The following is a 115,343-nucleotide window of genomic DNA, read 5'->3' on the forward strand; positions in this document are numbered from 1 at the left end:
GCGCCCCCTAAACCCTGATGACGCCGGTTCGATTGCGCGCATGGTGCAGTAGTTCATTTAACCGCTTCGGCTGAATCCGTTGTCCAAAATGCGTGGTGTCGTTCTCATGGAATGCAATGAAGTGCGCGGAGAAGATCTGCTCCCCAGCTCTCAAATCCTCTGATCCGGCGTCCAATATGTTCGTTATGATCCCTTTGACAGGGTTTTTTGCAGGCATTTCCTCGTAATGGAAAATCATAGAACGGAGGCCGCTTTCGACCGGTTCAACTACGTGAACCCGCTTCCTGATCAAAAAGGCGAAGCCCGAATGCCCGAACTGAATCTTGCTTTTTCCGATGGTACGATCCGACACGGTGTAAGTGTCGTCGGCGTATGAGATCTCCATCGGAAACTTGTCGAACTTGTCGTTGCTCGCGGGCCAATAAGCCTCGTATTTTCCGATCATGTTGTCGAGAAGCTTCTGCGACGTCGGCTCGGCCACGACCGCCTCGAGCAATGCCGAATGCAGCTTCGATTTCGTCGTGACGTAAAAGGCGTTACAGACGGCTTGCACGTAGGCCAGATTGAGTCTTCTGCCGGCAATTCGGTTCTCAAAATTCTCGAGATCGTCCTTGAGAGTCCTAGCGTTATTTTCATTCAGTATCGCCAGGACGCGATTGAGTTCTTCCGTCGATTTTCGCATTCGTTCGATCGCAGTATGCAAACGCTCACGTGTGTAGAGCTCGATATCCATGCCGAATTCCGGAAGAAAAAAATGCAGAAATGATGCGGGAGCGCAAATTGGGTACAAATTTACGGGAATGTCAAATTACTCGAAATTTTCGTACGGCACAACTTTGGGTACGAAACGAAGCAACCCAACTAATTGACCCCTCTAATCGAAATTGACCCGCGCGCGGACCACTTGGCATTCTTGCGACCAGCGGGAGGAGCCACGACCAATGCACGGGGAGCGCCGTAGATGGGGACAAAGATCAAGTAGCTGCTGCAGGCGGATTGGAGAGCGGATCTGCTCTCCATGTGATCCGCAGGAGAGAGCCGACCTGAAGCGCCTGGGCGGCGGGGCCGGATTCGCACCAGGCTTCAATGTCGAACGTTCAGGAGGCATTTCGGTGAAGCAGTTAGCGAAATACGGCCGCTCGGCGGCCTTTTGAAGGGCGCCTCTCTTCGTTTGAAGGTTTTGATCGTCCTTTCGGTCGAACCATTAGCCCGGCGCCCGTTCCGGCACTATCGGCCGCTTAAGTAAGTTGCGTAACAAGAGCTCGTGTAGCGCAGCTCGGCTCTCATTTTGGTCTCGCGGTTCGACGAAGGAGTGACTTGAGATGAAAAAGGCCAGGGAAAACGCCATCGGCAAGGTGACGCTTTCGATGACCTACGAGGAAGCGCGGGACGCTGTCGACAAATACTTGAAGACGAACTCGCGCCGGTATCTCGACATCCTCGAGAAAGCGAGCGACGTGGTGGAAACCATCCGCCGCGGCTCCAAAGGCATTCTCATCGCCGACGCGTACACGCGCGCAAAGAAGCAAGGCGGCGAGGAGTTTAAGGACCGCGCGAAGATCATCCACAAACTGATAGAAGGCCGGGCTGCGGACGCCAACTTTCGGATCGACAACATCGCCGACATGGTCGGAATGACGGTCGTAGTCTTCTATCCGGACCAGATCAACGCGTTCATCCAGGTCTTCTCGTCGGAAGCCAAGAAGGAAGGCTTGTTCCTGGACAAGTTCAGCGACGGGAAGATCAGCAAGATTCATAAGGATCGCGGATACCACGCCACCCATCTTCGCATCGGGTACAAATCGGTCGATACGGAAAGATTGAGGGTGGAGATACAGGTCAAGACCATGCTTCACGATGCGTGGGGCGCTAAGACTCACGATCTGACCTATAAGCCCATCGGCGACCTGGACCCGCGACTGAAAGCTCTGATGGAAAGCTTCGGCGAAAGCCTTCAGGCGATCGAGGTGCAAAGCCAGACGCTGCGCGACTCGATTCTATCGAGGGTACAACTGATGCATTCCAAGCGGCGCGATGCGAGGTTGGAGCTGATGTCCAAGCTCACCCGCCATCGCATCAGCTCGCCGGAGGGCAGTGCGGCTTATGATGGGTTGATCGCACGCATCAAGATGGACCATGTCCACCTTTCAACGTGCGCGGCGCGCGATGCGGACTTGGCGGACCTGCTCGCGGCAATCGAGCGCCTCGAAGAGGTCGGCGTCAATGCAAAGGACCGCTTGAAACTGACGGTTGCGTTGGCATCCTACCGAGACGACGGCATCCTCGACCCGCGGATCGACGACGCGATCGATGCCTGGAAGAAGGAAGAGCGCGATGAGGGGGTCGCTGAGCCGATCATGCAGGTATGGATCGAAAGCTCGGCACTGTACCAGACCAATCGGGTCTCGGACGCGATCGCCATCCTGCGACGATTTTTGGCCGAGAATCCGATCGACGAGCGGACTGCGGTGTTGGCCAACAACCTGGCTAACTACGTCACCGAAGTTTGCCTGGAGCGGCCGAAACTCGACAAGGACGCTGAACAGGAGGTTGCGGCGCTACTTACTGGAATTGAGCCTTTCATCGACAAATTCGAGCGCACTGCGTATTTGAATACGAAGGGCGCCTATCTGGTGGTGTTCGGGGACGACAGCAAGCTCGATGACGGACTCGACCTCATTTGGGAGGCATCGAAGCTGCTGCTCTCATCCGGGGAGGCTGGGCATGGTTACTGCGAGCTCTATCAGGCTCACGGGTGGCGGCGCAAACTGCACCTATGAATACTACCAAGGGAAGATAGGACGACGAGCCATATAGCACCTTTTGTTCGAACCGGAGGGCAAGCCCCGTTTGGGCTTGTCTCGATTCACCTCGAATGTGGCGACCTCGACTCTACAAGTCAACGCGCTACCAAGGGGTTAACCCCTGTTTGTAAGAGGTTGTGTGCGGCTAAGCACACATCCTCGATCTGTCTAAATGATACTCTCACGCGCTGGCGAAACCGTGACGACAGTTTGTCCTGCGACAGCGTGACAATCACGTCGGCGCGATGTTGTTCGATCGAAGCTAAATCGCTGCGAAGGGATATCGAGGCATTGCGACCCAGGCTTGCCCCAAGAATTTTCCTTAGGTTTCTCCGGGAAAGGATCACACCAAATAAGCCACTGACAATATTGGGATATTTGGTTTGGGGCACCGTGCTCGAACCTGGGACCCGCTGATTAAGAGTCCTGAAGATCAGCAGTCTCAACAAGGTAACCGCAAACCAGAGCGATGAAGGCCCTTTGATATCCTTGAGGTATTACCGGGAGAGCAAACCGGGATCATAGCGCCCATAGGCATGACGGCTTCCGGCTATCGCATCGATCTGGGCTCGAGGCCGTGCTCCCGGAGAACCTTGTGCATCAGCTCGCCCTTGATCTCACGTGCGATTTCGCTGAGGATCTGTGCTCCGACCACCCGCCGGGCATCGACATCATCCGTCAGGCCATGCTCCGCGAGCCGCTCGTTCAAGCGCGTCGGAAACTCATCTTCCAGCGCATCGGCAAGCCGGTCCTGCATAGCGGCATGATCATCGGGGGCGATTCGCCTCACCACCGTATCCCAAGGCTCCCAGCTCGTTGCTAGAAAATCCTCCAAACCCGTCGCTTCCTGTTCCCGCACCGACGTCTCAGCCCTGGCAACGTCCTCCGGAGTGACGTCAGAGAGATTCAAGAAGCGCATATCCGGGGCGATGTGACGCAGTTCCAGCCGATCCCGTAGCTGGGTCTGATAGGCAAGATAGACCTCGATCTCGTCGATATTGACCTGCGGGTCGGCACGCCGAAGCGAGCTGACCGTCTCGCGTGCGATGTCGTCAAGCGCCCCCAAACGAAACATGACACGGCCATGTTGGAGCAGTTGGTCGAGCCGATTGTCATAGAGCCCATCTTTGACATCAGCGTTCAGGCGTGCGGTCTGCATGCCGTTCCAGGTCAAAGTGATACGATCCTCGCAGGACGCAGTCGCTCCATTAGCCAGCTCGAAAAACTGCTTGCGCAGTCGCGGCCTCATCGCGGCCTCTAGCAGATTCTCGGCCACCTGGTCGCGGAACGCCTGATGACCATAGTTTACGGTGCCCGCAAGTCTTTCGAGAAACAGAGCGAAGTCCTGCGCACCCGGCTCTGCGGCGAAGCCCTGCCACGCGTCCACTGCGCCAGGCTGGTTCGCGAGCCAGTCCGCGACAACCTCGTGCAGGGGCCGCGACTGGTATTCCATCGGTTGTAGCGACATCGACAGGAAGACCTGCGGGCCGGCATAGTCCGCGCCGCGCGTGGCTGTCGCCAAATCGGTCAGCACCGGGGCCGGTATCGGATTAGACCGCAGGTCGATGCTGGACGCGCTGCCGAGCTGCGTCAGCACGGTCGCGGGCAGGCCGGTCAGCTGGTTGTTACTGGCGCCGAGCATTTCAAGGCTGACGGGGAGTGTCTCGGGCAGATTGGTCAGCCGATTTTCGCTGACGTCCAGGTATCGAAGTCTGGCCGGAATGTCGGGCAGGCTTGTCAGCTGGTTGTCGCCTGCGTCCAGGTACCGCAGCCTTGCCGGAAGATCGGGCAGGCTCGTCAGCTGATTTTCGCTGACATCCAGGCGGCGGAGCCTGGCAGGAAGCTCGGGCAGACGGGTCAGCTGGTTATTGCAGGCGGAGAACTCCTCGATCGTTGCCGGAAGGGCGGGCAGATCGGTCAGTTGGTTGCCATCGACGGTCAAGCTGCGGAGCCTGGACGGCAGCGCTGCCGGCAGGCTGGCCAGCTCGTTGGCCATGAGGTGGAGGTGCCGGAGCCTGCTCGGAAGGGCGGGCAGACTAGTCAGCCGGTTGTCAGAAGCGTAGAGGTCCCGGAGTCCGCCCGGAAGCTGGGCCGGCAGACTGCTCAACTGGTTACCGATGACATTGAGGGTTCGGAGCCTGGGCAGGAGTGAGGCTGGCAAGGCAGTCAGGGACAATGACGACAAATTCAGCTCGTCTCTGACATCACCCTCGTCCCGCCATGCCCTCGTCCGGCGGACTCCCTCTTGCCTATTCTCGCCTTCGCCCTGCCCCTCTTCCGCTGCCCAGCTCGCCAGGGCGCTGTCCTGCGATGAGACGAGGTCGGCGGCGGCCGCTCCTGTGGCCCACCGCGTCAGGGCTGACGCCCACTGGGTTAGGCACGAGGGGGACTGCCCGGCGGCCCCCGACGTTGGCTCGGTGCTTTCGGATTCGGAGGGTATGCCAGCGCGAGTCTGGGCCTGTTCTGTATTCATTGAACTTCATGACATGTTTGGTCTCAGCCGATAAGGCGGCTCTTTCGGCTAGATCGAGACGTTCGCATGCTAGGAAGCTCAGCTGTCGATAAGCTGACGAGGTCAGGTTATCCGATCGCCTGCGGCCCTACTTTGGCGCCGAGCCCCAAAGGAAGCAGGATCCGTATCATCCTCATCCCGATGACGCTCGCATCATCGATGGCATAGTCAATAAAACGCTGAGCAAGCTTAAAAAGAACGAGACTAACAAAAGGAAAGCTGCCTGGACGGCCAACATCAACGGAAGTTTAGTGCCGGCTGCAACTAAGAAGAAGGGGAGCATGCGCGAGCCGACAAAGATCGGCGGCACGAGCCTTTGCAAATTGGGTTATCGGCAACTCGGCGGCGAGGACGTCCGCTCCCCGCGATGAATTGCAAGCAAGCTCAGCCGAGGAACTGACGGCGAACCACATGCTGTAGGCTCAGCTGCTGTGGATGCGAAGCCTCAAGTATGATCTCGCCTCTGTGGAGCCCTATCGGAAGTCATAAGGAACTGTTCGTGGTATAGTGAGAGCTTGCGGATGACGACGGCGGCCCATTTGTGTCTAGCGGCACTCAAATATCGTCGGCGCGAGAGTCTCCCCGATAAGGATTTACCTCGATGCAGCCTGTGTCAATGCAAGGCGGCGGAATACGTGGACACTTTCAGAATCTCGCGCCCATAGCGGGGCCGTCGTGCTTCGCTCGGCGCAATACGGCAACATTGGGTGCGGTTAGCCGACTTTGCCCAGCAAAGGATGCGAGCACGGCGCTGTGGGGAGAATGCCTCTAACAGGAGCCCGGCGAGCGCCGGGCGGTGTTGGAGCGCCTTCGCCGAGCCTTGCATGGCATCTCGACGAGGGATCATGATCGGATCCCGGTGAGAAAATGATCGGCTTCGCTTTTAAGGTGATGGCTGGTTCGGGCAAGCACATTGGCAGACCTCAACACCTGCGACGATGATGCACCTGTGATAAACGCCTTCTGCGCGACCTGCCGGATGTTGCCCGCCACAGTCATCGACATCGCGGCCGCATGCTGAATATTTTGGGCAATATCTTTCGTGACTGCGCCCTGTTGGTCGGTCGCCGCGGCAATCGCTGATGCAATTTGTGAGATTCTGCTAATGCTGTTTCCGATGTTTGTGATGGCGCTGGCTGACTCCAGTGTCGCTGCCTGAATGTCAGCAATCTGCTGTCCGATTTCGACGGTCGCGTTCGCCGTCTGAGTTGCTAACGACTTCACCTCGAGCGCCACAACTGCAAAGCCGCTGCCGGCGCCGCCGGCACGCGCGGCCTCGATTGTTGCATTGAGCGCCAGAAGGTTGGTTTGCCTGGCGATCGCTGCAATCAGGTCAACCACCCCACCGACTTTTGTTGCAGCAGCCGATAGCTGCTTCATCCGGCGATCCGTTTCTGCAGCCTGGCGCACGGCTTCGTGGGCGATCTCCGTTGATCGCGCGGCCTGCCGGCCGATTTCGGAAGCGGAGGCCATCATCTCTTCCGTTGCCGCAGCAACCAGCTGAACATTGGCTGACGCCTCCTCCGATGCCGACGCAACGTTATCAGAGATCTCCCGAGTGAGCTGTGCCGTCTCTGTCAGCTCCCGAGCGGAAGCCTCCAGTTCGGTCGACGCGGAAGACATCGTATCAATGACGCTGCTAACGGCGCGTTCAAATGTGCCGGCCAGCTCGCCAAGCTCCGCCTTGCGCCGCTCCGCTGCTACACGGTCCTGCTCTTGATTCGCGGCAAGTTCCTCTTGCAATTTTTCCTTCGATCTCACCTTAAACGCTTCCATGGCCTGAGCCATATCGCCGATCTCGTCTGAGCGGCCAAGACCCGGCAGCGTGACATCGAACCGCCCGGCCGCAAGTTGACGCATCGCCTCGCTCATCCGACTCATAAGCCTTGCCAGCTTCTGACCAACAAGCAACGCAACGAAGCCGATCCCGAGAGAGGCAAGCCCAATTGCCCACACCAAAGCCTCTCGGAGGCGCGACGCACGTTCTTCAGCAGAGCTAGCGCGAGCGTCCGCGCCTGCTATCGCTTTCAAAAGAAGGGGACGATTCCGGCCGTAGATTTGGACGAGATCGTCAACTTGGTCGTCCAGCGCCTGCTGCGATACAAGAAACGCAAGAAAGCTCGATCGATAAGAGGCAACAAGCTTCTTCAGCTCATTCTTGGATTCCGGGGCAAGTTCTGAAGCAGCAAGTGCGGCCTCGAATTCGACGACGCGCTTTTCCAGCTCATCGCCATACCTCTCCTCGTGACGTAGCATGAAATCCTTTTCATGCCGTCGCATCATCAAGATCAACATCGTCAGGTGCGGCTCATTAAAATGTGCAAGTCGCGCTTCTGCCTGATGCACGGCTTCGCGAAGCTTACCTTGGAGCCCATCATTTTCCGTGAGCCCGAGCACCCGCTGCGCGGAGACGATGTTATTAAAACGAGTCGCATAAAGGTTGATTCCGGCGCGAAGGAACTTCACGTCTCTCAGGGGATCGTCCTCGGGCGAGGAAGCGGCCCGCTCTTCGATTTGGCCAAGGTCCGCCAGTGCGTTATTGACGCCCTCGGCTTGCCGCGCGACCACGGCTTCGTCGTGCTTGCGCAAAAACTCCAACGCCAGCTGCTGCGATTCAAGAAAGGCCTGAGAAAGAGACGTTAGATGGGCGCGAAGATTGGCGCTCTCGCTTACCTCACTCTGCGCCTTCGCAAGATAATTAAGTCCGGCAACGCAAGTCGCGCCAGTGACAAGCACGCTCACCATTCCCAAAAAACCAATCTGAGTGCGTAGGCTCGGTCGAAACTGACGAAGGACCGTTGATGGGAGCCGTTTCGCGATTGTAGGGGCGGTCATCAGACTTCCAATTGAATATGAGATCGTTTCGCGAAACCCCTAGTTTTGATTGGTTACATAAGATTGAACTCGGTTGTCATCCGAATCATACATGCGCGAATAGTCGAGAGATGGCCACGCACTCTGCAGCGTAGCAGTAATAACCCGACGCATAAATTCTGCAGTTTGCTACTCATGCCCGCAGGATTCGCGCGCAGAATGGCCCATCACAGTTCCGCGGTGAGAATCGTGCCGCGAGGCCCAACCAAAAAGATATTTCGAAGACTCTGCCGTTTCGTCTTTCGACTGCGCCCCGACGGATCGATCGAATATCAGCTTGAAGCCGCGTCGTCCCTTGCCGGAGGGCTCGATCCGCACTTGACCAGTGCGCTGGTCCTTACCTGACTGGAGCTCGCATTCGACCGTCCTGGAATTCCATTAAAGCAGCAGCGATGAAGAGCGTGGGACACTCCGGCGGTTTGAGTCGCCAAGTCGAGGGCGCGCTGGTCGGCTTGGTTTCCTTCGGGCCAGTCGAACGATCGGCGACGGTCTCGCGCTGCTTCCACTTCGCAACAGTCTTCTGGTTGATCCCGTAGCGCTTGGCGAGACCTCTCAGGCTCTCTTGACTATTTTGTATTGCTCGACGGACTGCCTCCGTCGTGGTGGCGCAGCCGTGTAAAACCCGTCCCATAGCGCATCCTTCGAATCGTGCGATAAGAATGCACCATCAAAGCTTGGGACTAACACCTAGTGCGCTGATGCCGAGGATGTTCGACGCGCCAGGGAGCGTCGGTGGTCGTCCCCCACAATCTAAGCGGAAGCGTTCATCCGTACGCCATAGAGAACGTTGTTGATGGCTTCTAGAACGGACGATCCATTCTTTGAATGGCGGCTGCAGAGGAATTTCGCAAGCGACCTTGTCTTCTTGTACTTGTCGTGCCTCCGCCATCCGGCAAGTTCAATGTAGATTCGACAAACGACGCGCACGATTCTGAATGGACCACACGCGCATGCAGATCTCCTCGAATTTGGGCGCATTCAATTTAGAAATTCGGTCGCGCGAAAGCAGATCCCGGAGAATAGGCGCCCGTTCGAGGATCGTCCGATCTTCGCCCGACGGCGGACTGTCGAGGCTATGCCACCACTGCATTGCTCTTAGGGCCTTGGCCGGATCGCGCTTCTTCTCCTCTTTTCCGAGTAGTAGCCTCTCCGATCGTCGCCTATGACATGCGTATGGAGTGGGCGTGTAGGAATTGGCCGGCCTGTAAACCGGATGGTATGTCGGTAGATAGCCGGCCAGGCCTGATTATGTTCAAGGACACGGTTGCCCCGAAGACGAACCACTCTCGTGCCCGCTAGCATCTCGGCGATGACGCCGGTACGACCTTCGTAGATTGTTCGGATGATCACCTGAAAATCTGGATTCCGCTCCGCCTCGAGGAGAGCAATCCGTTCCTGTAAGTTCCGGTTCGCGCTCAATCCGCAGTCTCGAAGGCCATCACGAACGTCTTGACCAATTTGGCCACTTCTGCAGCTTCGCCAGGCGTGATCTGGCCCGACGCCACCCCGCTGAGAATTGCGCCCGTTGCTGAGGCGGCTTCGGCGGCATCTTTGATTGCCGGCAAGTCGAAGGTAGCCGGTCGGTCCTTGCAGGGCGTGGCACTACACGGAATTTCAGATCGAGCGTGAGGGCCGCCATGCCAATCCTTTGAACGGGAAAATTGAAGGCGTCCAAAATCGCCCAAGAATCAACAAAGGCCAAATCTCACCAAAGCCGTCCTTGTATTGCAGATACGGAGTCAACCGACGCAGTCGCTTGGCTGCGGAGAAAACCAGCGCATCCCAACTAATGTGGGCCGACTTTAGTCATAACAGCGCTGCTAATATCGGCCTCACATTTGCTCGGGGCCAACATTGTCATCGCAAGAAATTTACCCGCCGTCGGTTGCTGCAGCCGATCGGGATCTGATCTTCCTAGTAATCGAGCGCCATCGTGAGCTGTCCGCGCACTACGATGCGGCGGCGTCGGTTTCGGCTAAGCTCGAGGATGGTGCCGAATTTGCTGCCGCCGACGAAGTCACCGGCCAAACGAACCTGGCTCTCACGGAGCATGCAAATGTGCTCATCCGTTCGAAGCCAGCCACGATCGCGGGCGTGATCGCTCTGACCAGATACGTCGCTGGCCTGCGGGAATGGGAGCTGCCCGATGATGATGCGTGGCACCGAGCGTTCTTAGAAGGGCTGGCGGATGCGATCGATGAGATCGGCATGGCGCAGCGGCGTCGGCACATTGGAAATTGAAAAAAGGACATAGAAATGCGATTTTTCATGTTTTTGTTGATCGGCATAATCGGCTTAGCTTCGGTCGAAACCGTCTCAGCTCGCTCCTGCACCGAGCAAGGGGCGTTGTGCGTGAGTTGGGCGAAAGCAAACGTTCCTGGCGCGGCAAGGCAAAGCGCCGCCATGGGGATATGCCGTGAAGAAATTCCTAAATGCAGAGCGCGTTGCAAGGCCGGCAACAAATACTTCGTCGGGATCGGCGGCTCTAATCAATATCCAATTGATATTTGCAATTAGATCGAACCCAGAGGCCGCCCTCAGTTGGCGGCCTCTTTCATTTCAAGCCGCTAGCAGCACCCACAAAGTCCGGGCACAAAAAAGCCCCCACCCGGGCCCTTTCGGCTCCAGATCACGGGGGCGGAGGTCCAGGGAGGTGTCGTGCCTGCGCATCGCCCCGGGGTCTGCCGGCACCGAAGGACAGGCAGTTATCCACGGCGCGGGCATGCGCTGCGCAGGAAAGCTGCCCGCTGACCGAGCGGTCTGCAGTAATCTCGCGTCAAAAAGCGCTTATCGCGTACAATGGCAGCCTGCCACGCGACATCCTTCCTGCTCGCCGGTCTATCCCGCCAGGTGATCGGCGGTCGCGAGGCCCGGTTAGGATTCGTCTCGGTTGCCGGGCCTCGCTTCTTCGATCCACCATCAGATGTAGAAGAATAGAACCGCCGTCGCGATCGCGAACAGCAGCGAGCCAATCCATACATTCCGGCCCCAGTCATCGGGGGCGAGCAGCCCGGATGACGCAGATGATGCCGAGGACCGTAATGGAGGCGCCGAGAAGCAGGACGGGTTTGCCGACAAACGGTGTGATGCCACTACCACATCAAACGCGAACTCAGGCGCCGCTCCGCCATCGAGCCCGCGATCGGCATATGAAGACCGACGGACACCTCGGCCGCGGCCATCTCAGGGGCCGCGACCGCGATGCGTCTAATGTCGTCCTGACCGCCGTCGGCCACAATCTTCGCCTCGTCCTCCTGGCTGAAGCTTCTGGCTGCAGCTAATCCTGAACGCTTTGATGCAGCTGCTCCCTCCACACCCGCGCTCAAACCAGATTCTTAACGGACGACTTTCTACTCCGCGGGTCGCAGGTTCGAGTCCCGCTGGGATCGCCATATCATTTTCTCACTCCAACGTTTTCAATTACTTGCTGGCTATTTTGGCTCACCGGATTGATTGGTGAGCCAATTCCCGTTCCCGATACGAGCTGACCAGCCTGGGCTGCCATCCGCTTTCGGTTTGCTTCCTTGGTGTAGACCTGGGCTTGAGAGATCGAGGTCCACCCGAACCACGCCATGAGCTGGTGATCACTCGCGCCCTGCTCTGCCAAATACGTCGCCGCCGCCTTACGTAGACCATGGGACGTGCAGCGCTCGGGCAGCTTCGCGTCTCGGCACATCTCGCGAAACCAATTTCCGAATCCGGCAGCGGTGAACGGCTTGTTCTGATGCGTCACTAGAAAAGTCAGATTCTTCTTGTCACCAGGCATGGCGTCGATCGCGGATTGCAGCCGAGGCATGATGGTGACGTTAAATGGCACACCCGTCTTCTGTCGTCATGATGCCGTTTCGGATGGCCCGGCGATTGCTCCGAGTGGTGGGCGCTAGCGCAGCGAAGGCGCCGCTCGCGTAATAGCCGATAAGCGCGGCGTTGACAGTGCCCTGTACTGTCCGCTTTGCGCCGATCTCGATCGGCTTGGCGTCCGCATTTCTTGCGACCTCATACGCCTCCATAAAGGTAGGCGACCAAGGAAGCACGTCCTCGGCCAGGTCTAGACGCCTCTTCTTCTGTCCGGGGTGGCGATAGTAGTAGACCAACTTGCCATGCTAGGTCTTATAGCCGTGACAGTGCGGAGGCAGCCTTCGCTTCATTGAACCCAGTCCCATTCGTTCACGTTGCCGAGTTCACCTTGCCCGATCGGCTGACCGGCACACACGACAATATTGCCCTGACGATCGATTTCGATTCGTTGGACTGCGATGCCTGCTTTCATTGCGCCCCTTGACGCAATCTTGTGCGCTGATGATGACGTTCAAAAGGTCGTCCCTGTCGAAACTATTGTCCCGCCGACCGCTGGCTGAATACTTTCCGTCGGAGACCTCCTCGACGTAGGTCAGCAGATGTAGCAGTCCGGCCAAGGTTGTTGGAACGCTAGTGGCAAGCTCGCCCCGCGCTTCGGCCTCTCGGTCGCCGAACAATTCTTCCTTTATCGGATCAGGATCGAGTGTCCCGGGCACGACGTCGCAAATGGCGGCCGAGTAGTCTGCGCTCGCGATCTGATGAGTTTCGATCGCCGCAAGAATTGGATCGACGCTGACACGGTTGGTGGCCAAAACGCCTGCTCGCGGAGATACTTTTGCGAGCCCGCAAATCATCCCGACGGGATTGCCGTCATGGATCCAATCGAGGCTTTGACCATGCGAGCGGAAGAATTCTAGGGCTTGATGATACGCGGCCGCGTCCTCATCCTCATCTGCAAACGCGGGCCCGTGGACCTGCCGGCGGAAGTAATCCAGGGCAAGCGTCGCGCCCTGCTCATCCATTTTCCACCCTTCGCGGATGTAGCATGTGCGTAGGAAACCCACGATTTGCTCGACGCGAGCCAAGATGGCTTCATTGTCGGTAGCAAGCGACCCATCGATGCGGGCGCTAGCGACGGTTGGTGCGGCAGTGGTGACTGCCGCGGACTAGACAAACATATTCATGAGGACCCTCCTGGTCATTGATAGCCGCCCAACCTCGTTCGAAGAATCCGCGGACCCGGAGCTGGGTTCGTCCCGCGTTCTGGAGGGCTGGGATGCATCTGTACCGCTCGTGGGAATCAGGGGAGGGCTAGACAATCTTGCGGCGCCTGGGGCGCTGGCAGGGCGTTCTGTCATGGTTTTAGGCTCGCGGTCTTAAACCGGCTTCTCAGGGCCGGGCGCCAGCGGCGGGCTGGCACCGGGAGGCTGAGAACACGTCGCGAGAACGTGCGCCACGGCCTTCACCCGAAGGCTGTTTTATCTCCGCAAGGGTATTGCGGTGCCGTGGCACTCCCGGAATAGTGAGCCCGTCGCAGCCCACGGCAAATGGGCGCGTCGTATAGTTCAGCGGGACATGATGGCCCGGCAAGGCCGATGGCCCGCCTATCGCGGATGAAGCGCAATCCCCGGCAAGGGACCGCTTCGGGAGTTCTCAGGCTCCGCGAATATCCCACCACTGATTTGGTTAAAAATCCACCCCCAACCGGGGTCGCCCCCAGGAACAAGCCCGCTCGCCGGGCATTTCTGATTCGCTTCGACGAACGGTCCCCCGCCCTACGTCGAAGCATCCCCAAAGCGGCCTCCGCGTTGCCCCGCGCGGCGGCCGTTCAATTTCGGCAGAACGCCATGCGCTACATTGCCCATGCAGTCGATTTGAGGGGCGTCTCGCTCGCGATGTATGAGATCGAGGGCGCCGACGAGGATGAGCTCCGACGTCGTGTGAGGCCACTGTTAGAAGTACATCCCGCCATTGAGGTCTGGGATGGGCGAAGGCTGGTAATGCGGGTAGCTCGAGGTCAGGCGAGCGAGACCAAAGGCCGGGCGGAGGTCCCACCCCGCTAATGCCTCCACGGGGCGCTTCGGCGCGCGCCCTCTTTATTCCGAGGATTTTCCTCCTACGCGAGCTTTGCTGGCTCTACACTGCCCGCAGAACGGAGAATGGCCCGTGAACCGGCTGGCACTGCCACACTGGCTCATCATAGCGGGCGCATTGCTGGTGCTTGCCGGCCTAGTTGGGCTTGTGATCCGCCGCAAGCAACCGGCGGAAGTCCAGGATGATCCGGCTGGGACGCCTAGACCCGAGCCGCGTTCCCAACTGCCACCGCTGCCGGATAGCTCTGGGCCACGGAGGAACCAGCGTTCGATGCTAATCGATGACGAACCCCCACCAGGTGCCCCACCGACATCCGACCACTGATTTCATCCCTCTTCAGGGGCGCTTCGGCGCGCGCCGTGCACAGGATGCATATTTTTCCCAAGTTACGACCATTTACGCGCGCAACCTATTGATTTCGCGCGCCGGTTGCGCTTGGATTGGCGCGCAAATTTGGCCGGGGGCCTATTCAATGAAGAAGACTTTAGCTGCGTCGCCCTGGGCGGCTGCGGACTTGCCGCGCGGCAAGAGCGCGAGCAGCAAATGGCTGCCGCAACAGCCGCGATGCAGCGGAGCTTCGAAGACTGCAAAGCGCAGTTTCCCGAAGGCACCAAAAACATGATCGAGAAGAACAAGTGCAACGCCACGGCTGCACTGGCGATCAGGCCGTTTACGACCTACCCCGACCTTTTCGATAAATATTGGGCAACGCGAGCTGTCATAGCAGAGCGCGTGCAGGCAGGTAAAATGACCATTGCGGAAGCCAACCAAGAGGCGACGCAAACTCAGTCCGACATCGCAGCGGAAGAACAACGTCGCAATCTTGCAAATCGATCGGTTGGCGCGCTGGAATCGGCGGCGGCCGCAGCGTGGCTCGCCTCTCCGTCGGTGGTGGTCGTTCGGCGGTAAAGGATATCGACTGGCAGTCATGGTCGGGGGGCTTCAGTGAAGAAGATTTTAACTGCGACGGCGGCTTGCGCCGCTCTCGCGACGTCGGCCTATGGCCAGGCGCCGGCACCGACCGCGCCCAAGCCTGCCGCCGAGCCTTCGGGCTATTGTCGGTCAGCAGCGCAGATTCTTCTCCAGGGCGATGGTGATGCAGAGATTGCTGCCGTGGCCCGCAGTTGCCGCCGCGGCGACATCATCGCCATCAACACCGGGCGCAGGGCTCGGTTTTCCAAGTAGGGCGCCTGTGCGATTTCACTAAGTCGGTAGTCGTCATGGGCGCGCAGACGCTTTGCGTCTTGGGAGCTGACCGCGGTGGTCGATGAGAGAGGGGAGTCGAGCGAGAAAAATGACTGAGTCGACGGAGAATACAGCCGATCAAACTGAAGCCCCCTTAAAGTTGTCAGAGTTTCTGGAAAGCGTTCCGCCGAATACTCCAACCAAGATACCCGATCTCTTCGCTATCGTTCAGCGCCAAGGCAGCCTCAGTTTTATCTATAATTTTGAGCTGCCAGATATCCTAATTCACTGCCCTAATGAGATCTGCAACGGCCCCAGGATTTTTCGATGCAATGAGGACAGCAAGGTCACCCTCGCGGGTGCACTGCACTACCGCTTTTTCAACTATCTGTGCTCGAATTGTCGCAGCTCGCGTAAGACCTTCGCCGTTCGGCTCTTTGTAATTCAGCATACCAAGGCCGGCTCCCTGACAAAGCTCGGCGAATCTCCGCCTTACGGGCCGACTACGCCCACGCGGTTGCTGAAATTGCTCGGTGATGAGCGCGACACATTTTTGCAGGGAAGGCGGTGCGAGAACCAGGGCCTGGGAATTGGGGCGTTCAGCTATTATCGGAGGGTGGTTGAGAACCAGAAAGCCCGCATCATAGATGAGATCATCAAGGCCTCAGCAATCCTCGGTGCGAAGCAAGAAACGATTGATGCTCTGGAAGCTGCCAAAACCGAAACTCAATTCAGCAAGTCTCTTGCGCTGGTTAAGGATGCCATCCCACAGGTCCTCCTGATTAAGGGCCACAATCCCCTCACGCTCCTGCACTCCGCGCTCAGCGATGGATTGCACGGCCGCTCGGATGAGGAGTGTCTTGAGATCGCGCATGACGTGCGGGTGGTGCTCGCAGAACTATCGGAGCGGCTTAGCCAGGTACTCAAGGACGAGGCGGAGCTCAGCACTGCGGTTTCCAGGCTTCTCAAGCAGAACAATTCAAAATGACCGGGGCAGCTTGCGCTTCCCCACTGGTTGTGACGAAAATAGCATCCTAATCAACCTTTGGAGCTACGTGCCGTGACGTTGGACCAATTCTTTAAAGTCATCGAAGAAAGTGAAGCCTCTGACTGGACCTCCATTGGTCGCCCGGTCTTCGCGCAGGACATGCAGCAGGTATCCGGCGGAGGCCAAACCGTTCCGTGGGTCGAGATCGATGAGCACCATTCGTTGATAAGCTTCAGGAAGGACTTGAGCATTTCAATCGCCACCGGGTTAACCCATCGCGAGGAGTTTTTTGAAGACTGGGCACAAGCGTTTCCAGACAAACACGCATCGTCGGACTGGGTCGACTTTCGCTATAACGGAGTCCCGGTTTTTCGTGCGTTACGAGTACTTGTTGACGGCGGCCGTGCCGGCCTTCCTTGCCCGCCTCCGGGTTCAGTGGAGGTGCCGCAGCGGCAATATCAAATCTATCGGCTGATCGATGAAGTGATCGGCTCAGGGCGGATGTTCGACTATTTCAATCGTGCTGGCCTTCAGACTGTCGCGCTGCATTGGCCAAATTCGCAGGACTGAGTGCGAGCAAGCCGCCACAGACACCCCCATTTTGCTTCGGAGCTTTCAGATGACGCGCATGATCGTAGTTGTTCGGGAGGTGGGCAAGCTGAACCCGGAGTACTCTTTGGAATTTGACCTTCCGGAAGTTCCGAGAGTTGGTTCGTACATTTCCATCAACCGGCCCGATAATCCCGAGCCTTACAGCGAGGACATGATCATTGAAAAGGTTTGGTGGCGCCTCCACCATCCAGAGACGCGGGCAGGTGTTTCAGCCAGCGACCCAGCAAAAATCGGCAAGCTCACCGAAATATTTGTCGAATGCATCCAGGCTACAGGGCCATGGTCCAGCGATCGATGGAGAGACATGCTGGACGCTAGGCGAGAACGAGGCGCCGAAATCCCGCAATTCGACGTGGCCCGAGTCCAGGTTCGACAGGACGCGTTTAAGAGCAAATAGTGGTGCCTCCCGGCCATAGCGTCCCGCTCATCGACCGCGTGCCAGTTGATAACGACGCTATGGCTTCCTTTGCCAAGGAAGCCCAATTCACATCCCTCGCGGTATCTCTGATGGTTGAGACCGCCCAATACAGCAGTATAACGACCGCCACGGCAATTACTAAAGTTGCAGCAATGAAGCGCCCGATCGATCATCTTCGCGACTCTGCGATGTCCATGGAGGTGGGACCGCCCGGAGGGCGCATTACGGAAATGGTAAAGATTGGCGAGCGCCTTCACACTGTGAAGACCGATTCGATTTACCGGATCATGCTGGCTGACGAAATTGATCCAGGTCGCACTAATATCAATGTGCCAAACTCGCAGCAGAAGGTTTTAGATTACGGTTCCGACTCGCCGCTGGTAGCCAAAACGCTGCTGACCGCCAAACAGCTTTTTGAGAAGGGTTTCCTCGATCCCGACTTCGAGTCCACGAAGGCAATCGAGCTAAGCTTCGAATGCTTGAAGAATTTGGCCGCGATGTTCGACCTTGCAGCGGAGTTCAGCAGGCAGGATGATGACGTAGAGAGTCGGCTTGCAGAGTTGCAGATCAAGGGCTGTTCTCTAGCGCTCCCATCGGCACCCAACGTAGAACCGCGCTGCAAAGAGTTCATTCAACGAGCAGATCACGCGCTCCAAGCACTCTTTGCAATTGCTTCCATGTTCTACGGAAGCAAGTTTAAGGGATGGTTTGAGGGCCTTGCGGAAGAAATATCGCGGAAACACAAGGGCGATACCCAATACGTTGGGCTGACGGCAGACGTAGCGAATTTCTGCAAATCGATCAGGACCACTCGCAACTGCGTCGAGCACAGGAGGCCAAATGAACACGTCGAGGTTTCTGATTTTTCTCTAACGCCAAATAACGAGATCGTTCCTCCCACAATTGCCGTGCACCACCCCAAGTTTACTCAACCAAGAATGCCAATTTCAGCATATACGTCTCAGGTCACTGAGCATATTGCCGATACATTCGAGATTCTTATTGCATTCATGTGTTCGAGAAACATTGATGCGCCGGTGAAGATTCCTGTCCAAGTGGTAGAACTGCCGGAAAACCAACGCAGCCATAAGCTTGTTAAGTACTCTTACGGGATGGACGGTGGGAAGCAGATTATCCCCGTGTCGTGACGTGCTTACCGATACCGTGCCCCTCCACTTGGCCCATGAGACGATGATTGGCCCTTACCATAAAGAGTCGTTCGTGAAGAACGTCCCTGAGCACCGTTTTACGCAAGGTGTGGTTGCGATAGGTGGCGACAGAGCATCCATAACAGGCCGCATAAAAGTTCGGTGAGCCAGCGGCGGAGCAGGCTGAAGTTGTAGCCGGCGGCGGCGAGCACGGCGTTGGTGCGGTCGCCGTCGCGACCCTTGAGATGGTTACGGCGCATTCGGTGGTCGTCCTTGAGATGGCCGATCACAGGCTCGACGGCGGCGCGACGCCGCATCTCGCGGCGGATGGCTTTGGTGACACGGCGAACCTGGCCACTGATCCAGACCTTGAACCGGTCAGGATAGTTGTGGCCGCGGTAGCCCTTGTCGCCGTGGATGCGGCGCGCTGCAACACCAGTGAGCTTTTCGAGGTCGGCGATGACGGGACCGAGCGTGTGGCCGTCATAGGGATTGCCGTGCAGGGCCTTGGCATGCAATACGAACTGCCCGCCTTTGGGCGCGGTGGCAGGCGTGGCAATCGAGACTTTGCAGCCAAATTCGTAAGGTGCCCGGGCCTTGCCTTTGCCGATGCACTCCACCTCGGGGGCGTGCAACGAGTAGACCTTGGGACCGCGCTGACGCTGCTCTTGATGGCGAACCCGGTGGGCGAGATCGAGCAGCGGACCAAAGCGATCCTCAAGCGCAGGGTCGCCCTCGATCTTGCGTCTGATGTCACGGATGATGCGGCCAAGCCGGGTGCGCAGGAATTTGAGCTCTCGCCGGGCACGCTTGAACTGGTGGGCATGCGTGTAGCGTCCCACCATGATGGCGGCGCGCCTGGCCACGCGCAGATAGCTTTGGCGCAGTTCGACGCTCTCGCGTTTGGCCAAACCGACCAGCTTCTCGATCGCCCGGTGCATGAGCCGTGCATCGCTCGGATGCGCGATCGCCTTCTCCTGTACGGTGGTATCCACAACGAGCCGCTCGAGATCTTTGGTCTCGATTGCCCCAGTTCGATGCGCCACCGAGAGGCTTTCTTGCAACAGCGCGGCGATCTGCTCCTCACCCAGCCGCTGGCGCCAGCGGGTCAGCGACGAGCGATCGAATGGCAAGTCGTGCCGGAACACCACCTCGCCGCAGAAATGCTGAAAATACGGGTTCTCGACCCACCTGTCGCACAGCGCCTCGTCAGAGAGATTGTGCATGTGCTTGAGGATGAATAGTCCGGCTACCAATCGTGTCGGCAACGGTGGCTGCCCCGGCCCGAGGCGACAGACCGAACTGAAGCGTCCCGCCAGGAAGTCCCAATCGATCTCCGCCGCCAGACGCACCAACGGATGGCGAAGGTTGATGATCTTCTCCAGAGATGGACGAAACAGATCGTCCTGACGATCGTCGCGCGGATGGCTCATGGGTTCTCCCCAATAGCGAATCTCGCCGTCAAAGGAATCACGAAGCCGCCCAATCCGGAATCCAAAAACGCAAGAAAACCAGGACCTACCCACGGCATTCTTGCAAAATCGAATACTTGCCCGCGTCAAATCACTGCGACAGATCAATCGCTTCCGAATTCTTCACGGGCGACTAAAGATGGACCTCTGAAAGTTCGTGCCCAGAAGAACACGTGAGAAATAGCTGTCGGACGACTCGATGATGCAGACGATCTACAACTTGCCCCCACAATGGATTCGAGAGTTGACCGATGAGGTCGCCTTTCTTCGCGGCCGATACCCTATAGCCCTATCTGCGATTTGATAATGCCGGCCCCGATGTTCACAAGAGCGGGCAACGTCATAGCGCCAATGGCCTTACCTTTCTCCTTGACCTTCCGCCAAATCGTGTCGTCGCGGACCGTTTCCACAAACTCGTGCCCCTTATACGTGAGCCGTCGCACGCTATAGATTACGTGGACAAGGTCTGGGTTTTCATTATCAGGAACACTACTAATACTGGCTTCAATAAAGCCCGCGTCCTTAAGCTGAACAACATGGTAGTCAATCTGATCCTCTGTCCAGCCATCGATCTTAATGCTGTCTAGATCAGAGATAGGCCGCGTCGCATGCTCCTCGATATGCAGCAGCAATTGCCGCACCAGATCAACTTCCAACTTCATGTCAGCCCACCGAATCCCGCGATGAATGCTGACAGTATGACTCGGTTTAGCTGCAGTCGTCATGCACTAAACGCTCCGCACGCCGCCACCCGCCTTGCCCAATCCATCGGCTTCGGCCTCACCGGCTTGCCAGCCTTGTCCTCCGGCCAGCTGTGCACCGCGCGTTGCGTGACGCCATCGCGCATGACCGTCGTGAGGGTGACCTTCCCGCCAACAATATAGCGGCCTGTTAGTGACTTCTCGCGGGGGTGGTCTCCGCGAGATGGAGCAGATCAGCTTGAGCATCGCGCGCGTCGAGCGGAACACCCAACGGCCACCCCGTCCGCTTCACCTCTTTCACGTCTGGAGGGGGAAACGCGAACAAGTGCGATTCCATCAACTCGCCGACCGGATCGCCGCCGATTTCGACTTCGCTGCGTAAGCGTTCGACGTCACCATGGACCACATCGATCATATACGCGGCCGGGCGGTCTTCGCCATCTAGCCACCCAACGAGAACAGGTTGGCCGCCGTAAACTCATAACCCTCGCTGCTGGCGTGCGAAGCAAACAGCTCCTGAAAGTACCCGCCAGGCTTCCTAACAAAATCGTCGAACGTACAGTTCTTCCCCACCTCAGCGACGAGAAAGGCGAAGCCTGCCGGACCCGTTGCCGCAACACAGGCACGCCTGCCCGCAATGGGCACGCACTTACGGTGCGCGGCTCAACCGCGCACTGACGCGGATGACTGCGGAGGAGGGCCGCAAACTCGGGATCACCGCCTATTGGCACTACTGGCGGTTCGGCGGTGTGACGAAACCAACATCACGCCTGCTAGCGCGTCGCCCCCGGAGACGGCCACTTGGTACACGATGAAGTCGGTGCCTCTGGGGAATGGCACGGTGGACGGCTCGATGCGATCCTGAACGGGGACGAGGTTGGCGTCGTGGCGAGGGCAAGGCTGGAAAATATGTCGGGACCGAAACAAACCCGGACCAGATATCAGAGGCGCTCCGCCGCATCGCTGTTGGGGAGAGGCGCGTTGACATACATGCGCGTGACGCTTGGGTGCGTAACCCGGTGGCCCAAGCGTTCGGCCTTCCGCGCGGTCGCTCGGCAGAGCGCGAGAGCCAATCCGCGGAAGTTCAACGTGGCGCCGCGTTGCGGAGCAGCTCGCAAGCGCGACGGTAGACTTAACCACCCTTCAGACCGCGTAGAATCTGGGGCATGCGGCGCCGAAGCATCCGGGTCCGAATCCGTCGGCACATCTGCTGTGTCATTTCTGCGCGCTCCTTGGCTCGGAACTCCATAGTGCCTGGCTGGCTGTCCTTTGGCTGTGAATTGCTTGCCGCCGATAACGGTGCTGACGTCGATTTCGTCTACAAGCGTCGGCGTGCTAGGCAGGAACGGTACCTTGCCGCGCGTGCACCAATCGCGGATCGTTTCTGGCCGCTGACCGAAGACGTGGGCTGCCTCAGCCAGTGTTAACAGCTTGAATGGCCGGCGATTCGACATTCGGCGGCAGTCGTCCGGCCCGAACTTGGATCACCGGCCACACCGATATCCGCGAGACAGAGCGGTACTGCCGCGAAGCCGCGCGCAAGAAGCTTGCGGTTGCAACTCGAAGGCGGATTTGACATCCGACTGCCTAACCCGCCCGAGGAGTTAGGCAATAATGACGATCACTTATTGAAATCGTTGGTCGCAGAAACAGTTTGGCGATCCCGGCAGGGCCCCAGATTCGAGGATTTTCAAGGCCTTATCGCGGGGTGGGTGACAATCGCGCTTCAGGCGTTTTCGGGGACTTTCGCGGCACGGTTACCCACTAGCGGGGCGGAGGGACGCGCTGTGGAGGCTCTATCTGGTTGCCGTCGCATTGCACTTCCTCGCAGTCGTCAATGGCGAGGTCAGGGTTCCACATCATGGCTGGCAATCATTAGCTGAGCGTGGCATCGTCGAAGGCGCTTTTTGGCTGCTCGGAGGATCGCAATGGGTTCAGACCGTCGCCGTGCGCTGTTTGTGCTTTTCTCGGTTCTTCTGACCACCTCAACGCCCACTATTCGCGCTGAAGCGCAGAATCTCACGATTCAAGAGTGGGTCGATCAGTTCGTAGCGTCCTGCGTCGGATCGGGTTCCACTGACCTCGCATCCGGTCTTGTAGATGCGAACGGCGACATCTCTCTGAAACGGTTCACGCTGAGCGGCACTGTTACAGGGCAGGTAAAGCTCGAACATAAGAGTGCGAGGCTTCTGACGGACGGCATCAACAACGCGATGTCGGCAGCTACTGTTACCGTGGCGGATTAAGTGCGCCAGTGTTTAGCGCCGGTGAGGCCGTGTTGATCCAGGTAATGCAATCGCAATTCCAAACGGGAAGTGGGGGTGTCAAGGTCTATATTCTCACCCCTCCAGAGGATCAGATTATGAAACAACTCGCAATCACGAAAGGCTATTTTGGTAAGCTGGGCGAAGCTGTTCTTGCGAGTCAAATTCAATCGGCACTCAGCATGAGTGACATTCGCTATTGTTCGGCAATGCGATTACTGAGCGATAAGAATTATGCGTACGAAGGCTTGAACTTTGGTCAGGGGGCGACCGCTTCTCTTCTGCCGCCTGGCGACGAGTATGCCTTGAGAGTTGGGTTTGCAAAGTAATCGCGCTGAAGAAGGCTCATATTTTGGATACGACGAAATTGGGTGAGGCTAGCTTCGAAGTGGGAAGGAGCGGATCACCGCACCGACATGCAAATTGTGGCACTTTCAATCGTGTTCACCGGGTGTGAACGCGATGAGATTCATCGCGCCGCCGGCCAGCACTTGCTTTCGGACTTTCTCGGTGTAGAGCTCCGCCTGCGAGAGGGTACGCCACGCGACTGAACCTGATCGTACGTAAATCAAAGGTAACGTGGGGCAAACGCTTGTTCGCGGCTCCTGCCCTCCTCCAAATTTAGACTAGTGCAATCCACCGCAAGCGAGGCTCTCTCCAACCGGAACCACCCACGCTGACATCGTTCTCTCGCGGTCGAGGCGCATTGGATCATGCGTTGTGATTGCTACCGAGAACTGAGCTGCTGCCGGTTTGATGGACACCCGTTTAAGCTAATCCCACCTTGCGCTCGAACTCAACAGGGCTGAGGTATCCGATCGTCGAATGACGCCGGACGGCGTTATAGAACCGCTCGATGTAGTCGAACACATCTGCTCTTGCCTCGTTCCTGGTGCGATAGGTCTTGCGCTCGGTACGCTCGGTCTTCAACGACGAGAAGAAGCTCTCCATCGCCGCGTTGTCCCACACATTGCCGGATCGGCTCATGCTGCAAACGATGCTGCTGTCAGCCATCAAGCGCTCGAACTGTTCGCTGACGTATTGGCTGCCGCGATCGGAATGGTGCATCAGAGCATCTGGTTTGCCGCGCCGCCAGACTGCCATCAACAGGGCGTCCGCAACCAATTGCGCTGTCATACTGGCGCTCATCGACCAGCCAACCACCCGGCGCGAGAACAGGTCGATCACCGCCGACACGTAGAGCCAGCCCTCGGCGGTCCAGATGTAGGTGAAGTCGGCGATCCATTTCTGATTCGGCCGCTCGGCCACAAACTGACGATCCAGAAGATTCGCCGGCACGTTCGCTATCTGGCGATCGCCTTCATCCTTCGGCAGGCGCCGGCGTCTCGGCCGCGCCCGTAAGGCCTGCAGGCGCATCAGCCGCTCGATCCGATGCAGACCGCAGTCGACGCCGTCTTCCAGAAGGTCTCTCCAGACGCGCCGTGCCCCGTAGGTCCGGTCGCTGGCAAGGAAGCTTGCCTTGACCCGCTGGCCTACCGTCTCGTCGCTTCGGGATCTGGCGCTGGGCGATCGGTTCAGCCAGGCATGGAAGCCCGACCGCGATACGCCCATTGCTTCGCATAGCCATGCCACCGGCCAGATATTCCGGTGCTTCGCGATGAAGACGAACTTCATGTCGCTTCCTTCGCGAAGTAGGCCGCGGCCTTCCTAAGAAACAGCCACCTCAGGGCCGCAGGGAACAGCTTGCAAAACGAAGCCCAGCGATTTGGCGCGCCGCTTCAGATTGGCGAGGACGCGGCTACGATATTGTTCCTCATAGTGGTCGGCACCCGGATCTCTGTAGGATATGCCGTGCCGGAGGGTGTTGTAGAACAGGACCGCAATTTTGCGGGCGGTCGCCGTCACGGCCTTCGCTTTACCCGCACGAGAGGACAACCGACGATAAAATGCGCCGAGCGCCGTATCGCTCCGTCCGATGGTGGTGGCCGCCAGCCGCAACAGCGCAGCTGCCCGACTGGATGATCTCCGAGTACGCGAAGAGAGCACCTTGCCGCCCGAGATTTTGTTGCCCGGTGCCAGGCACAGCCAGGAGGTGAAGTGCTTGGCGGTCGGCCAAGCCCTCAAATCGGTGCCGCACTCGCCAATGAGCTTCAATGCAAGTGATGGACCTAGCCCATGGATCTCGGTCAGATCGACGCCGAGGACGCCGTATAGAGCGGCCCTCACATCGAACGATGGTGTATTGACCTGCTTGGTCTTCACCCGCGGTCTGGGGAGCTTGCCGACTGGCTTGGCCCCTTTGTCCGTCAGCGCCGTTATCAAGGATTCCAGCTTGCGATCGCAGTCGAGCATCTTGGCCTGGTAGGTGTCATAGAGTTCCAGCGACTGGGTGAGCGCGAAGACGTGTTCATCCCGATCATTGCCCACCAGTGCGGCGCGGATCGTCTCAATCGAGGAATGGCAGCGTACATCACGGTAGGTCGCCAACACGTCGGGATTGCGTTCGCCCGCGACAATCGCTCGGATAATCCGCATCCCGGTCGCACCGGTGATGTCAGAGACAACGTGATGAAGTTGCAGATTCATCTCCATCAGGCCTTTTGCATGTGCTGGATGTGAGCGGCCGCGTATTCCACTAGCCGCTCGCGCTGACGCAGATAAGCCCGCAGGGTTGCGATCTCGGCATCAGGGCGGAAGCTCCCGCGCAACAGACCATAGGAATGGAGCTGGCGCAGCCATGCGGCATCGCTGACGTCTGTCTTGCGCCCAGGCACGTTCTTGGCGTAACGCGCATTGACCAAAATGACCTCGAACCCGCGCTGCTCGAGAATCTCGTAGGCTGGGATCCAATAGACGCCGGTGGATTCCATCGCGACGCTAGTCACGCCGCAGGCTTTGAACCAGTCTGCCAAATCATGCAGGTCCTGCGTAAATGTGCCGAACGCACGTACCGGAGTGTCGGTGCAGATCGGGTCGACCGCTGCCATGTGTATTTTTGATCCAATGTCGATGGCGGCTGCGCCAACATTGACGGGATTCAATTCCGGGCGGTCACCGGTCGTCCTCTTGGGCATCGCAAATCCTCCATCCGATTGTGGGCAGGAGGGTCTGGGCTATGCCAATCGTCATCTTCCTAATCGGGATCGCCGCAGGAACGGCGTCACCACTCTCAAGTTCGCATGCACCCATGGACCACGTTTTTTAACGGGGACTAGTGCCTCCAATAAGCTGACGGCCGCTACCCTCCGAGATACGAGGATAGCACGGGCTGTTTCTACCGCGCGCAGGCGGGCAACGGCCCGTGACAGTTTTTTAGGATGTCCCGCTCCGCCTTCAGCTTGGCGACCTCACGGCGCAGCCGCTCGATCTCTTGCTGCTCCGGCTTCATCTGCCCATGGCCGGGGAAGGCCTGCACAGGGTCGGAACCCAACTCCTTCACCCATTTGCGCAGCACGTTCTCATGGACGCCCAGGTCTCGTCCCGCTTGCGCCACCGACACCCCTCGCTCCCTGACAAGCTTGACCGCCTCGACCTTGAACTCTCGACTGAACTTCCGTCTCTGCATGACCACCTCCGGCTTCATGAAACACCCAATCTCGGTGTCCATCAAACCGGCAGCAGCTCAAACGTCGTCGTTCAAGGTTCATCCAGATTAGCACCTTGCCTCGGGTGGAGTGTTCCTTCGATCAACATTTCAACATTGCCGCCGGTCCTGCTAAATGCCGCGCCTTGACCAGCAAGGCCTAGATGATGCGCGCAAATCTTGTTGGCGAGCGCCACGGATACGCCTATGATCGGTCGTCTTTGCAGTCCGCAATCCAGAGCAGGGCGTATCTTCCACCCATTTCACCCCTCTTTGCGTAGGCGGTTTAGCTGAAACGGCAAGCTTTGCGGGTTCTAAAGCAAGCCGCATAAGCCAGGCGGCATTACGAGGACGCGCGCTTCAAGGAGCGCATCCTGGCACCGCCGCCCCTGACCAAGGCCAAAGGCGGCAGGCTGGACGACTGGAGCTCACGACCGCTGCCGCCGAGCCCAACGACATTGCAGGCGCCGGTCGGCCAGACGGGTGACGAAGACCCCAAGACCGCAGATCGGCGAGCATCCGGAACTGGATCAAGACATCGTCGAAAGAAATCGCTCGGCCACGAGTTCGCGGCTGACCTTGTCGACGAGCTCGATGACGATGCCCCCGCGGATTAGGCGCATGACCGACATGATGCAGGGCGTGGCCCGCCAAGCCTCGCTCGATCCCGGTGACGATCTCGGACTGTGAGGCGGACATGACCACACCGAAGAAAAAGGCCCAGATTTCGGTCGATCTCGATCCTGATGTCATGAAGGCGCTGTCGGCCTATGCCGCACGGCGCGAGCAGTCGCTGTCGCTCATTGCCGAAGCCGCGATTGCGCCCTTTCTGTCGCCGGACGCTGACGAGCGGCGTGAGGCCGCCATCGCCAAGCGCCTCGATCAGATCGATCGCCCCTTGAGCGGGATGTCGGGATTTCGGTCGATACCATCGCACTCTTCATCACGACGACACCGCCACTCCCCGGGCCGGCCGCAAAGGCCGCGCGGGCACAAGCCGGAGCACGCTATGATAATTCGTCGCAGGATTGGGCCGGCGCCTAAGCCATGGGCCTAAGCTGAGGCAGGAAATCCTGGATGACGTAGATGACGTTCAATCTTCGGTCGGCCTAGACCAAGCGGGCTCCGAGGGCAATTAGTCGTCCGTTCTTTACCGCTCTGAGCACCGCAGCTCGGGGGAGCGCACAGGACATTCACTGTTCAGCTGTCGCTGCCGCTAACATCCCGCCGGTTAAGACTGGACGGCGTTCTCAACGCCGAACCAAGCATTGGGCCGAGGCTCGTCAGCTTCTCGAAAGCTAGCGCACCATTATGAGATCTCTGGACAATAGACCAACGGAAGGCCTTCGAAGCGGCTCTTGGCTAGGCCGGCAAATTGCAAAGGGGGGTGTCGGATTTCGACGGGCTGTTGTTTTCGAGCCCCGCCAATCAGCCTCTCGAGCTGAACCCTCCGCAGCCTGCGCGCCGGCCCCCAGCTCAGCTCGGAGCTGAGAAATTTCTATGTCCTCCAAGGCGCGGCATAGATGCTTGTGCCTATTCAGAAAAACGGGACAGCAGAGTTTACCACCATAGCGAACCCATTGTCGCCCGCATCGGAGATGGATTTTGATGAAACACTAGCGGACTTGGGTCGGACGCTTCCCAAACGGTCTGCAAGCATTCGCAGTCAAAGTTTGAGCAAGTTAGCTTAGTCCCTCCTGCGCGATGAGGGCTGCCGTGCCCAGCACGATTTTCTTGATTCTCCGTGGTCCAACCGCTCAGCACACCATTGTTCTCTGGCATGTCGATGACCAGCGGGCCGCTCGCTTCGGGCGGCAGCCTTGTTCGAACATCCGCGAAAACTCCCGTCCGGCCGCGATTCACGCGGCTGAACAGCAAAATTGATCGAAGTGCCAGTTGGTGCAGGAAACGCTTGGCATGCCGGCGAGCACTGGCAGTTTTTAAGGCGCACCGATCCGCAGCTCGCGCTCCAGTGCCCCTCGAATGATTCCCTCGTCATCGACCACGAACCCGTGCGGTCCTTGCCTTGGCTATTTCGATTCCGATCTGCATCGAGCTCTCCTCTCATCCTGCCTGGCGGCGAAAGGGGTTAGCAGGCTCCATTCGGTGACTCACAAACCAGCTTTTCTGGTGGCGCGAAGCGCGCGATCCGTGTCCAAGTTCTGACACGGGACAAAGTCCGTCAGGTTCAAAACACCGGCTGCGTTTGGGGCCCCTTGGAGTTTTCAAAGCGTAGTCAGGCGCTTGACGCGTGCTGACGAAGCTGGCACGCCTGTTGCAATTGGGATGCAGAAACACGGAGTGAGGGCTGAGCGCACAAATGCGCAAACGAGTGATGCTCGCCTTCCTCTTGAACCCGTGTGCTCTGTTTCTGGGAGAGACAGGCTAGCACACAAAGTCGCGCAAAGAGTGGCAATAGAAACATGGTGCTGCCCATGGAGTCCCAGCTCCCCCGATCAAGGTGGAGAACTGGCTGCGAGGCGAGCCCCTCACGAGCTTCCAGCCCGGGAAGGTGTACATCGTCGAATTTTGGGCAACTTGGTGCGGACCATGTGCGGCAGTGATGCCTCATCTAGTACAGCTGCAAGAGAAATACAAAGACAGCGGACTTGAGCTGCTCGGCGTCGCAGCTTACGAACAAGCTCCAACGGCGGACGAGGCCCGAACAAGCTTGGACGCGTGGTTGACCGACAAGTTCTCGAACCTGAACTTTCGGATCGGGTTCGACTCCACAGGCGAAATGAACAAGCTTTGGATGGATTCCAGCTTTTCTATCGGGATTCCCACCTCGTTCGTCGTTGACCGTGACGGCCACATCGCCTTTATCGGTCTTCCGAGGCAGCTCGATGACGTCTTGCCGAAAGTTCTTAACGGCAGCTGGCGGACCAGCGATGAAGCTAAAGCCGCCGACACAGAGCGGATCGAAACCGGACGACGCGAAATGGACGAAATGACGCGCGAGCGGGCGTTGACTGAGCCGATTCTCGCCGCGATGAAGGCGGAGGATTGGGCAAAGGCGGTTTCGGCGGTCGAAGAGGCCCTCGCGGTGATGCCGGACGAGCTCGACTTCCGCGGGCGCCATGCGGATCTGTTGCTTCACAAACTGCGCAACATGCAGACCGGCTTGCCGGTTATGAGGCAATTCGCTCGCGACGCGATCGACAAAAACAATGAGGTGTGGATGGAAGAGGCGCTGCGCCAACTCTTCAATCCGGCGAATGACAACTCCCACGTCCCGTCTGCCGAGCGCTTTGCGATGGGCAAAGAGTTGTCCGAACACATTCTTGCGCTGGATCCTCCGCACCGGGACGGTGGCTCAAGTGGCTGTCTTATGGGGCGGTCGCGCAGTATTATTATGAGAGCGGCAACAAGGATCGCGCAATCGAATTGGTCGAGGTGGCATTGAACTCGCTAAGCGGTCCTGAGCCTAGGCCCGACGAACTGAAACAGCACTACACGCCGCCGTTGGTCCAAGCGCTGGCCAACTACAAGGGTGAGAAGGCTTGCTATGAGAGTGTTTGTGCAACTCCGCAAGGCGGGCTTCCGAGAGCGTCAAAGCGCAGGCAACGGAGCAAACAGAAGAAAGAAGGGTGATAGTCGGAATTGCTCGCTGTCCATCATCCATTTCTCCGGCGGCGAGTGGCAACCAAATCTGACGGTCTGGCGTTTACACGAAAATGCCATCCGAGTCGCACCGATGCGCCCGTCGTGGTGCTTTGCCCGCTTCTACCAGACCTCGTCGGGCCTCCAAAAGAAGCTCTCGATGTGCCGATCGAAAGCCTGCCGAATATGTCGGATGTGGGTTGGACGGTAGCAAGCCTGTGTTCTTGCGTGGAGGCGCAGAAATCCGAGGTAGATGGGGACCAGATTGCGTTCCAGCCGGTAGAAGGCGGAAATCGCTTCCCACTCGTTGGGGCCATCGCCCTGAACCACGGCATTTCGTACAGAGTATGCGTAGAGAACATCCTCAACGATTTGCACCGCCCGACCGCAGCCTGTCCACCTCCCGGCAAATGCACGCCGCCACGCAAGGCCTTCAGACTTGTCTTCGCGGTGCAGCACTGCGAGCGCTTCGAGCGCGGCCACAAGACGGACCAGGCGGATACGATCGTGAGCCGCAGCCACGACCAGCAGCGAAGCACCCCGGAGATAGCAGTGAACCGTCTCCCTGCTGACGCCGAGTTCACGCGCCATAACAGCCTTCTTGGCGCCAGCGGCCACTCTCTGCAGCAGTTGCTTGACCTGATCGGGAGTCAACGCACGCCTGCTCCCCTTGTAGCCCCCCTCGCCTTCGCGAGCGCCACGCCTTCGCGCTGCCTCTCCCGAATCAACGCGCGCTCGAACTTCGCAAACGAACCCATGACGTTCAAGAGAAGCTGCGATAAGGGCGACGTCTCGGCGGTGAACGTGAGGCTCTCCTTGATAAGCTGAACACGGACGCCCCTCTCGGTGAGCATCCTAACGGGATTGCGAAGGTCCTCAAGCTTTCGTGGCAGGCAGTCCATGGAGTGAACCACGACCGGATCGCGCTGACGCACGTATGCCGCCAATTCCGTGAGCGCGGGCCGATCGGTGTCCTTGCCGGAGGCCTGATCGGTGAAAGTGCGGTAAAGCTCGATGCCGGCAAGTTGTCGATCGGTCTTCTGATCAAGCGTGCTTACCCTTACACGGCCGCGATCAATTCCTCGAATTCGGTAAACTGCGGGGCACGACGCACCCCAGTTGACTTAGAACAGCGATGCTACAAGCCTCAAACTCGTCAGAGTTGTCCAGCCGCGCAGGCAGTCTTCGTCAAGGTCTTCACCAATCGTGGCGAATAAACCTTGCCGCCATCAGGTGAAATCCTCATTTAATCTCCTAGCTCTCAGATCGAATGCTGGGCATGCCTACTGCCGCGGCAGGCGGCCAGCTCCTCCGGCCAATTTTCCCTCGATCTTTGGTTTTAGACTGCTGGACCCGCGCACATCCCGAGGGCTCTGTCTCGCGAGTTTCTCGGCCCGAATTTTCTCAACTTGGAGATAAAGTGCGCCAACCATTTCTGGATGGGATACACTCGAAGCTTCGCCATCATCCAGCGGCAGATGCGGTCGGGCTGCGACATTGAAAATGCGATCGAAATCTTGGCCGCTATGTCTTCGATGTTGTTGGAATGGATGAGCAGAGCCGCGTCGAGTTCCTTAGCCCCGCCGATAACTTTCGACAAAGTCAGTACGCCGGCATCGCTGCCATCCTGCGCTGCAACCTATTCTTTCGCTACGAGATTCATACCGTCACGGAATGACGTTACCAACGTGACACGTGCGGCGCGGTAGAGGGCGGCGAGCACAGCCTGAATCTGAGGCTTCGTTCGTGGCGGATCGGCCTCCAGCCGTCCGCGCCATGCCGAGCGTTGACGTCCTCGACAAGAGCCGCGATATCGCTCTGATAGTCATCGTAGCTCTTGATGCCGGATCGTGAGGTGGTCGCGATCTGCAAAAGCGAAATGCTGCGCGATTCCCCGTTCAGAAGGTGATCGATTGCCCGAACGCGATTGTCGAGACCCTTGGTGTAGTCAAGCCGGTCGACGTCGACGGCAAGTTTCTCACGATTGAGACCTTGCAATAGCAACAAGGCATCGGTATTCGACAGCATATTGTGCAAATCTATCTGTATCTATGCCGATCGGAAATACTTGCGATCTTGTCATCCGGCTATTGCGGGAAATCACCACACCATTTTCATCAGGCGTGAGCTCGAAATCGGCACGGAATTCTGTCGGTTCTCGTCGTGTTTTTGGTTGATTGACGTCGCCACCGGCAACCCGGTTCGATACGATGACGAGATTCACAAGTTATCCTTCCCGTCTGATCTGCCGTTTTGCCGGCCATCGATCAATTTGCAAAGGTTGGCGACCGAAGATTTCCGGCCGGACCGCCGATCGGGCTCGGTGCTTTCGTGTGCACTCGGCTGGGATTAGATGTAGCGAGCCGCCTCGAGGGCGCCCCACGCACGCCCTGCTCAGTCGCAAGACGAATGCGTCTAGCTAGCGTCCACCGCATCAACGGCTTCGTCTAACGAAGCAACTTACCCACGGCCACGAAGTATCGATTCTACACAGTCGTTCGTGAAGAACGTCCCTGAGCACCGTTTTACGCAAGGTGTGATTGCGATAGGTGGCGACAGAGCATCCATAACAGGCCGCATAAAAGTTCGGTGAGCCAGCGGCGGAGCAGGCTGAAGTTGTAGCCGGCGGCGGCGAGCACGGCGTTGGTGCGGTCGCCGTCGCGACCCTTGAGATGGTTACGGCGCATTCGGTGGTCGTCCTTGAGATGGCCGATCACAGGCTCGACGGCGGCGCGACGCCGCATCTCGCGGCGGATGGCTTTGGTGACACGGCGAACCTGGCCACTGATCCAGACCTTGAACCGGTCAGGATAGTTGTGGCCGCGGTAGCCCTTGTCGCCGTGGATGCGGCGCGCTGCAACACCAGTGAGCTTTTCGAGGTCGGCGATGACGGGACCGAGCGTGTGGCCGTCATAGGGATTGCCGTGCAGGGCCTTGGCATGCAATACGAACTGCCCGCCTTTGGGCGCGGTGGCAGGCGTGGCAATCGAGACTTTGCAGCCAAATTCGTAAGGTGCCCGGGCCTTGCCTTTGCCGATGCACTCCACCTCGGGGGCGTGCAACGAGTAGACCTTGGGACCGCGCTGACGCTGCTCTTGATGGCGAACCCGGTGGGCGAGATCGAGCAGCGGACCAAAGCGATCCTCAAGCGCAGGGTCGCCCTCGATCTTGCGTCTGATGTCACGGATGATGCGGCCAAGCCGGGTGCGCAGGAATTTGAGCTCTCGCCGGGCACGCTTGAACTGGTGGGCATGCGTGTAGCGTCCCACCATGATGGCGGCGCGCCTGGCCACGCGCAGATAGCTTTGGCGCAGTTCGACGCTCTCGCGTTTGGCCAAACCGACCAGCTTCTCGATCGCCCGGTGCATGAGCCGTGCATCGCTCGGATGCGCGATCGCCTTCTCCTGTACGGTGGTATCCACAACGAGCCGCTCGAGATCTTTGGTCTCGATTGCCCCAGTTCGATGCGCCACCGAGAGGCTTTCTTGCAACAGCGCGGCGATCTGCTCCTCACCCAGCCGCTGGCGCCAGCGGGTCAGCGACGAGCAATCGAATGGCAAGTCGTGCCGGAACACCACCTCGCCGCAGAAATGCTGAAAATACGGGTTCTCGACCCACCTGTCGCACAGCGCCTCGTCAGAGAGATTGTGCATGTGCTTGAGGATGAATAGTCCGGCTACCAATCGTGTCGGCAACGGTGGCTGCCCCGGCCCGAGGCGACAGACCGAACTGAAGCGTCCCGCCAGGAAGTCCCAATCGATCTCCGCCGCCAGACGCACCAACGGATGGCGAAGGTTGATGATCTTCTCCAGAGATGGACGAAACAGATCGTCCTGACGATCGTCGCGCGGATGGCTCATGGGTTCTCCCCAATAGCGAATCTCGCCGTCAAAGGAATCACGAAGCCGCCCAATCCGGAATCCAAAAACGCAAGAAAACCAGGACCTACCCACGGCATTCTTGCAAAATCGAATACTTGCCCGCGTCAAATCACTGCGACAGATCAATCGCTTCCGAATTCTTCACGGGCGACTACACAGACAAACGGTTTTAATTCTTCGGTGAGCGGCAGTCTGGTCCGATATCGGGTCGATCGATCGGCTTTGGGAGCCGATGATTCTGCTGGTGCAAATTGCGCTTGCTTCGAATATCAACCTTCGCCGCGGGAACGACAGTTTACGCAACGCGGAGCTAAAACGGCTACCTACCAAATTTGGTATGGGACATAAAGACGCGTTTGCATCGTGCGACCGAAAGTCTGTCACGCCAGAGAGATATTGGTGGGGACGAAAAACGTCTTGGCAGGTTTCATGCCCGTTCTTGTAAAACCCCGCGCACTAGGTCTGTTGACCAAATGCGAGCGTCGTCCTCCTGGGGCGAACCTCATAAATTCGGTCTTCGCGATGTTCGACCTCGCCAACCCGCGCGCAGATCGTTTGCAGGGCGAGCAGGACCTTTGCTCATGGCCGCGAAGGAGCTTCCGCCCGCCCCCCTCTCGACATCGGCATAATCAAGCCACAAGCCGAGGTGCTCATCGGCGGACACGCGGCGGCACTTGAGGGACGGCCAGACAACCATGTCCACGTAAATCTAGGCATTCGTCGAACCGTGCCGCGCGCCACCGCCAAGTTAGCGCACGCAGCGCTACAGCTATTGAGCCGCAATGCCGACATTTCGCCGTGAACACCGGACCATACGTTGATGCCGTCATTCGAAAGCTGGATGGGGCGGCTCACTCAATCTGCCTGGCCCGACGCTCCTCCCGCAAGACCTCTTTCCCGAGTTCAAGGCGGCCTCGGTAGTGACCGTCGACATGACTTTCATCAGCAACCTAGCCGCGCAACCGTTTCCCAGCACCGCCATTGCATCCCGCGTCAAGGCTGCCGGTTGCCTGCTCACCTGAAGCGAGGCGTCAATACATGGTCGATGAACTGGATCTGCGAACCTTCACCCCACATCCGCAACGCGACGCTGTGCTCCGCGAAGTGCACGCGCGCCCCTTCACGCGCCTTGTTTCGCCGTTCAGCGTGATCCACTTCGCTTTTCTTGCACAGGGCGAGGCGGCCACAAGCGACCGCTGCCGTTTTATCGATTTTTGCCTCGAGCGCAATCTTACGCCGCCTGAGCAATCGGCGAAACTTCATCAGATTGTCATCGGTCCCGCTACGTTACGCTGGGAGCAGCATTCGGAATTTACAACCTTTACCTGGATCTGGATTAACGCAAATTGTTCTGCCGCAGACCAATTTGACAAAGTTGATGGGACCGTCCGATCGCTGATCCACGCGCTGCGTCAGACCGGACAGTTGCTGGTCGCGATCAGGCTAGAAGTGGAGCGAGACAGCTCGCCGACCAGGCGGGCCGAACAGATTTTTGACAAGAATAGCCTGGCCATGGTTGTCACAAAGAGCGGCACAGGCGTTGCCGCTTCAGACTTCCGCGTAGACGAAAAAGGCTTCACGAAAATACTCGTCTGCGACCTCGGGTTGACATCGCACGATCTCGGAGCGCTGGTGCAGCGGCTTTTGGAAATCGAGACCTACCGTCCATTGGCGCTGCTTGGCCTATCGGCGGCCCTTGAGCTTGCACCATCTGTTGATCGCATCGACCGCCGTCTTGTTGAGGCGCTCGAGAAAATGCAAAGCGGTGAGGGGCTGCAGTTCAACAACCATCTGCTTGCCGAGCTGACGGCGCTGGCCGCATCCTTCGAAAGAGGCGCGACCGGCAGCCTCTTTCGCTTCGGCGCCAGCAGGGCCTATTACGAGCTGGTCCAATCGCGACTATCCATCATTGAAGGCAACGATGTCTCGGGCTATCCAACCTGGTCGTCGTTTCTGGCACGCCGCATGGCGCCGGCGATGCGAACCTGCGCCACTGTGGAGGATCGTCAGGCCACTCTGTCGGTCAAGCTCGCGCGGGCCGCCGACCTGTTGCGAACCCGGGTCGACGTCGAAATCGAACGACAGAATCGTGACCTGTTGCAGGCTATCAACGAGCGCGCGAGACAGCAATTTCGGCTGCAGTGCACGGTCGAAGGATTGTCGGTCGGGGCGATAGGATATTATGTGGTCAGCCTGTTTAGTTATCTTGCCAAGGGCGCGCATGATGTCGGACTGCGAGTAGAGCCCTCGTTCCTGACCGCAGCCTTCGTGCCGATCGCGGTCGGCGTGATCTGGCTGGTGAGTTACAATGTCCGAAAGCGACACCTCAAGCACAATGACGAGCCCTCGGTTACTTGCGACTAAAGCTCCTTGAGGGAATCGGTGCCTCCGTCCTGCGAAGCTCGCATGGTGGGGGGCGACGCTGCCGCAAGATCGCGGCCGGCTCCTGCGCAAGGTAATGCAGCCGGCGAGGCATTGTGGATCGGGTCAGTCGCCGTTGCGACGGCTGAGACGGGGCCAGATCAGGCTGAAGCCCTCACCTTCCTCATCCAGTGTGGAGATCGGGGCCGCCTGGTCGAAGCGCTCCAACGAGGGCCGCGATTATCTAGGTCTGAAGCTCGACGATCCGAGCTTCACGACACTCAGCGACCCGATCGTCACGAATCCAGTTGCGCGATTTTTATTAGCGCCGAGCGTGCGCTCAAAGGGCTCGTGCAATCGGCATTTGATCCTTTGTGATCTTCAAGTGGGCGCCTGCCGTTTGAAATCACCTAGCGCAATCAGTTTCAGAAAAGTCCCGTGTTCTTCTCCATTTCGGCTGCCACTCCATCGTGTGTTGCTTTTGAGCATCCGGGGTCACAATCGCCACTCACTCCCAAGCCTTGGCTGTCTTCCGTTTGGCGGCGCTTTGGCACGCAACTATTTCCACGCAAACATAAACGTTGCGCATTGGATCTGCCCTCGCAAATGTCGGGTATGGAGAGACTGTCGGAATCTCAGATTGTCAAATCGGCAAGTTGACGCGACAAATACTTCCGAAGACCTCGCAAAGCGTACGAGTTCAATTCGGCACGCGGCTTGCTTATTCGGGAAATCATCACCAATCGTAGTGCGGTGATCTTGGGGACGGACCCGGCGCGCCCGCGTGTCTGGTCTGCTCCGACGATTGTCGTGCGGCGATACTTGAGGAGGCGGGTCGTGAACTGGCAAGTTCCGGGGCAAACTTTGATGCGATGTAGAATCTTTTTTTGTGGTGCGACAACAATTGCGCTCGTCGCAAGCAGCGCAGCGAAGCCGGCGGATCTTGAGCCACAACTTAAACCGCCACAAGCGGTGTGGAACTGGTCTGGAAGCTATATTGGCGGGCATGCCGGCGGTGGGTACGGCCGGACCTCCTTCAGCAATCCATACGGTCCATCAATCTATGGCGGCATCGTCGATACCCCGGCGTTCCTTGCGGGTGGCCGGATCGGTTACAACTGGCAGAACAACAGCTGGGTGTTTGGCATCGAGCTGGATGCCAGCGGTGCTGTCTCCAACGGCACAAGTACATGCCTCGCCTCTTCGGGCTTCGTTGTGAGCGCAAATTGCAAGGCAGGTCCGAGCCTCTTTGCCACCGGGACCGGTCGCGTCGGTTACGCCTTTGGCGCGCTCGGGCACACGCTGGCCTATCTCAAGGCAGGCCTAGCCTGGCAAAACAATCGGGGCGATGTCGTCAACAACTTTGAAGGCGGCTGGCCACAGGGCAGAACGCATTTCGACGATGGTCGGGTCGGTGGCATTATCGGGCTGGGCGTCGAGCAAGCCCTAACTCCCGCATGGTCGGTGAACGTCGAATATGACTATCTGCATTTTGGCGGGCCGAGTGTCGCGACGGCTGCGACAGTGCAGTTTCCGCCGCTTGCGATTCTGCCGGCGAGCACAACCAGCCTGACCAGTAACTATCACATCGGAAAGATTGGCCTGAACTACCACTTTGGTGCGGATCCAGAGGCCGCACAATGGTCCGATGCGCCGCTGTATGCGAAATCAGCCGGCAGCGTACCACCTATTTTCTACTCGCCCGGCTGGTCCTTCGAAGGCGGCTCGCGGCTCTGGCTGAGCCGGGGACGTTTCCAGTGGGATCACAGCGCAGTTCGGAACGGCTGGCCTGAAGACCCCAGCATACTGGAATCGAGGCTCACTTATCATGGACTGGACGGACTTTCCGGGGAGTTATTCGGCCGTGTTGACAGTCCATGGGGAGTTTTCTTGAAAAGCAATCTTGGTATCGGGCAGTTCAACAAAGGAAAAATAAATAATGAAGATTGGATACCCGAGGACGGACTTTCCTACATCAACAACCTTTCCGGCCAGTCAAACGGGAGGTTTGCCTATTACACGGCTGACGTCGGTTACGACTTCCTGCGCAGCAGCGACTACAAAGTCGGGGGATTTATAGGCTGGACCTATTACGGCCAGAGTTCGGACTCGACCGGATGCATGCAGGGGCTAACCCGCTGTATTCGTGTTTGACGTCGGGTGACAGCAGGATCATCGGCGGAGAGTATACTCAATGGAATGCGCCTCGGATCGGCCTGAGCGCCGAAACCATGCTGACCGAGCGTTGGCGTTTGAACGCCGACGTGGCCTACTTGCCCTGGACCGGCTTCAAGGGACGTGACTATCATCTCTTGCGCGACATGACCACCTTTGATGAACAACGCGGAAATGGTGGTGGCGGCGTCCAGATCGAAGGCGTGTTGTCCTACTCGATCACCAAAAACATCAGCGTCGGCGTCGGTGGCCGCTATTGGGCCATGTGGACCAAAAAGGACAGCGACTCTTTGTGCAGCAGCAGCGGCTGCGTCGGTGCCCCGCGCATTCTTGCGAAGTACAGTATGGAGCGCTGGGGTACATTCTTTCAGGCCTCTTACAAGTTCGACTCAAAGAGTTGATCTTGGCCGGCTCGAGACTACTTCTCGAGCCATCCAGGCCTGCTCATAAGCATCGACGTCGGCGCCAAACAGGACGCCGACGTCGTGGGTAAGGATGGTGAAGCACCTCGGAATCGAGCAGAGCAGCTTGCATGCCAAGAATGAGTGCCAGCCGGTGCGAGCCCCACACGCCTCTCGAGTCCCTCCGGCCCCCGAAAGCCTCAGTGCCGACACGCTTGCACCCACCACCCGGCCTTCCTTGAGGATTTTCCAACATGAGAATAGAAGAATAGAAGAAAGTGTCAGCGCTTTCACTTCGTTATTGGACAATAGTTTCAATGCGCGCGTCCTCAAGTTGAGAAAACGCGGCAGCAATTCAGTTGGCTCGGAATGAGCAAGCTGCGCCACGGAACCGCTTGCTTTTGTGCATTACTGCGCGCGAGAAGGCCCCGATGTCGCGCGCTCCCGCAATCTGTGCCGGCGCGGCATTGAGATGATCCGAAAGTCCGGGATGAGCTAACCCGGCGGGCCCCATCGTCGGGCAGAATGCGACGCGTCAAGTTTGGGGGCAGATCAGCGTAGCAGTCCAGAACTGCTGAGCCTGCCCTGACGACGTGGTCGACCAGCTCTTGCGCCTCGGGCAAGTCCTGCGCGCGCCTGCCCGCTCGACGACAAGTTTCAAGCTCCTCAAGGAGGCTCCCCAATTTTCGCTTTGCTGCGTGACCGCGTTGGCGCCCCACATCCGAAGTCGGTGGCGGGTTCGCAAGCGCCGCGGCTCAATCTTGAGGCGGAGCGCATCCGCTTCACAACGGCGTCGAAGGATTGGCTGCGTTCCTCTGGGACAAGGCCGGGCTCCAGGCTCGAACTGCCTCATCCTGCAGCCCCAACGTGCGATGTGCCAGCTCGGCCAATGCCCGTCATATCGTATCCCCGATATTGATATCCTGGTCACACCTCGTGCACACGCCCCCGTTAGCAGTTGACAAACCTAAGCTCCCGGACCAGTTCATCACAGTCCGTCTTGCAAAGAGCCACGGGCTGGGAACGATATTTGGTACGATCCCTGATCGTAGATCGTCGTCCGTGAAGAACTCTGGATTCAGGCTGGAACGGTTTGAACCGCGGCAGTGAGAGCAGAGAGGATTTGGCGCAGCAATAGGCTGAGCCAACGAATGAGGCGGCGGAAGTTGTAGCCGGCGGCGGCGAGCACGGCGTTGGCAGCGTCGCCCTGGCGGAACCAGAGATAATTGCGGCCCATGCGGTGCTCGGCCTTGAGGTGGCCGATCACGGGTTCGACCGCGGCCCTGCGGCGCAGTTCGCGCTTGATCTTGGGCGTCACGCCTCGCTTCTGGCCGGAGAGGAAGACCCTAAGCTTGTAATCGGGTGGCGCATTGTGGCCGCGGTATCCCTTGTCGGCGAGGAGGCGTGCGATGATGTTGCCAACCAGCGCCTCCATGTCCGGGATCACGGTGGCCAGCGTGTGACCGTCATAGGGGGTTGCCCGGTAGCGCCTTCACATGGGTGACGAACTGGCCACCCTTGGCATGGCCGATCGTGGTGGCAACGGAGACCTTGACGCCGATCTATGGACCACGCCCGCCTTGCAAGAGGAATCGACAAAGGGATGAAGCGGTTTGCGCCAATCTATCCGGCTTCAATTTGGGGCTGTTGCCCCGAGCCATCATGGATATCCGCTCACTTCTGTCCTCAATAACTCGCCGGCCTCAAGAAGGGCCATGGAGTCGAACCAGGCTTCAGAAGTGTCGGTGGAACCGTTTCTCCATTCGTCCTTTCCGTCTCGCAAACCTCGGCGGGTTATTGTGCCTTCTGATCCCGACCTTGGATTTTCCTTTCCGGCCCTGTTTCTTATGCGGTGCGGCCCAGGAGGTTGGCGTCGTAGTCAGGGCCCTTTGCGAGCATGCTCCAGGCCATGCGCGCAAGTTTTGCGGCCAGGGCAACAACCAAGACATTGGAGTGGAGCCGCTTCGACGCTGCCTCTAACCAGGCTGCGAAGCCATGCCGAGGCCAACTCTGACGCTGCAGAAGTACGGCTCTGGCACCTTGAATAAACAGCGTTCGCAGGTACCGATTACCGCGCCTCGATATGCGCCCGAGAATGGTTCGATCGCCGGTCGAGATTTGCTTTGGTACCAGACCTAGCCATGCTGCAAAGTCTCGGCCTTTATGGAAGGCATCACCGGTTCCGATGGCGGCGACCATCGCGCTTGAGATGATCGGCCCGACGCCGGGCGCACTCATTAGGCGGCGACAGTGTGGATCTTGATCAGCGAGTTCGTCGATTTCTTTCGTCATTGACGCGACCCGTCGGTCGAGATAGCGCCAGTCCTCGGCCAAGTCCTGAATGAGCTGGATCACGCGAGGCGATAAGTTGTCGTTTGGCGCTGAGAGAATCTGAGGAAGTGCCAGTCGGAGTGCTGCCGCTCCCTGCCGCACTGGTAGCCCTCGCTCAAGCAAAAAGCCCCGGATTTGATTGATGACCGCCGTTCTCTGCGTCACCAATCGACTGCGAACTCTGTGTAGTGCCTGTAAATCAAGTTGTTCGGCTGACTTCACTGGAACGAACCGCATTGTCGGCCGCTGAGCGGCCTCGGCGATCGCTTCAGCATCCCGAAAGTCATTCTTGTGACCCTTGAGGTATGGTTTGACGTACTGCGCCGGCAAGAGCCGTACTTGATGGCCTAATTTCTCGAGCCTGCGCCCCAGATGATGTGCGCCTGCACACGCCTCCATTCCGATCAGACAACGCGGAATATTGCCCAGCGACTGGTCAAGCTGATTTCTCGACCGCTTCTTGCGTAGCGTAATTGCGCCTGTGGCATCGAGACCGACGACGTGGAATGTGTTCTTCCCGAGATCGATGCCGATTGTGACAAGGTTCGTATTCGACATGGCTTGCGCTCCTGCTGCTGCCCCCCGCCGGGCTGCACGTTGCCGCTGAGAGCGGGCGTGGTCCATGCCATTAACTCGTATGGCCGATGCGCCTTGCCTTTGCCGATGCATTCGACCTCCGGCGCGTGCAAGGAATAGACCTTCGGTCCGCGCTGATGCTGCTTCTGCTCGCGCACGCGCCGCGCCAGCGCCAGCAGCTTGGCGAACGCCGCTTCGAGCCCACTGTCACCGTCGATCTTGCGGCCAATGTCGCGGATCACGCGGCCCAGATAGGTCCGCAGCGTCTTGAGCGCCCGATTGGCGCGCTTGAACTGCTTGGCGTGAGCATAGCGCTGATGCTGGATCAGGGCGAACTTGCCCAGGCGCGCATAGGATTGACGCAAAGTTACCCCGTGAAGCTGCGCCAGCCGCACCAGTTTTGCGCGCGCCCGGTTCAGAAGCTTCGCATCAGTAGGGAATGTCACGTTCTTGGGCTGAACCGTGGTGTCGACGATCACTCGCGACAGTTCGGACGGCTTGATCGCCTTGGCCTTCGTGGCGACCGACAGGCTCTCCTGGATCAGCGCTGTCAGCCGTTCTTCGCCCATCCGGTTGCGCCAGCGCGTCAGCGATGAGCGATCGAACGCCAGCCGGTGCTGGAAGAACTCCTCGCCGCAGAAGTATTGGTAGTAGGGGTTCTCGACCCACCGCTCGCACAACACCTCGTCGGAGAGGTCGTAGGTGTGCTTGAGGATCGCCAGTCCCGCCATCAAGCGCGTCGGCAGCGGCGGCCGGCCGGGATCATCGGTGTAAACCTCGCCGAACCGCTCTTCCAGGAACCTCCAATCCACCGTCCGCCCCAGCGCCACCAGCGGATGTTTCATGTCGATGATCTGATCAAGCCGAGAGCGGAAAAGATCCTGCTCTCCCGTCTCGCCCCGCTCCCGTGGTCGCATCTCGCCCCCTCGCCAAAGCAGTCCGAGACGAGTGAATCACAAATCAAGTTTGCAAGGAATCCCGCTCCAAAGGCCCACTTTCCGGCAAATCCGGTTACGGCAAAACACCGCTTCTGGATTCCAAATCAACGGCTTGGGAGTTCTTCACGGACGACTAGATCAGCGCTACGAATCGTACCGCCAGCGGGTCGGCGATTGTCGAGAAGTTCGATGGCTTGTTCCAAGTCTCTACCGAGGTGGCGGAGAATTAACCCTCGACTTGGCCTGTACAGGTGCAATTCAGTTTTCGCGACTCGGCCACTGCCCTTAGTCATGTGGCGCACGGCGCCCGCTTAGACTAGCATGCCGACCTACGCGCCCGCGAGTCGATCCGCTGATGCGCTTGGCAACGCTGTTGAGGCTTAGGCTTTAGGCTCGAATAGCCAACTCGAGTAACCGCGGGTTCATTCGCTTATCTGATGCGGAGACCCGTAGACCAAAGCGAGCCAGGCTATCCCGCTGACGCGACCATTTTCCAAGCCTCCCCCAGCGAAATGATGGTGCTTATGCACCGTTCAGGGATGAATTGCGTGCTCTCGATGTGGTTTACGGAAGAACTGTTGAGCGTTCCCGCGCATGATCCTTTCTATCAGACCACGAGTCTCTTCAAGCGCAACCCACCCTTCGGCAACCAATTGCGAGAGTGCCATCGCGATTCCACGACGCGCTACAAACGCATGGCCGTAAATTGGCTCGACAGCGACATAGTCGCCCCCAAAGGTGAAGATCTTGTTCGACGGGACCGCCACCAGAAACTCCTTCAGAAAGCGAACGCCCGCCACCGGATTGATAATCCACGCCCAGCACATGTCGATCGCGGCATTCGGGTAATGTTTGGCCAGCGCGATAAACTCGTGCTCATATGGGTAGCCGATATGCATGAGAACAAAACGGGTTTCGGGAAAGTCCTGCAACAGACGGCATACGTCTACGGCATTGCTGTGGGTACGGCCGAGTTGCATCACGCCATAGCCGGCCAAAACGCCGGTGTGCAGTTTGACCGGAAGGCCGCACTCGCCAGCTTTGTCGACACAATAGCGGAACAGATAATCTTGTAGCGCCTTGAGGTCCTCGGGACCCAGGGCGTGTAACGCGCCGACTCTGTCGGCGTGATGAGGAAATAGCCTTGACGCATGCGCCTTGGTGACCGGCTCGAAATTGAGAGCGCGGGAATAGGCAATCTGCGATTTTACGGCGACGGCTTTGGGACCGTATGTTGCGAAGTAGAAGTCGATGACGTCGAGCCACTCATCGAGCGTCGCGGGTCGCCTGCCCGTCTCTGCCTCCACCCACGCAAAATCAGCAGCGCTACACCGGCAGAGTTGAAGGATGCTTATATCGTGATCGAGTAGCCCTGGCTGTTCGGTCTCCATAAAAATGCGCTGTAGCGAATTGACATGGCAGCCCTCGATGTTCGCCAGGCCAAAAATGCGGGCATAAAACCCCGGCTGCACCGTTTTTCGGTATTTCTCAGCGATGCGCGGCAGGCTCTCGGCCGTCAAATCATCTTCACCGTAAACGCCGCGAAACGTATGGCGCAGGGCCTGGGCGTAGCCGGTGTGGCGGATGCGCTCCCAATAGGGGGCGATCAATCGATATTTTTCCTGGCTTGGAAGATCCGGCCCGAGGAACCTGCGCAAATCGCCCCCCGGAAGGCCGGCAACGACCAGATCCTCGGCCGTATAGGACCTGAATAAATAAGCCCAGTCGTTGCATGGCAATGTTCGTGGATGGATCGCTCCAGCAAGGCGTTGACTTTCCTCAATCAGATGTTCGTGGGTGTCCACAAACGGCGTTTCCTCCACCCACTGCGCAATCTTTCGATCGGATTCCGTCATTGCCTCCCAGCCAATAGCAGCGCTACTCATTTTGGACTCCTTTCAGGTAAGGACAGTCGCTTGCATCCGCATTCGCGATCACCGCTGCGTTAACCATGATGTATGTCTAACGTTTGCCAACGGCGCATTTCGCGACCGCACTCCGATTAGATCAATTTTTGACGACGTCACTCGGATGGGCAACGCGCTCCTTAAGAGCCTCCGTCATTGGAAAGTTGAGGTTGATGTTCTTCGGTGGGATCGCAGCCATGAACCATTTGTCGTAGATCTTCGCGAACTCGCCGGAAGCCATGAGCTTGGAGAGAACGTCGTCGACCATTTTTTTGAAGTCGGGGTCATCCTTCGAGAACATCAGGCCATAATAGTAGATCGTGCCATAATTGGCTCTTAAGAAAGTTAGGTCTGCGGGGTTCGAATAATCCGCCTTCATACCGGCCAAGAGAATGTCCGCCTCCACCCACGCCGATGCCCGCCCGGTGGCCAGCAGCAGCAGGGATTCAGCATGGTCTTTGGCTTGCGCGATCGTAAGATTGAGACCTTCATCCTGCGAGATACCTTTGGCGATACCAAGCGCATCCGACCCCTGTGTGACAACGATAGTCTTGCCCTTTAGATCTTTCGGCGTCTTGAACCCGCTCGACACCTTTGCGAGCCAAGCCGTTTGGCTAGCGAAGGTCGAAACGCTGAATGAGACCTGTTCCAGACGCTGCTTGCTGCTGGCAGTGCCGCCGCACTCGATATCGATCGTACCGTTCTGTATCAGCGGGATGCGGTTCGACGAATTGACCGGCGTGAGCTTGACATGAAGGTCTGGAGTGCTGAGATCAGCTTTCAGCCGATCGACGATATGCGCACACAGGTCCAGGGAAAAACCGACTGGCTTCTGGTCGCCGCCGAGATAGGAAAAGGGGATCGAAGCTTCGCGGTAGCCAATGGTGATCGCCTTTTTCGACTTGATGTTGTCGAGCGTCGGACCGGCCTGAGCAGTGGAGACTGAAAGCATGGCGATAGCAGTTGCGGAGAGCAGTGCAAGCATTCTGAGCATGGAGATGTCTCGGTTCGGATAAAACGCGGCTAATGAATGATCTGGTTGAGGAAGGTCTTGGCCCGTTCCGTGTTCGGTGCTTGGAAGAAGGTGCTGGGATCACCCTCTTCCACGATCGAGCCGCGATCCATGAAGACCACACGATCTGCCACTTCGCGCGCAAAACCCATTTCGTGTGTGACGCAGACCATCGTCATCCCGTCCTGCGCGAGCTCAACCATGGTGTCGAGCACCTCCTTGACCATTTCCGGGTCGAGAGCGGAAGTCGACTCGTCAAACAGCATGATCTTGGGCTGCATGCACAGGGCGCGAGCTATCGCAACACGCTGCTGCTGGCCGCCCGACAATTGGGCGGGATACTTCTTGGCCTGATCGTGAATGCGAACTTTCCTCAGCAACATCATCGCCCGACCATGCGCCTCAGCTCGGGGTAGCCCCCTCACTTTCATCGGAGCCAACATGCAGTTTTCGATCACCGAGAGATGTGGAAACAGGTTGAAGGTTTGAAAGACCATACCCACTTCGCAGCGGACGCTGTTGATATCGCCAATCCGATCTGTCAGCTCGGTCCCGTCGACGACTATGCGGCCTGAATCATGCTTTTCGATCTGATTGATACAGCGGATCAAGGTCGACTTCCCCGAACCCGACGGCCCGCAGAGTACGATCTTTTCTCCTTTTGCAATGTTGAGATTGATATCACTCAGGGCATTGAAGCTGCCGTATCGCTTGACGAGTTGCTCGACGACAACCATCGGGAATTGGTCGGCTGGGCTAACCGTGCGCTCTTGCTGCATGCTGGTCTCCAGGTTGAAGCCGCCAGGGAATGACGGGCTATCAGATCATCGATGACTATCGGTGGGCGCCCGCGATCGCGTACTTCTTGCGAAGTGAGGCGACGAATTGGGACGCGGCGGAACTTATGATGAGATAAGCAACGGCTACTGCGAGGTACATCTCGACGAGGCGACCATTGAGCTGTGCAAGCTTCGAAGCCGCACCAAGCAGATCGGTGAGGGACAGCACGTACACGAGCGACGTATCCTGAAACAGAATGATGGTCTGGCTCAGGATGATGGGGCTGGCCACCCGAAACACCTGCGGCAGGATGATGTGGCGATACGTATCGAATGTCGACAAGGCGAGAGCCTGGCAGGCCTCGAACTGTCCCTTGTTCACCGCGCGCAACCGACGCGGATGATTTCCGAATAGTAGGCCGCCTCGAACAAGCCGAACGTGATGAACGCCGTATAGGTGGCACCGACCGGAATCGGACGACCATTGCCTGACAGGTGGCCCAAAACGACGGGCACCAAGAAGAAAAACCAGAACAGGACGAGAATGAGCGGAATCGATCGCATCATGGCAACATAGCCACGGACGAGCTGGCTTAGAATGCGGAGTTCAAAATGCTGCACGAGAGCGAAGAGCGTTCCGAGAAACGTCCCAATCAGGAAGGCAGTTGCCGTCAAGGAGAGGGAGAATAGCAATCCTGACCATAAATAGGGCCATGCCTGCGCGATGATCGAGAAATCGAGGCTGTTCATTTCACGACCTCCATACTGCCAGGCAAGGAGCTTTCCAGCTGCACATCGTCAAAATCTGACTCGACGGCTTCCTTGCCTGGTGCGGTACCTGGAATGCGCACCGCTCTGTCGATGAGCATCATCGTCTGGTAGGCGATCAGAGCCAAAGCAAGATAGATGAGTGTGGCGACACCGAATGCAGTGAAGGTTTGGAACGTAGCGTCGCTGATTTGGCGCGCCTGGGCGGTCAACTCCATCAAGCCGATGGTCAGAGCCACGGACGTGTTCTTATAGATGCCCATCACCTCGCTTGTCAGGCTTGGCACGATGAGGCGCAGAGCCTGGGGCAGGATGATATGGCGATAGGTCAGATATCCGCTCAGGCCAAGTGCGGCAGCCGCTTCGGCTTGCCCCTTAGGCAAGGCTTCGATACCTGCGCGAACCTGTTCTGCGATGCGCGCTGCGGTGTATAGGCTCAGACACCACAGCGCCGGAAAGAAAGATCCCCAAGGCGGAGGAATCTGCTTGATCCAGTCGCCTATCGCACTCGGAAGAAGCTCGGGCAGGACGAAGTACCAGAGAAACATCTGCACGAGGATGGGGATGTTCCGGAAGATCTCGACATAGAATCGGGCAAATGCCCCGAAAACGGGGTGCCGCACTGTTCGCCCGATGCCGACCGCGACTCCGACCGCGAACGCTATCCACCAGCCGAAGAAGGCAAGCGCCAACGTCCAACCAAGGCCCGAAAGAAGCCAGTCGATGTACCGCTGGCCATCCATTGTATTTTCAAGAAGAACTCCGAACATCGCGAGCCTCCCGATTGCAGGTGTTTTTCCCAAACCGCTCCCATGCCAAATCCTAAGCGGCCCTGAATGACCTTTTAGACTGCCGCTCACGGATAAGATGCACCAGACGATCCACATCGTCGACTGTGTTGAACATGCCGAACGAAACGCGAATGCCATCGCGTTCGGGGGAAACACGCACGCCGTTCTCTTCGAAGTAGCCGAGCCATTCTGTCGCGGGCAGGCCAACGACGTAGATGTGAGGCGAGCGATGCTGACGCTGACGTGGACCGACGAGACTGAGGTCGAGTTCGTCCAGTTGGGCGATGAGATGATCACCGAGGTCGAAACAATGGTTCTGAATGTTGGTCACGCCAATCTGCTCGATCATATCGAGCGAGGCGCCGAGCGCGTGAATCGCAGGAAGGTTGAAGTTTCCCAGTTCGAAACGTCGCGCGCTCGGAGATGGTGACACGCAATCGGCACGCGCGATAAGGTCGTCAGGAACCTCGGCCAAGCTGGCAGCGGCAAGGTAGGCAGGCTCCAACTCCTGCAGCTTCTTATCCCAATACAGCAATCCAAGCCCTTGAGGCACGAGCAATCCCTTGTGACTGCCGGAGCCGACGAAGCTTGCCTGAATGGCTTTCGCGTCTATCGGAACGACCCCGATCGCCTGCATGACGTCGAGGACGAAATACAGCTTCTTATCCGCGCAAAGAGCGCCGATGCTCTCGATGTCGAAGCGATGTCCGGCGTGGAAGGTGACGTGCGAGAGCGAGATCGCGCGAGTCTTTTCATCGACGTGGGGAAGAAATGTTTCCGCGTTTACGACATCCGTCATCGGAAGGAAGTCGATTTGGACGCCCTTCTTTTTCAGATTGAGGAAGGCGTAGGCGTTATTTGGGTGATCACCGTGGATCATCAAAACGTTGTCGCCGGCTCGCAGAGGCAACGCATTCGCCGCGATGTTCATGCTTTCCGATGTGTTCTTCGTGAAGGCAATTTCGTCGGACGCCACTCCAAGGAAACGGGCGACTTTGGCACGCGTTTGCTCAACCCGATCGAGCCATACGCTTTTCGGTCCGGCTGTCTCCATGCTTTCACGGAGGAAGGTCTCGATCGCTATCATGACAGGACGCGCCAACGGCGTCTGGAAACCGGAGTCGAGGTAGACCATCCGTTTGGCCGCCGGGAACTCCTTGCGCACAGCTTCCACGTCGTAATGACGAGACATTCCCATCTCCATCCTTGGTCACGTCGCCCCGCACTGTCGGATTTGGGCCTAACGGCAATCCCAACACCTGTGCGCCGCACAAACTCTGGTCATGAGACGACAGCGCCAACGATATGGGCAAAGGGCCAGGCGTCCAAGTTATTTTACAAATTATAGTATTATTTATTCCGGAAAATGATAATATGCGACTACGGAGGTAAGCATGGAAGAGCAAGAAAGAACGGCTGGACCGCTCGACCGGGCATTCGCCGTTGTCGGTTACGTCGCTAGTCAGACGAGGGCTCCCTCGGTCGCGGAGATCGCGAAGGCGCTCTCGTTACCCGTTCCGACAGCCCACCGGCTTGTTGGAAACTTGGAAGAACGCGGCCTTCTGCAGAAGGCGCTTGGATCAAAGCGCTACGTAGTGGGCAATCAGTTGGTCACCCTGTCTGCCAAAGTCATCGGCGCGGCTTTTCGCACAGCCCGGCGACATGCGGTGCTGCGCGCAGTCGCTAGCGAGATCGGCGAACAGTGCGAAATTGGCGTCGTGCGCGACAATGTTGTCGCTTACGTCGACAGCGTACGGGTGTCTCAGCCGCAGGGACTTCAATTCAATCCCGGCGAGGCTGCTCCACTTCATTGCACCTCGACTGGCAAGATCTACATGAGTCGGTTACCCGAGAGGGCGCGCGAGAAGTTATGCCGCTCGCTCGCTTTGACGCGGTACACCGACAACACCATCGTGGATCTCGAAACCCTCCTGAAGCTTCTCGAGGAAACCCGCCGTCGCGGATGGGCCAAAACCAATGAGGAATACGTGAAGGGCGTCGTCGGCTGCGCGGTCCCCATCGTTTCCCCGGACCGGGAACTGATCGCCTGCCTTGGCGTATCGGTGCCCGTAGCACGAGTGAGCTTCACAGAGCTGGATCGCTTCATTCCTCCGCTTCAAAGAGCCGCCGCGCTCCTGTCGCAAACCATCCTTCAGACGGACAGTGAAGACGACACATTGGAGGATACTTGATGATCCTCAGCGCCAGCCTGCTCGGGAGGAGAGAGCTTGATCGGCTGAGAACGTATCTCCATCGATGTGATCGACGACCTCCTCGATCCTCATGTCAGCTTGCGCATACTGCCATGTGTAAGCCATCGCTGACACTTTAAAAGGTCGGGGCCTCGGAGAAAGTTCTCTTGGTCTATTCAACAGCCGCGATCAAGGGCTTTTGAAATGGCTCGAGCCAAAACTCGGCGGTTTTCTGGATTGCTCACCATTGTTGCGTGGTTGCCTGGAACCGGTACAGCACGAATAGCCTCAGCATTCACAACCCGGTCCCAGCCCTGGTTTGGCAAGTCGCTTCTGAGTTGTTTGTCAGGTGGGACCCGATGACTGATGAGAGGCTCGCTCGCATAGAACTGATGTATTTCGATCGCGAGCGACGGAACGCGATACGATCGTAGCGCGCTGTGAAATGTGTCGACCTTTTGATACATCGAAACGTCACTGTGAAGATCGTGATCTGGAGCTAGCGCTCCTATTTGCTGCGCCTTTTCAAGCAACTCAGAGATGGAAGCTTGTTCGCAGTCGCGTTCCAAAATCTCGTGATACGGATCGCGCAAAATTCCACAACGATCCAAAACAAATTCTCGCGCCAAATTCTTTAGTGATCCGTTTGAAGAAGCCGCAGGTAAACTAACATCAATGAACGCCATGAATGACACACCTTCATCACCACTCAGTAACTGCTCGGCAATTGCATAAGCCAGGATCGCACCTGATGAGTATCCAGCAAAACGGTATGGGCCACGTGGCTGGATTTGTTTGATCGCAAGGATCACCTCTGCGGCCACCGCCTCAAGAGTCGGTGGACGAACGTCATCGAACGGGGGCCATGGCAGAGCGTAGACCGGGCAGTCTACATCTATTTCCGCTGCCAAACCGAGGACATACGAACAATCCCCAAAACCTGTGGGGACAAAGAAGAGAGGTGGCTGTGATCCGGTCGGTCGAACGGGAATCACCGCCCTGTTACTGGGCTGCACCTGCAAACGAATCTTCGATGCAAGCTGCTTCAGAACAGGGGCGCGGAAGAGGTCGATGGCGCTAAAACTTAGCCCAAGATTTAATGCTCGACTGAGCATCTGCACAGCCAAGAGGGAGTGGCCGCCCAGTTCGAAGAAGTGGTCGTTGCGCCCGATGCGCTCGACACCAAGGAGCTCGGCCCAGATCTGCGCCAGCGCCGTCTCGACCGCGCCTTGCGGCGCCTCATAGGCTGCCAGCGCATAGGCCTGATCGGCCGGCGCCGGCAGCGCGTTCCGATCGAGCTTGCCATTGACCGTGAGCGGAAGCGCTGCCAGCCGCACGAACGCGCTCGGCACCATGTAGTCCGGCAGCCGCGCACTTAAGTGCGCGCGCAAGGCGCCTGCAAGCCCGCCCGCATCGCCCTCATCCGAGCCGGCCTCGGGCGCGCAGACCACATAGGCGATCAGATGCTTGTCACCGGCGCCGTTCTGGCTCGCCACCACCACCGCCTCGCGCACCCAGGCGTGTTCGCAAAGCTTTGCGACGATCTCGCCCGGCTCGATGCGATAGCCGCGGATCTTCACCTGATCGTCGTTGCGGCCCAGGAACTCAAGATTGCCGTCCGGCAGGTAGCGTGCCAGGTCGCCGGTCCGGTACAGCCGATCGCCCTCGACAAAGGGACTGGCGATGAACCGCTCGGCTGTCAGCTCAGGGCGGTTCAGATAGCCCCGTGCCACCCCCGCCCCGCCAATGTAAAGCTCGCCCACCGCGCCGAACGGCACGGGCGCGCCATAGCCATCCAGCAGATACAGCCGCGTGTTGGCGATTGGACGCCCGATCGGGACCACCGAACCATTGAAATCAGCCGGGCAAGTCCAGATCGTCGCGCAGACGGTTGCCTCGGTCGGGCCGTAAGCATTGACAATTGAGGCTGGGGTCAGACTTCGGATGAGTTCCGGCTTTGGTAGCTCTCCAGCAAGAATGAGAACTTGTACGGCCAAATCATCCGGATCCTTGCTGGTCTGGAGCAACGCGGGGGGTAATGTCGCGTGGGTGATGGCTTCGCTTTGGAGATAATCCGATAGCTTGCTACTCGCTTGACGGATCTCTTCCGCAGGCAAGTGCAAAGCGGCTCCGGAGCCAAACGCCATAACAAGCTCCCAAGCGCTTGCATCAAAAGCAATGGAGGCGAACTGCACGACGCGGCTGTTGGAAGAAGCGCCAAAGAGGCCGACCTGAGCCGACAGCAGATTGACCAACCCCTGATGCTGGACCATGACCCCCTTTGGGATTCCGGTTGAGCCTGAGGTGTAGATTACATAAGCGAGGTGGTCCGATGTGAGGCCAAGCGTGCTCCGGTCAGGGTTTGAAGCCGCCCGTTCGGCCCAGGCGGGTGTGGCCGTCTCCAGATCGATGACTGTCACATCGGTCAGCACCTCGGGGCGGAGTGCTGCGCGACCAACGCCGTCGCACAGCAGCAGCCGCGGCGCGGCATCGTCGACAACCTGATGCAGCCGCTGGCTGGGATAGGCTGGGTCCAGCGGCAGATAGGCACCGCCCGCCTTCAGGATCGCCAAGACACCAACCACCATCGCCGGACTGCGTTCGAGGCAGATCGCAACCGGCTGGTCCGGCTTGACCCCAAGCTCGATCAGGTGATGTGCCAGGCGGTTGGCCCGCGCATTGAGCTCGCCATAGCTCAGCCGCTCATCACCGCAGACCAGCGCCACCGCCTCCGGCGCCTTTTGCACCTGCGCCTCGAACAGCTCATGGACGCACAGGTCCGATGGATAGGCCCTCCCCGTCCGGTTCAGATCCTTCAGCAGATAGGTACGCTCCTCGGCCGGCAGGATGTCGAGGTCGCGTACCGGCGTATCCGGGGCATGCTCGAGCGCCTTTGCCAGTTGCTCGAGCGCGCGCTGCATGTAGCCGCAGATTCGATCCGCCGAGACTGGCTCCGCGACCTGCGCAGTGAGGCCCAGCGCCTCGCCAAAGTCCTCCACCGAAAGGGTCAGGGGATAGTTGGTGCGTTCCTCCCCACCCAGCCATTCCATGCCCGACAAGACATCATCCGTCCCGGAGCCGGGCACAGCCGGCGCCGTGTTGTGACGGTAGTTCAACAGCGTGTTGAACAGCGGCGCCGACACCGCAACAGCGCTGCAGCGCTGTGCCAATGCCAGCGAGGCATGCTCATGTGCCAGCAGGTCGGCCAGCCGGGCGTGCGTCATCCGCACGCTCGCCTCGACGGCGGTCCCATCGAGATCAAGTCGCAGCGGCAAGGTGTTGATGAACAGCCCCATGGCGCGGTCGGCGCCAGCGCTGCCCTGCAGCCGGCCTAACAGCACCGTGCCGAACACCACCTGCTCGCGGCCGCTGCTGCGCGCCACCACCTGTCCCCACGCCAGATGGCACAGGCTCGCCAGACTCACCCGCAGCCGACGCGCCTGTTCGCGTAGCTGCGCATGGAGCGCTGGCGGCAGCATCCGATGAGCCTCTCGAACCCCGCCACCGTCGCCGCGCACCTCGCTCAAGCCGAAGGGCGTGGTCGGCTCGTCGATGTCGGCCAGCAGCTCCCGGAAGAACGCTTCATCGGACTTGGCATCACCACGTAGATGCGCCTGTGCCACCAAATTACGGAATGGCTGCGGCGCCGTCAGCTCATGCACACGCTCCTCCAGCTCGGCCCGGACCTCAGCATGCATCACGTCGCGCGTTGTGTGATCCCCGATGAGATGATGCTGCAGCTCCAGCAGCAGCCAGCGCGCGCTACCGGGCTCGCGCGCAATCACAAACCGCAGCAGTGGCGCGCGGCCAAGCTCGATGCGGTGCCGACGTGGATCAAACCGCTCCTTGAGCTGCTCGGCGCCAGTGCCGTGAGCGCCATCCACCTGAATCTCGATCACCTCCAGTCGCGCCTGCCGCCACACCACCTGGGCTGGCCGCGACAACCCCTCCCAGACAAACGCGGTACGCAGGATGTCATGGCGATCCACCACCCGCTGGACCGCGGCAAGATAGCGATCGAGCAGCCCACGCTCGGCAAACGCCATCTGCGAGACCAGTAGGTATGGATCGCCCTTTGCCGCTAGCAAATGATGGAACAGGATGCCATCCTGCAGCGGCGACAGGCCGTAAATGTCCTGAATGTTGCAAACCCCGCCGGGTACCGCGGCGATGATCCGGTCGATCTCGCCCTGCGTCAGCTCGATCAGCGGCAACATCTGGGGCGTGATCGCCGCAGTCCGCTCGGTGATCAAGTTGGACGGGACCGCCACCTCGTGATGGCGACCCAGGCTTGCAGCCAGATCCGCCAGCACCGGCTTGACGAACAAGGTGCGCACCTCGATGCGCAGTGACCGCCGCCGTAGACGCTCGATCATCTGCACCGCCGAGAGCGAGTGCCCTCCCAGTTCGAAGAAGTTGTCGTCTCGTCCGACCCGCTCCAGCCCCAGCAGCTCGGCCCAGATCTGGGCCAGAACCGCCTCCATCTCGCCCTGTGGCGGCGCATAGGTCCGGCGCGCATACGCCTCGTCGCGAGGGGCCGGCAGCGCCTTGCGATCGAGCTTGCCGTTCAGCGTCAACGGAAGCGCCGGCAGCCGCACGAACGCACTCGGCACCATGTAGTCCGGCAGCCCCGCACTCAAATGCGCGCGCAAACCGCCGGCAAGATCAGATTCCTCAGCTTCAGAGGCAACGACATACGCAACGAGACGCTGCTCGCCGCGACCCTCCTCGCGCGCCACCACCACCGCCTCGCGCACACAGGCGTGCTCGCAAAGCTTTGCTACGATCTCGCCCGGTTCGATCCGGAAGCCGCGGATCTTCATCTGATCGTCGTTGCGACCCAGGAACTCAAGATTGCCGTCCGGCAGGTAGCGTGCCAGGTCGCCAGTCCGGTACAGCCGATCGCCCTCGACAAAGGGACTGGGGATGAACCGCTCAGCTGTCAGCTCAGGGCGGTTCAGGTAGCCCCGCGCCACCGTCGCCCCGCCAATGCAGAGCTCGCCCACCGCACCGAACGGGACCAGCCCGCCATGACCATCCAGTAAGTAGACCCGCGTGTTTGCGATTGGACGGCCAATCGGGACGATAGCGTTATCAAACTCAGCCGGGCAGCTCCAGGATGTAACGTCGATCGCGGCCTCAGTCGGACCGTAGAGATTGTGCAGGGCCGTCCAGGGTAATACGTGCCGAACCCTATGCACACTGGCGGCAGGGAGCGCCTCGCCGCTGCATAAAACCCGCCGCAGCGATGTGCAGCGGTCAACACTCTTTGCATCCAAAAAGCTGACCAGCATGGATGGCACGAAGTGAACCGTGGTGATGCGCTGGCTGACGATCAAGCCGACCAATGCATCGGGATCTCTGTGCGCACCGGGCGGCGCCACCACCAGCGTTGCCCCTTCAAGCAAAGTCCAAAAGAACTCCCAGGCCGAGACGTCGAAGCTAAATGGCGTCTTCTGCAACACGACGTCTGTTGCCTTCAGATCATAGGCGCTCTGCATCCAGATCAGGCGATTGACGATAGCCCGATGCTCATTCTGTGCCCCTTTGGGCGTGCCCGTGGATCCCGAGGTGTAGATCACATAGGCGAGATTGCGGGAGGTCAGGTTGAGCGCGCGCGGGTCAGGATCCGCTTCCGACAAGCTGGCCCAGGCCGGCGTCGCAGCATCGAGCTCCACCACACTCACATCGGCCGGCACAACCGCGCCGAAGGCGGCATGGCCGGCCACATCGGCCAGCAGCAGCCGCGGCGCCGCATCGTCGAGCACCTGATGCAGCCGCGCCGAGGGATAGGCCGGATCCAGCGGCACATACGCCCCGCCAGCCTTCAGGATCGCCAAAAGCCCAACAACCATCATCGGACTGCGCTCGACGCAAATCGCAACCGGCTGGTCCGGCCTGACCCCGAGAGCGATCAGGTGATGTGCCAAGCGATTGGCCCGCGCGTTGAGCTCGCCATAGCTCAGCCGCTCATCTCCGCAGACCACCGCCACCGCATCCGGCGCCTTGTGCACCTGCGCCTCGAACAGCTCGTGGATGCACCGCTCCGCAGCGTACGGCGCCGCCGTCCGGTTCAGCTCCTCCAGCAGATACGAGCGCTCGGCAGCCGACAGCAGCTCAATCCGGCGGACTTCTTGCTGCGCATCGGCAGCCATTGCCCGCAGCAGCGCCAGCAGATAACCACGCTGCCGCTCGATCGTCGCCTGATCAAACAGCGCCGTGGCATAAGCCAGCGTTCCGGCGATCTGCTCGCCATGCTCGCCAAGGCTCAGCTCCAGATCGAACTTGACCTGGTCAAACTCATGCCCGGCAGCTTCGACACTCAGCCCCGGCAGCTCCAATGACGCAACCGCATTGTTCTCCCAGGCCAGCATCACCTGGAATAACGGCGTGTGATCAAGAGCCCGGGGCGGCTGCACGATCTCCACCACCTGCTCGAACGGCAGATCCTGATGCTCCTGCGCAGCCAGTACCGTGCGCCGCGTCCGCTCCAGAAGCTCCGACACGCTTGGCTTGCCCGACAGGTCCAGCCGTAGCGCCAGGGTGTTGACGAAGAAGCCGATCAGCTCTTCGATCTCGCGGAGCCCCCGATTGGCGCTCGGCACGCCAATCACAAGATCGTCCTGCCCCGACAGACGCGACAGCACCGCCGCCCAGGCCGCCAGCACCGTCATGAACAACGTCGTGCCATGCTGCAGGCTCAGCCGCTTCAGCTCCCGCGTCAGATCCGCATCGACGGTAACCGGGACCGTGGCCGCGGCAAACGACTGCTGGCCAGGCCGCGCACGGTCCGTCGGCAAGACAAGACGGGTCGTGCCTGTCAGAGCGCTGCGCCAATACTGCGCCTGCTTCTGCAGCCGTTCCCCCGACAGCCATTGGCGTTGCCAGGCGGCGTAATCCGGATACTGGATCGCAAGCGGCGGCAGGGGATCGTCCTGCCCAGCCTCGAACGCCCGGTAGAGCTGGCTAAGTTCACGCAGCAGCACGCCCATCGACCAGCCGTCCGAGACGATGTGATGCTGGGTCAGCAGGAAGACGTGCTCCTCAGCCGACATCCGCACCAGATGCCCGCGGATCAGCGGACCGCGCGCAAGATTGAACGGCGTGCGTCCCTCTTGATGGCACAGAGCCAAAAGTGCCGCTTCCGCATCCGATCTCTCCCGCAGATCGTGGTCAACTATCGGCAGTCCCGCATCCGGCGGCAGAACCTCAACCCGGGGCTTACCTTGCGTCGCGACAAAGACACTGCGCAGCGCCTCATGGCGCGCAAACAGACAATCAAGGCTGCGCTGCCAGGCGGTGCGGTCGAGCCCCCCGCGCAGTCGCAGGGTCAGCGGAATGTGATAGTTCGTGCTGCCTTCGTTCAGCTGCGCCAAAAACCATAGCCGCTGCTGCGCAAATGACAGCACAAGCGGCTCATGGCGCGACACGGCTGCAATCGATGGCAGCTGTTGCGGTCCGGAGCGGCTCAACAGCTCGACGACACTTGCCGCCAGGTCAGTCAGCACTGGCCTTGCGAACAGCGTTGACAGCGGTAGTTCAACCCCAACCGCCTGCGACAGCCGGCTCGACATCTGCACGGCCAAGAGGGAGTGGCCGCCCAGTTCGAAGAAGTGGTCGTTGCGCCCGATGCGCTCGACACCAAGGAGCTCGGCCCAGATCTGCGCCAGCGCCGTCTCGACCGCGCCTTGCGGCGCCTCATAGGCTGCCAGCGCATAGGCCTGATCGGCCGGCGCCGGCAGCGCGTTGCGATCGAGCTTGCCATTGACCGTGAGCGGAAGCGCTGCCAGCCGCACGAACGCGCTCGGCACCATGTAGTCCGGCAGCCGCGCACTCAAGTGCGCGCGCAAAGCGCTCGCAAGCCCGCCCGCATCGCCCTCATCCGAGCCGGCCTCGGGCGCGCAGACCACATAGGCGATCAGATGCTTGTCACCGGCGCCGTTCTGGCTCGCCACCACCACCGCCTCGCGCACCCAGGCGTGTTCGCAAAGCTTTGCGACGATCTCGCCCGGCTCGATGCGATAGCCGCGGATCTTCACCTGATCGTCGTTGCGGCCCAGGAACTCAAGATTGCCGTCCGGCAGGTAGCGTGCCAGGTCGCCGGTCCGGTACAGCCGATCGCCCTCGACAAAGGGACTGGCGATGAACCGCTCGGCTGTCAGCTCAGGGCGGTTCAGATAGCCCCGTGCCACCCCCGCCCCGCCAATGTAAAGCTCGCCCACCGCGCCGAACGGCACGGGCGCGCCATAGCCATCCAGCAGGTACACCCGCGTGTTGGCGATTGGACGCCCGATGTGAGGCATCTCGGACCAACATGACGGATCAGCTGCAAGGCGGTGCTCGGAAATGACGCTGATTTCTGTGGACCCATATTGATTGATCAATCTCGCGTTCGGGTGTGCTTCGAAGAACGCCCTAAGCAGTGGAGTGGCTTGCAGTCGTTCGCCGGCTGTATAAAGCTCTCTTAAAGAGGGCAGCTGCACGCGCTGCCTACTCCAGACTTCCGCAAAATGATTCAATGCTACGAACGGGAGGAAAAGCCGCTCGATCGCCTCCCGCTGTACAAATTCCAGCAGGTCGGAGAAGCGCCTCCGGGTCTCTTCCTGCACGAGCACAAGCGCTCCGCCGTCCTTCCAACAGATGAACAACTCCTGACAGGACACATCGAAGTTCAGGGTCGCAAATTGAAGTGTGCGCAGTTTTGACGCGCCGATCCCCGCAAGCGAATTCACGAGTGCGCCGTGGGACATTTCAACGCCCTTGGGGATTCCGGTTGAGCCGGAGGTATAGATGACATAGGCGAGATGGCGCGATGTGAGGCCAAGCGTGACTGGGTCCGGGTTCGAAGGCGGCCGCTCGCCCCAAGTCGGGGCCGCCATCTCCAGATCGACCACCTTCACATCGGCCACGGCCTCGGCGCCCAATGCGGTTCGACCGGCGACATCGCAAAGCAGCAGTTTCGGTTTTGCATCGTCGACAATCTGCCGCAGCCGCGCTGAGGGATACGCCGGATCTAGCGGCAGATAGGCGCCTCCGGCCTTCAGGATCGCCAAGACACCAACCACCATCGCTGGGCTGCGTTCCAGGCAGATTGCCACCGGCTGGTCCGGCTTGACCCCGAGCTCGATCAGATGATGCGCCAGCCGGTTAGCGCGCGCATTAAGTTCGCCATAGCTCAGTCTCTCCTTCGCATGGACCACCGCCACCGCTTCCGGTGCCTTTTGCACCTGCGCCTCGAACAGCTCGTGGATACATCGCTCAAAAGAATAAGGCGCCGCCGTCCGGTTCAAATCCTCGAGTAGATACGCGCGTTCGTCGGTTGGCAGAATGCCGATTCGGCCGACAGACTGCCCCGCATCGTCCATCACGCCGCGTAACAAAGCTTGCAAATGCTGTGTCATGCGGTCAATCTGCTTGGGCGCTAATCGAGCGGCATCAAAATGCCAGCGGAAGCGCCCATCCAGAGCGCGAACCTCAAAGGTCAGCAAATCGCCGCATATGGCTTGGGCAGCCTTATGGTTCGTCGACAGACCGTCGGCGACGGAACAGCTCTCTGTCGTGATGGCAATGCCGATCGGCCAAGGCTGAGGCGCCCGTAGCGCCTCCACTCCTCGCAATGTCGGGCAGCGCGCGATCAGATCTCGGGAAAAGCTAGCGTGCGCTTTCAGCTGAGCGACTTCGGCCGCTACGGTTTTGCGGACCTTTTCAAAATCATGACCAAGCTCGATGAAAACATCCATCGGCACGACGGAGGCGATCAACATCTCGACGAGTTTGCAGCCAGTTTGCAATCCGTCCCATGCAGGCTTCCATCCCAGTTGAAACTCTTCTTGCCTCGTGATCCGAGCGAGATAGATTAGCCAAGCCGTTACCAAATATTCCGAGCGGTCTTGTGGGGAAAGTTTAGCCAGCGCGCTTGAGCTAAACCACGAACTCGACTGCCATCGGGAAGGCGCCGCAGCCACGGACGATGACACGAAAGGAGGATGCAATCTTCTAAACTGCTCGAGGCGCCGTCGCCAAAACTCCTCCCCGCGCGCCAGCAGCTCATGTGCGCCAGATATGCTCTGCACGTGTTCATCGCTCATTCCGCATCACCAAATATGGTGTCGGCAGTATCGCAGCTGCCACTCAACCGCGTCAGCGTTTCAGGTAAGCGTTCTCATCGAACGACTTCTCCTCTATGGCGCTCTTTAGAGGATTACGCATGTATCGTGCCAACGGTGAAATCGAGTGCGATCTCTGCGATCGTCACAGCGGGGCTATGTCAGCTCTCCAACAGCGTCGCCCGACATCGTACAATTGAGCGCGCCATTAATCGGAATAAGCATCCCCCCGCCTGGTCTTCCGGACAAGCCTGGACTCCCAAAGTAATTTGTCGACTCAGCCGAACCGCATCGCCTGCGCCTTTCGCAAAACCGGGACAAAGAGTTTTTCTGAGGTCCGCGCGTGCGGCACGCGGCAGTGCTAGATGGCTCGAGTAAACGTTTCTCGCAATTAGCGACAGTTCATATTGGATGGTGTTTCTTCGCGTCGCTCAATATGTAGAGCCTGCAGGGTCGTCGAGCTTGTGGCGCTCGGTTCCGGTGAGGGGCGGGTTGAAGATGCTAACGATGATCAAGTCCTTGCCCCGTCCCCCGCGCAGGAAATGCTTGTCATGCTTGTCAAGTACATACATGTCGCCCCGGCGAATGGGAAAGACATTGCCGTCCATGTCCTCGACCTCACCCTCTCCGCCAATGCAGTAGCAGGCTTCGAGATGATTCCGGTATTGCAGAAGGGAAACGGTGTTGGCGCGCACGACGGTGTGGCAGATGCTAAAACCCATGCCGTCCTTATCCGTCAAGAGGCGGTGGCTAGTACCATTGCCCCAATCGACGAAGTGATCGGTTGCTTCAACGTCGTGCAGACTACGCACAATCATAGTGTTCGATTGCCCCAGATTGAAGTGATTGATCCAAAGGCGGGAGGCGGTTGTTCTGCCCCGGTACTGCGACCTCCCCTGTCGCGCGGCCGACTGGGATCTCCGTCGAAAAACCCCGCGGCCGGTTGCCGAGAGCACGTGCAGTAATCCTACGGGATTGGCTACACGCAAACGCCCTGCCATTTGCCCCACATCGACTATTAAAACTGTAGGCGCGAGGGTATTTCGCAGCCGACCTGGATCGGCGCGTAATAGCTTGATGTTCCACCTTTCGCGCGGTACCGCCGCTTACCTTTGTATTTCCCAGAATGCAGCTGGAGATGTTGCCGGCGATGAACTGTCTCCACAGATTTGGCAAGTCGTTTCCTTCCTTTGTGACTCTCGCCGCGAATACGCTTCCCCAGCGTCTCAGCTAGGAGAGCAAATGTCATGCCGCGATAGCAGACCGATGAAGGATAAAAGTTGTGACTGTCTCAGCTGGCTAGCGATTAGAACGATTTGGCTGGGCGTGTAGCCAATCTAACAAACTGGCGAGATATTGGCCGAATACAAACAGGTCCTCGAGCGAGAACCGGTCGAGCAGAGCGGAGCGCCAAGACCCCCAAACCGCTTCAATCCGCGCTTTTAGAAGTTGCAAACTACTCCTGGCGTCACGCTAGGAAAACTCGTTGTGAACGTCGGAAATGTTGGCACAAGCTGCGCCGCCCTGTGGCTGCCCATTGAGCTATTTCTTTTTTTTCGCAATCTTGCGCTTCGGCTTCCGAGCTCTGGTCGCAGATTTAGCAGACTTTGACTCGGAGGGGGCCTTCTTCGCTCGTGGCGATCCCGGGCGGGTCTTCTTAGTCACAGGAGCATTTTGAAAGGCGCTCTGCACTCGTCGTCGATCGGCTAACACCTGGACGCGGTGTTGCAGGCTCGCAGCCTCATTCGTCCGGTTAGCGGCGCGGAAATGGTTTGCGGCCCGTCGGAAACACGCCTCTGCGGCTTTGCGATCAGTCACGCTCTCAGTAAGCTCACTTCTGAGCAAGAGAGTGTCACCGAGGTGGCTCTCCACGCGCGCAATTTCAAGCGGGTCCAGCTCGACTTTGGGATAATATTCCCGAAGGCGCCGGTAGTGCTGTATCGCCGCCGAGAGGTTTTTTGCTTGGTTTATCCGGGAGGAGACTTCGACATAGGCAGCGGCGAGCCGTGCTTCTAAATGCATCCATGGGATGTCTCGTTTGCCATCTCTCGACAACAACTTTGCGACGTGTCCAAGCTCGCTCTCCGATTCGGCTGGAGACTGCGGCAAAGCGGCCAGGGCCGCGGTGAGGCGGCGTTCGAGCTGTTGTCGAACATCGAGGGCAACTGACGATCGGCCTTGCTCCTGTTCCGGCGGCTCCAGCAGAGACTGAACAAGTGCGCGCACGAACAACGACGCAAGCTGTCTATTGACCGTTAGATCCTGTCGCGGCGCATCGCTCAACACGCATACTGCTAGAAGATGCGCCTGCGGAAACTCCTCCTGCAGCTCGGCGATTTCGTCCATGCCGGACGAAAAGCCGGCGGCGGACAAAGCCGACCGGCCCCTTTCCATTCGCATATCGGCGAGAGTCCCGAAGGCTACATGCAGCGCCCCAGCGTTTGGAATGGAGATATACCGAGACCAGTCGTCGCCGTAGGACACTCTGTGCGCAGCATTGAGAAGTCTCATTGAAGGAGCCAGCGTTTCGCGCTCCTCCCGGGCGAACTCGGTCGCGACCAATAGTCGACTTCGGTCGGACTCGTTTGCTCGATAAGCGGTCCCGACCACGATGATTGCCTGAGGAGGATCGGCACGCGGCATGCGAAATTTGCTTGGAAACAGTGACAAGCTCATCCCGCCATCAGGTCCTTTGAGTTCAAACGAATCGAGCTCGTCCCGCGAGCTCCCAGTCCGACGAAATTCGCGGGCAAGCAGTTCCTTCACTTCGCCGATACTGGTGACAATCCACGTAGATCGGATTGGGCCTTGGGTCGGAATCATTGCGGCTAAAGGTCCGCAAATCGTGAAATCATTCCCGGATAGGCGAATCGAGATCTCGCTACTCAGCCGCTTATGCAACCTTTGGGTCAGGGATCGCGTCGTCACGTAGCCGTTCACGGTCGCCGTACGCAAGGCGTCCAGTATCTCCGCCGTAAAGGACCGTGGTGCAACAGCCCGCCGCCCAAATCCCTGGGCAACAATTGTCAGGATGTTTGGGAGCACGGGATGAGGTATCCGCTGCACGAAAGACAGCGGCATGATGGTCTTGCTCCCCAACAGGGGCGCGCCTTCTCCATCGATTATGCACACGATATCGTCAAACGAGCCGTGATTTGCTGACTGAGATACAATCTCCGAGAGCGCAGTATCTTCCGGTTCTGACGAGCCCATCCTCAGAAAGAGCTGCTGCTGGCCGTCGACAACCGTATGTCCAGCAAAATAGATGAAAACTCGGCGATGGTCGCCAGCGCCTTTGGCGTGCTTGGCTAAGCTTTCGACCGCATCCAGCAGTTGAATTCGGTCGGGCTGTTCCAAAAAGAGAACCTGCTCGCGCGCGATGCCTATTTCGCCGAGCCACCTCACAAAACTTTGCGCGTCGGCGTGAGCGTCGGCAATCAGCGGCATCCCCGGCACGCCGGGAGCGCCAATGACCAGGGCGAACTGGCTAACGGTGTTGAGGGGTGCAGTTGGAGCTTGCTCACCTTCATCGTCGGCCAGCGGCTCGCCCGCGATTTCCTCCCACACTCCGACCCTCAGCCGCCATTCGCCACTCGAGTTCTGCCGTACGAGTCCGTTTTCAAGCAGCGCTTTCCAAGCGTCATCCTCTGTGTTTTCTGGGTCAAGTGGTAGATGGCGCCCGTATCGGAGCTTATCCAGAACGTCAGCAAGCCGGCGCTCGGAAAACCTATTTCTAAATTGGTGAGCCCTCGTCTTCAAATCAGCGGCCGTTGCTGGATCGCCAAGCAGAACCCGGCTCACTCGGGCGAATGCTGATGCGAAATCGGGAATTGAATGTTCACCGCGTTCGTCGAGGTATCTCACGGCGTATCTGCCCACGCGATCCTGGATATTTTCCAGATGCAGCGAGACGCGCGCCTCCAACTCGGACGCAGCAGCTTCGGCTTCAGACTTGCGCAGAGACCGCATTAAGATTCTTCGAGCGAGCGCACGGACCTCAAAATAGGTGTGCTCCGGATCGCTGTTCGCCGCCGCTTCCGCGGTGCCGACGATCCCACTCAGCATAACCTGCGCAAGCACATAGGGAGAGGTATCTCGTCCGAGAACTGCTTCTTGGATCAGCCGCGCGACGGGAAGCGTGAAGGGGGTCGTGCACAATAGACGCGCAAGCCTGAGCGCGTCGGGTGACTGCACCGCGAGAGCTGAGATGATCTGCTCGAAATCGGACTTGGAACGGTTGGCCTGGTTCGGCTGCAATGACGTGATGCGCGAGGAATCCAGGAAGATCACCGGATTGCTTCCGCCGAGCCCCATCTGCATCTTGGCAAATCGGTGTACGCTCGCGGGATCCAGGCCTAGCACCGGCACGAAGGGACTGGTCGTTTCGTCAGAGATCGTCCACCAATAACGGCGTACGTCGAGCTGCGCTACCGGAAGCCCCGGCTTCACAGCCGAACAGAGGCCTTGAGGCTCTCCCAAGGGGGAGCGCTTGCGATCACCCTCTGGCAGTAAATAGATGAGAGCGACCGACGATGTGTCCAGCCAATCGCGCAGAAGCCGATCATAACTGCCATTCGTCCAATTCGGCGAAGAACCGTGCGTGGCGAGAAGGACGAGCCTTGCAACTCCGCTGCCGGCGACGAACTTCGTTGAGACGCGGGCGCCAGCCTGTGACACGAGCACGAAATCAGAACCCTCCGCATCCGTCGCGCGCGACCGCTTCTCAAGGTGCCAGAAACGCACATCGTCGAAAGCGCCGCTTTCATGCAGGATCTTGAAAAATTCGCGAAGTGTTTGTCGCCAGATTGGGATCGCCGGATCGTCCTCGAGCACGAGATCGACGGTAAACCAGCGCTGCTCCGACGGCTTGAGGATCGGAAAGGGAAAACCGATGGTCGCGGATGCGTCGACTGTTTGCTCCTCGTCCATTTCTGACCGCTCGGCAGATTTTCTACGGAGCGTGAACGGCCGTAAAGCGCGCGAGAAGTCTAGGCGGTTTGGTAAGGCAGGCGCTGAAGGAACGGAGCCGAGCGAGGCCCTGCGCGTCCCCACCCCGCTCGGCGCGTCGGCCCAGACTTGGGCGGGCGCGGCGCTTCGTGGACCGGCGGCGGCTTCGCTGGTCCGCTCGATGACGGCAGCACCACCGAGCGCCGGCTGCGTTTGGACGGCCGGCGTGCGTTGCTGCACGTCTTCCACGTCGTCGAATAACTTGCCACTGACGTGGTGGGCCAGCCAAAAGCAGTCGAGCATATGCTCAGCGGCTAGATCTACACCGCCCGAGCGCAGCCCCCTCAAAAGGTCGGAAAGCTGCATATCAGCTCGCGGTGAGTGAGCGGAGAAGGTTTTGCTTCAGTTGTTCGAGTTCCTCCTTGTCGAAGGATCTTGTACCATCGGCTAGCGAGACCGTCAGGAACATGGCGTTCAACAGCTGGTCCGTTGCGAGATCCTCATTTTTAGCCAGCCGTTCCGCGAATTCCTGGATGAGGTGACGTCTCTTATTCGTGCGATCCTCATCCTCGTACTTGCCCAGCTGTGATTCGACGATGTCAGCCAGTTGTGTCTCGGAGGGCTGGGTAACGTTCAATCTGATGCAGCGGCGCAGAAAAGGAGCAGGAAAATCGCGCTCAGCATTCGAAGTGATGACCACAAAGGGAAATTCGCCGCACACGATCCTTCCGTCGGCGATCGTGACCAGATCTCCAAAGTAGTCTCGCACCCGGACTTCATGCGCATTCGTGCCCCGCTTCCGGGATCGGGCTGTCGTCGGCTTCGGCTTCAGGCGCACGAGCTCGGGGATTTCATAGGTACCCTCTTCAATAACGTTCAGCAAATCGTTGGCGAAATCCAGATCGGACTTGTCGATCTCATCGATGAGGAGAGGCCGCGGCCAGGTCTGGCCCATCAGCGCTGTACCCAAGGGGCCAAGGCGGAGGAAGTCCTCCACAGGCGGATCCTTTGTCTTGCTCGCTTGGAGGCGGCCAACCGCATCATACTCGTAGATCCCGCCCTTCACTGTAGATTTCGAGGAGATCGGCCAACGGATGACAGATCCAAGGCGGAGTTCGTAAGCAACTTTCGAAATGAGGGTCGATTTGCCAGTTCCTGGCCTGCCGGTAAGGAGCAGCGGGCGCCTAAGATAGAGGGCAGCATTGACAGCCATCCTCATCGGTTCAGTGGGAATAAAGGGGTCGGCCCTCTTCTTCTCGGAGGCCAAGTCCAGCCCCGCGGGACGCGATAATTGGCTGTTGCGGCCAGCGAACCGCCATGGCGGCGCCGGCGGAAGATCGTAGAGCCTGTCGGTCTGTTCTGCGTCTTTGCCGGTAAATATCTTCCAGTCTTGTGTCATGTGCTCGTTCGCGAAGGAGATGAGAGTTTCAAAAATGGCTTGAAATCAGGATCGTCCCATAGCAAGGCCCCGTGCACCGCCAACTCGTTGCATTCCTGCCGTCCGTTACGAATCCAGCTTGGAAGGTCTTTGAGCTGACCCACACCGGCTAGGGCGCCTAGAAGATATTTCTTCAGTGCGATCGTCCAGTCTCCGCCGCAGGCCGGCTCCTTCTGAAGCCAATAGGCGTAACCAACTCCGCGCAGCACCACGCGTCTTAGAATATCGCGGCGCCCTGTTTCCGCGTGAGGATCGGGCCCGCAAATGAAGCCGGCATAGCAGAAGCCTTGATCACCAGAAAACATCTGCGGCAGCTTGGTTGCTTCGCTCGGAATCTGTACGAGCTTGATCTTGTCCGGAGAGCATTTCGCCATTGCCTGCTTGTAAGCCAGAACGGCTTGTGGCGGCGGATCTTGATAGGCTCGGTACTTGTCGCGCAGCACCACGACGTAGTGCTCACCTAGTTCGCCCTCGTTGGGCCGCGGTATTTTGTGGAATTCGTGATGAAAGAGGAAAGGCCGCACCACGAATTGGATCTCGCTGATCTGGACTCCTTTCTGAACCATGGAGTCGAGCGCGCTGTTCACGGCAGCGCTCAGCTCATCCCAATCCGCTAGCTGCCGTTGGAAAGGCGGAACATTCAGCCACTTCCCCGCCCGCGTGCATGCAAATGCGGAAAGAAGCGAAGGGTCTGCGCGTTCATTGCCGTCAATTTCAACGATAAGCAGCTTCTCGTCTGCTTCGGCGGCTAATCTTTCCCTGACCGAGTTTCGCCGGTACGCGAGAGGTGCTGGCAACTCCTCGAGCCACCGTTTCAGAGGCGCGCCCTCGGGATCGAAACTGAGCCTCGTCACGAATTGCAGGAAGGCGTCCGATATGTCCGTAAGGTCCTCGGCATCCAACATTTCCGCGAGCTCGGCGAGCATCTGGACCAGGTCGGGATCACCTTCCACTGGCAGTCTCAAATCTACAAGGGTCGCCTCATAGGAGTTGCGGATTGCTTGCGAACTCAGATTTGCGCTGGCAAGCAACGCCTGCATCTCCAATACATGGGGCGGATATGACCGTGCGGAGGCTCCGCCGAACCGTCGGCCTGCGATCGTCGTCGCCTCGTCATCGGCATCAAGCGTGAACGGCTTCAGCTTGGCTTTATCCAGCTCAGGTAGGAGTGTCTTGAGCACAATACCCGTGTCAGGCCAGGTTTTCTGCCGACCAAGCCAATCCAGCGCGACGTCAGAAAATCCGCCTCTGGAGTACCCGCCTTCCCGTGTGGCGAAAGCTGCGACCTGTCTCGCGTGCCGTTGCCCGCTGACCGAAAGCTGGTCCGGATCAATCACGTCGCTGTACCTTGCGCAGACGTCGACCAGAAAGATCTGCTCGGTGAAACAAGTGTACTCCGGATGGGAGCCGAGCCGGCGGAATCTCCGTGTGGCACTGAAAGTGCGGTCATCGCATCTCGCGGCATCGTAGTCGCTGCAGAGAAGGATCCGATCTCCTGCGCCGGCATATCCATGTCCGCACCAGTATAAGAACAGCCGCGAGTCCGGCGGTATCCCAGCTGGAACGGAGGCCAGTTCATTGAGAATAGCCGCCTTCGTCGGTTCCTCCAAGACTGTTACGCCCTCGGCCCGAAGTCTCTCGATGTCCACTTCGCCCCTATACCCGTCCGACGATGAGGTCCGATTGACGAGAAGGTGAATGTTCTTTGCCTTGGCGCCCATCCCCAAGAGGTGGCGAGCAGCAGTCATCGCATTAGCAAACGGCGAGGAGATATCGATTCCGCTACGGGAATATTTCTCAATTCCAACGATTACGGCCACAATCTCTCTCATTATTCCTGCCCGGTGATGAAACTTCTGATCCTGGTCCAGACGACTTCGTTGCCAAAGTAGGCGCTGTGAGATTCAGGGAAGGGTTGCCCTGAGGCGACCTCGAAATCGATCGCATTGGGAAAAATTCTCGAGGCGAAGAAACTCAGAAAATCATTTCTGTCGAAGACATTCAGCCATCTCGGAAAGCCTTCGCGCAGCTTCTCTCCAGGTTTCAATGAGGAAAGCGAACCTATTTCGTGCATGAACGACGATTGGGAGCCGAGGGTCACGAGACCATCGACCTGCGGAATGTCGCCTAAAGCCAGCAGATCCACACAGGCCATGCCGCCGAGGCTATGTGCGACGATGGTCACTGGCGCAGGACAGGACTCAATCTTGCTCTGAATGAACGAGCGGATCTTGGCTCCGTTGGTCTGATAAAGCAGGACGTCTCCGAGAGGGAGAGCCGCGACCGCATTGAGCGCGTTGCGACGATCTCTGACGTATCTCGTCCCGGCGCGCGCCACAAATTTGAGAAATCGGTCGCTTATCCCGAACACCTGTTGCTTCCAGTCAATCAAGAGCCGCCGCACCAGCTTCTCTCGGTGAACGGCGGACAGAGCGGGGCGCGAGCGAGAGATGGCTTCCACATGCAGCTGCGCCACCAAAGCTCGGGCGAGCGCGCGGAACGCTTCTTGAGGTTCATGCTCGGACGCCTCAAATGCGCGCTCGGTGACCTTATCGGATAAAATCCGGGTTCGGGCGGGCTCCCAAACATCCTCAAGGCCACCGCGAGCGAGCAATTGCCGGAACTCCAGGCTGGGAGCGTACGCCCTCACCTGTTCGAGATTTTGCTCGGCCGGCGTTGGTCCTTCCGGATTCAGAACGCCTGCATTTGCAGCACTTCCATCGGGAATTCCGAGCAAGGAAAGTTCGACAAGCGGATCATCTAGGATCCAGATCCACTGAGCGAGATCCTCTTCCGCCTTGAGCTCGACTTCCGCGGTCGGAACATCCGGAAGAGAAAGCCCTTCGAATTCAACCCCGAGGGAGTCTCCCCAAGCACAGGGGAACAAATTCCGTCCCAAGCTGCACTCGCTGGCCGTTTTCTCGGCGACCGCTAAGCTCTTCTCGTAATTGCCAAGCCGAACACCAGTGCCGTGCACGAGAAGAATAGATCCTTGCGGCATGATAGGACTCCGCTGATCACCACCTGCACGAGCCTACCGCGCCCCCTGCACGTCTTCAATCGGTGGCGTGCTGTTTGAACGCGGACGGAACGCGCACGCTCAACCTACTGAGCCAGGCTATTCCCTTGCCAGCCAACTCGTCCCGACGACAGGGACAAACGGCCGCTCGCTCGCGCGGCCATTTTGCTTCGATGAGTCGCGTGCGCGTCCCAGAAACACTCTAACTAACATATTGATCTTTAATTCGATTTCGTCGGAAAAATTGGGGCAATCCCTGAGTAGAACTAGGGTGCCACCGCGCCCCACGCAGGTCAGCAGATCAGACCACCAGGGTTCCGGACGCGCACGTCGTTCGCGGCTCCGCGCCTAGCTCGCCGGCTCGTCCGCCCCCTTTCCGAAGGCCAAACGCGAGCGGGAAGGTTTCGGCCGAAAGAGACCCGAGCGCGATCTGCTCTTCGGTGAGGCGTTTTTCGATGAACTGACGCTCCACATCCGACAGGTTCGACTTCAGCAGGCGACGATAGCGGTGGATGTTGTTGCGGTAAGCACGAATGCGGGCGAAGTATTCATCGAGCATCCTGGACGCTCCTGACGTCGTCGCAATGTCTACGAAGAGATATTCAGGCGAGCATGTCGCTGGTTAACGCGCTGCCTGTCGTCGCATCGCGGAAACCGTTCGGCATGGCAGCTCGTAATATCATTCCTAGCATTTCCATTTCGACGATCCGCAGCGTTTTTCGCTCGCCATGCGCCGATTTTCTGCTCCGCTAGTCCCTCAAACAGAGCTGGACGCTTGTAAGACAAGGAACGGTTGGCAGGCCGCGGGTGGCGGAGGCTTATCGCCAACAAGCTCGCCCGTCGGTATTCTCTCTCGGCGAGCTGAACATCATCTGCCGATGTGCTATACGGAGCTTCGGTGAGAACAGGTTTGTTTGAGAGTTTCGATGTCTCTTTCGATTGGATTGATTGTGGACGGTTATGTGAAACTAAACAACCGCAGCGCGCTGGAGAACCTTCTGACGCATCGGCGGGAGCTACTGCTGAAGTTGAACCGTGTAACCGGAATTGATCCGACGGAAGCGATCGCTCAGGTCAGTCAAGAAATCACAGTGATCGAAAAGGCACTTGCGGCGCTCGCACGGGAGTAAAACCTCTGCGCGGACGGATACACCCCTGCGAGCTAGCCGGGTCGCCATGCCGCAGGCGACGCGACCGCGACCGAACCTAGAGAACAGGCCAGGATCTTCAGCACTGCGACTTGTAAATTCACCTCAATGACAAGCGAGGTCCTAGATCTATCGCCACATCGTTGGCGCTTTAGAAAGAGCTTCCTGACCTATCTGTCTAAGCAGATCGGGCCGCGTCTCACCTTTGGTGGCGGCCTCCAGGATTTTGGAAGCAACGTAGGCGCGGACACCGGCGTCATACGGTGAGACGTTCTCGCAAACCTCCTCCAGGATCGTGCGCAGGAGCGCGGTCGTGACACCGTCCAGCATTGGGAGATCTCCCTCATCCCATCGAGGAAGATAATGGACATTTGCTGGGCCGCAACGCAAGCACATCAGATCGCGTGAGGCTTTGTGACTGCAGGTGAGCCGATTTTCACGGCGGTGCAAATTGCGGCAGCTCGCTTAATCGGCCTGCTTTTGCTTTTCTCGTCGCCCCTCTCTGGCTTAACTGACAAGCTTGGCGAAGCCCAGAGCCCAATGCGACGCCCTGCGATTACGCAAGGCATGCTGGGACTTCTATTGCGCGCCGGACTGGCTGACCGGCTGCGGCTGGCCAATGTGTTCGGACGGCGCCAGTTCGGTTGCCGATCTCATCAGGTTCAATTGCGGTCAGAGGATTTGCCGCTTATCGCGCCTGCCGCGTCCAACCAAGCCCGAGCGCTTCGCATCTTGCACTGCAGAGGGACGTCGCGATCAATTGTTGGGATGAAGTATATCCTCGCGTCAAAAACCAGCGTCAGCCCTGTGTTTGGCGCCGAAATCGCGCCAAGATCTGACGCCACGATCAGTGACCCGTGACTTGCCCCCTAGCCGGTCGGCTCGCGATCGTGAAGCGATTTCATGGTTACGGATGTGTGGCGAATAATTCATCGCACGTATTGGCAGCACACGATTTTGAGCGATCCTCCTTTGGCAATGCCCGCTTACAGGCGGATGATCTCAGTAGCGACTTGCGCTTTGGACATATAAGCCTGTCGTAGCCGAAGGCCCAAGCACGGGAACGCGAACGTCGTGTGAAAATTCATCGGAGGCGCTGCCGTAATGCAGGATTTGAGCGCGGGAGCGGGGCTCGTCGCATTAATCGATATTGCCATTTTGTTACAGTCTCCGCCCAGAGCGATCACATGCAGCCGGAGCGCGGCATATTCCGCGGCCACATTGTAAGCCATTACTGCAACTGAGCATGAGCCATGAGCCAGATGGCGTCGCCGAACGTGCGGTCGCATCAGCGAGCTGGGCGCGAACCCTTTGGAGGGAGTGAGCTAGCAAACCAGCCCGCCGCGGCCCGCATGTGAAAACTCAAATCTGACGGCGAGGCGCCTCGTTCAGCGAAGAGAAGCGACTAGGCAGTTCAGACTTTCTGCTGTGTTTGTCGAATCGGAAAGGGAGCCACATGAATCATCTCGGCAGCAGCCAACGTCGCACAACATCTGTAATGACGGCCGAACAGTACGAGCTGGACCGCTGCAGGCAGGAAATTGCGCGCCTCAAACAGCTGGTTGCACGACTTTCTGAAATTGCTTTGCGCCACGTCGTAGAAAGCGTGCAAAGCAGTCAGAATGGCTCGGAACGTCTGAGCGAGCCGCCAAAGTCATAATACGAAAAGCGAACCCGCGCTTGGCTGCTCTCTGCAGAGTGGAGCGGCTCCGTCTCGCTCCACTTGAGCGGCAGAGCCGATCAACCGACATCAAGTGCTCGAGTGTGAGGCAGTTATTTAGGACGCAAAGGAGCAGTTTCGGATCGCGTTCGAGAGCTCTTTCAGGATGTTTGAGGATTTCAGCGCCAACTGATCGGATTCGACTGCTTCTGAGCGCAGTCGCTTGCGGATCTGGCTACGGGCTAGTCATCTGGAACGCAAGTTCGTCACATTAGTTGATAGCTCGAATCTCTACAGAGGAGAGAGCTTGTGGCGAATGCAGGTGAGCGAGGCCGGCCGATCGCGCCGTTGGTGCTTAGTCCGCCGGAGCGGGCGTACTTGGAGAGACAAGTTCGTCGTCATCGCGTTGCCCGATCGCTATCTGAGCGCTGCCGCGCGATCCTGCGGTGTGCGGATGGCTTGCCAAGCAAGTCTGTGGCTGTCGAACTCGGCCTCCACGAACACACCGTTGGCAAGTGGCGCCGCCGATTTTTGAAGGATCGCTGTGATGGCCTGCTTGACGAGGCCCGCCCGGGCCGCCCTCGAACCATCAACGACGATCAGGTTGCTGAGGTAATTGAGCGGACATTGCGTACAACGCCACCCGACGCGACGCACTGGTCGATCCGCTCAATGGCTGCGGAAACTGGCTTTTCCCACACCACGATCCGCCGAATGTGGACGGCGTTCGGCCTGCAGCCGCACCGCAGCCAGACATTCAAGCTGTCGAGCGACCCGCTGTTCGTCGACAAGGTCCGCGATATCGTCGGCCTTTACCTGTCCCCACCGAACCGAGCCCTTGTCCTCAGTGTCGATGAGAAAAGCCAGATCCAGGCCCTGGATCGCGAGCAGCCGGTCCTGCCGATGATGCCGGGCGTACCGGAACGGCGCACGCACAGCTATGTGCGGCATGGTACGACCTCGCTGTTTGCCGCGCTCGATGTCGCCTCTGGATTCGTCATCGGCAAATGCTACAAGCGCCACCGGGCAGTCGAGTTCTTGAAGTTCCTCAAAGAGATCGACGCTCAAGTCCCTGAAGGGATCGATGTCCATATCGTCATGGACAACTACGCCACTCACAAAACACCCAAGATCAAAGCGTGGCTCGCCCGTCGGCCGCATTATCATGTCCACTTCACGCCGACTTCCGCGTCATGGATCAATCAGATCGAACGCTGGTTCGCTAAGCTCACCCGAAAGCAGATCCAGCGAGGTGTTCACACCTCCGTCAGGCAGCTCGAGGCCGACATCCGTACCTTCATCGACCTGCACAACAAAAATCCCAAGCCCTTCAAATGGACCAAGTCCGCAGACCAGATTTTGGCTTCCGTCAAACGCTTCTGCCACAAAGCCCAGCAGACTTTATGTGGCGAACTTTAGATTCACGTGACTAGCTCAGAACTACATTGTCGATCAACCGAGTCGAGCCGACGTACGCTGCGACACAGAGCACCGCCGGATAGCGCAGCGGGCTCTCGGCAATCCTGAGAGTCCCAGCGTCGACAAGCTCAAGGTACTGCAATCGATCGATCAATTCCAAATGCTTTGTTGCAAGCGCAATCAGCGTTGCCGCGTCGCGCTCCCCTGAGGCAAACTCTTGCGCTGCGGCGAACAAGCCACGGCTGATCGCAAGGCTCCGACCGCGTTCTTCCGGGCTGAGATAACGGTTTCGACTGCTCATTGCCAGCCCGTCCGGCTCCCGCACAGTTGGCACGGTGACAATCTCGATCGGAAGGTTCAGATCAATCGTCATGCGGCGTATCACAGCGCATTGCTGAAAATCCTTCTGTCCAAAGTACGCGAGGTCCGGCTGCACCATGTTCAATAGTTTGCAGACGACAGTCGCTACACCACGAAAATGTCCGGGCCTGAAACCTCCGCAGAGCGGTTTTGCGAGTTCGCCCGGCTCGACAAAGGTCTCGAACGGAGCCGGATAGATCTCCTCTGCACCTGGCGCGAAGATGATGGAGGCGCCGGCATTACGGCACAAGGCTTCATCGCGCGCGAAGTCGCGAGGGTACCTGCTGAGATCCTCATTTGGGCCGAACTGAGTGGGGTTGACGAAGATGCTAACGACAGTGACGTCGCAGTGTCCACGGCTGGCCGAGATCAGGGACACGTGGCCATCGTGCAGGTATCCCATTGTCGGAACGAACCCAATGCGCTTACCGGCGTCGCGGACGTCTGCAAGGGCCCGACGCAGCTCAACGAGCTTCGTAATTACTTGCATTCTTTACCTTGCTTCAGATTGAATTGGAGGGCACCCAATTGGCGATGGCATCGCGAAGCTGATCAGGAAGCCGATAACACTCCTCTGAGCCCGGGAATGCACCTTTGCGAATATCGGCAGCCCAGCGCGACAGCGCCTCCTGGAACAGCTGGAATCCATTTGTATAGGCACGAACGAATTTGGGACGGTGGCCTTCGGTTAGCCCCAAAACATCATGGAACACGAGCACTTGGCCCGAGCAATCGGGTCCTGCTCCGATTCCGATGGTGGGTATCGTGAGAAATTCGGTCGCTCGCGCCGCGAGCTCGGCAGGGATCCCCTCCAGGACCAAAGCGAAACAGCCGGCTTCCTGCAGACGGTGCGCGTCGTCGAGCAGCCGCAAGGCGGTATCCGCTGTCCTTCCCTGCACCCTGAAGCCACCCATGACGTTGACGCTCTGCGGGGTCAGACCGAGATGTCCCATCACAGGAATTTCGCAATCGACCAAGGCGCGTACCATCTCGACGCGTTTGGCACCACCCTCGAGTTTTACAGCATCGGCGCCACGCTGCAGAAAACCTCCTGCATTGCGAATCGTATCCTCAGAACCGACATGAAAGCTCAGAAAGGGCATGTCGGCCACAAGCAGGGCATGAGGCCTCGTGCGCGCAACAGCCTCCAGGTGATGATTCATCATGGCCACGCTGACGGGCAGCGTGTTGTCGAATCCCAGACAGACGTTTCCAACGCTATCGCCGACCAGGATGATATCGACAATGGGATCCGCGATGCGCGCCGCAACCGCATCGTAGGCGGTGGTCATCACGACACGACGTCCTTCATCCTTCCACTGCTGCAGTGCCGGAATCGTGACACATTCTAGAGGCTGCCCTGAACTGTGGCTCATATTGAATCCGCTCCCCACACACCGTCGGCGCTTCCTAGAGAAGGCGGGAGAAACCTGTCAATGGCATGGAGGATGGAGATCCCAGTTCTCTAAAACTGGAGAACAGCGCAAAAACAGTCCAATGGTCGCGCAACCATGAGCCAAGACCTTCCTCATCACGATTTCACCACCCGATGGCTCGTCTTCCCCTACAGTTTCAGCGACTATGCCGGCCGGAGCCTCTATCGAGGCGCGGCGCTCGCGACGAGCCACCATCTGCACGCGTTTCTGGGCTGATTGCAGTCTCTCCAAACGGTGACGGCTCGACCGGACCCAGCTGGAGATGCGCGCAGTGGGCACTCCGTTTTGGGGGCCCACCTCCGTGCCTGCCCTAGGGGTACTCGTGAGGCTCCTGCTTCGGCGCCAGCGCGCCGAGCAAAGCGAACGGATGGCAGGCCAGGAACGTCCAAAGCTGACAGGCCGCTGTGAACGCAGCGAGAGTCGCGGTCGGGTAGACGTCGTCGCGAAGGCGCTCAGACCGAGCCAACCTGCCGGCCCTGTAGGCCCTGAAGTCGATTATTTTTGCCGATGCGTCTGTCACTTGATTTCCACGCGCTCCATAGGGCCACTCGAATTCGCAACAAGTCCGACCAGGGCGGTACCGGCACAGCTCGGCCCAGTCCTAAGCCACTCGCAACCATCGAAGCCATTTCTGATCGGCCTCCCGTCGCGCCTTGAAGCGGTTGACGCATTTCTTGGAGCAGAGGGCCGTTCGCCACCAATAATGGCGGATCAGCCCAAACTTTCCGCCGCATATCGCGCAGCATACGGCTGAATAGTCGAGGGAATTACGGGAGCCAACGTGCATTTCTCGCCTCCTGTCGACATTTACTTGGGAAGCCCCCGCTGCCCCTCACGGCAGCACCACGCACGCACCAACGGTGCGGCCGCCCGGCGGTCCGTCTTCCTGGTCTTGCAGCCATCAAGTTACTGCTGTGCGGCTGCCTCGCGAAGCGGTACTTCCGCAGAATGCCTCCCCGAGAATTTCCCCAAAGATAATGGATCTCTCTATCGTGATTGAGACAATTCACCCGGAATTTCAGCTAAATGCTGCGCTTTCATAGCCAGTCCGCAGGATTGCTGCGCCAGTTGGGTCAGGAGCGATTAAAGCAAGTGCTCAAAGCACGATTAGCCTGCTAGCCGTGGGCACAGCATCCTCCTTGCAATTCAAACGGCAGCAATACGGACACGCCGTGCAAGATCCTGGCACTGCAGACGATTGCAAACTTTATGGCACCTCACATCAGCAAGTCCGCAGCGTCCCGGATCGCAGCATAGATTTCATCAAGATCGGCCGCCGTAACGCAGTAAGGAGGCATCACGTAGATCGTGTTACCGAGTGGGCGTAACAGCAGATTCCGCGCTTGGAAGAAAGCCAAAAGCTTCGGCCCGATGTCCGCCAGATAGCCGGCATCGCTCGTGTTGAGTTCGAGCGCTGTGACTGTTCCTGTGCGTCGGACGTTTGCGAACCGTGAATCGGCGCAAAATGGCGCGAGTGCCTGTTCTTGCATCCTGGCCAAGGATGCCACTCGCCTGCGATATTCCTGTTGCTGCCACAGGTCCAGATTGGCCTTGGCAGCGGCGCAGGCCACTGGATTGGCCGTATATGAGCTCGAATGGAAAAACGTACGCGTGCGATCTTCAGAATAATGCGCATCGAAAATATCGGCACGACAGAGTGTGACGGCGAGCGGCAGCGCCCCAGCCGTGAGGCCTTTCGAATAGCAGGCAATATCGGGCGTGACATCGGCCTGCTCACACGCAAACAAGGTACCCGTCCGCCCCCAGCCGGTCATGACCTCGTCCGCAATGAACAGGACGTCGAAGGCTTCGCAGATTCGCTTCATCTCTCTTAGCACCGAGGGAGAATACATCAGCATTCCACCGGCACCCAATATCAGGGGCTCCACGATAAAGGCTGCCGGATGTGCGTTTCGACACGCGTTTTCAAGCGCATCGAGCGCTATTTGCTCACGATCTCTTGCCGGGAACGGAATCGAGGTCACCTCGAACATGAGCGCCCCGTAAGCCGCATTGAAGACGCCTCGGCTACCCACCGACATCGCCCCGATCGTGTCGCCATGGTACGAGTGCTGCATCACCACAATTTGGGTTCGCTGTCTTCCGGTATTGTGCCAGTAGCCGAGCGCCATTTTCAGCGCGACTTCGACGCTGGTTGATCCACTATCGGAGAAGAACACATGCTCGAGCGCCGGGGGGGTGACCTTCAATAGTTCCCTCGCAACTTGCTCAGCCGGGTCGTGAGTGTATCCGGCGAAGATGACCTGGTTGAGCTTGCCTGCCTGTTCTCGGATCGCGTTCACGATGCATGGATGGCAATGGCCGTGGGTCACGACCCACCAGGAGGAGATTGCATCGATAAGGCGTCGGCCATCTTCGGTGTAGAGATAGGCCCCCTCTCCCCGCAGCACCTTCGTCATGTCCCGCTGTAGAGCATGCTGCGTGAACGGGTGCCAGATCGGCGACCTCTTGGCTATCGTCATAGGTTCAGGAAATCACTGCCAAGAAAGGAGTCTTTGAAAGCGGCCTGCAGCCTTTCGTCCGTGAGGGGAACAAGCCACGGGAGCCGTCCCAACCAACGCACTCTCCCGATCTCGCAAATCGCGCTTTCAGTTTCGGCGTTTCTTTCGCCAATGAACGCAATTCCAAGGATTCGAATCTGACGCTTCCGCAGAGCCTCTATGGAGAGCAGGGAGTGATTGATTGTGCCCAGTCCCGTCCTGGCGCAAAGCACGACGGGAAGCTGCCAGCGTTCGAAGATGTCAATGTAAAGAGTGTGCGCTGTCAGCGGCACCATGAGTCCGCCGGCACCCTCAATCACGAGCTGCCGCTCACCGCTGTCCGGCAGTCCAAGCGTCTCTGTGTCTATGCGAACGCCATCGATCTCCGCGGCGTAATGGGGCGAGGCAGGCGTCCGAAGTCGATAGAGCTCCGGGACAATGCGATCGGACGAGAGGCAGCCGAGGCGGCGGACGCACTCGGAGTCGGTCTCTTGTTCGAGCCCGGCCTGGACCGGCTTCCAGTAATTCGCGCCTAGAAGGCCGGCGAGCCCTGCGGAAAATACCGTTTTGCCGACTCCGGTGTCCGTACCAGCCACGACGATCCGCTTATTCATCAAAACGAGCCCCTCGTCACCTCAACAAGCGCATCGAGCATTGCGCGCACGTCCGCCTCCCCAACATTGAGTGTCAACGAAATCCGCAAACGGGCGGTGCCTGGTGGGACGGTTGGCGGCCGAATTCCGCGGATGTCGAAGCCGCGCCCCTGCAGAGCAGAGGCTAGTCGCATTGCACGAGCATTGTCACCCACTATGTACGGCACGATCTGAGAGGTCGACGGCGTGTGCAAACCAAGGGAGGTGATCTGCCGATGCGCGAACGAAACAAGGTCGGCCAGCCGTTGCTGCCGCTCCGGCTCCTCCCGCAGCATGAGGAGTGCCTCTCGAACGGCAACGGCCATCAATGGTGATGGGGCCGTGGCAAAGATAAACGGACGGCAGCGATTGACCATGAAATCGCGCAGGATGCCGGAGGCTGTAACAAGTGCACCCGCCGCACCGAGCGCTTTGCCGCAAGTATGAACGACGATGAGATTGTCGCGCCTCTCATAAGGGGCCGTGAGCCCTCGTCCCTGAAGCCCGTAAGCTCCTGTGGCATGAGCCTCATCCACGATCAGAAATGCGTCATGGCGATCGGCGATTGCCACCAACTCTTCGAGTGGAGCGAAGTCGCCATCCATACTGTAGAGACTTTCGGCCACAATCCAGACGCGGCCCGCTCCACCTTTGGTTCGCCAATCGCGAATTGCATCTTCGATTGACTGGGGATCATTGTGCGCGTGAATTCGGCAGTCTGCGCGGCCGGCTCGCGCCCCCTCGTGAATACTGGCATGCACGAGCGAGTCGAGAACGAGCAGATCGCCGCGCTGCGGCAGCGTTGTCAGGAGAGCAAAATTTGCGATATAGCCGCCTCCAAAGAAAAGCGCTGCCTCCGCGCCAAAGAACTGAGCCGCCTCCGCTTCGAGCCGTTCATGCTCCTCGCAATTGCCGCGCAGAAGCCGCGACCCGCCGGCTCCAACCGGAGCGCCCGCCTCGAGCGCGGCGACTATCGCCTTTTTGATGCGGGGGGCGCTCCCGAGCGCCAGATAGTCGTTTGATGCGAAATCGATCCCCACGCGCGGCTTGAGGCAGCGCAGCCGTTTATCTTCGTTCAAGGCATCCAACGCTGCGACGTAGGGACTAAGTCTAGCTGCTTGCATTGACCGCATTCATCGCTCCCAGGATCGCATCAAATCACGCAAAAGATCCGTTGACGGTTGAAGAAGGATGGACGGCCCTTGAGGCTCAACTTGCCAGGATGCGATTGTCTTGGTCCACACGCACAATGCGTGGCTTGAATATCTTTGCTTCGGCCTCGTCGAATGAGGCATATGCAACGATAATGATCTTGTCTCCGGGCATTGCGAGTCGGGCGGCCGCACCGTTCAGGCTTATCGTGCCAGACCTCGGCGGCGCCTCGATCACGTAGGTGGCAAAGCGCGTCCCTGTTTCGACATTGTAAATTTCGACTCGCTCGTTGATCAGCATTCCCGCCGCCTCCAGGAGCGTACGATCTATCGAGATCGAGCCTTCGTAGTGCAAATCAGCTTCGGTTACTGAGGCGCGATGGATTTTACCCTTCATCAAAGCTATCTGCATTGTTCACCTAGGCGGGATGTAGGGGCAACATATTGCGCGCACTGCTTCCCTCCGGCGAGCCCGGACGTGATGCCGAGCCGGGCCAGCAGATCCGCATCACGATCAACTTTCGGGTTTTTGGTGGTCAAGAGCACGTCGCCGATGAAGATCGAATTTGCTCCGCCCAAGAAGCAAAGCGCCTGCAATTCATCGCTCATGTATTGCCGCCCGGCGGACAAGCGAACCACACTCCTTGGCATCATGATCCGCGCGGTCGCCACCAGGCGGACCAGCGCGATCGGATCGGGAGGCTCCGCGTGGTCTTCCACCGGCACGCCTTCGATCTTGTTCCACACGTTGATCGGCACGCTTTCGGGATGGTTAGGAAGATTGGCGAGCAGCACGAGCATACCTAGGCGGTCCTCGATGTGCTCGCCCATGCCGATAATCCCGCCGCAGCAGATCTTGATGCCGGCATCGCGCACATGCGCCAGCGTATCGATGCGGTCCTGCAGGCTACGGGTCGTGATGATCTTGCTGTAAAACTGGGGTGATGAGTCAACGTTGTGATTGTAGAAGTCAAGGCCAGCCTCGGCGAGGCGCGCGGCTTGGTTCGCTGTCAGCATGCCGAGCGTGACGCACGTTTCCATGCCGAGTCGCTTGACCGCGTTGACCATGTCGCAAACGGAATCGAGATCGCGATCTTTTGGCGTGCGCCAGGCCGCGGCCATGCAGAAGCGCGTCGCGCCCGCATCCTTCGCGCGCCGCGCGCTCGCAACCACATCGGCGCAATGCATCAGACGGGTGGCCTCCAGGCCGGTCTCGTAATGCGCGCTTTGCGAGCAGTAGCCGCAGTCTTCCGGACAGCCGCCGGTCTTGATGCTGAGCAGGCTCGCGGTTTCGACGTGGTTTGGATCGAAGTTCTTGCGATGAGCGCGCTGCGCCTGAAACACCAGGTCGGCAAAAGGCAGGTCGTAGAGCGCCTTCACCCGTTCGACGTTCCAATGATGACGTACCCGCGCCCCTTTGCTTGCTTCCTTCCGGTGGACTTGCGCAGCAGCATCCATAATCCAATCCCGCTCAATTGTAGATAATCGCATGAATTATCTATAGTCATCGCTCTCGAAGAGATGCTAATCGAGCTGCCTCGCAAATGCACCGGTTATTGCGGTAGATAATCTATGATCACTGCTGACAACATGACGACGGGCGCGCGCATCGCGGATTCAATCGCTGAGCGCATTATCAGCGGCGCCTTAGAGCCAGGCGCGCCACTGCGTCAGGATCACGTTGCACGAGAATTCAATTCCAGCCACGTCCCGGTACGCGAGGCCTTTCGGCAGCTGCAGGCACAACATCTTGTTGTCGCTGTGCCACGCCGCGGTGTTCGGGTTGCCCCGCTCGATACCCATTCAGTGAAGGAGATCTCCGAAATGCGCGCTGCGCTGGAAGTGGTGGCATTGCGCCATTCGGGGCCAAGGCTCACAACAGCTCATTTGGCTCGGATCGAGCTCACTGTGATTGAAGGAGACAGCGCAAAGACGATCGAGGAGTTTGAGATGGCCAACCGCGCCTTTCACCAAGCCTTGGTCGCGCCGTGCGGAATGCCGCGTCTGCTCGCGAGCCTCGATGGACTGCAGCTTGCCAATTCTCGATTGGTGTTCGCGATGGCGCGATCGGTGGGCTGGCGACCGCGCTCCAATCAAGATCACCGCCTGATTCTGCAAGCCCTGCGAACGCGCAATATCGATCAAGCCTGTAACCTGCTGACGCGGCACATTCAATCCATTGAGCGCCTTACCCTTCCGGCGTCCTGAACAAATCTGGCAAGCTTCATTGCGGATCGCAGACGATCGCAAGCGACGATCATGCGGTAAGCGACTGGCCTCATTGCAACGGGTTCTATTTCCAGATAGTTATGCCCCCGCTAGCGACATCTCCGGACGGCCATGATTCGTCACATCGTCTTCTTCAGCGCCAAGGACAAGGCGCATATCGACCAGATCATCGAAGGTCTTTCGCGTCTCACCGCGATACCACATGCGCGCCGGCTTGAGGTTGCCCGCAACCGCAAGACCGATCAGCTCGGCAACGATGTTGACATCGTGGTCTATGGGGAGTTTGACAGCGAGACGGAGCTCGCAGCGTACAAAGCGCACAATTTCTACCAGGAGTCGATCAAACGGGTCCGACCGCTCCGCGAGCTTCGGTTCGCGGCCGATTACGATGTATCACTAGATACTCCTTTCGCCTCAACGGCAGGATGATCGAGGTGCCGTGGCAGCAAAAGGTCCACCGCCGGATTAACTTGGCAATGGCCTCAAGTTTCGTGCCATCAGAGACCGGCGTCGCTCTCATCGGGTGGGGCAACAGATGGAATGGCCCTTTCACGACGTCAGCGGCCGGCGGCCGATAATCCGATGTACGTTCGCGAGTTGCAGTGGGTTGAACCTTTCACAGCGATGCGACGTCTTGGGCATCGCTCGCATCTCACGTTTCTCGATAGCGCAGCAAGGCACGAGCTGCTTGGCCGCTACTCATATGTAACGTGCGACCCGTTCAGCACCTATAGGGTCGCGAACGGCCAAGCCAGATGGAACGGACTGACTCTCGAGGCCGATCCATGGAAGGTCCTTCGCACGCTACTCGCGAAGTACCCGCAAGAGTATCGTCCCGATCTCCCGCCATTCCAGGGAGGAGCGGCAGGCTATCTTGCCTACGACATGAACAGGACATTGGAGCGATTGTTTGCGCCGGCAATTGCCGGTCTGGGTTTGCCCCAATCCGTCCTGCATTTCTATGACGTGGTCATCAGCTTCGACCACCGGGATAACAAATGCTGGATCGTCTCGACCGGATGGCCGGAGCAGGATCGCGTGCGACGGAGCGACCGAGCGCGTCATCGGGCCGATGAGTTTGCAGCATTGCTTGACGGTCCAATGGCGCCACAGAATGGTTATCCCAGCAAACCAGGCGCTTGGAGCTCGAACTTCAGCCGCGAGGGCTACATTGCGGCGGTACAACGCGTGATCGACTTGATCCGGGCGGGTGACGTGTTCCAGACGAATATTGCGCAGCGCTTCAGCACCCGCCTGCCGACCTCGTTTGATCCGCTCGCCTTCTATTGCCAGCTACGATCATTGAATCCGGCGCCTTTTGCGGCCCTGCTGCGATGGGGAAAGTTGACCATCGCCTCAAGTTCGCCGGAACGATTCCTGAAGCTTAACGAGCAACAAGTCGAGACACGACCCATCAAGGGCACGATCGCACGTTCGCCTGATTTCAATGAAGACCACCGCCGTGCGGCTGCTCTCCTCGCTTCTGAAAAGGATCATTCCGAGAACACGATGATTGTGGACCTTTTGCGAAACGATCTGTCCCGCGTTTGCACGGCGCATTCGGTCGAGGTTCCGGCTCTATGCGATCTCGAGTCCTATGCCTCGGTGCACCATCTCGTGTCGATCGTTACGGGGGCACTTGCCGGAGGGGAAGACGCCGTTAGCCTGCTCCGTGCTTGCTTTCCGGGGGGCTCCATTACGGGAGCGCCAAAGGTGCGGTCGATGGAAATTATTACAGAAATCGAGCGCATAGCGCGGGAGGTCTATTGTGGTGCGATCGGCTTCATCGGCTTCAACGGGCACATGGACACGAGTATTGCGATCCGCACCGTCACGATCGACGGCGACATGGCTGTGTTTCATGCGGGCAGCGGTATAACGGCCTTGTCGGAGCCCGAGGCCGAATACGAGGAAACGCTCGCCAAGGCAGAGCGAATCTTTGATGCATTTGGTTCTGAACGAGCTGGCGCATTTTGATTATCATCATCGATAATTACGATTCGTTCGTGTTCAACATTGCCCGCTATTTCCACAAGCTCGGTGAAGCAACGGAAGTGATCCGAAACGACGCTATCAGCATCGGCGAGCTCGTTGGTCTCAAGCCGCGCGCGGTGGTGATATCGCCCGGTCCCTGCACCCCAACTGAGGCAGGAATATCGAGAGCAGTGGTCCGCGAACTTTCAGGACGCGTACCAATTCTCGGCATCTGCCTTGGACATCAGTGTATTGCTAGCGCTTTCGGAGGACGGGTTGCGCGCGCACAACGGCCCATGCACGGTCGGCGCTCATACGTTGCGCATGACGGCCGAGGGTTATTCAAGGGGCTGCCAACCCCGCTTGACGTTGGGCGCTACCATTCTCTTATCGTCGAGTTTGAGCAGTCATGTACGCAAAACCTCATAGTGACAGCGCGTTCAGAGGAAGGCGAGATCATGGCCCTCACGCACCGCTATCATCTCACCTGTGGCGTCCAGTTCCATCCCGAGTCGATCCTTACCTCACAGGGGGACGTCTTGCTTATGAACTTCTTGCGACTCGCAGAGGATTTGCGAAACCACGCGGACGAATGAGAGGCTCGGCCTGCCGATCAAGATGGTGCACCGTTGGTGTCCGCGTCTCTACGAGCACCGCCATATGGTAGGCATTTTGTGGTAATCAGCGCTATTCCGTGCTCGGCTCCGCAGTCAGCGGCGCGCCTCCGACAGAAACCGGACCTTGCGGTTTTAAGGGCCGGACGTCCCTCTTGGCCGGCTTGGATGTGGTGCGCACTGGTGGCGAAGAAGCAGCAGGAGCAGGAGACGCAACAAGCGCCGGATTCTGCAGCTGCTCGATTCTTTGGGTCAGGGCTGCGATCTGATCCGAGATCCGCTTTAGCTCGGCTTGCTGCGCATCGACGTTGCGATTGAGCTCGGCAATTTCATCGGCTGTCTTCTGCTGCCCCGATTGGATCCCTAAAAGCACGTCCCTATCATCAGGTGACAAGCCAAGCGTGGGAGGCACGACTTCATGTGCCGAGGGCGCCTCGGCAAACGTTTCGATATTCGTCAAAAAATTGACTCCTCCGGCGCAAAGAACGAGCAATACGGCTAGAAGAGCAAAGATCCACCGAAAGCCTTTCAACGGTCTCTGCAGGACCGGCAGCAACTCCGAAGCTTGGGATTGATCCGTCACAGCCACACCCCGCTCTCATCATCTCGATCTGCTTTGGTTGTTCTGGTTGCCGCGAGAGCAGAAGATGGTCAAGAGCTGCCTCGAGCCGCAACCCCCGCTGCATCGTTTTCAGCAATGTTGTCCCCAAGGCCGGGTCTTGATCGCATCAGGGTTTTTGCGAGCAACGCACTGCGCTGCAGGTGGTGAGGTAAATAATGAGGGCCGGTAGAGGGGATTACCCGTGAAGCACATTCATACCTGTGCTCTTGAGAGGGCCGCCTCACCGAAAGGCAATGCGCGTCGGGGATTTGCTAGGTGAGGCTTCCAGCGGGTCCTGCGCCTGATTGTTCGAGGGTCGGTAGTCGTAGCGTCGAAGTTGACCTGGCGCAAAAATGCTGCGCAACCCACGCAACAAACGCGTGATGCGAGCGCAATCATAAGACTAACTATATCGTTCGATGGAGGGGAATTGCGTTGTTAATGGGCAACTGCACGAAGGCCAGCCAGGAGATCAGGTCGGCCGTTCAGAAAGACCGGCACTACATGCGAAAACGACGCGAATCGAGGAAGCGGATCCCTACGGATGCCTGAGCTGATCATCTGCAAGCGCCGGGCCTCCATACGTGGAAAACATACCAGCGCCCCTGTCCAGCCGCGTACCATCTTGCGTGAGGTCTCGCAGGGATCCTAGCGCGACCACAGGTCGGGCCGCGGGATGAAAGCAAATGCGAGCAGGCTCGAGCAACGCGGCGCAAGCCCAGCCGCGGTCAGCGCCAACAGGCTGCCGGACCCAATGTCATGATTGCGCATGAACCGTCCTTCATGGCGCCCCGAAGCAGCACGAGGGGGCGGTTGCCGCCTTCGTCGTGAATAGCCAATCACCGGATTCCCACTCAAATTTGCTGCACTATTCCTGCAGTCTGCGAGGGGAAAAGCATTTTTTAAGCGCAATCGTCCCACTGTTCGGCGGCCGCCGGCGAGAACGAACGAGTATCAAAATTTGTGGGGTGTTTGCTGGCCATAGGCCGTGGGATGCCCCGTAAGTGCCGCCCCTCCTCCCAGGCCCGCTCTGTGAGTCGTTTCATAATTGCGATATATCGTTTCGAAAATCCTTGTTGCATGCGCGCTCTCCTAATCCTCCTCACGGCTTTTACGATCATGTTGGCAGCACGTGACCGGCACCAAAATGGCTTCGTGCCACGTCCGACGGCATCCATGCCCCCGGTCGACGTGCCGTAACCCAGGCACCTGCCTTTGTCCGCAAACGACTGACGCAGTTCATCAATATTGGGTAACCACTCAGACCCATACTTGCGATCTGCACCGCTGCTGTAGGCAGTACATCTTCCCTACCGTGGGGACAGCCACGTCATTCTGTCATTGCGGAAGTGGCGTAGCGGCACTTAAGTCCGGCAGCGCAAGCCCAAGCTCAAGGAGCCGATCGGCGAACTTCGTTGGCCGCCATCTCAAACTGGGCGTACGACTATAAATTCAACGCCAGAAGGAAAGGACACCTACCGCTGGCATTTCGTCGACATCGACATCGATCGGCCGACATATGACGACGCTCTTGATTGCAAGGATGAACACGACCAGAGAACTTGCATCCTCGAAGGTCTTCCGGCGGCGATTGCGATCCTCAAAGACAATTCGCGCTCTGAGGAAGAAGGTTGCGCGCGCTGAAGCTTGTTGTCCATCTGGCTGGGGACCTGGAGCAGCGTTGCACGCAAGCGAACATAACGGCGATCAAGGAGTTAACAAACTGCATGTCATCTTGCACGCAAAGCGATACGACGGCACGTCATATACGCGTGCGCCGACATTCCACAGCATATGTGAGGACTCTCTGATCGATCTCCAGGCGTATTCGTGGGGAGTTAAACTGATGCGCTGGATGCCGATCTGCTGCCGACAGTCGAAGCCCCGCCCTATGATGAAGCACGAGTTGCTGCTTGCGCGAACGATACGCACGCCCTGGGCATAAGAGCCTATCAGCTCCTACCCCCAGGAACGCTGGACCACAACGATTCGGGCCACGCCGTAGAGTTCGGCAACGATTATGCCGTAGCCATCAAAGCGGACCTGGATCGCGAGCTGGTAAAGGGAGCCGCGCGGCTTAAGGCTATCCTGGAAGATGCACTCGGCAATTCCCAGACGAACTGCCAACCTTAGGTGGGCCGCAGAACACCTCCCGCTAATTCTCGATAATCATGATTTATCAAGATCAGTGTTGGATGCTTCGTACACTCGAAGTCTGCACGATATCCCGAGGACGGTCCTGCGCGATGAGGTCGTGCGGCTTGAGGGCAATCGGCGCGCGAACCGCGTACCAAGGTTGAAACTCATTAAATCCACCATACACCAGATCGCAGCATCCAGCAGATACTATTGAGGACGCGTCGATCGTTTTACCCGAGGGGCTCCACGCGGCTTGTTTGGTAGCATAGACTCGATAGCTGCCCATTCGTAGTCCGTTAGTTCATGGCGCACGGTTCGAAGCCCCAGTTTGGGAGCTTGAATAACGGGCGCCGGGCCAATCACAATGCTTTTGCCATGTCAGGCCGACTTGTCCTCACGACTGCCCTCAAGCTTATCTCGCAAGGCCGTGATCACGCGATGGACAATCCGTATATCCTTGACCGACAGCCCTTCTGAAAGATCGTTGATCCAGGGAGCCTGCAACTCCATTGCGGCTTCGAAGGCGCGCTGTCCATTCTTAGTGAGCACGACGAGCTGCGCCCGTCGGTGATGCGGGTTGACCTCAAAAGATACGAGGCCCTCTCTGTGGAGATCATTGATAATCCGCTGCACGTTTTGACGATTGCCGCCGAGGTCACGTGCGAGCCAAGCGACCGGTTGGGGACGTTCGGCGGACACAATGGCGCCAAGCACCTGCCAGCGTGCGCTTGTTAGGCCGAGCGGGGCGACCAGACGGTCGCCGGCCGTCAGAAATAGGCTGTCGAGCCTGAATAGATCGAGAACAAGGTCGGTCAGGGCGTCACCCTCCGGGCTTCGCTTGGCTCTTTTCATTTGTCACCATTGCTTTGTATTGACATCATGATGTCAAAGTGGTATGTGGTCATAATACCAATTAGACATCACATATCAAATAGCAATGGAGGCACTCATGTCGCTGCTACGCCCACTCGACCCTTCCTTCCCGATCGACCGCCAGATCGCTATCGACGCAAATTCGGTCGTCCTGGTGAACCCATTCACGCTCGACAAAGCCGATGAGGCGGCTTTTCTCAAGACCTGGCAGGACGACGCAGCGTTCATGAAGCGACAGCCGGGCTTCATTTCCACTCAGCTGCACAGAGCTCTCGGCGACAGCTCGACCTATCTGAACTACGCCGTCTGGGAATCCACCGCACACTTCCGCGCGGCCTTCACCCATCCTGACTTTCTAGCAAAAATCGCCAGCTATCCGGCCTCCGCGATAGCCTCCCCTCATCTGTTCCAGAAAGTTGCCGTGCCCGGCATCTGCGTGGCCTAGCCCTGCTCTTTTTAGGAAGGGAAGATACTCATGATCAAGTTGATCCATCCTGTCGCTGGCGCCTTGGCTATCGGAACGATCGGCACATTTTGGCTGTCGACGGTACTGAGCGAGCTGTTCGCGTCCCATGCCACAGTTGCAGCGGTTAAGAGCACCATACCGTGGGGTTTCTTGTTGCTGATTCCGGCGCTCGCTGCGACCGGTGGTACAGGTGTCATCTTGGCAAAGGCGCGCCGGGCCGGACTGATCGGGCCCAAATTCAAGCGCATGCCATTCATTGCAGGAAACGGCATCCTGATTCTTATTCCGTCTGCGCTCTTCCTTGCGTCCAAGGCTCAGGCGGCTGAATTCGATGCCACGTTCTATGCTGTGCAGGTGATCGAGCTCGTGGCGGGCGCAACAAACATTACACTTCTTGCTCTCAACATGCGGGACGGTCTCAAAATGAAGGGATGGTTGCGCCACAAACCCGCTTGATCACCGGAACCAGAACTGCGCGGACAACTGATCTGACGCCCGGTATTGTCGTGGCTTATCAGTACGCGCCCTAAAATGTTATAGCTCTCCCGCCGGAGAACAGGCCGGATGGTATCAGAATGCGTAGCCCGATCAGCAGTTTAGAACGTTCAGCCCTTCAGTTTACCTTCGGCAGCATAGCGCTGGCCGTGGTAACTCTGGCTTGCTTGTACCTTCACGCGCATTTCGCCGCGACGGCGTTCGCGTATTTGTTAGTGATCTTGCTGTTTTCGTTGATGGGAAGCTTCATTGCGTCGTCCGCGCTTTGCATCATAGCCATCGCTGCTCTCGCTTACTACTTTGCGCCGCCGGCGTTCAGCCTGCGTATCGATGACCCCCAAGATCTGCCGGTGGTTGTTGCATTCTTTATCGCCTCGATTGTGGGAGCGCACCTGATCGGAAAGCTCCGCCAGGAAAGAGAGGCTGCGCGTGTCGTTGCGGCCAAGCTTCAGCGGAGTGCGGCCGATTTGGAGGATCGCGAAAAGCGGTGGCGCGCCATCTTCGAGCACAATCCCGCCATGTACTTCATGGTCGATGAAGCCGGCACTATCCTCAACGTCAATTCACTCGGCGCGACACAACTCGGCTATGCTCCTGCTGAACTGGTCGGCCGATCAGTGCTGGACGTATTTCTCGAGGAGGATTGCGGTTTCGTTCGCGAATGCGTTCGGACGTGCCTTGAGGATGTCGGACAAACGCGCACGTGGGACGTCCGGAAAGTCAGGAAGGACGGCTCGGTGTTGTGGGTACGTGAAAACGCCAAAGCCATGCTCTGGGGCGATGAGCAGCCCATTGTCCTTATCGCCTGCGAAGATATCACGGAGCGAAGGCGGACAGAACTTGCCCTGCAGCGGAGCGAAGCACATTTAGCCCAGGCGCAGGAGTTGAGTCACACAGGCAGCTTCAGCTGGAACCCCACTACGGGCGAGGCCTTCTGGTCAAAGGAAACATTTCGCATTTTCCAATTAGATCCTGACAGAGTGCAGCCGGGGCCGCAGCTCGTCGTTGAGCGCACTCATCCAGATGATAGGGCTTCGGTTAAAGAAATTATCGATCGCGCGATGCGAGACCCGAGCGATTTCGAGCACGAATACCGGCTTCTGCTACCGGACGGCTCGGTAAAGCACATCCATGCGCAGGCACGGGCGACGAGAACAGCCTCTGGTGGCATCGAGTTTGTTGGGGCAGCTACGGATATCACTGCGGCGAGGCGAGCAGAACAGCAGCTGCGCCGCAGCGAGGCCTATCTGGCCGAGGCCCAGCATCTCAGTCACACGGGCAGCTGGTCCTGGGACGTCTACGGTCTAGATTTCGTGTATCGCTCCGCCGAGGTCGATCGTCTGTTCGGCTTTAGCCCACAAGAGCCGGTGTCGATCGAGACCATTCGATCGCGCATCCATCCGGACGACTTGCCGCGGCTGGAGGAGGTGCAGCGCCAGGCGATTGAACACAAGGAGCGGCGGTTCGAATATGATTTTCGTATCCTTCTACCGGATGGCGGGATAAGACGCATACACTCCGTTGCGCACGTGGTGGTTGGCAGCGATGGCAACGTCAGCGAGCTGATCGGAACACATATGGATGTGACCGAGCAACACGCAGCTAGGGAACGCCTGGAAAACACACTTGCCGCGCTGCGCGAAAGTGAACAGCGCTTTCGCGACTACGCCGAAACAGCTTCCGACTGGCTCTGGGAGACCGGGCCGGATCATCAGGTCACTCACTTATCCGAGCACACCAGTGCTGCGGGAATTTTGGCGACAGGATTGATCGGCCTGCTTCGCTGGGACATTGCGTGCGACCTCGAAGAGGAACCCGAGAAGTGGCGGCAGCATCGGGCGACATTGGAGGCCCATCTTCCGTTTCGGGATCTCGTCTACCGCACCGTGAATCGGACAGGTTCTCCGATCTACGTCCGCACGAGTGGCAAGCCTTTTTTCGATGGAAAGGGCAATTTTCTCGGCTACCGTGGCGTCAGCACTGACATCACCGCCACCATTCGCGCCGATCAAGCCGAACAAGAACTACGAAGGGCACAGTCGGAGCTTGCGCATGTGACGCGTGTAACGACTTTAGGAGAGCTGACAACCTCCATCGCCCACGAAATAAACCAGCCACTCGCCGCTATTATCAGCAACGCCGATGCGTGCCTCGGTTGGATGGGCCGGGAAGCGCCTAATCTTGCCGCCGCCCGCTCTTCGGTGGAGTGGATCATCGAAGACGCAATCCGGGCAAGCGAGGTGATCCGTCGTATTCGCGCGCTCGCGAAGAAGGGCGAGATTGAGATGGCGCCGCTCGATATCAATGAGGTCGTTAAGGACGTCATTGCGCTGGTAACACGAGAGCTGGTGACCCACCGAGTGACGTTACGAACCGAGTTGACGGCAGGGCTGCCTAGGATCCTCGGCGATCGGATTCAGCTACAACAGGTGATCATCAATCTCGTGATGAACGGAATCGAAGCCATGGAGGCAGTTACCGACCGGACGTGCGAACTGCTGATTCAATCATCAAAGAACGATCTGGGGCACATCCACCTTGCCGTGACCGATTGCGGCGTCGGCATCGCCGAGAACGACGCGGACCGCGTCTTGGATCCTTTCTTCACCACCAAGCCGACTGGCCTTGGAATGGGTCTTTCAATCTGCCGGTCGATTGTGGAAGCTCACGGAGGACGGTTGTCAATGGTCCACAAAAGTGGACCGGGCGCGACCTTCCAAGTTGCCCTACCGCCGCATAAGGAGGCCGTCTCGTGACAGGACGATTTGACTCGCCAGGTGAAGTCGGCAATGCCGAGTCCTCGACAAGGGCGGTTGTCTTCGTCGTCGAGGATGACATCTCCATGCGTCGCTCGCTTACGAACCTTTTTCAATCGGTAGGGTTAGGCGTCATTGCATTCGGATCGGCGCGCGAAATGCTGCAGAGCCCAATCCCGGACATTATTAGCTGCCTAGTTCTTGATGTCCGGCTGCCAGGCTTGAGCGGCCTTGACTTCCAGACCGAGCTCGCGAGGTTGAACATACATATTCCGATCATTTTCATTACCGGCCATGGCGACATTCCAATGACTGTCAGGGCCATGAAGGAAGGAGCGGTTGATTTTCTCAGCAAACCGTTTCGCGATCAGGAACTGCTTGATGCCGTGGTTGCGGCGACCGAACGCGATCGCAAAAGGCGGGAGGCTCAGCAGACGGTCGCGAACCTGCAGTCTTTATTTGAGACCTTAAGCCCGCGCGAGCAGGCGGTGATGAAACTGGTCGCTGCCGGCCTGATGAACAAGCAGGTCGCCGCCGAGCTTGGGCTCGCCGAGATTACGGTCAAGATCTACCGGGGACACGTAATGAAAAAGATGCGTGCACGCTCGCTGGCCGACTTGATCAGAATGACTGAGACGCTGGGAGTTCGCACTAATCGTCCTGAACAAACGCAAGTATGATTTTACAAGTTCATCAGTCGAGCCCACTTTTCGCGCAAGGTGGCTAATGCTTGCAGCCGCTATTCCCGCTTCAGGAGGGCTCGTCTTGTCCACGCCTTTGATTTCCGTCGTTGACGACGACGCCTCACTCCGTGCGGCGACAGAGACTTTTTTGAAATCGCGTGGCTACATCGCCCAAATGTTTGCCTCGGCCAAACACAGAGGAGCCCGGAGCAGGCTAAAGCGCTTTGAGAAGCCGTACGGTTGATTGCGATTGCTGCGGTTTGGAATAACCGGCTTGGTTCCGCGCTCATCGAGTTCTTCACGCAATTCGGCGCTATCATAGGCTTTGTCACAGAGCATCCGTTTCGGCCGCTTGACCCTGCGGATCAGGCGTTCTGCGATCAGACAGTCGTGCGCTTCGCCTCCAGTCAACAGAATGCGATCAGGCGCCCCTTAGCATCTGCGAGTGCGTGTATCTTCAGTTGCGCCCTCCGCGCGAGCGACCAACAGCCTGCTTCTGCCCCCCCTTTTCCGCCCGCTGCCGAGCGATGCGCTTTGACGTGGGTGGAGTCGATCATCTGGGTGTCCGCTTTACAGCGAGAACGGCCGGCCCGGGATCGCGACCCGCTTCATGATCGGGCTCTTGCTGCTCAAGCACATACGAGCTGTCCGATGAGGGGGTGTGCGAGCGCCGGGTTCACGACCTAGAGTTCTTCCAGCACGCTTTCACGCACGAGCGCTCGGACCTGAGCCATTGGCGCAAGCGGCTCGGCGACAAGCTGGAGCTGCTGCGAACCGAGCGCCTGCGGGTGGCGCACGAGGCCGGCACATTACGCAGCCAGGACCTCAAGCGCGTCACGGTCGATACCACAGTGCAGCCGAAGGCCATCACCATTCCGGCCGATGCCAAGCTGCTGCATGCGGGCATCAAGGGCCTCAATCAGTTGGCGAGAAGGCACGGGGTCAGGTCCGGCAATCCTATGCTCGCGTGGCCAAGGCCGCCGCGATGATGGCTTCCCGCTACGCTCGCGCCAAACAGTTCAGGCGGCATCAGCGACAGTTGCGCATCCTGCGTAGCAGGCCCGGCCCAATCATTCGCGACATCCGCCGCAACATCGAGGGCCAGCCGGCACTGGAGGAGGCCTTCGCCCTTTCGCTCGGCTGGGCCGCGCAGATTCGTTCGCAGCAGCAGCGCCAGCGCGGCTGGAAGCTTTATTCCTTCCATGGTCCGGAGGTGGAGTGCATCGGCAAGGGCAAGGCTGCCGCGCCTTGTGGCATGGACCACGCCCGCTCTCAGCGGCAACGTGCAGCCCGGCGGGGGGCAGCAGCAGGAGCGCAAGCCATGTCGAATACGAACCTTGTCACAATCGGCATCGATCTCGGGAAGAACACATTCCACGTCGTCGGTCTCGATGCCACAGGCGCAATTACGCTACGCAAGAAGCGGTCGAGAAATCAGCTTGACCAGTCGCTGGGCAATATTCCGCGTTGTCTGATCGGAATGGAGGCGTGTGCAGGCGCACATCATCTGGGGCGCAGGCTCGAGAAATTAGGCCATCAAGTACGGCTCTTGCCGGCGCAGTACGTCAAACCATACCTCAAGGGTCACAAGAATGACTTTCGGGATGCTGAAGCGATCGCCGAGGCCGCTCAGCGGCCGACAATGCGGTTCGTTCCAGTGAAGTCAGCCGAACAACTTGATTTACAGGCACTACACAGAGTTCGCAGTCGATTGGTGACGCAGAGAACGGCGGTCATCAATCAAATCCGGGGCTTTTTGCTTGAGCGAGGGCTACCAGTGCGGCAGGGAGCGGCAGCACTCCGACTGGCACTTCCTCAGATTCTCTCAGCGCCAAACGACAACTTATCGCCTCGCGTGATCCAGCTCATTCAGGACTTGGCCGAGGACTGGCGCTATCTCGACCGACGGGTCGCGTCAATGACGAAAGAAATCGACGAACTCGCTGATCAAGATCCACACTGTCGCCGCCTAATGAGTGCGCCCGGCGTCGGGCCGATCATCTCAAGCGCGATGGTCGCCGCCATCGGAACCGGTGATGCCTTCCATAAAGGCCGAGACTTTGCAGCATGGCTTGGTCTGGTACCAAAGCAAATCTCGACCGGCGATCGAACCATTCTCGGGCGCATATCGAGGCGCGGTAATCGGTACCTGCGAACGCTGTTTATTCAAGGTGCCAGAGCCGTACTTCTGCAGCGTCAGAGTTGGCCTCGGCATGGCTTCGCAGCCTGGTTAGAGGCAGCGTCGAAGCGGCTCCACTCCAATGTCTTGGTTGTTGCCCTGGCCGCGAAACTTGCGCGCATGGCCTGGAGCATGCTCGCAAAGGGCCGTGACTACGACGCCAACCTCCTGGGCCGCACCGCATAAGAAACAGGGCCGGAAAGGAAAATCCAAGGTCGGGATCAGAAGGCACAATAACCCGCCGAGGTTTGCGAGACGGAAAGGACGAATGGAGAAACGGTTCCACCGACACTTCTGAAGCCTGGTTCGACTCCATGGCCCTTCTTGAGGCCGGCGAGTTATTGAGGACAGAAGTGAGCGGATATCCATGATGGCTCGGGGCAACAGCCCCAAATTGAAGCCGGATAGATTGGCGCAAACCGCTTCATCCCTTTGTCGATTCCTCTTGCAACGCGGGCGTGGTCCATAGATCGGCGTGAAGGCCTCCGTCGTCACCAACAATCGCCGCGCTCCCGGCGGAGTGTTCGTGCTGCACGCGAGCGCAATGCCCGACAATCCGTATGATGGGCACCCCCTGCGGGACGTCATAGAGCGTACCGAGACGCTGACCGGCTGTCCGATCGAGCGGGCCTATGTCGACGAGGGGGACCGCGGCCACGATGCGCAGAATCCCCGTCGCGTCTTCATCTCCGGCCAGAAGCGCAGCATCTTCGGTGTCATCAAGCGCGAGCTGCGCCGTCGCTCTGTCATCGAGCCCATCATCGGGCACATAAAGGCCGAAGGCCACCCTCGGCCGCTGCTACCCCAAAGGCCGCGCCGGCGACGCCGCCAATGTCGTCCTCTCAGCCGTCGGCCACAACTTCCAGCCGCATCCTCGCCCGGCTCAGAGAACTCTTGGGCCTCTTCCTCGAGTTGCCAATGGCGAACGCTCGCCTCTCCAACACAGCTCAATCCGGCTCCTTAACTCAGGAGTTGGAGCCTGGAGGCCAAAGTGCGGTTCGTTCGGCCACTGGATCCGGATGCGAAGAAGACCGATGCCGTACCACAAGCGGCGCTCTATCGAGTCGCTTAACTAGTATCGTATCGAGTCACCTGCGTGCCCCGCGCTCCGTTCCGGCAAAAGGATACCCTGGATAGCCGCTAAAAGCGGAACCTAACAAGGACTTGCAGAACGCAGGCGTGAGCTTGCCGCGGTGGATCACGACGTCTTCGTGACCCGTTGCAGCTCGAGCGTTCTGCCAGAGGCGATTGTAGCCGCGCTGTTCGTTGGATTTCACGTGGCAAGCGGCGAATTCGGCGTCATCCAATGTCGTTAACTGCCACGCATAGACCGGCCGCTTCGTATGGATGTGCACCCACATCGGATTCACCGTACCATTGCGCAGTGGCGTAGGCTGCAGCTTGAGCTCGAACAGCGTTCCCGGCTCACCCTTCAGCGCGCGCGGTGACTCCAAGGGAGCCAACTCCTCGGCCGCCTGCAACCGTTCGAGGTACTTCTGCGAGGGAAACGCATAGGTCTTCATGCAATCGATCTCGATCGAAGCCTTTTGCGCCTTCGCAGTACGTGCCTGCCCCTTAACCTCCGACAACATCGCCTTGAGGCGGACTATTTTTTTTTGCACTTCGGGCACTTGGATAGGCGTGAGTAGGCCGCGTCGGCGAGGTTCGTCCAGCGCCTTTACACAGGCCTCAATCTCCGCGGATTGGCTCTGCAGCCGCTCAACCACGGTGTCCACGACGTGCTCGGCATCTTCGGGCTTCATGTGGCGCGCTTGCGACACGGCTCTTTGCTCACTGGGCAGATCGAATTGCAAGAGTTCGTCCAATCGCGCGAGCAGGCGCGTCAGTGTCTCCTTCGATGGCGGGGCCTGCCATATTGCCAAGTGTTCCCTCGCGGACGATGACATCCTCGTATGCGCCTCTTCCGCGCTCGCGAGTTTCTTCGTGCCCAGATCCGAGAGCACAATAACCTTGGTGGTTCGCGCCGTGTCGGCTTCGGGCCTAGCGAGCTGCGGCTCGGGCTGCCCCCCTGCCGAGCTCCCCGCACCTCCGGCCTGCCTCCGCTTGCCCTTCCCTTTCCTTCGCGCTGGACTGCCTTCGGCCGCCGGGTCGTTGCCGCCAGTGTCGGCCGGTGACGCAAGGCCAGCCTCCGTTGGCGGTGCAATGATGGCTGGTGTCTTCGGCTGCACTGCTAGCAGGCGCATGACCTCATGGGCCGTGACCCACGATCCTTCCACGATCTGATCCAACAGATCCAACGGAAGCTCGGGACTTGCTCCCTTATTCCTTAGTTCGGCAACCATGTTGGGCAACGCCGACGCAAATTCCGATAGCCGCTCCATGACCCCTTCGAGAACGGCGCAGTGCTCTGCGTCGAGGGCTTGTCCTTTGCTGTTCAGAACAGCGTCGCCCGTTGAGAGGAATGCCGGAACAACATCGCCCATGAAGGTTCCGAGTAATCGCGCCCGACCGTTCTCACCCAAGAGGATTTGCCTGACGGCCGGGTCGAGCGTGTTCGCGTGCGACTCAATCATGACCCGCGCGAGAAGGACTTGCGATTGCAGATGCACGCACCTCGTATTCAGTGCCCAGCCGGTATGCAGCCGTAGTGTCGCCTGTTCGGCCTGTCGCCTTTCGGCCGTTGCACTTGGCAAGCTGGCAGTGGCTGCGCAGACGGACTGCATCCGTTCAGAGCGCAATGCCTTCTTTTCCCACCACTCCGTGCAGGCCAAATAGTGTTTCGCCACACCGGAAGCCGCTCGGATCAGCTGGTCGGGCGGAGCATTGGATTGGCGCATCCGCTCGAGTATCTTACCCGCATTCTCCCTACTCTTCTCCAAGGCGTAGATAGTCGGTTCGGCCAGCGCGTTGCATTCGTTCCCCGCATCCAGAGTCCGGTCACGAATTCGGCAAGCCTGCTCTTCGGACAGAATGCTGCGCGCCACATCTGGAGACAGGCTCGCGTAGTAGTCCAGAACTGCTGCGCCTGCTTTGACAACCTGATCGATCAGCTCTTGCGCCTCAGACGAGCTCTGAGCGCCCATGGCAGCACTGTGGCAAGCATCAAGTTCCTCAAGCAGGCCGTCCATATTTTGTTTCGCTGCCGTGATCCCCTCACCGCTTGAGGAAATGGGGACTGCCACACCCGAAGCTGAGGGCAGGCTCGCGAGCGTCGCCATTCTATCTTCAGACGCTAAGCGCATCCGCTCCACGACGGAGTTGAAAACGCGGTCGCCTTCCGCAGGGACAAACTTTGGCTCCGAATGCGCACTGCTCGATACCAACGTGGTGTCGGCTCCCGCAGCCCCAACGTGCGGTTCGCCAGGTCGGCCAATGCCCGTCATGTTCCATCTCCAATACGGTCAACAATGCGCAGCGTCCCTGGATAGGCCGCCTGGCTGACGGTTGGCTGACGAAGGATGCTCTCCGAATGCACAACCCCGCCGTCCGAGTTCCAATTTCTTGGAATGTGTTATGGTGCTGAGGCAGCAATAGGGGATGACCCATAAGGTGCGGGATAGTCGATTGTAGCGCCGGTCCGCATTCCGCCCCTCGCCGTGACCAGTATGGAAATGTGCGCGCCCAGAAATAGTCCTGCCAAAGTCATTCCCGGATGCCGAAAGCCGTCGGGCATGGCGAACCGCAGGGTCGATTGTCAGGCTTTCGGCAGCAGCAAAGCTCTTATTAACCGGGAGGAGATGCTATTGGTCGAACAAAGAGTTTCGGATCCAACTATGCGTAGATCTGGCTCGATGTGGAACGTTCCGTCAACTCGACCTCTTCTTCTCGCGTTCGAGTGAGCAGAACCTACGCTGCGCAAGTCCTTTTCAGAATAGGACCTCGCCGAGGATGCTGCCCAGTTAAGCGCACTTAGAATAAAAACAGCGCAGTGAGCGTGCCAAGCACACCGAGCGCCAATCTGATATCGGCGAACTACCGTTAGCCCGTCTCGAAACAGCAGAAAGCGTGAGAATCGGTTCCGCCACCAAGATTGCTCCGACCGATATCGCGACTATTATGCAGATATTTCGAGATGCATGTATCCCAGTGCATGTCCGAAGACGAGAAGGATACCGCCGAAGGGTATTAGCAGAAACATCGGCAAGAGCGTCGTCAGGTCTGCGCCGGCCTTTCCAAACTGCTTTGAGGCAAACAACCTTGCGATTATCGAAAGCGCCACTAAGAAATGGCGTCCACCGCTCAATCTTCAATGCTGAACTCAGCGCCTGACGTATCGAAAGCGCTGTCAAGGTGGTTTCCAATCAATGGACAGCATCTCCTGACTGCCTTGGACGGCTTGAGCGTCGATCTACAGGATGCATGCACATGATCCGAGGCTGGCGGCATGGGCCTGAACACGACCTCGGTTCGGATCAAGGTGATGTGAAACCGGAGGTGACGCGGCGGCTCTTCAATATCGTTCAGGAGATCGGCGCGAAGACGATCCATTATTCTATGACTTCGGTGACAACTGAGACCAAGTGATCAAACTCGAAAAATGGTTCGACACCACGACGATAGAGGGACTTCCCTCCCCCTCAAGGACGTCCGCGGTGCGCCCGGCTATGCCGAATACCTCGACGCCAGCGGCGACCCTACTCACCTGGAATATGAAAATATGCGCCTCTGGGGCACGTACAGTTCGATCCCAACCTCGTCGCCCCGAGGATGCTCGAGGCCGGCGCCAGCGCATTGTCCAAAATTTGGAAGCCGCGGCGTCGCGGCACGCGGCTCAAATAGATATCAAGCGTCAATCATCAAAAGGGCCGCAGAGCTACGCTTACAATCCGCTTACCGGTCTGGCAAGCCAAGTCGGCAATGAAGAGGCGAGGAACTTCAGCTCGTTCACTTCAGCCGGAGTGCGTTTCTGGCTGACGGAGCGCAGCGTTTGTCTTGCCGCTTTGGGACCAACCCAGGCAAGCGCGCGCACGCTCGACGGCTTGCGAGGGATAGCTGCCAACCGGGCGCATGCTTGAGCTCCAACATCTGCTTGCCGATGTAAAGCTTACGAGAAGGACCGGACGTTAGATATAATCTAGCATCCCAACGGAGCAATCGCGGTTGCTGCCACAGAGTAGATAACAGCAGACCTCCTCAACTTCCCGAGGTCCTCACTTAACGAGTAACACACATTTGCTCTGTATGAAGTCCAACATCAGCAGAACAGGCAGCCGCAATAGTGTGGCCGGCAAGCCAGAGGAATGCAGTTCAGAACTGTCGAAGAGTTCAAGCTAAATGATCTCGAAGTATCTCCGACGTTCAAAGTCGGTGACCCGATGTTGAACGGCTTCCCACTCCCAACGGCGCGAGCAAGAAAACGCTTCAACAAACCTTTCTCCGAAGACATCACTTGCCGCCGCAGACTCTGCAAACCGAGAAGTTGCCTCTGATAGGCTTAGAGGCAGTCTCGCGGACGGCCGACACATTTCCGCGCTTGCATCACCGACGATCGAAGCCGGCAGTGCCGGACCTGTCTCGACACCCAATATTCCCGAACCAATCGCACTTGCGAGCGCGAGATATGGGTTCAGGTCTGCGCCAGGTAGCCTATACTCCAGGCGATGGGCAGATGGCTCTCCCGGAATGGCGCGAATTGCGCAGGAGCGGTTGTCAACTCCCCAGCTTGGACAGATTGGTGCCCAGCAGCCAGGTACCAATCTCTTGTAGCTGTTGAAGTTCGGCGCAGCGAGCACACAGAACTCATTCATGTATTCTAGTTGTCCGGCGATGAATTGCCTCATAAGCTTCGAGACGTTGCCGAACGCATCACTGTCGTAAAACGCATTCTGACCATCCGAGGACATCGAGATGTGAATATGCCCGGACTGGCCGGGCCATTCCTCGGAAACCTTGGCCATAAATGTAGCCATCATGCCTCGCGTTTGCGCCCAGGCCTTTATCATCGACTTGAATATGGTTGCTCGATCGGCAGCTTCCAGCGCATCACAATGACTAAGTGACGCTTCGACCACGCCAGGTCCCGTTTCAAAGTGCAGTCCGCTGAGAGGTATTCTAGCCTTCTCACAAAGCGCCAAGATCTCATCAAACAGCTCATGTTGCGCGACAGAGCGCGCAATCGAGTAGCCGAACGGGCCGCGAGTTAAAGGAGCCCACTCGCCGAACGGCTTTTCTTCAATCGTGTCTGCGTTCTCCCTAAACAACATGAATTCAAACTCGAACCCGGCAGTGCAGTCGTATCCGTGTTCAGCAGCCCTTCGCAGGACCTTACGCAGAATACCGCGCGGGCAGATGTCCTCATGTGCGCCCGTGAACTCCGCGAGGTAGAGATATTGACCGCCAAGATGAGACACCGAACGGCCGGTGCCTGACAGAATACGCAGGTCAGCATCTCCGAACGCTGATAGCGGCTTTTGCGTGAAACTGGCCGGAATGACCCGGTCCGTACAATCCCACGCCAGCACCGCTTCAGAGAACTTGATAACTTTATCTCCATCCGAGAGATCTTCACCCAAGATGTGTTTGCCTCGCAGAACGCCATCGAAGTCGCTTGCGCCGACCATCGCCACGCGGGATGGATTCCCTCCGGTCAACCTGAAATCAGTTGGCATTAGTCGCGGTCCTGCATCACTAAATCGAACACCTGGTCCATCCGCATTGCTCGCAACTTGCGATAGTCACTCTCAAGCTGAGTCAAATCGCCATTCACGAGATAAACGATGCCTGGTGTTGACGCCAAGTCGATCGTGGGAACTAGCTCTTGACCAATCGGAACGAATGCGATGGCATCCGCGAAGCTTGGGAGCTTGCGGATTGCTTCGAGTCCCGGGTAACCGGCAACGACACCAGCCATATCTGAGATCAGCGAGACGCAAAGTGCGTGAGCCTGCCGCTTGTAGGGCCTGCGCAGCCTCATATATTCACCAAAGCCGTTGGGATCTGCGTAGCGCCAGGCCGTCAGGGTCATATGGTTGTGCCCCAACGCCATCGTTCGTGCTTTTGCCGACATGGTCCCTTGAAGCCTCGCTCCGAAGTCCACCAGGACCGGTCCTCGATGGTCGACGATGATCTCAGCATGAGCCGGTCCGTCGACGATCTGTAGTGTCTGCAACGCACGCTCCAAGTAGTCTGACAGTTCCTGAACGATTGGTTCGCTGCCCTCCAACAATCTCTCGAGTGAGCAGACCGATGATGCCCCCTCAATTGGAACCGTGTCATATGTCCAGGCCTCCGTAACGAAGGCTTCCCCGTCCATCGATACGGCATTGACCGTGTATTGCTGGCCATTTATTTTTTCTTGCCCAAGGGCAAAACGATTCAATGCTCCGACACGGTTCGTCTTCCCGACAATTGCGCTAAGAGCCCGCTGAATATCAGCATCTGTCCAGCAAAAGAATACATCTTCGGTACCCGTACTGTTCAGAGGCTTGATCACGATCTGATCGAACCTCGCTTCGCGCTTCCAGCTCGCGATCTCTACAGGACTGTCGGACACGATTTGTCTGATCGATCGCACGCCTGCAGAGGTGAGCGCGCAAGACAATCGCGCTTTGTCACGCCGAGCAGCGGATAATGCGGTCCCATTTGATGGTAAGCCCAGCCGCTCCGACAACGAATCGGCGAGTTCAACTCCGGTCTCGCAGCCCGCGATAACGAACTCCAATTCCCGGCCATGAAGAGCCTGAAGATGATATTCAACGATGTCGTCGTACCCCATGCGCTCCCTGGGGCGAATGACTTCACCATACAGATCCGCATTGAAATGCGATTGGAATATGGGCGGAATCTGTGCAGCCGACATCACATGCACCGTTCCAATTCCATAGCGCTTGAACTCTTCCGGTAGGTATCGACCGGTAGAGTATGCGTCTACGATTACACAATTCCGTTGTTTCATGCGGATCTCCGATACTGCAAGTAGATGTTGCCGACAGCGACAGCCGTAATGAGAGCGTTTCCAATGAACGTATGTGACGAAGGCACGATGCGAGAATCGAAGTACTGGAACAGGAAGGTGATGATAGGGGCGGTTGACAGGACCATGTTGACGGTGAAGGGCTCTACGCGCCGAATGCCCTGCTGGATCAAGAGCAATGGAACAATGATCGCCGACAGCCCAATTACTGCGATCGCAAACCAATGCTGCGAGATCTCAGGCACGATAGATGAATAGTCGACCAGTACCAGCAGCAAGAGAATCGTTCCATAAAAGCGATGCGCCAGGACTTGTCGACCAGAACAACCATGGTCGAACAGCAGTTTGACGAGTATATTTGTAAGAGCCAGCGATAGCCCGGCCACGATTGCCAAGACGATGCCAAAGGACGATCGAGCCCCCCACTCCACACCTGCGTTGCCGCTGGCCGAGATCCAAATCATGTAACTGCCGATCGTTGCGATCGTAACGCTCACGACAATATCGGATGCTGGAGGGGCACCCTGGCGCCTGATCAGTGCGTTTAACCACACTGTCGCGGTGGGCCCCAGTGCGACCATGAAGGCGACGACGATCGCAGGTTCGGCGTATTTCAGTCCGATAAATAAGCCGATCCAGCTAATTGCTGTCACGACATTGAGCGCGACGAAGACCAGGAGCGACCATTTCGCCACCGTTGCCTCCTTTCCCTCGTGGCGAGCCAGGAGATTGAATATCAGACATACCGCGGCGAAGGACAGCAGGAGCGCGACGAACACATCCGCTTGCTGAAGGTACGACGCTGCATAAACCTCACCTGCCGCGCTCACGACGACATAAAGCGCCACAAGGAACACTCCCAGAGCGAAGCGATCCGCCAATCGTCCAGTCTTCCTGTGCCCGCGAAGCGACGCGCGGCCCTCGCAGGACCGGACGCGTGCGTCGGCTCCGAGGGAATGTCCTTTTGACGTGCACGGACCACGTTTGGTGTGAAATGTCACAATCCGCCTCTAGGTCTTCTTAGTCCGGTAGTACCCAACACACGCCTCTCCAAACGCCTTGAACAATTGCTTGCTGAGGAGATCGCTTGAGACGTGCCATTCGGGGTGCCATTGCACACCGATTTGCAGCGTCGGGGCGCCAATGACCGAAGCCGCCTCGACCAAACCGTCAGGCGCCCACGCCTCCCGTCTCAGCGCCGGGGCAAGCGCTTCGATGCCTTGATTGTGCAGCGAGTTGACTTGCGCTTCGATCGTTCGCGCGATTGGAAAGAGCGCGCCATCGGAACATATCTTGACGCTGTGGGCGGCGTCGTATTGGCGGTCTCTTGGACGATCTGGCTTCTCGGCATGCATCGCACCACTTTCCGGCCTCCACTCCGCAAGCGATGAGCGGAGCGTGCCGCCGAAATAGACGTTGAGTTCCTGAAGCCCACGGCAGATGCCCAGAATAGGCATTCCGAGCGCGATGGCGCTCTCGATAGTTACTGCAGAGAGCCTGTCCCGCGGACGGTCGAGGATCCCAACCTCAACGTACTGCCGGTCATCCTCCGTCAAGGACGCGGGCGCTCTCAGGACGGCGGGGTCGATGTTCGATTCATCACCTGTCAACACCAAGCCGTCGAGCCGGCGCATGATCGCCGGGACGACCTCCTCCCTCGCATCTTCGGCGTCGACCGTCGGCAATATGACGCAAGCCACGCCCGCCTGACGATGGAGTGCCTGCAAGTACTTGCGCCGCAACCAGTCGCGATGCACAGCATCGACCAGAAGACGGTTCGAAGTGACGCCTACCACGGCTCGGGTGCTCTCTGTCCGTAGCAACGTCACGCCACCTGCCCTCGCGTGCGAACCTCGGCAATGGACTGCTCATACAACCGTCGATTTCGCTCTTTTAACTGATCTATGACGCTAGGTTGACCTTGAGGTCCCTTGACAAAGAGCCCGCCCCAGGTCGCGGCAACCTTCGCATAGTTCGGATCTTGCATTCGGATTTTCTGAGCTTTGCGCAACAGCCAAAACGGAATGCCCGGCGAAAGGTGATGCTCCAGGTGGTACTCATCCAAATTCTGCCCGAGGATGGCCCGCTCGAGGAAATTTCCTTTCCGATTCCGGGTGAGATAGACGTTCTGCGTCTCGGTTTCGCACATAGGTGAGTGCTCGGCGAGCTCGATAAACCAGCCGAGGGCCTGAAACGTGGTGAGATAGGGCACGATCCAGAACAGGACGATGATATGGAGCAGCCCAACAGCATATGATCCGGCCAGGATGCTGATCCAGAAGAGATAGAAGCCATACTTGTCGACAAGTATGCCTGAGCGGCTCTGATCCTCGACATCTGTGACCGAAAATCGATTCGCCCAAAGATACTTCAGATACGCCACTGTCGCGCCGCCGAAGATCGGCTTCCAGATCATGTTGAAAGCGTACCGCTCCGGAGGCTGCACGTCGTAAACGCCGCTGGCCAGGAAGAACTTCAGGTCGGGGTCCTTGTCCGGGTCTCCAAGATAGGGGTGATGCAAATAGACGTGCGAGATCCGGTAGGCCCAGTGGCGCTGGAACAAGGGATACGAAGCGAACAGAATGCCCAGGACGTAGTTCCAGGTCGTGTTCTTCGCGAGCGTGCGGTGAGCCGCATCATGAGCGATGGTTGTCAATCCGCGCTGATAGGCACCAATTAGAAGGACGGCCAGCGGGTAGAGCCACCATGAGACTGATACAGTCGCGAGCGTGCACGCTGTGATGACGGCGTAATCTTTGGCAATATAGGCAGCTCCCGTTATGTTGTCGGGTCTCAGCTCAGAGAGCTGCTTATTGATCTCTCGGCTGAATTGAACGGCCTCATAGCGTGATGACCTCAATTTCCAAACATCTGCCTGATTCATGAGAACTTCCTCCTGATCGCCTTGCCGGTTGTCAGATTGCGGAAAGCGCCTTGTCCAGATCGCGCAGGATGTCGTTGACATCTTCGATGCCGACGCAAAGCCGGATCGAGCCGCCAAATATGCCGGCGGCTTCGCGCTTTTCCCGCGGGACGGTGGTGTGGGTCGTCGAGACAGGATGGGTCACGAGCGTGCGGGCGTCGCCTACATTCGAAACGTGATACATCAAGTCGACGTTCTGGATGAACTTGCGCCCGGCTTGTTCGTCCTCCACTTCGAACATGACCATCGCCCCGTGTCCGTATGCAACATCGAGTGTCTGTTCGACGACTTCCCGATCGGCGCCTTCAAAGAGCCCGGGGTAGAAGACACGGCGCACTTTAGGATGCTCCTTGAGAACATCGGCCACGATCCTGGCATTCGCGCAGTGCTGCTTCATGCGAAGTGGCAGCGTTTCAAGCCCCTGGATCAGTTGAAAGCTCGCAAACGGGGCGATCGCCGCGCCGGTATCGCGCAACCAGGTCATGCGAGCCTTGAGGAGAAACTCGCTCTTTCCGAGATCGTCGACATCGCGCACCGCGTTATGCCAGATAATTCCGCCATGCGCATCGTCGGGACGATTGAACAAGGGAAAGCGAGAGGCTCCCCGGTAGCTAAACTCGCCGTTGTCAACGATCAGTCCGCCGAGCGTCGTACCGTGGCCGCAAATATATTTTGTTGCGGAGTACGTCGCAATCGCAGCGCCGAGATCTGACGGCCGGCATACCAGTGGCGTTGTCGTATTGTCCACGACCAAAGGCACGCCGTACTTTCGGCCGATCTGGGCCAGCTGTTTGACGGGGAGCGGAATCAGACAAGGATTCGAAATCACCTCTCCGAACAGGCATATCGTGCGATCATCAATGGCACGTTCAAACGTCTCGGGCTTTCGAGGATCTGCCGTCCTCACGCTGATGCCAAGACGCTTTAATGTGTTGTGGAGCAGGTTCCAGGTATTGCCATATAGATACGGAGAGGCGACGACATTGTCTCCCACTTCGCCGCTTGACAGGTTGACGATAGCCAGGAACGTCGCCGCTTGACCTGACGCGACGGCGAGCGAGTCCCTTCCCATATCGACGGCGGCGTAGCGCCTTTCCAGCGCGCGGGTCGTCGGATTGATGATCCTCGTGTAGGTGAACCCGTCGGCCTTGACGTTGTAGACGTCAGCAATGTGGTTTAGATCGCCATCGAGTTCATAAGCCGTATTCTGGTAAATCGGCACTGCGACGGCTTTCGTCACTGCGTCGCGTCGATAGCCCGCATGCAGAACCGCGGTCTCGGCCGAAAACGACAGCTGCGGTTCTCCAGCCGTTCGAGCTGGCATCTTTACCCGAGCGCCACATGTCTCTTGGGCCGACATCGGCGCAGCTGACCGACCCTGACTGGAGCGGAAATATGTACGAAATGCGCAGCCCAACTGCACGATCCAGCTGGATTGGATTTCTCCAATGCAACCGATACGGAAACTCCGCGTCGGAAGATGCAGCTTCGAGTAGACGTAAAGGTTGTGGGCTGCCAAGTGGCGGTACAGCCCGTCGAATCCTGCCTGGTCCACGATTCCGGACGGCGCACCGAACGCGACGCAGACCGGCGATTGCAACTCGGTCGACAGCAGCGGCGACACTACTCCTTCGAGTTCTTTGACGAGATCGACCCTAATCTTCTCATACCTGCGGCGCCTCGCATCAATGCCCTCCTCGTGCAGAATCTCCAGGGCCTTTGTCGTTGCCTGAACGATGTGGGTTGGTGGGGTCGATCGCCACTCCCCGCTGCGCTCGAGCGAGAGCCATTGATCTCTCACGTCGAGCACAAAGGACCTCCGTTCTTGAACCGCATTCTCGAGCAGCTCGCGAGACGCGATGACAAACGCTACTCCCGGCGGCCCTTCTATGCACTTGTTGCTCGAGGTGACCAGGACGTCAGCTCCACGCTGGCTCAGATCGATATTAAGGGCGCCAAAAGAACTCATCGCGTCGATGATGGTCTTTACGCCACGTCGCCTCGCCTCCTCCACGATCGCGTCCAGCGGATTGACGATTCCGGTTGTCGTCTCGCAATGCACCAAACATAGGTGCGTAACGCCAGGATTTCGGCTCAGATACTCGCCAATTTCTTCAGGATCCAAAGGATCGGTCGCTCGCTTGACGAGCTTCAGCGCTTCGACGCCCCACAGCCGCAAGATTCGTAAAATGCGCTCGCCATAGATGCCGTTTATGCAAACGAGCGGCCTGTCCGCTCGGGACACAAATGAAGAGAGGGCGGCTTCCATCGCAAAAGAGCCGCCTCCCTGAATAGGCACCACCGAATAGTCCTCAGCATTTCCCAACAAGCTGAGCATCAGCCGCCTCATGCAGGCGGTCACTTCCTTGAACTCGCGATCGCGCGACGCGAGATCAAGCTGCATCTGGCTCCTGACCGCCAGCGATAACGACAATGGACCAGGCGTCAGCAAAGAGCGCTGTCTCGTCAAACCATTCCTCCTCAAGTTGTCGTGTCAATTGATCTGGATAACGCCAGCCACCAGGGAGCCCTGGGCGAGCATCGACTTCCTAGGTCAACAGCTTCGGGCCCAGCGCCATACGCGGGCGCGTTTCGGGTGGGCGTCCGAAACCCCTGCCGGATGGCGACCTCCGTATCTCATCGCAGATGCGGAGCGATCGCTCATAAAGCTCCTCACGGATGCCATTCACATCTCCTAGACATTGGCTTTCCGAGCGCGCGCTCGAACGCAGGTGACGCTGACGCGCGATCTCATCCCAACTATCATCCATATGAAGACTTAAGCGCCGTCGGCTTCTAGCCGGCGCGAAGCAGTAGGTCGGTGACCGACCTTACGCGGTGGACCTGCTCTATTCAGGCAAACTCGGCGTTAGGAAAACGATGCAGTCGGATGTCATCGCGCCTGGATGCAGACCATGCCACGACACACTTGATGATCGTTGTCGGCAGCGGCAGTCTGATGCGTGGGCTTGAGACTCGATGCATTCGCACTCCGTCGCTTTTTGGAGGATTTCGGACGCCAATCACTGTCGTTGTCCATTTCGAGATCGTACAACTTGACGTTAGGGGCGTTTCAACCCTCTCCCGGCATTTTCTCGTGTGAATTTTTCCTGACGTACTCCCATCTGGCGGCGACGAGCCGACGTAGGCGGCAGAGTGCTGAGATTCACAGCGCGCTAGAGTGAGAGTTCGACATCGGGACCGTCGGCATTCCGCCCGCAAGCGCGATACTTGGAGGGAAGTGATGGCCCGATTTTCCGTTCACGTGCGATCCTCGCCATACCCCCAGATGGAGGTACCGAGCTTCTCCGCCGTGCAGGCGAGATCCTCCTGGCTGCTGGTGCCTGGAAAATGTACGCGCTCGTCGCACCTGACTGCCGATATCACATCGTTGCGCTTCAATGGAGCGGCCTTCGTCGAGTCCGGCTTGAAGACAATTGGGGGGCCTTGAATCGCTGGCCGTTTAGCAACGATCAGTTCGACACCTTTCGGCCAGTCGCCGCGGAGCAGAACATGTCGTCCTGCTTAGGACTACGTCGAGCCGATTCCAGGTGATGGCACGTGTCCCTATCTGCGAGCAATCGCTAGCTGGCAGCCTCGAGGCGATCTGGTTGGACGGATTGCGCCTCCGAGCCGTCCTGCTCGCGTTGGCTCCTCTGCAGCGCCTGCTCGTTGATGGCGAGCTCGCGTTCGACGCGGTGTACCGCGCGGTCGAACAGGTTGACGGTGGACCCAGAGCGGATCATCAAGACATCGGCCTTGTCGCTTGTCATGGATGAACTCGCTTGCCCTTTTGGCCGCGCCCCTCACCGGCTTCATGGCAGGATGGCTAAGGATCGCGGCTGCTTTGTCTTGCGATGCGAAGACGCGGCGCGCACACGGGCCGCATCGGTCGACGAGCGGCGGGCCAAAAGGAAGCAAGCTTCCCGAAAGCTGGCAGGTCGCGACAGGAGAGAGTCGGGGTCGACTGCTAAGTTCGGATTGGTCAATATACTGAAGCAGCGCCCGGTCGCTGGACGCGGCCAGGCTCAAAAAACCGGGGCCCCACCCTCATACTGCTGCGCGAAAGATAGAAGCCGGCCGAGACGCTGCCTGGCTTGGCTAAATGGGAGCTCGGCGTCGCTGGCCCCACGCGTAGAAAGAAGCGCTAAGCGAAACTCAACCGACTGGGAGTCGGAATTCCTCTCTGGCCTTTGTCATCGTCGTAGATTCTCATCTGGAGCATGGAAGGCACTTCTTGATCTCCTCCGCTCCCGCCCATGCTCAATCTCTGCTCGCGTACTCGCTCTCGAATTGCCCGTCACTTCGAGCACGTAACCGGAAGCGGGCACTCGAGGAGTGGGTGCGACAATTTTGTTCCTTTAGAGCGAAAAGTCCGATCCCAGGCCAGCCCGAGCCGAATCGTCTTTGGCCGGGCCCGCAGGATATTCGATGGTGCGATGCGAGGGACATCTAACCATTAAGAATTGAGCGCGCCATCAAGACATCCACTACCGCTTCCGCTGAATGCTCTAGGGTCTGCTCCATGGTCCTCAGATGAATCTCCGGTGTTGTTGGTGCTTCGTAGCACGAATCGATCCCGGTGAAGTTCTTGATCTGGCCGGATTTCACTTTTGAGTACAGGCCTTTTGGATCTCGCCGAGCGCATTCCTCGATCGGCGTATCGACGAAGACTTCTATGAACTCATCCTTGCCAACCAGACCGCGCACCCTGTCCCGTTCGGCCCTAGAGGGCGAGATGAAGGAGCAGATCACGATCAAGCCGCTGTCCGCCATCAACTTGGCAACTTCACCGACGCGCCGAATGTTCTCCACGCGGTCCGTCTCCGAGAAACCGAGGTCCGCGTTTAATCCGTGCCGGAGGTTGTCGCCATCCAGCAGCATAGTATGCCGCGACATGCCACACAGCTTTTGATCAACCAGGTTGGCAATCGTCGTCTTTCCCGCGCCAGACAGGCCAGTGAACCAGATGACGCAAGGCTTCTGATTCTTGAGCGCGGCGCGCTCCCTCCTGTCCACGGATAGCGCTTGCCTAACAACATTGGTGTCCCGCCGTAGCGGAAAGGCGATCATGCCGGCCCCGACCGTACGATTCGTGTAACGATCAATGAAGATAAATGATCCGGTCTTTCGATTGAGCTCGTAAGGATCGAATACTGCGGGCATTGCGGTCGCAACATCGCAGAAGCCGATCTCGTTGAGGGAAAGCATCCCGGTGGTCAGATGCTCACAAGTGTTGACGTCGATCCGATGTCTAATTGCGGTAATGCTGCCGATAATCGTCTGCGATCCAATCCGCAGGATGTAATTGCGTCCGGGAGCGAGCGGCTCGTTGTCCATCCAGATCACATAAGCGGCGAACTGGTCGGCGACCTTCGGTCGGTCGTCCGGCCGCGACAGAATGTCGCCACGGCCGATATCGATTTCATCTTCCAGTGTAATGGTAACCGCATCGCCGGCTTCGGCGCCGACAAGGTCGCCGTCATGGGTCACGATCCGCTTGATGCGCGTGGTCCGTCCCGAGGCGGCGACAACGATCTCGTCTCCTGCCGAAATCCTCCCGGAAGCCACCGTCCCGGCATAGCCCCGAAAATCCGGGTTTGGGCGGTTCACCCATTGGACCGGAAAGCGGAAAGCCTGGCCTGCGGTGCCGGACGGGATGTCAATGCTCTCCAAATGCTCGAGCAGGCAGGGACCATCGTACCAGTTGGCATGAGCGGAGCGATCCACAACGTTGTCGCCGTAGCGGGCCGAGATCGGGACCGGAACGATCGAGGTGAAGCCGAGACCGGCGGCAAAGGCCAGATAGTCACGGGCGATCCGATCGAAGCACTCTTTGTTGTATGCGACAAGATCGATCTTGTTCACTGCCAGCACGACATGACGAATACCGAGCAGCGAACAGATAAAGGAGTGGCGGCGGGTCTGAACCATGACGCCTTTGCGGGCATCGATCAGGATGATGGCGAGCTGGGCATGGGAGGCGCCGGTAGCCATATTGCGGGTATACTGCTCGTGGCCGGGAGCGTCGGCCACCATGAAGGAGCGCCGCGGCGTCGTGAAGAAGCGGTAGGCGACGTCGATCGTGATGCCCTGCTCCCGTTCGGCCTCGAGCCCGTCCACGAGTAACGCGAAATCGATGTCATTTCCGGCGCTACCGTGCTTGATGCTGTCGCGTTTCAGCACCGTGAGCTGATCGTGGTAGATCATCTTGCTGTCATGCAGTAACCGGCCGATCAGCGTCGATTTGCCGTCGTCCACAGAGCCACACGTGATGAATCGCAGCTGATCCTTTGTCCTGGCCGGGACCGCTTCCGTTGCCGGCTTTACAAACATCAAAAGTAACCTTCCCTCTTCTTCTTCTCCATTGAAGCGGCTTCATCGACATCAATTAGGCGTCCCTGGCGCTCCGACACAGTCGCAATCCGCATTTCTGTGACGATGTCTTCAATCGCCATCGCGTCGGATTCAATAGCCCCGCTCAAAGGATAACATCCAAGCGTCCGAAAGCGGATCATCCGCATTTCCGGCGTCTCGCCGCAGTTAAGCGGCAATCGCTTGTCGTCGATCATGATCGTCGCACCATTTCGACGTACTGTGGGTCTTAGTTTTGCGAAGTAGAGCGGAACGACCGGAATCTTCTCGAGCATGATGTATTCCCAGACATCGAGCTCGGTCCAGTTTGACATCGCAAACACGCGCATGGTTTCACCCTGGCGTATCCGTGTGTTGAACAAGCTCCAAAGCTCCGGTCGCTGGCTACGGGGGTCCCATACGTGTCCGGCCGAACGGAAGGAGAATATCCGTTCTTTTGCGCGACTCTTTTCCTCATCGCGCCGGGCGCCGCCAAAGGCGGCATCAAATCCGTGGAGGTCGAGGGCCTGCTTCAGCGCGTCTGTCTTCATCACCTGGGTATGGAGCGCGGAGCCGGAATCGATCGGATTGATCCCGCGCGCGATGCCCTCCTTGTTGATATGGACAATCAAGTCGAGGCCGAGCCGCTTGGCTGTCGCGTCTCGAAAGCTGATCATCTCACGGAACTTCCAGGTCGTGTCGACGTGAAGCAGGGGGAAAGGCAATTTTGCCGGATAGAACGCCTTGATCGCAATGTGCAGCATCACGCTTGAGTCTTTTCCGATCGAGTAAAGCATGACCGGCCGTTTGAATCCGGCGACCACATCACGCATGATTTCAATCGACTCAGCTTCGAGACGGCGCAGATGTTTCGGCAGCATATATCTTCTTTTCGATGCAGGATCTCTGTTCTTCGCCGTTCTGTGGCTCCAGCCCAGAGTGGAGAATATGCGCGGAGGAAACGGCCGGCCAAGCGGCAGGCTCGTCCATGAGGTCGAGCTCCATTGGACAGCAGACTTGCAGACGCGGCAGCATCTCGTATTCCTCCGCTGGTGCGGCCGGCGCCGGCCTCACACCTGATCGGCAGATCAGCTCGTGCGGGTTAAGCATCTTGGCTAAATCAACCAACGTGTTTTGATCGCAAGCATTCAGATCGCACTAGGAGTTATTAAGGATCCGCTCAAGCCGCTCGACTTCGCCTCGCAACATCTCGATAGCCGCGTCGCGGTTCTCCGAAACGTTCCAAGCAGTATGGACCGGCTCTCCAGCGTGAGAGGGGCCAGATAATGCTCCGGCCTTGGTACTTCGCAAATCCCACCAGGTTCGGAATATCCGACGATAGAGTTCAGTTACCTCACTTCCCCTATCCAGCACTCCCGCTTTCTGTGCACGCAGCAGTTCCTGCTCATATCCGAGTTCTAGCAAAAGCTCAGAGCCGACCAAATCAGTCACGGTTTGCATCTCTTCGACGCTCAATTGAGATTGCCATGATTTGACAGAGCTTTCGTCGACGGCGTTTCGTTCCAGGATATTTCGATCCCCAAAGCTGCTGGATCGAAGATAATCTGCTTGTCTCATCCCAGCCGATTCGACGGCCGCTGGGTCACAGCCGAGCCCCTTCAACAGACGCCGGATTTCCTCGTCCGGATGCGCCACGAGCAGTTCGTATTGCACGAACTGTGTCTGCGGGCGAGAGCGGTGCGCGGCGAGTTTGGGAAGGCCCAGAACCAAATCGGCGAGTGAAGTTATGATGACGTCGGGCAGACGGAGCATGAGATCGGCGAGACTGGATACGCTAACCGAATGCGGGCTTTCTGTCCGCAGTGGGATGCCCCACGTCGATTTCAGTGAAGCGGCGATGGCATAGGGATTGCGCATCAGAAGGATGTGTGGCGCTTCTGGATAGACAGATTCAAGAAACTCAAGCACGGTCCAATACCGCGGTGTCTTGTCTATGATGATGCGCTTGCCCGCGTCCGCCAGATACTGATCATATGCTGCATCGGCATAAGCGCGGCTGGCGATCGTGCGATCTATCCGCCCCAGGAACTCCGAGGTGGCGGCCTTGATCAGTGAGCTGCCCGCTGGATGGCGCTGGTCCACCTTGCCAAATGCTTCAAGCGCCAGCATCAACCAGGGTTCAGGCGGAGCCACAATGTCTGGATGGTGCTGGAGCAAATGCGCCAGGAGTGTCGTCCCGGATCGTGGAAGACCAAGAAGAAAGCACACCGCAGGCGAACGGCCGAAACGTCCGCTCATCATTCAGACCCTCGTGCCTGAAAAGCAAACTCTGCCGGCGCGCGCTCGATTGAGCGAAACAAGCCAGCCGGGCGATCACATCGACAGCCGCTCCCGTGCAAAGTATCAAAACACGACTTTTGTATAGCACTCATGAGTTTAGATCCGTTCGGTTCGATCGATCGGCGGGATCACCGAAGATAACTGCAGTCCGCCCCCCTCGATTGCTCGATAGTTAAACCGACATCAAGCGGCAGCTCAATTACACGAAGATCGATTGCGGATATGGGAAGGTTGGAAAGAGCTATACGGACGTTTGCCGAAGACCGCCCGCGGTACAGGAAGGTTATTACGTGTAGTCATAAGTTGCCGTTGCTGGGGAATTGAAGCCGAAAATGCGACATGCACCTCGCTGAATATTCGGCATGCCGGCGAGTGCGGCAAAGAAGCAGCCCACATCGCGGAAATCTCACTTGGCGACGCGCAGCTATCTTGTCAGCGCGCATCGATCCTAACGCAACTTTGCCGTGCATACTGCCGTTGGATCAAGACACTGGGCCATAGCTCCGGCCAGCCTGTTGTTCGCAAGCCCATCCGTCCGAACTATACCAACGGTTTGATTTACCTGCTCTTGCAGCACTGCCGCCCCCTAATATCGGCGCTACGGTTGTAAAGGACGGAACCTGGCTTAAGATGGCTGATCCAGCAAGCGTGCTTGGCCGTATCTATACTGACGGAAACGAGATTGTCCGGCCGATCACATGGGAGGACCATTGTGCTGGGCACACTGGGCCACGGTGGACGATCCTGATGGCGGTGACCTAATTGGGCAGAAAAAAAGGGTTGTACCGGCCAATCTGGTGTCACGATTGATGCACGTCGACCCTTCCTTCGTGACGACCCACTCAAAGTTGCTAGAGAAAAACGGTTGCTGCGGCATAAGTCCTCCTCCGCACACGATGACCGGATCCTGCAGATGTCGCTGACGGCCAAAACGCGC

At 58.4% G+C, this 115,343-nt stretch carries 78 protein-coding genes and 14 pseudogenes (1 of these 92 running past the window's edge); 36 read left to right on the forward strand and 56 right to left on the reverse strand.

The genetic code is table 11. The annotated features are described in order from the left end of the window. Positions 1 to 7: 7 nt before the first annotated feature. A complete protein-coding gene (locus QA642_RS38400; RefSeq protein WP_283081549.1) occupies positions 8 to 733 on the reverse strand; it encodes a hypothetical protein in 726 nt (241 codons plus the stop codon). Positions 734 to 1,322: 589 nt separating this feature from the next. Here QA642_RS38400 and QA642_RS38405 point away from each other — a divergent pair. Further along, on the forward strand, positions 1,323 to 2,780 hold the full coding sequence (locus tag QA642_RS38405; RefSeq protein WP_283081550.1) for a hypothetical protein: 1,458 nt from the start codon (positions 1,323 to 1,325) through the stop codon (positions 2,778 to 2,780). 574 nt (positions 2,781 to 3,354) lie between these two features. Here QA642_RS38405 and QA642_RS38410 read toward each other — a convergent pair. From QA642_RS38410 to QA642_RS38425, 4 genes and pseudogenes are all read right to left on the reverse strand, one after another. After that, positions 3,355 to 4,800 (reverse strand): NEL-type E3 ubiquitin ligase domain-containing protein, encoded by a 1,446-nt coding sequence (locus tag QA642_RS38410; protein ID WP_283081551.1) that lies wholly within the window; start codon positions 4,798 to 4,800, stop codon positions 3,355 to 3,357. A 1,359-nt stretch (positions 4,801 to 6,159) separates the two neighbouring features. Continuing rightward, positions 6,160 to 8,052 (reverse strand): methyl-accepting chemotaxis protein, encoded by a 1,893-nt coding sequence (locus QA642_RS38415; protein WP_283081552.1) that lies wholly within the window; start codon positions 8,050 to 8,052, stop codon positions 6,160 to 6,162. A gap of 598 nt (positions 8,053 to 8,650) precedes the next feature. Further along, a pseudogene (locus QA642_RS38420) lies at positions 8,651 to 8,821 on the reverse strand (IS481 family transposase); the annotation flags it as partial. Between the two features lie 784 nt (positions 8,822 to 9,605). Further along, positions 9,606 to 9,755, reverse strand: a complete 150-nt coding sequence (locus QA642_RS38425) for a hypothetical protein (RefSeq protein WP_283081553.1) — start codon at positions 9,753 to 9,755, stop codon at positions 9,606 to 9,608. 289 nt (positions 9,756 to 10,044) lie between these two features. Between QA642_RS38425 and QA642_RS38430 the strand changes: the two genes are divergently transcribed. From QA642_RS38430 to QA642_RS38440, 3 genes and pseudogenes are all read left to right on the forward strand, one after another. Next, positions 10,045 to 10,431 carry a hypothetical protein gene (locus tag QA642_RS38430; protein ID WP_283081554.1) on the forward strand — a complete coding sequence of 129 codons (387 nt, stop codon included), beginning with the start codon at positions 10,045 to 10,047 and terminating at the stop codon, positions 10,429 to 10,431. 15 nt (positions 10,432 to 10,446) lie between these two features. After that, positions 10,447 to 10,707 (forward strand): hypothetical protein, encoded by a 261-nt coding sequence (locus tag QA642_RS38435; RefSeq protein ID WP_143130836.1) that lies wholly within the window; start codon positions 10,447 to 10,449, stop codon positions 10,705 to 10,707. A gap of 582 nt (positions 10,708 to 11,289) precedes the next feature. Next, positions 11,290 to 11,460: pseudogene (locus QA642_RS38440) on the forward strand (IS5/IS1182 family transposase); the annotation flags it as partial. A 124-nt stretch (positions 11,461 to 11,584) separates the two neighbouring features. Here the strand turns inward: QA642_RS38440 and QA642_RS38445 are convergent. The 3 genes from QA642_RS38445 to QA642_RS38455 form a co-directional block, all read right to left on the reverse strand. After that, positions 11,585 to 12,007, reverse strand: coding sequence for a tyrosine-type recombinase/integrase (locus QA642_RS38445; RefSeq protein WP_283081555.1), 423 nt, complete (start codon positions 12,005 to 12,007; stop codon positions 11,585 to 11,587). Continuing rightward, positions 11,997 to 12,284, reverse strand: coding sequence for a hypothetical protein (locus QA642_RS38450; protein ID WP_283081556.1), 288 nt, complete (start codon positions 12,282 to 12,284; stop codon positions 11,997 to 11,999). Before QA642_RS38450 ends, QA642_RS38445 begins: the two co-directional genes overlap by 11 nt. A gap of 87 nt (positions 12,285 to 12,371) precedes the next feature. Continuing rightward, positions 12,372 to 13,010: a hypothetical protein gene (locus QA642_RS38455; protein WP_283081557.1), complete on the reverse strand. Its 639-nt coding sequence runs from the start codon at positions 13,008 to 13,010 to the stop codon at positions 12,372 to 12,374. A gap of 1,615 nt (positions 13,011 to 14,625) precedes the next feature. Here QA642_RS38455 and QA642_RS38460 point away from each other — a divergent pair. The 6 genes from QA642_RS38460 to QA642_RS38485 all read left to right on the forward strand — a co-directional run bounded on the left by QA642_RS38460 (position 14,626) and on the right by QA642_RS38485 (position 18,433). After that, complete coding sequence (locus tag QA642_RS38460) at positions 14,626 to 14,991, forward strand: hypothetical protein (RefSeq protein ID WP_283081558.1); 366 nt, start codon at positions 14,626 to 14,628, stop codon at positions 14,989 to 14,991. 36 nt (positions 14,992 to 15,027) lie between these two features. Continuing rightward, entirely contained in the window at positions 15,028 to 15,267 is a 240-nt protein-coding gene (locus QA642_RS38465; protein WP_283081559.1) for a hypothetical protein, read from the forward strand. Between the two features lie 109 nt (positions 15,268 to 15,376). Continuing rightward, complete coding sequence (locus tag QA642_RS38470; RefSeq protein ID WP_283081560.1) at positions 15,377 to 16,255, forward strand: hypothetical protein; 879 nt, start codon at positions 15,377 to 15,379, stop codon at positions 16,253 to 16,255. Between the two features lie 72 nt (positions 16,256 to 16,327). Beyond that, positions 16,328 to 16,825 carry a hypothetical protein gene (locus tag QA642_RS38475; protein WP_283081561.1) on the forward strand — a complete coding sequence of 166 codons (498 nt, stop codon included), beginning with the start codon at positions 16,328 to 16,330 and terminating at the stop codon, positions 16,823 to 16,825. Between the two features lie 49 nt (positions 16,826 to 16,874). Next, on the forward strand, positions 16,875 to 17,264 hold the full coding sequence (locus QA642_RS38480; RefSeq protein ID WP_283081562.1) for a hypothetical protein: 390 nt from the start codon (positions 16,875 to 16,877) through the stop codon (positions 17,262 to 17,264). After that, the gene (locus QA642_RS38485) at positions 17,264 to 18,433 is read left to right on the forward strand and encodes a hypothetical protein (protein ID WP_283081563.1); all 1,170 of its coding nucleotides are present in this window, start codon (positions 17,264 to 17,266) and stop codon (positions 18,431 to 18,433) included. The genes QA642_RS38480 and QA642_RS38485 overlap by 1 nt, the downstream gene beginning before the upstream one ends. Before the next feature lie 98 nt (positions 18,434 to 18,531). Here QA642_RS38485 and QA642_RS38490 read toward each other — a convergent pair whose 3' ends face one another. The 3 genes from QA642_RS38490 to QA642_RS38500 all read right to left on the reverse strand — a co-directional run bounded on the left by QA642_RS38490 (position 18,532) and on the right by QA642_RS38500 (position 21,021). Further along, positions 18,532 to 19,866, reverse strand: coding sequence for an IS5 family transposase (locus QA642_RS38490; protein WP_283081564.1), 1,335 nt, complete (start codon positions 19,864 to 19,866; stop codon positions 18,532 to 18,534). A 320-nt stretch (positions 19,867 to 20,186) separates the two neighbouring features. After that, positions 20,187 to 20,630, reverse strand: a complete 444-nt coding sequence (locus QA642_RS38495) for a DUF2513 domain-containing protein (protein WP_283081565.1) — start codon at positions 20,628 to 20,630, stop codon at positions 20,187 to 20,189. Between the two features lie 166 nt (positions 20,631 to 20,796). After that, a complete protein-coding gene (locus QA642_RS38500; RefSeq protein ID WP_283081566.1) occupies positions 20,797 to 21,021 on the reverse strand; it encodes a hypothetical protein in 225 nt (74 codons plus the stop codon). Between the two features lie 1,513 nt (positions 21,022 to 22,534). On the opposite strand from QA642_RS38500, the gene QA642_RS38505 reads away from it, so the two are divergent. Both QA642_RS38505 and QA642_RS38510 read left to right on the forward strand, forming a co-directional pair. Further along, a complete protein-coding gene (locus QA642_RS38505) occupies positions 22,535 to 22,852 on the forward strand; it encodes a hypothetical protein (protein ID WP_283081567.1) in 318 nt (105 codons plus the stop codon). Between the two features lie 116 nt (positions 22,853 to 22,968). Further along, complete coding sequence (locus tag QA642_RS38510) at positions 22,969 to 23,199, forward strand: hypothetical protein (RefSeq protein WP_283081568.1); 231 nt, start codon at positions 22,969 to 22,971, stop codon at positions 23,197 to 23,199. A gap of 439 nt (positions 23,200 to 23,638) precedes the next feature. Here the strand turns inward: QA642_RS38510 and QA642_RS38515 are convergent. The 3 pseudogenes from QA642_RS38515 to QA642_RS38525 form a co-directional block, all read right to left on the reverse strand. Then, positions 23,639 to 24,538, reverse strand: a pseudogene (locus QA642_RS38515) (IS3 family transposase); the annotation flags it as partial. Further along, a pseudogene (locus QA642_RS38520) lies at positions 24,539 to 25,905 on the reverse strand (IS110 family transposase). Positions 25,906 to 26,141: 236 nt separating this feature from the next. Then, positions 26,142 to 26,396, reverse strand: a pseudogene (locus tag QA642_RS38525) (transposase); the annotation flags it as partial. 501 nt (positions 26,397 to 26,897) lie between these two features. Between QA642_RS38525 and QA642_RS38530 the strand changes: the two are divergent. The 3 genes and pseudogenes from QA642_RS38530 to QA642_RS38540 all read left to right on the forward strand — a co-directional run bounded on the left by QA642_RS38530 (position 26,898) and on the right by QA642_RS38540 (position 29,820). Then, positions 26,898 to 27,104, forward strand: a complete 207-nt coding sequence (locus QA642_RS38530) for a hypothetical protein (protein ID WP_283081569.1) — start codon at positions 26,898 to 26,900, stop codon at positions 27,102 to 27,104. 7 nt (positions 27,105 to 27,111) lie between these two features. After that, positions 27,112 to 27,553: pseudogene (locus QA642_RS38535) on the forward strand (CopG family transcriptional regulator). Positions 27,554 to 28,875: 1,322 nt separating this feature from the next. Beyond that, complete coding sequence (locus QA642_RS38540) at positions 28,876 to 29,820, forward strand: TlpA disulfide reductase family protein (RefSeq protein WP_349253809.1); 945 nt, start codon at positions 28,876 to 28,878, stop codon at positions 29,818 to 29,820. A gap of 737 nt (positions 29,821 to 30,557) precedes the next feature. On the opposite strand, the pseudogene QA642_RS38545 reads toward QA642_RS38540, so the two are convergent. The 4 genes and pseudogenes from QA642_RS38545 to QA642_RS38560 all read right to left on the reverse strand — a co-directional run. After that, positions 30,558 to 31,105, reverse strand: a pseudogene (locus QA642_RS38545) (recombinase family protein); the annotation flags it as partial. A 592-nt stretch (positions 31,106 to 31,697) separates the two neighbouring features. Then, positions 31,698 to 32,045: a trehalose-6-phosphate synthase gene (locus QA642_RS38550; RefSeq protein ID WP_283081570.1), complete on the reverse strand. Its 348-nt coding sequence runs from the start codon at positions 32,043 to 32,045 to the stop codon at positions 31,698 to 31,700. Then, positions 31,996 to 32,241 carry a hypothetical protein gene (locus QA642_RS38555; protein WP_283081571.1) on the reverse strand — a complete coding sequence of 82 codons (246 nt, stop codon included), beginning with the start codon at positions 32,239 to 32,241 and terminating at the stop codon, positions 31,996 to 31,998. Before QA642_RS38555 ends, QA642_RS38550 begins: the two co-directional genes overlap by 50 nt. A gap of 301 nt (positions 32,242 to 32,542) precedes the next feature. Next, positions 32,543 to 33,877, reverse strand: a complete 1,335-nt coding sequence (locus QA642_RS38560) for an IS5 family transposase (protein WP_283081572.1) — start codon at positions 33,875 to 33,877, stop codon at positions 32,543 to 32,545. A 1,059-nt stretch (positions 33,878 to 34,936) separates the two neighbouring features. Between QA642_RS38560 and QA642_RS38565 the strand changes: the two genes are divergently transcribed. The 4 genes and pseudogenes from QA642_RS38565 (at position 34,937) to QA642_RS38580 (ending at position 38,835) form a co-directional block, all read left to right on the forward strand. Then, positions 34,937 to 36,262: a DUF3422 domain-containing protein gene (locus tag QA642_RS38565; protein ID WP_283081573.1), complete on the forward strand. Its 1,326-nt coding sequence runs from the start codon at positions 34,937 to 34,939 to the stop codon at positions 36,260 to 36,262. Between the two features lie 190 nt (positions 36,263 to 36,452). Then, a pseudogene (locus QA642_RS38570) lies at positions 36,453 to 36,536 on the forward strand (DUF736 family protein); the annotation flags it as partial. 560 nt (positions 36,537 to 37,096) lie between these two features. Beyond that, the gene (locus QA642_RS38575; protein ID WP_283081574.1) at positions 37,097 to 38,413 is read left to right on the forward strand and encodes an outer membrane beta-barrel protein; all 1,317 of its coding nucleotides are present in this window, start codon (positions 37,097 to 37,099) and stop codon (positions 38,411 to 38,413) included. Between the two features lie 77 nt (positions 38,414 to 38,490). Then, complete coding sequence (locus tag QA642_RS38580; protein ID WP_283081575.1) at positions 38,491 to 38,835, forward strand: hypothetical protein; 345 nt, start codon at positions 38,491 to 38,493, stop codon at positions 38,833 to 38,835. A 1,078-nt stretch (positions 38,836 to 39,913) separates the two neighbouring features. On the opposite strand, the pseudogene QA642_RS38585 reads toward QA642_RS38580, so the two are convergent. From QA642_RS38585 to QA642_RS38625, 9 genes and pseudogenes are all read right to left on the reverse strand, one after another. Continuing rightward, positions 39,914 to 40,394 (reverse strand): annotated as a pseudogene (locus QA642_RS38585) (IS5/IS1182 family transposase); the annotation flags it as partial. Between the two features lie 286 nt (positions 40,395 to 40,680). Next, a complete protein-coding gene (locus tag QA642_RS38590) occupies positions 40,681 to 41,724 on the reverse strand; it encodes an IS110 family transposase (RefSeq protein WP_283081576.1) in 1,044 nt (347 codons plus the stop codon). A 74-nt stretch (positions 41,725 to 41,798) separates the two neighbouring features. Next, positions 41,799 to 42,659, reverse strand: a pseudogene (locus tag QA642_RS38595) (IS5 family transposase); the annotation flags it as partial. Between the two features lie 554 nt (positions 42,660 to 43,213). Then, positions 43,214 to 44,566 carry an amidohydrolase family protein gene (locus tag QA642_RS38600; RefSeq protein WP_283081577.1) on the reverse strand — a complete coding sequence of 451 codons (1,353 nt, stop codon included), beginning with the start codon at positions 44,564 to 44,566 and terminating at the stop codon, positions 43,214 to 43,216. A gap of 121 nt (positions 44,567 to 44,687) precedes the next feature. Next, positions 44,688 to 45,581 carry an amino acid ABC transporter substrate-binding protein gene (locus tag QA642_RS38605; protein WP_283081578.1) on the reverse strand — a complete coding sequence of 298 codons (894 nt, stop codon included), beginning with the start codon at positions 45,579 to 45,581 and terminating at the stop codon, positions 44,688 to 44,690. 29 nt (positions 45,582 to 45,610) lie between these two features. Continuing rightward, complete coding sequence (locus QA642_RS38610) at positions 45,611 to 46,378, reverse strand: amino acid ABC transporter ATP-binding protein (RefSeq protein WP_283081579.1); 768 nt, start codon at positions 46,376 to 46,378, stop codon at positions 45,611 to 45,613. A 55-nt stretch (positions 46,379 to 46,433) separates the two neighbouring features. Next, positions 46,434 to 47,128 (reverse strand): annotated as a pseudogene (locus QA642_RS38615) (amino acid ABC transporter permease). After that, entirely contained in the window at positions 47,125 to 47,916 is a 792-nt protein-coding gene (locus QA642_RS38620) for an amino acid ABC transporter permease (protein WP_283081580.1), read from the reverse strand. Before QA642_RS38620 ends, QA642_RS38615 begins: the two are co-directional and overlap by 4 nt. A 52-nt stretch (positions 47,917 to 47,968) precedes the next feature. Next, positions 47,969 to 49,129, reverse strand: a complete 1,161-nt coding sequence (locus QA642_RS38625; RefSeq protein WP_283081581.1) for an aminotransferase class V-fold PLP-dependent enzyme — start codon at positions 49,127 to 49,129, stop codon at positions 47,969 to 47,971. A 202-nt stretch (positions 49,130 to 49,331) separates the two neighbouring features. Between QA642_RS38625 and QA642_RS38630 the strand changes: the two genes are divergently transcribed. Further along, the gene (locus QA642_RS38630; protein ID WP_283081582.1) at positions 49,332 to 50,129 is read left to right on the forward strand and encodes an IclR family transcriptional regulator; all 798 of its coding nucleotides are present in this window, start codon (positions 49,332 to 49,334) and stop codon (positions 50,127 to 50,129) included. Positions 50,130 to 50,305: 176 nt separating this feature from the next. Here the strand turns inward: QA642_RS38630 and QA642_RS38635 are convergent, their stop codons facing one another. From QA642_RS38635 to QA642_RS38665, 7 genes are all read right to left on the reverse strand, one after another. Continuing rightward, positions 50,306 to 60,217, reverse strand: coding sequence for a non-ribosomal peptide synthetase (locus QA642_RS38635; RefSeq protein WP_283081583.1), 9,912 nt, complete (start codon positions 60,215 to 60,217; stop codon positions 50,306 to 50,308). Positions 60,218 to 60,666: 449 nt separating this feature from the next. Continuing rightward, a complete protein-coding gene (locus tag QA642_RS38640) occupies positions 60,667 to 61,053 on the reverse strand; it encodes an ectoine synthase (RefSeq protein WP_283081584.1) in 387 nt (128 codons plus the stop codon). A 724-nt stretch (positions 61,054 to 61,777) separates the two neighbouring features. Continuing rightward, positions 61,778 to 65,548, reverse strand: a complete 3,771-nt coding sequence (locus QA642_RS38645; protein ID WP_283081585.1) for an SAV_2336 N-terminal domain-related protein — start codon at positions 65,546 to 65,548, stop codon at positions 61,778 to 61,780. 1 nt (position 65,549) lies between these two features. Further along, positions 65,550 to 66,581, reverse strand: coding sequence for a MoxR family ATPase (locus QA642_RS38650; RefSeq protein ID WP_027562299.1), 1,032 nt, complete (start codon positions 66,579 to 66,581; stop codon positions 65,550 to 65,552). Next, a complete protein-coding gene (locus QA642_RS38655; RefSeq protein ID WP_283081586.1) occupies positions 66,578 to 68,452 on the reverse strand; it encodes a caspase family protein in 1,875 nt (624 codons plus the stop codon). The genes QA642_RS38650 and QA642_RS38655 overlap by 4 nt, the downstream gene beginning before the upstream one ends. Next, entirely contained in the window at positions 68,452 to 69,621 is a 1,170-nt protein-coding gene (locus tag QA642_RS38660) for a hypothetical protein (RefSeq protein WP_283081587.1), read from the reverse strand. The genes QA642_RS38655 and QA642_RS38660 overlap by 1 nt, the downstream gene beginning before the upstream one ends. Positions 69,622 to 69,940: 319 nt before the next feature. Beyond that, positions 69,941 to 70,198 (reverse strand): hypothetical protein, encoded by a 258-nt coding sequence (locus QA642_RS38665; RefSeq protein WP_283081588.1) that lies wholly within the window; start codon positions 70,196 to 70,198, stop codon positions 69,941 to 69,943. A 367-nt stretch (positions 70,199 to 70,565) separates the two neighbouring features. Here QA642_RS38665 and QA642_RS38670 point away from each other — a divergent pair, with 367 nt between their 5' ends. Further along, the gene (locus QA642_RS38670) at positions 70,566 to 70,769 is read left to right on the forward strand and encodes a hypothetical protein (RefSeq protein ID WP_194389448.1); all 204 of its coding nucleotides are present in this window, start codon (positions 70,566 to 70,568) and stop codon (positions 70,767 to 70,769) included. Positions 70,770 to 70,916: 147 nt separating this feature from the next. Here the strand turns inward: QA642_RS38670 and QA642_RS38675 are convergent, their stop codons facing one another. Continuing rightward, positions 70,917 to 71,117 carry a hypothetical protein gene (locus QA642_RS38675; protein WP_283081589.1) on the reverse strand — a complete coding sequence of 67 codons (201 nt, stop codon included), beginning with the start codon at positions 71,115 to 71,117 and terminating at the stop codon, positions 70,917 to 70,919. A 1,126-nt stretch (positions 71,118 to 72,243) separates the two neighbouring features. Here QA642_RS38675 and QA642_RS38680 point away from each other — a divergent pair. After that, positions 72,244 to 72,447 (forward strand): hypothetical protein, encoded by a 204-nt coding sequence (locus QA642_RS38680; protein ID WP_283081590.1) that lies wholly within the window; start codon positions 72,244 to 72,246, stop codon positions 72,445 to 72,447. A gap of 309 nt (positions 72,448 to 72,756) precedes the next feature. After that, positions 72,757 to 73,866, forward strand: a complete 1,110-nt coding sequence (locus tag QA642_RS38685; protein ID WP_283081591.1) for an IS630 family transposase — start codon at positions 72,757 to 72,759, stop codon at positions 73,864 to 73,866. A 10-nt stretch (positions 73,867 to 73,876) separates the two neighbouring features. Here the strand turns inward: QA642_RS38685 and panC are convergent, their stop codons facing one another. The 7 genes from panC to bioB form a co-directional block, all read right to left on the reverse strand. Continuing rightward, on the reverse strand, positions 73,877 to 74,716 hold the full coding sequence (gene panC, locus QA642_RS38690; protein WP_283081592.1) for a pantoate--beta-alanine ligase: 840 nt from the start codon (positions 74,714 to 74,716) through the stop codon (positions 73,877 to 73,879). Positions 74,717 to 74,729: 13 nt separating this feature from the next. Continuing rightward, positions 74,730 to 75,602 carry a 3-methyl-2-oxobutanoate hydroxymethyltransferase gene (gene panB, locus QA642_RS38695; RefSeq protein WP_283081593.1) on the reverse strand — a complete coding sequence of 291 codons (873 nt, stop codon included), beginning with the start codon at positions 75,600 to 75,602 and terminating at the stop codon, positions 74,730 to 74,732. A 1,277-nt stretch (positions 75,603 to 76,879) separates the two neighbouring features. After that, positions 76,880 to 78,145, reverse strand: coding sequence for an adenosylmethionine--8-amino-7-oxononanoate transaminase (locus tag QA642_RS38700; protein WP_283081594.1), 1,266 nt, complete (start codon positions 78,143 to 78,145; stop codon positions 76,880 to 76,882). After that, positions 78,142 to 78,777: a dethiobiotin synthase gene (gene bioD, locus QA642_RS38705; protein WP_283081595.1), complete on the reverse strand. Its 636-nt coding sequence runs from the start codon at positions 78,775 to 78,777 to the stop codon at positions 78,142 to 78,144. The genes QA642_RS38700 and bioD overlap by 4 nt, the downstream gene beginning before the upstream one ends. Continuing rightward, a complete protein-coding gene (locus QA642_RS38710) occupies positions 78,777 to 79,928 on the reverse strand; it encodes an 8-amino-7-oxononanoate synthase (RefSeq protein WP_283081596.1) in 1,152 nt (383 codons plus the stop codon). The genes bioD and QA642_RS38710 overlap by 1 nt, the downstream gene beginning before the upstream one ends. Before the next feature lie 76 nt (positions 79,929 to 80,004). Beyond that, positions 80,005 to 80,358, reverse strand: a complete 354-nt coding sequence (gene panD, locus QA642_RS38715; protein ID WP_283081597.1) for an aspartate 1-decarboxylase — start codon at positions 80,356 to 80,358, stop codon at positions 80,005 to 80,007. Continuing rightward, the gene (gene bioB / locus QA642_RS38720) at positions 80,349 to 81,404 is read right to left on the reverse strand and encodes a biotin synthase BioB (RefSeq protein ID WP_283081598.1); all 1,056 of its coding nucleotides are present in this window, start codon (positions 81,402 to 81,404) and stop codon (positions 80,349 to 80,351) included. The genes panD and bioB overlap by 10 nt, the downstream gene beginning before the upstream one ends. 114 nt (positions 81,405 to 81,518) lie before the next feature. Here bioB and QA642_RS38725 point away from each other — a divergent pair, with 114 nt between their 5' ends. The 4 genes from QA642_RS38725 (at position 81,519) to QA642_RS38740 (ending at position 84,745) form a co-directional block, all read left to right on the forward strand. Further along, positions 81,519 to 82,154, forward strand: a complete 636-nt coding sequence (locus QA642_RS38725) for a GntR family transcriptional regulator (protein WP_283081599.1) — start codon at positions 81,519 to 81,521, stop codon at positions 82,152 to 82,154. A 132-nt stretch (positions 82,155 to 82,286) separates the two neighbouring features. Then, positions 82,287 to 82,604: a Dabb family protein gene (locus tag QA642_RS38730; RefSeq protein ID WP_283081600.1), complete on the forward strand. Its 318-nt coding sequence runs from the start codon at positions 82,287 to 82,289 to the stop codon at positions 82,602 to 82,604. A 153-nt stretch (positions 82,605 to 82,757) separates the two neighbouring features. Beyond that, positions 82,758 to 84,152 carry an aminodeoxychorismate synthase component I gene (gene pabB / locus QA642_RS38735; RefSeq protein WP_283081601.1) on the forward strand — a complete coding sequence of 465 codons (1,395 nt, stop codon included), beginning with the start codon at positions 82,758 to 82,760 and terminating at the stop codon, positions 84,150 to 84,152. Further along, the gene (locus tag QA642_RS38740; RefSeq protein ID WP_283081602.1) at positions 84,149 to 84,745 is read left to right on the forward strand and encodes an aminodeoxychorismate/anthranilate synthase component II; all 597 of its coding nucleotides are present in this window, start codon (positions 84,149 to 84,151) and stop codon (positions 84,743 to 84,745) included. Before pabB ends, QA642_RS38740 begins: the two co-directional genes overlap by 4 nt. 91 nt (positions 84,746 to 84,836) lie before the next feature. On the opposite strand, the gene QA642_RS38745 is transcribed toward QA642_RS38740, so the two are convergent. The 3 genes and pseudogenes from QA642_RS38745 to QA642_RS38755 form a co-directional block, all read right to left on the reverse strand. Next, on the reverse strand, positions 84,837 to 85,223 hold the full coding sequence (locus QA642_RS38745; RefSeq protein WP_283081603.1) for a hypothetical protein: 387 nt from the start codon (positions 85,221 to 85,223) through the stop codon (positions 84,837 to 84,839). 2,462 nt (positions 85,224 to 87,685) lie between these two features. Continuing rightward, positions 87,686 to 87,815, reverse strand: a pseudogene (locus QA642_RS38750) (transposase); the annotation flags it as partial. Positions 87,816 to 87,881: 66 nt separating this feature from the next. Beyond that, complete coding sequence (locus QA642_RS38755) at positions 87,882 to 88,355, reverse strand: MarR family winged helix-turn-helix transcriptional regulator (protein WP_271608495.1); 474 nt, start codon at positions 88,353 to 88,355, stop codon at positions 87,882 to 87,884. Between the two features lie 97 nt (positions 88,356 to 88,452). Between QA642_RS38755 and QA642_RS38760 the strand changes: the two genes are divergently transcribed. The 7 genes and pseudogenes from QA642_RS38760 to QA642_RS38790 all read left to right on the forward strand — a co-directional run. Further along, positions 88,453 to 88,821, forward strand: a complete 369-nt coding sequence (locus QA642_RS38760) for an antibiotic biosynthesis monooxygenase family protein (protein ID WP_231164280.1) — start codon at positions 88,453 to 88,455, stop codon at positions 88,819 to 88,821. 30 nt (positions 88,822 to 88,851) lie between these two features. Then, positions 88,852 to 89,298 (forward strand): hypothetical protein, encoded by a 447-nt coding sequence (locus QA642_RS38765; protein WP_283081604.1) that lies wholly within the window; start codon positions 88,852 to 88,854, stop codon positions 89,296 to 89,298. A 119-nt stretch (positions 89,299 to 89,417) separates the two neighbouring features. Next, positions 89,418 to 92,093: a PAS domain S-box protein gene (locus QA642_RS38770; protein ID WP_283081605.1), complete on the forward strand. Its 2,676-nt coding sequence runs from the start codon at positions 89,418 to 89,420 to the stop codon at positions 92,091 to 92,093. After that, on the forward strand, positions 92,090 to 92,773 hold the full coding sequence (locus QA642_RS38775; RefSeq protein WP_283081606.1) for a response regulator transcription factor: 684 nt from the start codon (positions 92,090 to 92,092) through the stop codon (positions 92,771 to 92,773). The genes QA642_RS38770 and QA642_RS38775 overlap by 4 nt, the downstream gene beginning before the upstream one ends. 568 nt (positions 92,774 to 93,341) lie before the next feature. Beyond that, a pseudogene (locus tag QA642_RS38780) lies at positions 93,342 to 94,025 on the forward strand (transposase); the annotation flags it as partial. Between the two features lie 72 nt (positions 94,026 to 94,097). Continuing rightward, complete coding sequence (locus tag QA642_RS38785; RefSeq protein ID WP_128944741.1) at positions 94,098 to 95,141, forward strand: IS110 family transposase; 1,044 nt, start codon at positions 94,098 to 94,100, stop codon at positions 95,139 to 95,141. A 286-nt stretch (positions 95,142 to 95,427) separates the two neighbouring features. Then, positions 95,428 to 95,919 (forward strand): annotated as a pseudogene (locus QA642_RS38790) (IS5/IS1182 family transposase); the annotation flags it as partial. A gap of 124 nt (positions 95,920 to 96,043) precedes the next feature. Here QA642_RS38790 and QA642_RS38795 read toward each other — a convergent pair. Then, complete coding sequence (locus tag QA642_RS38795; protein WP_283081607.1) at positions 96,044 to 98,299, reverse strand: hypothetical protein; 2,256 nt, start codon at positions 98,297 to 98,299, stop codon at positions 96,044 to 96,046. Positions 98,300 to 99,281: 982 nt separating this feature from the next. On the opposite strand from QA642_RS38795, the gene QA642_RS38800 reads away from it, so the two are divergent. After that, the gene (locus QA642_RS38800; protein ID WP_283081608.1) at positions 99,282 to 99,440 is read left to right on the forward strand and encodes a hypothetical protein; all 159 of its coding nucleotides are present in this window, start codon (positions 99,282 to 99,284) and stop codon (positions 99,438 to 99,440) included. 746 nt (positions 99,441 to 100,186) lie between these two features. Here QA642_RS38800 and QA642_RS38805 read toward each other — a convergent pair. From QA642_RS38805 to QA642_RS38850, 10 genes are all read right to left on the reverse strand, one after another. Further along, on the reverse strand, positions 100,187 to 101,476 hold the full coding sequence (locus tag QA642_RS38805; RefSeq protein WP_283087066.1) for a glutamine synthetase: 1,290 nt from the start codon (positions 101,474 to 101,476) through the stop codon (positions 100,187 to 100,189). A 47-nt stretch (positions 101,477 to 101,523) separates the two neighbouring features. Beyond that, entirely contained in the window at positions 101,524 to 102,810 is a 1,287-nt protein-coding gene (locus QA642_RS38810; RefSeq protein ID WP_283081609.1) for an ATP-grasp domain-containing protein, read from the reverse strand. Then, positions 102,807 to 103,709, reverse strand: a complete 903-nt coding sequence (locus QA642_RS38815; RefSeq protein WP_283081610.1) for a DMT family transporter — start codon at positions 103,707 to 103,709, stop codon at positions 102,807 to 102,809. The genes QA642_RS38810 and QA642_RS38815 overlap by 4 nt, the downstream gene beginning before the upstream one ends. Before the next feature lie 129 nt (positions 103,710 to 103,838). Beyond that, positions 103,839 to 104,624, reverse strand: a complete 786-nt coding sequence (locus tag QA642_RS38820) for a gamma-glutamyl-gamma-aminobutyrate hydrolase family protein (protein WP_283081611.1) — start codon at positions 104,622 to 104,624, stop codon at positions 103,839 to 103,841. A gap of 29 nt (positions 104,625 to 104,653) precedes the next feature. Then, a complete protein-coding gene (rtxC, locus tag QA642_RS38825; RefSeq protein WP_283081612.1) occupies positions 104,654 to 105,712 on the reverse strand; it encodes a dhydrorhizobitoxine desaturase in 1,059 nt (352 codons plus the stop codon). 31 nt (positions 105,713 to 105,743) lie between these two features. After that, the gene (locus tag QA642_RS38830) at positions 105,744 to 108,155 is read right to left on the reverse strand and encodes a 2-aminoethylphosphonate--pyruvate transaminase (RefSeq protein ID WP_283081613.1); all 2,412 of its coding nucleotides are present in this window, start codon (positions 108,153 to 108,155) and stop codon (positions 105,744 to 105,746) included. A gap of 1,180 nt (positions 108,156 to 109,335) precedes the next feature. Beyond that, positions 109,336 to 109,524 carry a hypothetical protein gene (locus QA642_RS38835; protein WP_283081614.1) on the reverse strand — a complete coding sequence of 63 codons (189 nt, stop codon included), beginning with the start codon at positions 109,522 to 109,524 and terminating at the stop codon, positions 109,336 to 109,338. Between the two features lie 679 nt (positions 109,525 to 110,203). Continuing rightward, positions 110,204 to 112,087, reverse strand: a complete 1,884-nt coding sequence (cysN, locus tag QA642_RS38840; protein WP_283081615.1) for a sulfate adenylyltransferase subunit CysN — start codon at positions 112,085 to 112,087, stop codon at positions 110,204 to 110,206. Then, on the reverse strand, positions 112,087 to 112,986 hold the full coding sequence (cysD, locus tag QA642_RS38845; RefSeq protein WP_283081616.1) for a sulfate adenylyltransferase subunit CysD: 900 nt from the start codon (positions 112,984 to 112,986) through the stop codon (positions 112,087 to 112,089). The genes cysN and cysD overlap by 1 nt, the downstream gene beginning before the upstream one ends. Positions 112,987 to 113,263: 277 nt before the next feature. Then, the gene (locus QA642_RS38850; protein ID WP_283081617.1) at positions 113,264 to 114,367 is read right to left on the reverse strand and encodes a sulfotransferase; all 1,104 of its coding nucleotides are present in this window, start codon (positions 114,365 to 114,367) and stop codon (positions 113,264 to 113,266) included. Positions 114,368 to 115,319: 952 nt separating this feature from the next. Between QA642_RS38850 and QA642_RS38855 the strand changes: the two genes are divergently transcribed. Further along, a protein-coding gene (locus tag QA642_RS38855; protein ID WP_283081618.1) for a hypothetical protein crosses the window boundary here: on the forward strand, positions 115,320 to 115,343 show its 5' end (the start). It continues 414 nt past the right edge of the window; 24 of the gene's 438 nt are visible here — the first part of the coding sequence; its start codon is at positions 115,320 to 115,322; its stop codon lies beyond the right edge, outside the window.

It is taken from the genome of Bradyrhizobium sp. CB2312, from assembly GCF_029714425.1.
Classification (GTDB): Bacteria; Pseudomonadota; Alphaproteobacteria; order Rhizobiales; family Xanthobacteraceae; genus Bradyrhizobium.

Bases quoted from the DNA above. Each gene is read 5' to 3' on its own strand.
- QA642_RS38400 (WP_283081549.1), bottom strand. From the start codon at position 733: ATGGATATCGAGCTCTACACACGTGAGCGTTTGCATACTGCGATCGAA.
- QA642_RS38405 (WP_283081550.1), top strand. From the start codon at position 1,323: ATGAAAAAGGCCAGGGAAAACGCCATCGGCAAGGTGACGCTTTCGATG.
- QA642_RS38410 (WP_283081551.1), bottom strand. From the start codon at position 4,800: ATGGCCAACGAGCTGGCCAGCCTGCCGGCAGCGCTGCCGTCCAGGCTC.
- QA642_RS38435 (WP_143130836.1), top strand. From the start codon at position 10,447: ATGCGATTTTTCATGTTTTTGTTGATCGGCATAATCGGCTTAGCTTCG.
- QA642_RS38455 (WP_283081557.1), bottom strand. From the start codon at position 13,010: ATGGATGAGCAGGGCGCGACGCTTGCCCTGGATTACTTCCGCCGGCAG.
- QA642_RS38460 (WP_283081558.1), top strand. From the start codon at position 14,626: ATGGCTGCCGCAACAGCCGCGATGCAGCGGAGCTTCGAAGACTGCAAA.
- QA642_RS38470 (WP_283081560.1), top strand. From the start codon at position 15,377: ATGACTGAGTCGACGGAGAATACAGCCGATCAAACTGAAGCCCCCTTA.
- QA642_RS38480 (WP_283081562.1), top strand. From the start codon at position 16,875: ATGACGCGCATGATCGTAGTTGTTCGGGAGGTGGGCAAGCTGAACCCG.
- QA642_RS38490 (WP_283081564.1), bottom strand. From the start codon at position 19,866: ATGAGCCATCCGCGCGACGATCGTCAGGACGATCTGTTTCGTCCATCT.
- QA642_RS38495 (WP_283081565.1), bottom strand. From the start codon at position 20,630: ATGACGACTGCAGCTAAACCGAGTCATACTGTCAGCATTCATCGCGGG.
- QA642_RS38500 (WP_283081566.1), bottom strand. From the start codon at position 21,021: ATGATCGATGTGGTCCATGGTGACGTCGAACGCTTACGCAGCGAAGTC.
- QA642_RS38505 (WP_283081567.1), top strand. From the start codon at position 22,535: ATGGGTTCAGACCGTCGCCGTGCGCTGTTTGTGCTTTTCTCGGTTCTT.
- QA642_RS38510 (WP_283081568.1), top strand. From the start codon at position 22,969: ATGAAACAACTCGCAATCACGAAAGGCTATTTTGGTAAGCTGGGCGAA.
- QA642_RS38550 (WP_283081570.1), bottom strand. From the start codon at position 32,045: ATGCTGTCGAATACCGATGCCTTGTTGCTATTGCAAGGTCTCAATCGT.
- QA642_RS38560 (WP_283081572.1), bottom strand. From the start codon at position 33,877: ATGAGCCATCCGCGCGACGATCGTCAGGACGATCTGTTTCGTCCATCT.
- QA642_RS38565 (WP_283081573.1), top strand. From the start codon at position 34,937: ATGGTCGATGAACTGGATCTGCGAACCTTCACCCCACATCCGCAACGC.
- QA642_RS38580 (WP_283081575.1), top strand. From the start codon at position 38,491: ATGCTGACCGAGCGTTGGCGTTTGAACGCCGACGTGGCCTACTTGCCC.
- QA642_RS38590 (WP_283081576.1), bottom strand. From the start codon at position 41,724: ATGTCGAATACGAACCTTGTCACAATCGGCATCGATCTCGGGAAGAAC.
- QA642_RS38600 (WP_283081577.1), bottom strand. From the start codon at position 44,566: ATGAGTAGCGCTGCTATTGGCTGGGAGGCAATGACGGAATCCGATCGA.
- QA642_RS38605 (WP_283081578.1), bottom strand. From the start codon at position 45,581: ATGCTCAGAATGCTTGCACTGCTCTCCGCAACTGCTATCGCCATGCTT.
- QA642_RS38610 (WP_283081579.1), bottom strand. From the start codon at position 46,378: ATGCAGCAAGAGCGCACGGTTAGCCCAGCCGACCAATTCCCGATGGTT.
- QA642_RS38620 (WP_283081580.1), bottom strand. From the start codon at position 47,916: ATGTTCGGAGTTCTTCTTGAAAATACAATGGATGGCCAGCGGTACATC.
- QA642_RS38625 (WP_283081581.1), bottom strand. From the start codon at position 49,129: ATGTCTCGTCATTACGACGTGGAAGCTGTGCGCAAGGAGTTCCCGGCG.
- QA642_RS38630 (WP_283081582.1), top strand. From the start codon at position 49,332: ATGGAAGAGCAAGAAAGAACGGCTGGACCGCTCGACCGGGCATTCGCC.
- QA642_RS38635 (WP_283081583.1), bottom strand. From the start codon at position 60,217: ATGAGCGATGAACACGTGCAGAGCATATCTGGCGCACATGAGCTGCTG.
- QA642_RS38640 (WP_283081584.1), bottom strand. From the start codon at position 61,053: ATGATTGTGCGTAGTCTGCACGACGTTGAAGCAACCGATCACTTCGTC.
- QA642_RS38645 (WP_283081585.1), bottom strand. From the start codon at position 65,548: ATGCAGCTTTCCGACCTTTTGAGGGGGCTGCGCTCGGGCGGTGTAGAT.
- QA642_RS38650 (WP_027562299.1), bottom strand. From the start codon at position 66,581: ATGACACAAGACTGGAAGATATTTACCGGCAAAGACGCAGAACAGACC.
- QA642_RS38655 (WP_283081586.1), bottom strand. From the start codon at position 68,452: ATGAGAGAGATTGTGGCCGTAATCGTTGGAATTGAGAAATATTCCCGT.
- QA642_RS38660 (WP_283081587.1), bottom strand. From the start codon at position 69,621: ATGCCGCAAGGATCTATTCTTCTCGTGCACGGCACTGGTGTTCGGCTT.
- QA642_RS38665 (WP_283081588.1), bottom strand. From the start codon at position 70,198: ATGCTCGATGAATACTTCGCCCGCATTCGTGCTTACCGCAACAACATC.
- QA642_RS38670 (WP_194389448.1), top strand. From the start codon at position 70,566: ATGTCTCTTTCGATTGGATTGATTGTGGACGGTTATGTGAAACTAAAC.
- QA642_RS38675 (WP_283081589.1), bottom strand. From the start codon at position 71,117: ATGCTGGACGGTGTCACGACCGCGCTCCTGCGCACGATCCTGGAGGAG.
- QA642_RS38680 (WP_283081590.1), top strand. From the start codon at position 72,244: ATGAATCATCTCGGCAGCAGCCAACGTCGCACAACATCTGTAATGACG.
- panC (WP_283081592.1), bottom strand. From the start codon at position 74,716: ATGCAAGTAATTACGAAGCTCGTTGAGCTGCGTCGGGCCCTTGCAGAC.
- panB (WP_283081593.1), bottom strand. From the start codon at position 75,602: ATGAGCCACAGTTCAGGGCAGCCTCTAGAATGTGTCACGATTCCGGCA.
- QA642_RS38700 (WP_283081594.1), bottom strand. From the start codon at position 78,145: ATGACGATAGCCAAGAGGTCGCCGATCTGGCACCCGTTCACGCAGCAT.
- bioD (WP_283081595.1), bottom strand. From the start codon at position 78,777: ATGAATAAGCGGATCGTCGTGGCTGGTACGGACACCGGAGTCGGCAAA.
- QA642_RS38710 (WP_283081596.1), bottom strand. From the start codon at position 79,928: ATGCGGTCAATGCAAGCAGCTAGACTTAGTCCCTACGTCGCAGCGTTG.
- panD (WP_283081597.1), bottom strand. From the start codon at position 80,358: ATGCAGATAGCTTTGATGAAGGGTAAAATCCATCGCGCCTCAGTAACC.
- bioB (WP_283081598.1), bottom strand. From the start codon at position 81,404: ATGGATGCTGCTGCGCAAGTCCACCGGAAGGAAGCAAGCAAAGGGGCG.
- QA642_RS38725 (WP_283081599.1), top strand. From the start codon at position 81,519: ATGATCACTGCTGACAACATGACGACGGGCGCGCGCATCGCGGATTCA.
- QA642_RS38730 (WP_283081600.1), top strand. From the start codon at position 82,287: ATGATTCGTCACATCGTCTTCTTCAGCGCCAAGGACAAGGCGCATATC.
- pabB (WP_283081601.1), top strand. From the start codon at position 82,758: ATGTACGTTCGCGAGTTGCAGTGGGTTGAACCTTTCACAGCGATGCGA.
- QA642_RS38755 (WP_271608495.1), bottom strand. From the start codon at position 88,355: ATGAAAAGAGCCAAGCGAAGCCCGGAGGGTGACGCCCTGACCGACCTT.
- QA642_RS38760 (WP_231164280.1), top strand. From the start codon at position 88,453: ATGTCGCTGCTACGCCCACTCGACCCTTCCTTCCCGATCGACCGCCAG.
- QA642_RS38765 (WP_283081604.1), top strand. From the start codon at position 88,852: ATGATCAAGTTGATCCATCCTGTCGCTGGCGCCTTGGCTATCGGAACG.
- QA642_RS38770 (WP_283081605.1), top strand. From the start codon at position 89,418: ATGCGTAGCCCGATCAGCAGTTTAGAACGTTCAGCCCTTCAGTTTACC.
- QA642_RS38785 (WP_128944741.1), top strand. From the start codon at position 94,098: ATGTCGAATACGAACCTTGTCACAATCGGCATCGATCTCGGGAAGAAC.
- QA642_RS38795 (WP_283081607.1), bottom strand. From the start codon at position 98,299: ATGACGGGCATTGGCCGACCTGGCGAACCGCACGTTGGGGCTGCGGGA.
- QA642_RS38800 (WP_283081608.1), top strand. From the start codon at position 99,282: ATGATCCGAGGCTGGCGGCATGGGCCTGAACACGACCTCGGTTCGGAT.
- QA642_RS38805 (WP_283087066.1), bottom strand. From the start codon at position 101,476: ATGGTCGGCGCAAGCGACTTCGATGGCGTTCTGCGAGGCAAACACATC.
- QA642_RS38810 (WP_283081609.1), bottom strand. From the start codon at position 102,810: ATGAAACAACGGAATTGTGTAATCGTAGACGCATACTCTACCGGTCGA.
- rtxC (WP_283081612.1), bottom strand. From the start codon at position 105,712: ATGAATCAGGCAGATGTTTGGAAATTGAGGTCATCACGCTATGAGGCC.
- QA642_RS38830 (WP_283081613.1), bottom strand. From the start codon at position 108,155: ATGCAGCTTGATCTCGCGTCGCGCGATCGCGAGTTCAAGGAAGTGACC.
- QA642_RS38835 (WP_283081614.1), bottom strand. From the start codon at position 109,524: ATGACAAGCGACAAGGCCGATGTCTTGATGATCCGCTCTGGGTCCACC.
- cysN (WP_283081615.1), bottom strand. From the start codon at position 112,087: ATGTTTGTAAAGCCGGCAACGGAAGCGGTCCCGGCCAGGACAAAGGAT.
- cysD (WP_283081616.1), bottom strand. From the start codon at position 112,986: ATGCTGCCGAAACATCTGCGCCGTCTCGAAGCTGAGTCGATTGAAATC.
- QA642_RS38850 (WP_283081617.1), bottom strand. From the start codon at position 114,367: ATGATGAGCGGACGTTTCGGCCGTTCGCCTGCGGTGTGCTTTCTTCTT.